At 42.7% G+C, this 115343-nt stretch carries 106 protein-coding genes, 3 tRNA genes and 3 pseudogenes (2 of these 112 only partly in view); 49 read left to right on the forward strand and 63 right to left on the reverse strand.

Translation table 11 applies throughout. The features are described from left to right. Both WDV74_RS14605 and WDV74_RS14610 read left to right on the forward strand, forming a co-directional pair. A protein-coding gene (locus WDV74_RS14605) for a type I restriction endonuclease subunit R (RefSeq protein WP_338883534.1) crosses the window boundary here: on the forward strand, positions 1 to 1024 show its end. 2246 nt of this gene lie to the left of the window's left edge; only the last 1024 of its 3270 coding nucleotides appear in the window; its start codon lies off the left edge, out of view; it ends in the stop codon at positions 1022 to 1024. Positions 1025 to 1202: 178 nt separating this feature from the next. Then, the gene (locus WDV74_RS14610; RefSeq protein WP_338883535.1) at positions 1203 to 2288 is read left to right on the forward strand and encodes a Shedu anti-phage system protein SduA domain-containing protein; all 1086 of its coding nucleotides are present in this window, start codon (positions 1203 to 1205) and stop codon (positions 2286 to 2288) included. Positions 2289 to 2720: 432 nt separating this feature from the next. Here WDV74_RS14610 and WDV74_RS14615 read toward each other — a convergent pair whose 3' ends face one another. The 9 genes from WDV74_RS14615 to WDV74_RS14655 form a co-directional block, all read right to left on the reverse strand. After that, the gene (locus WDV74_RS14615) at positions 2721 to 3248 is read right to left on the reverse strand and encodes a GTPase (RefSeq protein ID WP_338883538.1); all 528 of its coding nucleotides are present in this window, start codon (positions 3246 to 3248) and stop codon (positions 2721 to 2723) included. Positions 3249 to 3717: 469 nt separating this feature from the next. After that, positions 3718 to 3987 (reverse strand): helix-turn-helix transcriptional regulator, encoded by a 270-nt coding sequence (locus WDV74_RS14620; RefSeq protein WP_038215449.1) that lies wholly within the window; start codon positions 3985 to 3987, stop codon positions 3718 to 3720. A gap of 1266 nt (positions 3988 to 5253) precedes the next feature. Beyond that, positions 5254 to 5973, reverse strand: coding sequence for a hypothetical protein (locus tag WDV74_RS14625; RefSeq protein ID WP_338883541.1), 720 nt, complete (start codon positions 5971 to 5973; stop codon positions 5254 to 5256). 281 nt (positions 5974 to 6254) lie between these two features. Next, complete coding sequence (locus WDV74_RS14630) at positions 6255 to 6941, reverse strand: hypothetical protein (RefSeq protein WP_038215454.1); 687 nt, start codon at positions 6939 to 6941, stop codon at positions 6255 to 6257. After that, on the reverse strand, positions 6913 to 8031 hold the full coding sequence (locus tag WDV74_RS14635) for a hypothetical protein (RefSeq protein ID WP_338883543.1): 1119 nt from the start codon (positions 8029 to 8031) through the stop codon (positions 6913 to 6915). The genes WDV74_RS14630 and WDV74_RS14635 overlap by 29 nt, the downstream gene beginning before the upstream one ends. After that, complete coding sequence (locus tag WDV74_RS14640) at positions 8031 to 9035, reverse strand: hypothetical protein (RefSeq protein WP_338883544.1); 1005 nt, start codon at positions 9033 to 9035, stop codon at positions 8031 to 8033. The genes WDV74_RS14635 and WDV74_RS14640 overlap by 1 nt, the downstream gene beginning before the upstream one ends. Before the next feature lie 875 nt (positions 9036 to 9910). Further along, entirely contained in the window at positions 9911 to 12352 is a 2442-nt protein-coding gene (locus WDV74_RS14645) for a toprim domain-containing protein (protein WP_338883545.1), read from the reverse strand. A gap of 136 nt (positions 12353 to 12488) precedes the next feature. Continuing rightward, positions 12489 to 13763, reverse strand: a complete 1275-nt coding sequence (locus WDV74_RS14650; protein ID WP_228859824.1) for an integrase arm-type DNA-binding domain-containing protein — start codon at positions 13761 to 13763, stop codon at positions 12489 to 12491. A 164-nt stretch (positions 13764 to 13927) separates the two neighbouring features. Then, positions 13928 to 14012, reverse strand: a tRNA-Leu gene (locus tag WDV74_RS14655). A gap of 396 nt (positions 14013 to 14408) precedes the next feature. Between WDV74_RS14655 and ampH the strand changes: the two genes are divergently transcribed. Beyond that, complete coding sequence (gene ampH / locus WDV74_RS14660) at positions 14409 to 15626, forward strand: D-alanyl-D-alanine-carboxypeptidase/endopeptidase AmpH (RefSeq protein WP_338883548.1); 1218 nt, start codon at positions 14409 to 14411, stop codon at positions 15624 to 15626. A 68-nt stretch (positions 15627 to 15694) separates the two neighbouring features. Here the strand turns inward: ampH and lptG are convergent, their stop codons facing one another. Together lptG and lptF are read right to left on the reverse strand one after the other, a co-directional pair. Then, entirely contained in the window at positions 15695 to 16771 is a 1077-nt protein-coding gene (gene lptG / locus WDV74_RS14665; RefSeq protein ID WP_338883549.1) for an LPS export ABC transporter permease LptG, read from the reverse strand. Beyond that, positions 16771 to 17868, reverse strand: coding sequence for an LPS export ABC transporter permease LptF (gene lptF, locus WDV74_RS14670; protein WP_338883551.1), 1098 nt, complete (start codon positions 17866 to 17868; stop codon positions 16771 to 16773). The genes lptG and lptF overlap by 1 nt, the downstream gene beginning before the upstream one ends. 279 nt (positions 17869 to 18147) lie before the next feature. On the opposite strand from lptF, the gene pepA reads away from it, so the two are divergent. From pepA to WDV74_RS14685, 3 genes are all read left to right on the forward strand, one after another. Beyond that, the gene (pepA, locus tag WDV74_RS14675) at positions 18148 to 19656 is read left to right on the forward strand and encodes a leucyl aminopeptidase (protein ID WP_273570991.1); all 1509 of its coding nucleotides are present in this window, start codon (positions 18148 to 18150) and stop codon (positions 19654 to 19656) included. 81 nt (positions 19657 to 19737) lie between these two features. Beyond that, positions 19738 to 20214, forward strand: coding sequence for a DNA polymerase III subunit chi (locus WDV74_RS14680; protein ID WP_338883553.1), 477 nt, complete (start codon positions 19738 to 19740; stop codon positions 20212 to 20214). Between the two features lie 13 nt (positions 20215 to 20227). Continuing rightward, positions 20228 to 23125 (forward strand): valine--tRNA ligase, encoded by a 2898-nt coding sequence (locus tag WDV74_RS14685; RefSeq protein ID WP_338883554.1) that lies wholly within the window; start codon positions 20228 to 20230, stop codon positions 23123 to 23125. Between the two features lie 79 nt (positions 23126 to 23204). Here the strand turns inward: WDV74_RS14685 and WDV74_RS14690 are convergent, their stop codons facing one another. Together WDV74_RS14690 and WDV74_RS14695 are read right to left on the reverse strand one after the other, a co-directional pair. Continuing rightward, complete coding sequence (locus tag WDV74_RS14690) at positions 23205 to 23537, reverse strand: AzlD domain-containing protein (protein ID WP_338883555.1); 333 nt, start codon at positions 23535 to 23537, stop codon at positions 23205 to 23207. Continuing rightward, positions 23534 to 24214 carry an AzlC family ABC transporter permease gene (locus WDV74_RS14695; RefSeq protein ID WP_338883556.1) on the reverse strand — a complete coding sequence of 227 codons (681 nt, stop codon included), beginning with the start codon at positions 24212 to 24214 and terminating at the stop codon, positions 23534 to 23536. Before WDV74_RS14695 ends, WDV74_RS14690 begins: the two co-directional genes overlap by 4 nt. Positions 24215 to 24453: 239 nt before the next feature. On the opposite strand from WDV74_RS14695, the gene WDV74_RS14700 reads away from it, so the two are divergent. The 5 genes from WDV74_RS14700 (at position 24454) to WDV74_RS14720 (ending at position 29069) form a co-directional block, all read left to right on the forward strand. Next, entirely contained in the window at positions 24454 to 25221 is a 768-nt protein-coding gene (locus tag WDV74_RS14700) for an amino acid ABC transporter substrate-binding protein (protein WP_338883557.1), read from the forward strand. A gap of 163 nt (positions 25222 to 25384) precedes the next feature. Then, positions 25385 to 26092, forward strand: coding sequence for an amino acid ABC transporter permease (locus WDV74_RS14705; protein ID WP_189761170.1), 708 nt, complete (start codon positions 25385 to 25387; stop codon positions 26090 to 26092). Continuing rightward, a complete protein-coding gene (locus WDV74_RS14710) occupies positions 26070 to 26834 on the forward strand; it encodes an amino acid ABC transporter ATP-binding protein (RefSeq protein WP_338883558.1) in 765 nt (254 codons plus the stop codon). Before WDV74_RS14705 ends, WDV74_RS14710 begins: the two co-directional genes overlap by 23 nt. 37 nt (positions 26835 to 26871) lie before the next feature. Continuing rightward, positions 26872 to 27645: an amino acid ABC transporter substrate-binding protein gene (locus WDV74_RS14715; RefSeq protein ID WP_338883559.1), complete on the forward strand. Its 774-nt coding sequence runs from the start codon at positions 26872 to 26874 to the stop codon at positions 27643 to 27645. Between the two features lie 539 nt (positions 27646 to 28184). Further along, a complete protein-coding gene (locus WDV74_RS14720; protein ID WP_338883561.1) occupies positions 28185 to 29069 on the forward strand; it encodes an IS982 family transposase in 885 nt (294 codons plus the stop codon). A 117-nt stretch (positions 29070 to 29186) separates the two neighbouring features. Here WDV74_RS14720 and WDV74_RS14725 read toward each other — a convergent pair whose 3' ends face one another. Beyond that, on the reverse strand, positions 29187 to 29774 hold the full coding sequence (locus tag WDV74_RS14725; RefSeq protein ID WP_338883562.1) for a TetR family transcriptional regulator: 588 nt from the start codon (positions 29772 to 29774) through the stop codon (positions 29187 to 29189). Positions 29775 to 29858: 84 nt separating this feature from the next. Here WDV74_RS14725 and WDV74_RS14730 point away from each other — a divergent pair, with 84 nt between their 5' ends. Next, a complete protein-coding gene (locus tag WDV74_RS14730; protein WP_338883563.1) occupies positions 29859 to 30038 on the forward strand; it encodes a hypothetical protein in 180 nt (59 codons plus the stop codon). 94 nt (positions 30039 to 30132) lie between these two features. Here WDV74_RS14730 and WDV74_RS14735 read toward each other — a convergent pair whose 3' ends face one another. Continuing rightward, on the reverse strand, positions 30133 to 31308 hold the full coding sequence (locus WDV74_RS14735) for a PrpF domain-containing protein (RefSeq protein WP_338883564.1): 1176 nt from the start codon (positions 31306 to 31308) through the stop codon (positions 30133 to 30135). A gap of 465 nt (positions 31309 to 31773) precedes the next feature. On the opposite strand from WDV74_RS14735, the gene WDV74_RS14740 reads away from it, so the two are divergent. From WDV74_RS14740 to WDV74_RS14750, 3 genes are all read left to right on the forward strand, one after another. Beyond that, positions 31774 to 32748 carry an Rpn family recombination-promoting nuclease/putative transposase gene (locus tag WDV74_RS14740; protein ID WP_338883565.1) on the forward strand — a complete coding sequence of 325 codons (975 nt, stop codon included), beginning with the start codon at positions 31774 to 31776 and terminating at the stop codon, positions 32746 to 32748. A gap of 137 nt (positions 32749 to 32885) precedes the next feature. Then, entirely contained in the window at positions 32886 to 33104 is a 219-nt protein-coding gene (locus tag WDV74_RS14745) for a hypothetical protein (RefSeq protein ID WP_338883566.1), read from the forward strand. Between the two features lie 81 nt (positions 33105 to 33185). Further along, on the forward strand, positions 33186 to 33689 hold the full coding sequence (locus tag WDV74_RS14750; RefSeq protein ID WP_338883568.1) for a GNAT family N-acetyltransferase: 504 nt from the start codon (positions 33186 to 33188) through the stop codon (positions 33687 to 33689). Between the two features lie 82 nt (positions 33690 to 33771). On the opposite strand, the gene rraB is transcribed toward WDV74_RS14750, so the two are convergent. Further along, complete coding sequence (rraB, locus tag WDV74_RS14755) at positions 33772 to 34194, reverse strand: ribonuclease E inhibitor RraB (RefSeq protein WP_338883570.1); 423 nt, start codon at positions 34192 to 34194, stop codon at positions 33772 to 33774. A 232-nt stretch (positions 34195 to 34426) separates the two neighbouring features. Between rraB and argF the strand changes: the two genes are divergently transcribed. The 4 genes from argF (at position 34427) to WDV74_RS14775 (ending at position 39434) form a co-directional block, all read left to right on the forward strand. Next, entirely contained in the window at positions 34427 to 35440 is a 1014-nt protein-coding gene (gene argF / locus WDV74_RS14760) for an ornithine carbamoyltransferase (RefSeq protein WP_338885625.1), read from the forward strand. A gap of 365 nt (positions 35441 to 35805) precedes the next feature. Beyond that, the gene (locus tag WDV74_RS14765) at positions 35806 to 36951 is read left to right on the forward strand and encodes an aminotransferase class V-fold PLP-dependent enzyme (protein WP_338883572.1); all 1146 of its coding nucleotides are present in this window, start codon (positions 35806 to 35808) and stop codon (positions 36949 to 36951) included. Positions 36952 to 36997: 46 nt separating this feature from the next. Beyond that, positions 36998 to 38422, forward strand: coding sequence for a Na+/H+ antiporter NhaC family protein (locus tag WDV74_RS14770; RefSeq protein ID WP_338883574.1), 1425 nt, complete (start codon positions 36998 to 37000; stop codon positions 38420 to 38422). A 22-nt stretch (positions 38423 to 38444) separates the two neighbouring features. Then, on the forward strand, positions 38445 to 39434 hold the full coding sequence (locus WDV74_RS14775; protein WP_338883576.1) for a D-cysteine desulfhydrase: 990 nt from the start codon (positions 38445 to 38447) through the stop codon (positions 39432 to 39434). 76 nt (positions 39435 to 39510) lie between these two features. Here WDV74_RS14775 and WDV74_RS14780 read toward each other — a convergent pair whose 3' ends face one another. Beyond that, complete coding sequence (locus tag WDV74_RS14780) at positions 39511 to 40134, reverse strand: LysE family translocator (protein WP_338883578.1); 624 nt, start codon at positions 40132 to 40134, stop codon at positions 39511 to 39513. A 46-nt stretch (positions 40135 to 40180) separates the two neighbouring features. Continuing rightward, positions 40181 to 40303: pseudogene (locus WDV74_RS14785) on the reverse strand (RNA--NAD 2'-phosphotransferase); the annotation flags it as partial. Positions 40304 to 40604: 301 nt separating this feature from the next. Here WDV74_RS14785 and WDV74_RS14790 point away from each other — a divergent pair. The 4 genes and pseudogenes from WDV74_RS14790 to pyrB all read left to right on the forward strand — a co-directional run. Next, a pseudogene (locus WDV74_RS14790) lies at positions 40605 to 40775 on the forward strand (ribonuclease Z); the annotation flags it as partial. 384 nt (positions 40776 to 41159) lie between these two features. Continuing rightward, complete coding sequence (locus tag WDV74_RS14795; RefSeq protein WP_338883580.1) at positions 41160 to 41588, forward strand: carboxymuconolactone decarboxylase family protein; 429 nt, start codon at positions 41160 to 41162, stop codon at positions 41586 to 41588. A gap of 82 nt (positions 41589 to 41670) precedes the next feature. Further along, positions 41671 to 41829, forward strand: coding sequence for a hypothetical protein (locus WDV74_RS14800; protein WP_338885633.1), 159 nt, complete (start codon positions 41671 to 41673; stop codon positions 41827 to 41829). A 58-nt stretch (positions 41830 to 41887) separates the two neighbouring features. Continuing rightward, on the forward strand, positions 41888 to 42832 hold the full coding sequence (gene pyrB / locus WDV74_RS14805; protein WP_338883582.1) for an aspartate carbamoyltransferase: 945 nt from the start codon (positions 41888 to 41890) through the stop codon (positions 42830 to 42832). A gap of 233 nt (positions 42833 to 43065) precedes the next feature. Here the strand turns inward: pyrB and WDV74_RS14810 are convergent, their stop codons facing one another. After that, positions 43066 to 45384 (reverse strand): FdhF/YdeP family oxidoreductase, encoded by a 2319-nt coding sequence (locus WDV74_RS14810; RefSeq protein ID WP_338883584.1) that lies wholly within the window; start codon positions 45382 to 45384, stop codon positions 43066 to 43068. 736 nt (positions 45385 to 46120) lie between these two features. Between WDV74_RS14810 and WDV74_RS14815 the strand changes: the two genes are divergently transcribed. From WDV74_RS14815 to WDV74_RS14830, 4 genes are all read left to right on the forward strand, one after another. Then, positions 46121 to 46774, forward strand: a complete 654-nt coding sequence (locus WDV74_RS14815) for a helix-turn-helix transcriptional regulator (protein ID WP_338883585.1) — start codon at positions 46121 to 46123, stop codon at positions 46772 to 46774. Between the two features lie 10 nt (positions 46775 to 46784). Then, positions 46785 to 47267 carry a hypothetical protein gene (locus WDV74_RS14820; protein WP_338883586.1) on the forward strand — a complete coding sequence of 161 codons (483 nt, stop codon included), beginning with the start codon at positions 46785 to 46787 and terminating at the stop codon, positions 47265 to 47267. Positions 47268 to 47335: 68 nt separating this feature from the next. Further along, on the forward strand, positions 47336 to 47962 hold the full coding sequence (locus WDV74_RS14825; RefSeq protein ID WP_228005950.1) for a VUT family protein: 627 nt from the start codon (positions 47336 to 47338) through the stop codon (positions 47960 to 47962). Then, entirely contained in the window at positions 47959 to 48702 is a 744-nt protein-coding gene (locus WDV74_RS14830) for a metallophosphoesterase (protein WP_338883587.1), read from the forward strand. Before WDV74_RS14825 ends, WDV74_RS14830 begins: the two co-directional genes overlap by 4 nt. 282 nt (positions 48703 to 48984) lie before the next feature. Here WDV74_RS14830 and WDV74_RS14835 read toward each other — a convergent pair whose 3' ends face one another. Together WDV74_RS14835 and WDV74_RS14840 are read right to left on the reverse strand one after the other, a co-directional pair. After that, positions 48985 to 50202, reverse strand: coding sequence for a DUF819 family protein (locus WDV74_RS14835; protein WP_338883588.1), 1218 nt, complete (start codon positions 50200 to 50202; stop codon positions 48985 to 48987). A gap of 59 nt (positions 50203 to 50261) precedes the next feature. Then, entirely contained in the window at positions 50262 to 51017 is a 756-nt protein-coding gene (locus WDV74_RS14840; protein ID WP_338883589.1) for a M15 family metallopeptidase, read from the reverse strand. Between the two features lie 278 nt (positions 51018 to 51295). On the opposite strand from WDV74_RS14840, the gene pyrI reads away from it, so the two are divergent. The 4 genes from pyrI to nrdG all read left to right on the forward strand — a co-directional run bounded on the left by pyrI (position 51296) and on the right by nrdG (position 54912). Beyond that, the gene (gene pyrI / locus WDV74_RS14845; protein WP_338803934.1) at positions 51296 to 51760 is read left to right on the forward strand and encodes an aspartate carbamoyltransferase regulatory subunit; all 465 of its coding nucleotides are present in this window, start codon (positions 51296 to 51298) and stop codon (positions 51758 to 51760) included. Between the two features lie 127 nt (positions 51761 to 51887). After that, entirely contained in the window at positions 51888 to 52274 is a 387-nt protein-coding gene (ridA, locus tag WDV74_RS14850; RefSeq protein ID WP_189760521.1) for a 2-iminobutanoate/2-iminopropanoate deaminase, read from the forward strand. Between the two features lie 273 nt (positions 52275 to 52547). Further along, positions 52548 to 54446 carry an anaerobic ribonucleoside-triphosphate reductase gene (gene nrdD / locus WDV74_RS14855; RefSeq protein WP_338885626.1) on the forward strand — a complete coding sequence of 633 codons (1899 nt, stop codon included), beginning with the start codon at positions 52548 to 52550 and terminating at the stop codon, positions 54444 to 54446. A 4-nt stretch (positions 54447 to 54450) separates the two neighbouring features. Further along, a complete protein-coding gene (gene nrdG / locus WDV74_RS14860; protein ID WP_338883590.1) occupies positions 54451 to 54912 on the forward strand; it encodes an anaerobic ribonucleoside-triphosphate reductase-activating protein in 462 nt (153 codons plus the stop codon). Here nrdG and WDV74_RS14865 read toward each other — a convergent pair. After that, positions 54909 to 55340, reverse strand: a complete 432-nt coding sequence (locus WDV74_RS14865; RefSeq protein WP_338883591.1) for a YhbP family protein — start codon at positions 55338 to 55340, stop codon at positions 54909 to 54911. The two genes, nrdG and WDV74_RS14865, sit on opposite strands and share 4 nt — an antisense overlap. A gap of 117 nt (positions 55341 to 55457) precedes the next feature. Continuing rightward, on the reverse strand, positions 55458 to 55709 hold the full coding sequence (locus WDV74_RS14870; RefSeq protein ID WP_338883592.1) for a YdgH/BhsA/McbA-like domain containing protein: 252 nt from the start codon (positions 55707 to 55709) through the stop codon (positions 55458 to 55460). A gap of 288 nt (positions 55710 to 55997) precedes the next feature. Here WDV74_RS14870 and WDV74_RS14875 point away from each other — a divergent pair, with 288 nt between their 5' ends. Then, on the forward strand, positions 55998 to 56330 hold the full coding sequence (locus WDV74_RS14875; protein ID WP_338885627.1) for a GIY-YIG nuclease family protein: 333 nt from the start codon (positions 55998 to 56000) through the stop codon (positions 56328 to 56330). Here the strand turns inward: WDV74_RS14875 and WDV74_RS14880 are convergent. The 4 genes from WDV74_RS14880 to WDV74_RS14895 form a co-directional block, all read right to left on the reverse strand. Then, entirely contained in the window at positions 56311 to 56820 is a 510-nt protein-coding gene (locus tag WDV74_RS14880; protein ID WP_338883593.1) for an N-acetyltransferase, read from the reverse strand. The two genes, WDV74_RS14875 and WDV74_RS14880, sit on opposite strands and share 20 nt — an antisense overlap. 355 nt (positions 56821 to 57175) lie before the next feature. After that, complete coding sequence (locus WDV74_RS14885) at positions 57176 to 58348, reverse strand: ABC transporter permease (RefSeq protein ID WP_338883594.1); 1173 nt, start codon at positions 58346 to 58348, stop codon at positions 57176 to 57178. Beyond that, positions 58338 to 59492 carry an ABC transporter permease gene (locus WDV74_RS14890; protein ID WP_338883595.1) on the reverse strand — a complete coding sequence of 385 codons (1155 nt, stop codon included), beginning with the start codon at positions 59490 to 59492 and terminating at the stop codon, positions 58338 to 58340. Before WDV74_RS14890 ends, WDV74_RS14885 begins: the two co-directional genes overlap by 11 nt. 123 nt (positions 59493 to 59615) lie before the next feature. Continuing rightward, positions 59616 to 60587, reverse strand: coding sequence for an efflux RND transporter periplasmic adaptor subunit (locus WDV74_RS14895; protein WP_338883596.1), 972 nt, complete (start codon positions 60585 to 60587; stop codon positions 59616 to 59618). Between the two features lie 1149 nt (positions 60588 to 61736). Here WDV74_RS14895 and WDV74_RS14900 point away from each other — a divergent pair. Further along, positions 61737 to 64820 (forward strand): inverse autotransporter beta domain-containing protein, encoded by a 3084-nt coding sequence (locus WDV74_RS14900; protein ID WP_338883597.1) that lies wholly within the window; start codon positions 61737 to 61739, stop codon positions 64818 to 64820. Between the two features lie 450 nt (positions 64821 to 65270). Then, complete coding sequence (locus WDV74_RS14905) at positions 65271 to 65663, forward strand: hypothetical protein (protein ID WP_338883598.1); 393 nt, start codon at positions 65271 to 65273, stop codon at positions 65661 to 65663. 129 nt (positions 65664 to 65792) lie between these two features. Here the strand turns inward: WDV74_RS14905 and WDV74_RS14910 are convergent, their stop codons facing one another. The 16 genes from WDV74_RS14910 to rlmE all read right to left on the reverse strand — a co-directional run bounded on the left by WDV74_RS14910 (position 65793) and on the right by rlmE (position 84025). After that, complete coding sequence (locus WDV74_RS14910; protein ID WP_338883599.1) at positions 65793 to 67685, reverse strand: DEAD/DEAH family ATP-dependent RNA helicase; 1893 nt, start codon at positions 67683 to 67685, stop codon at positions 65793 to 65795. Between the two features lie 170 nt (positions 67686 to 67855). Continuing rightward, positions 67856 to 68740 carry a lipoprotein NlpI gene (gene nlpI, locus WDV74_RS14915; RefSeq protein ID WP_338883600.1) on the reverse strand — a complete coding sequence of 295 codons (885 nt, stop codon included), beginning with the start codon at positions 68738 to 68740 and terminating at the stop codon, positions 67856 to 67858. Positions 68741 to 68926: 186 nt separating this feature from the next. After that, the gene (gene pnp / locus WDV74_RS14920; RefSeq protein ID WP_338883601.1) at positions 68927 to 71065 is read right to left on the reverse strand and encodes a polyribonucleotide nucleotidyltransferase; all 2139 of its coding nucleotides are present in this window, start codon (positions 71063 to 71065) and stop codon (positions 68927 to 68929) included. A gap of 257 nt (positions 71066 to 71322) precedes the next feature. Continuing rightward, positions 71323 to 71592, reverse strand: a complete 270-nt coding sequence (gene rpsO / locus WDV74_RS14925; RefSeq protein ID WP_189758682.1) for a 30S ribosomal protein S15 — start codon at positions 71590 to 71592, stop codon at positions 71323 to 71325. 174 nt (positions 71593 to 71766) lie between these two features. Then, complete coding sequence (gene truB, locus WDV74_RS14930; RefSeq protein ID WP_189758692.1) at positions 71767 to 72708, reverse strand: tRNA pseudouridine(55) synthase TruB; 942 nt, start codon at positions 72706 to 72708, stop codon at positions 71767 to 71769. Continuing rightward, on the reverse strand, positions 72708 to 73118 hold the full coding sequence (gene rbfA / locus WDV74_RS14935) for a 30S ribosome-binding factor RbfA (protein ID WP_338883602.1): 411 nt from the start codon (positions 73116 to 73118) through the stop codon (positions 72708 to 72710). The genes truB and rbfA overlap by 1 nt, the downstream gene beginning before the upstream one ends. 74 nt (positions 73119 to 73192) lie before the next feature. Then, positions 73193 to 75961, reverse strand: coding sequence for a translation initiation factor IF-2 (gene infB, locus WDV74_RS14940; RefSeq protein ID WP_273559211.1), 2769 nt, complete (start codon positions 75959 to 75961; stop codon positions 73193 to 73195). A 25-nt stretch (positions 75962 to 75986) separates the two neighbouring features. After that, positions 75987 to 77495 (reverse strand): transcription termination factor NusA, encoded by a 1509-nt coding sequence (nusA, locus tag WDV74_RS14945; RefSeq protein WP_338883603.1) that lies wholly within the window; start codon positions 77493 to 77495, stop codon positions 75987 to 75989. Between the two features lie 21 nt (positions 77496 to 77516). Continuing rightward, complete coding sequence (gene rimP, locus WDV74_RS14950) at positions 77517 to 77969, reverse strand: ribosome maturation factor RimP (protein WP_189758678.1); 453 nt, start codon at positions 77967 to 77969, stop codon at positions 77517 to 77519. Between the two features lie 226 nt (positions 77970 to 78195). Then, positions 78196 to 78272, reverse strand: a tRNA-Met gene (locus tag WDV74_RS14955). Positions 78273 to 78330: 58 nt separating this feature from the next. Next, positions 78331 to 78420 (reverse strand) — tRNA-Leu (locus tag WDV74_RS14960). Positions 78421 to 78505: 85 nt separating this feature from the next. After that, positions 78506 to 78844 (reverse strand): preprotein translocase subunit SecG, encoded by a 339-nt coding sequence (gene secG, locus WDV74_RS14965; protein WP_273559214.1) that lies wholly within the window; start codon positions 78842 to 78844, stop codon positions 78506 to 78508. A gap of 179 nt (positions 78845 to 79023) precedes the next feature. Next, complete coding sequence (glmM, locus tag WDV74_RS14970; protein WP_338883604.1) at positions 79024 to 80361, reverse strand: phosphoglucosamine mutase; 1338 nt, start codon at positions 80359 to 80361, stop codon at positions 79024 to 79026. A 148-nt stretch (positions 80362 to 80509) separates the two neighbouring features. Further along, on the reverse strand, positions 80510 to 81364 hold the full coding sequence (gene folP / locus WDV74_RS14975; RefSeq protein WP_338883605.1) for a dihydropteroate synthase: 855 nt from the start codon (positions 81362 to 81364) through the stop codon (positions 80510 to 80512). A 66-nt stretch (positions 81365 to 81430) separates the two neighbouring features. Beyond that, a complete protein-coding gene (ftsH, locus tag WDV74_RS14980) occupies positions 81431 to 83347 on the reverse strand; it encodes an ATP-dependent zinc metalloprotease FtsH (protein ID WP_338883606.1) in 1917 nt (638 codons plus the stop codon). A gap of 48 nt (positions 83348 to 83395) precedes the next feature. Beyond that, on the reverse strand, positions 83396 to 84025 hold the full coding sequence (gene rlmE, locus WDV74_RS14985; protein ID WP_074019936.1) for a 23S rRNA (uridine(2552)-2'-O)-methyltransferase RlmE: 630 nt from the start codon (positions 84023 to 84025) through the stop codon (positions 83396 to 83398). A 133-nt stretch (positions 84026 to 84158) separates the two neighbouring features. Between rlmE and yhbY the strand changes: the two genes are divergently transcribed. Next, complete coding sequence (gene yhbY, locus WDV74_RS14990; protein ID WP_047766250.1) at positions 84159 to 84452, forward strand: ribosome assembly RNA-binding protein YhbY; 294 nt, start codon at positions 84159 to 84161, stop codon at positions 84450 to 84452. Positions 84453 to 84646: 194 nt separating this feature from the next. Here the strand turns inward: yhbY and greA are convergent, their stop codons facing one another. Next, positions 84647 to 85123 (reverse strand): transcription elongation factor GreA, encoded by a 477-nt coding sequence (greA, locus tag WDV74_RS14995; protein WP_338883607.1) that lies wholly within the window; start codon positions 85121 to 85123, stop codon positions 84647 to 84649. Positions 85124 to 85417: 294 nt separating this feature from the next. Between greA and dacB the strand changes: the two genes are divergently transcribed. Beyond that, the gene (gene dacB / locus WDV74_RS15000) at positions 85418 to 86878 is read left to right on the forward strand and encodes a serine-type D-Ala-D-Ala carboxypeptidase (protein WP_338883608.1); all 1461 of its coding nucleotides are present in this window, start codon (positions 85418 to 85420) and stop codon (positions 86876 to 86878) included. A gap of 88 nt (positions 86879 to 86966) precedes the next feature. Here dacB and cgtA read toward each other — a convergent pair whose 3' ends face one another. The 3 genes from cgtA to rplU form a co-directional block, all read right to left on the reverse strand. Further along, a complete protein-coding gene (gene cgtA, locus WDV74_RS15005; protein WP_189758670.1) occupies positions 86967 to 88136 on the reverse strand; it encodes an Obg family GTPase CgtA in 1170 nt (389 codons plus the stop codon). A 131-nt stretch (positions 88137 to 88267) separates the two neighbouring features. Continuing rightward, positions 88268 to 88525, reverse strand: coding sequence for a 50S ribosomal protein L27 (rpmA, locus tag WDV74_RS15010; protein WP_038237679.1), 258 nt, complete (start codon positions 88523 to 88525; stop codon positions 88268 to 88270). A 20-nt stretch (positions 88526 to 88545) separates the two neighbouring features. Beyond that, positions 88546 to 88854 (reverse strand): 50S ribosomal protein L21, encoded by a 309-nt coding sequence (gene rplU / locus WDV74_RS15015; RefSeq protein ID WP_045968299.1) that lies wholly within the window; start codon positions 88852 to 88854, stop codon positions 88546 to 88548. Between the two features lie 251 nt (positions 88855 to 89105). Between rplU and ispB the strand changes: the two genes are divergently transcribed. Next, a complete protein-coding gene (gene ispB / locus WDV74_RS15020; protein WP_338883609.1) occupies positions 89106 to 90077 on the forward strand; it encodes an octaprenyl diphosphate synthase in 972 nt (323 codons plus the stop codon). A 24-nt stretch (positions 90078 to 90101) separates the two neighbouring features. On the opposite strand, the gene WDV74_RS15025 is transcribed toward ispB, so the two are convergent. Together WDV74_RS15025 and WDV74_RS15030 are read right to left on the reverse strand one after the other, a co-directional pair. Further along, positions 90102 to 90482: a DNA-binding protein gene (locus WDV74_RS15025; protein ID WP_338883610.1), complete on the reverse strand. Its 381-nt coding sequence runs from the start codon at positions 90480 to 90482 to the stop codon at positions 90102 to 90104. Between the two features lie 63 nt (positions 90483 to 90545). Then, positions 90546 to 90905: a DNA-binding protein gene (locus WDV74_RS15030; protein ID WP_338883611.1), complete on the reverse strand. Its 360-nt coding sequence runs from the start codon at positions 90903 to 90905 to the stop codon at positions 90546 to 90548. A 187-nt stretch (positions 90906 to 91092) separates the two neighbouring features. Here WDV74_RS15030 and WDV74_RS15035 point away from each other — a divergent pair, with 187 nt between their 5' ends. Beyond that, entirely contained in the window at positions 91093 to 91359 is a 267-nt protein-coding gene (locus tag WDV74_RS15035) for a helix-turn-helix transcriptional regulator (protein WP_099132640.1), read from the forward strand. Positions 91360 to 91469: 110 nt separating this feature from the next. Here the strand turns inward: WDV74_RS15035 and mdh are convergent, their stop codons facing one another. Then, entirely contained in the window at positions 91470 to 92408 is a 939-nt protein-coding gene (gene mdh, locus WDV74_RS15040) for a malate dehydrogenase (RefSeq protein ID WP_338883612.1), read from the reverse strand. 406 nt (positions 92409 to 92814) lie between these two features. On the opposite strand from mdh, the gene argR reads away from it, so the two are divergent. The 3 genes from argR (at position 92815) to WDV74_RS15055 (ending at position 94244) form a co-directional block, all read left to right on the forward strand. Further along, on the forward strand, positions 92815 to 93285 hold the full coding sequence (argR, locus tag WDV74_RS15045; protein ID WP_338883613.1) for a transcriptional regulator ArgR: 471 nt from the start codon (positions 92815 to 92817) through the stop codon (positions 93283 to 93285). A 253-nt stretch (positions 93286 to 93538) separates the two neighbouring features. Next, positions 93539 to 93799, forward strand: coding sequence for a type II toxin-antitoxin system RelE/ParE family toxin (locus WDV74_RS15050; protein WP_338883614.1), 261 nt, complete (start codon positions 93539 to 93541; stop codon positions 93797 to 93799). Between the two features lie 70 nt (positions 93800 to 93869). Then, the gene (locus WDV74_RS15055; RefSeq protein ID WP_338803947.1) at positions 93870 to 94244 is read left to right on the forward strand and encodes a helix-turn-helix transcriptional regulator; all 375 of its coding nucleotides are present in this window, start codon (positions 93870 to 93872) and stop codon (positions 94242 to 94244) included. Between the two features lie 39 nt (positions 94245 to 94283). Here WDV74_RS15055 and mpl read toward each other — a convergent pair whose 3' ends face one another. After that, positions 94284 to 95654, reverse strand: a complete 1371-nt coding sequence (gene mpl / locus WDV74_RS15060; protein ID WP_338883616.1) for a UDP-N-acetylmuramate:L-alanyl-gamma-D-glutamyl-meso-diaminopimelate ligase — start codon at positions 95652 to 95654, stop codon at positions 94284 to 94286. Positions 95655 to 95837: 183 nt separating this feature from the next. Here mpl and fbp point away from each other — a divergent pair, with 183 nt between their 5' ends. From fbp to ppa, 3 genes are all read left to right on the forward strand, one after another. Then, on the forward strand, positions 95838 to 96842 hold the full coding sequence (gene fbp, locus WDV74_RS15065) for a class 1 fructose-bisphosphatase (RefSeq protein WP_338883617.1): 1005 nt from the start codon (positions 95838 to 95840) through the stop codon (positions 96840 to 96842). Positions 96843 to 97355: 513 nt separating this feature from the next. Continuing rightward, positions 97356 to 100424: an inverse autotransporter beta domain-containing protein gene (locus WDV74_RS15070; protein WP_338883618.1), complete on the forward strand. Its 3069-nt coding sequence runs from the start codon at positions 97356 to 97358 to the stop codon at positions 100422 to 100424. A gap of 166 nt (positions 100425 to 100590) precedes the next feature. Then, positions 100591 to 101121 carry an inorganic diphosphatase gene (gene ppa, locus WDV74_RS15075; RefSeq protein ID WP_074021048.1) on the forward strand — a complete coding sequence of 177 codons (531 nt, stop codon included), beginning with the start codon at positions 100591 to 100593 and terminating at the stop codon, positions 101119 to 101121. A gap of 90 nt (positions 101122 to 101211) precedes the next feature. Here the strand turns inward: ppa and WDV74_RS15080 are convergent, their stop codons facing one another. From WDV74_RS15080 to WDV74_RS15090, 3 genes are read right to left on the reverse strand one after another with little or no spacing between them, the layout of a single operon-like run. Next, positions 101212 to 101559, reverse strand: a complete 348-nt coding sequence (locus WDV74_RS15080) for a gamma-glutamylcyclotransferase (protein WP_074021050.1) — start codon at positions 101557 to 101559, stop codon at positions 101212 to 101214. 2 nt (positions 101560 to 101561) lie between these two features. Next, positions 101562 to 105347, reverse strand: coding sequence for a translocation/assembly module TamB domain-containing protein (locus WDV74_RS15085; protein WP_338883623.1), 3786 nt, complete (start codon positions 105345 to 105347; stop codon positions 101562 to 101564). After that, a complete protein-coding gene (locus tag WDV74_RS15090; protein ID WP_338883625.1) occupies positions 105344 to 107086 on the reverse strand; it encodes an autotransporter assembly complex family protein in 1743 nt (580 codons plus the stop codon). The genes WDV74_RS15085 and WDV74_RS15090 overlap by 4 nt, the downstream gene beginning before the upstream one ends. A 137-nt stretch (positions 107087 to 107223) precedes the next feature. Here WDV74_RS15090 and msrA point away from each other — a divergent pair, with 137 nt between their 5' ends. The 3 genes from msrA to WDV74_RS15105 all read left to right on the forward strand — a co-directional run bounded on the left by msrA (position 107224) and on the right by WDV74_RS15105 (position 108790). Then, complete coding sequence (msrA, locus tag WDV74_RS15095; protein ID WP_074021055.1) at positions 107224 to 107871, forward strand: peptide-methionine (S)-S-oxide reductase MsrA; 648 nt, start codon at positions 107224 to 107226, stop codon at positions 107869 to 107871. 224 nt (positions 107872 to 108095) lie between these two features. Further along, positions 108096 to 108278, forward strand: a complete 183-nt coding sequence (locus WDV74_RS15100) for a type II toxin-antitoxin system HicA family toxin (RefSeq protein ID WP_273559257.1) — start codon at positions 108096 to 108098, stop codon at positions 108276 to 108278. 71 nt (positions 108279 to 108349) lie between these two features. Continuing rightward, positions 108350 to 108790 carry a type II toxin-antitoxin system HicB family antitoxin gene (locus WDV74_RS15105; protein ID WP_273559258.1) on the forward strand — a complete coding sequence of 147 codons (441 nt, stop codon included), beginning with the start codon at positions 108350 to 108352 and terminating at the stop codon, positions 108788 to 108790. 39 nt (positions 108791 to 108829) lie between these two features. Here WDV74_RS15105 and WDV74_RS15110 read toward each other — a convergent pair whose 3' ends face one another. Continuing rightward, the gene (locus tag WDV74_RS15110) at positions 108830 to 110038 is read right to left on the reverse strand and encodes a transposase (protein WP_338883626.1); all 1209 of its coding nucleotides are present in this window, start codon (positions 110036 to 110038) and stop codon (positions 108830 to 108832) included. A 22-nt stretch (positions 110039 to 110060) separates the two neighbouring features. Between WDV74_RS15110 and tnpA the strand changes: the two are divergent. Further along, a pseudogene (gene tnpA / locus WDV74_RS15115) lies at positions 110061 to 110475 on the forward strand (IS200/IS605 family transposase). 126 nt (positions 110476 to 110601) lie between these two features. On the opposite strand, the gene WDV74_RS15120 reads toward tnpA, so the two are convergent. Next, positions 110602 to 110808, reverse strand: a complete 207-nt coding sequence (locus tag WDV74_RS15120; RefSeq protein ID WP_273559261.1) for a DUF1107 domain-containing protein — start codon at positions 110806 to 110808, stop codon at positions 110602 to 110604. 335 nt (positions 110809 to 111143) lie between these two features. Here WDV74_RS15120 and WDV74_RS15125 point away from each other — a divergent pair, with 335 nt between their 5' ends. Beyond that, positions 111144 to 111716, forward strand: a complete 573-nt coding sequence (locus WDV74_RS15125) for a YtfJ family protein (protein WP_338883628.1) — start codon at positions 111144 to 111146, stop codon at positions 111714 to 111716. Between the two features lie 76 nt (positions 111717 to 111792). On the opposite strand, the gene cysQ is transcribed toward WDV74_RS15125, so the two are convergent. The 7 genes from cysQ to rlmB all read right to left on the reverse strand — a co-directional run. Next, the gene (gene cysQ, locus WDV74_RS15130) at positions 111793 to 112536 is read right to left on the reverse strand and encodes a 3'(2'),5'-bisphosphate nucleotidase CysQ (protein ID WP_189758691.1); all 744 of its coding nucleotides are present in this window, start codon (positions 112534 to 112536) and stop codon (positions 111793 to 111795) included. A gap of 142 nt (positions 112537 to 112678) precedes the next feature. Next, the gene (locus tag WDV74_RS15135) at positions 112679 to 113299 is read right to left on the reverse strand and encodes a peptidylprolyl isomerase (RefSeq protein ID WP_338883629.1); all 621 of its coding nucleotides are present in this window, start codon (positions 113297 to 113299) and stop codon (positions 112679 to 112681) included. Positions 113300 to 113438: 139 nt separating this feature from the next. Then, the gene (gene rplI / locus WDV74_RS15140) at positions 113439 to 113891 is read right to left on the reverse strand and encodes a 50S ribosomal protein L9 (protein WP_189758653.1); all 453 of its coding nucleotides are present in this window, start codon (positions 113889 to 113891) and stop codon (positions 113439 to 113441) included. Positions 113892 to 113929: 38 nt separating this feature from the next. Beyond that, positions 113930 to 114157, reverse strand: coding sequence for a 30S ribosomal protein S18 (gene rpsR / locus WDV74_RS15145; RefSeq protein WP_000135199.1), 228 nt, complete (start codon positions 114155 to 114157; stop codon positions 113930 to 113932). A gap of 4 nt (positions 114158 to 114161) precedes the next feature. Next, positions 114162 to 114479, reverse strand: a complete 318-nt coding sequence (priB, locus tag WDV74_RS15150) for a primosomal replication protein N (RefSeq protein WP_338883630.1) — start codon at positions 114477 to 114479, stop codon at positions 114162 to 114164. 5 nt (positions 114480 to 114484) lie between these two features. Then, positions 114485 to 114883, reverse strand: coding sequence for a 30S ribosomal protein S6 (gene rpsF, locus WDV74_RS15155; protein WP_189758651.1), 399 nt, complete (start codon positions 114881 to 114883; stop codon positions 114485 to 114487). 135 nt (positions 114884 to 115018) lie between these two features. Next, positions 115019 to 115343 carry the end of a 23S rRNA (guanosine(2251)-2'-O)-methyltransferase RlmB gene (gene rlmB, locus WDV74_RS15160; protein ID WP_338883631.1) on the reverse strand. It continues 413 nt past the right edge of the window, so 325 of the gene's 738 nt are visible here — the last part of the coding sequence; the start codon falls outside the window, past its right edge; its stop codon occupies positions 115019 to 115021.

Below are 115343 nucleotides of genomic sequence, written 5' to 3' on the forward strand. Positions count from 1 at the left end.
CTCTGTTAACTTTGAAGATATCTGTCTCTCCATTACCGCAGTGAAAGATCACCTTGATTTACTGGAGAATATTTTCCACCATTTCGATAGCCAAGATTATTTTAGTGGTGAGGCTCTAGCACAACTCGTATGCCTAAACTGTGCCGCTGAGTTTGTACTACAAAACAAAAAGCGGGAGCACCGTTTTATGGCGCTAGTCAAGCGACTAAAAGCAGCTTATGACATCTGCTGTGGTAACGAATTATTAACTCAAGATGAGCGCGATCATATCCACTTTTTCTTAGCTATCCGTTCTATCGTTTTTAAACTCACTAAAGGCGATGCACCGGATGTCACCCAAATGAACGCTAAAGTACGAGAGATGATTGCTGATGCGCTAAAATCTAATGGCGTTGAGGAACTGTATACATTGAGTGAAGGCCAAGCAGAATCTATCGATATTTTTGACGATGACTATATAGCCCGGGTTAACAAGATCAAACTACCCAATACCAAAATCCAGTTACTACAAAAGCTATTGGAAAAAGCCATTAGCGATTTTAAAAAGATCAACCAACTACAAGGCGTCAATTTTTCCCGCCGTTTTCAAGCACTGGTTGAGCGCTATAACGAACGCAGGGAAGATGACATCTTAAGTGGGGAAGAATTTGATATTTTCAGTCAAGAAATGACCAATATCATCTACGATATTAAAACTGAAATGGGCACCTATGCCGAAATGGGGATTGATATTGAAGAAAAGGCTTTCTATGACATTTTGGCTCATATGCGTGAAAAATATCAGTTCACCTATGATGATAGCAAAATGCTCGTTTTGGCTAAAGAAATGAAACTAATTGTTGATAACACCGCACAATATCCAGACTGGAGTAAGCGTGACGACATTAAAGCAAAACTCAAGGTTGATTTGATTTTATTACTGCATAAACATGGTTTCCCTCCCATAGTTAATGATGAAGTATATTACGGCGTTCTGTCACAAGCAGAAAATTTTAAGATGAATAGAATGAATCAGGCTATATAAGTGACTATGGATTTCATCGAACAGGAGTACTACTTTTGCTAAGAGATCTAACTAACCCGATTTCTGTTTAAACCGTCACTGAGAAATCATCTTTCAAGTAGGAAACATTCAGTGACGGGTCCAATCAATGGACAAAACAAGGTAATTTAAACGATATTGTATGAGGCAAGAATGTACTATGAAAGTAAGTGATTTCATTTTCCAATTTCAACCAAACAATTATTCTCATGAAGATGCTCTTTGCAGGGTCCGAGTATTTGTTAATGAGCAAATTCAATTTGCACTACTCACAGATTTAGGTGAAAAAAGTGGGCCTACCAGTGTAACTAACTCCGTTGAATATATTAGACAACAGCTAGTTACCAAAGGCTTTATTTACCACGATACTATTATTATTGAGCATTACGAAGATAAATATTCTGGATATGGTACATTCGATATTGTCACTTTCAGCAATTCCAATGCACCCAGCTGGGAAAAAACAACTCTTGAAAAAACACAGAAAATGCTCAATTGCCCTCATAAAGAATTATTAGATAATTCTTTAAAAAATAAAAGACTTTTCGAGCAAATAGAGAATCTCCATCAATCCCTCTATCCTTTCACTAAGAAAACCTATGTAGAAGAACCGGATGTCATTTCTAAGAGATTAAAAATTAGGAACAGTACTATATCAAAGAGTGAATTAATTTATTTTATTAACAATAATCCTATTGAAAGAGATATTTCTAATTTTTTGAGAAATGATTTATCTTTATTTGCTGATTTATATGCTCATCCTTCTGAGGAATATATAGTTTTACCAGAACTAATGGTTGGCAATGGTTTTGTTGATTTTGTTGTTTTATCAGAACGTTCCCGAATGGATGTAACGTTAATTGAAATAAAAGGAACCAACTTCAATCTAATGAATTCATCTGGGTATAACAATTTTTCTCAAAAAACAAATGAAGCAATACAACAAGTAAGAGAAAGAATAGGTACCATTTATAGAGATTACCCAAGACATCGTGAGTATTTCCACAAGGTAAGAGAGGCAGTTGAGACTGGTTCGAATATTCATAACGCCTTATGTGGACCAAAAGGTAAATTAAGCGTCTCCCCCGATAAAGACATAAATATTAGAACAGTTGTCATCGCTGGCCGTTCTAAAAATGATATTGAAGAAAGTAAACAACGTCACAATGTAGAAATGACATCATCTCCTCCAATAAGATTAGAGAGTTGGGATAGTTTATTAAACAAACTACCTAACAACAGATAAATATTAGGACGTGTAAACAGGTCAAAAACCAACTGAAGGCTTGCCTGCAAAAAGAGCTTCATGGCGTAGAAGTATAAATCAGTGGCTCAACAAGCGTATCGGCACAGTGCATACTTTTCAAGGCAAAGAAGAGAAAAACGTCATTTTTGTTCTTGACCTCTCGGAGGAAACCCAAGGTGCCAAAATAGGCCTCTGAGAAACCGAATCTGCTAAATGTCGCGATTACTCACGTGCAAAACCGAGTCTACATCGTTGGCAATAAAAACATTTGGTCAGGTTGCCAATATCTTGACGTTGCAGATGAAAAGCCGGGAGAAGTTTTGCAAGACTGATTTTAATTTATGATGAGCTTGCTTCAATCTATCCGGCATCATTATGAGCAAGGATGTCCATACCTTGCTGAGTATAATAGAAATGATTTTATATAAGTAGCTATCGAGCCAGTTCCCATTTATCAAATTGATCCTTAATTTCTTTAATAGATGTCAACTTGATCTTAAGTATGGTCAATTGCTCAAACAGCTCTGCATAGCGTTTTCTGCTTTTTGGTGTGACAACAGTGATATGATGGATCATTTTCCATTTGATACTATCTCTATTACCTTCCAGACCACCATAGCGATTGCATTGTAATAGTGTCCTATTTACATAACGTAGCAGGCTTGATGGCGTTGAAACATCTAATAAAATCAATCCAGTTGCCCTGGATAGGCGTTGTGATAGGCATTTTCTATAGTTCCCATCTATAACCCAGCTATCTTCCTTTATTGCCATATCATGCAATGAGATGAATTCATCGACAGGACGCTCCTGCCAGTTTGTGTTTGGTAAATGAAAAAGCTGATCGAGGTGAATTACCTTCAAGTTTCTCTTCCTCGAAATAGCATTAGCAAGTGTAGATTTACCGCTATTTGAAGGTCCCATAATGCAAATTCTATTTCCTAAATCTGAAAGTTTCATTACATCCTCCAGTGGTAATAGTGCCAACTTTTGTTATCGAGATCAGGGAACAAGCTCACTTACATTAATGAAGCTATGGTATGAGTAAACCCATAATGGTATAGATGAGCAGAGTACTGAGAAAAGCTTTGTAATACTGAAATTCAGACGTAAAAAAAGACGCTTCTTTTTATTTAGCGTCTTAATTTATATGGTGCGAAGGCCGGACTCGCAAACAGATATAATTAATTGAAATTAAATAAATTATTAAAAAGACGTTTTCAAAATGCCCCATTTTGTGCCCCATATTTATTTTACTCCTTTTACTTGTCCATGTATTTGATTTTAACATACTTTATGAACTGCTTGATATATTGGTATAAGAGTAAAGTTAAAAAGCCATGAGGTTTAAATTAGTTTGTCATCTCACTCTCAGGGCTTTGTATAAAAATTTATCATTTTCACAAAGTAGATCACAAGTTGAAGCTAGTTATTCCTGTGGTTTGTCTCGAACCTTACGTTCAATCAATCGACCCTGCTTATCAAAATAACGGCTAGGCCAGATTTCTGAGGGGTGAATACCGAGATAGTTAGCAATTATCCACTCACCTTTAGGCCATTGCCTACTGAGTGCGTTTGCTAATGTTGATGAGCTGAGTCCTGCTTCACGAGAAATAGCCGCTAAGGTTGTACCACGTTTACGTAATGCTGCGATGATATCGGCCTGATGCCAGTCATTTTGAACATTGTTGTTATTCATTCCTGCTACCCCTTCCATTAATTAATATTGATGGTGGTGATTCAAGGCAGGGTTAGCAGACTGGGTTCACACCAGCGAGGCCGAAGCCTCCCCTACCTGAATCACCATTGAAAGGGTGAACGCAGGCGCACTGGCAGAAACATCCTACCAGTGTTAGTGAACACAAGGCTGCTAAACCTTGACCATTGGATTGTGCCAATGGCAGGAATACTTTAACTGATTGTATTATTGGACTCAATAACCGAACGAATAAGTTTAACGGCTATAAACATGCTCAACATACCGGACAGCGATCCGAATGCTTAATTCTTCAATCAGCCAGTTCATCAATTTCCGTACTTATACCCAACAACATGCAATCTCTGGCGCGCGACAATTCGGACAGAACAGAAAGTGTCTGCCATGCCCTTGATCGATATCTGTGCGCCAGAGTGAACGCAAGTTGAGGTATTGCGGGGTATCGGTTGAGTACTCAGTACTGCCGCCTGTGTTTGCAGGTCATCCCCACCGGCTAGATGCCAGCCTCGATATCGTCAAATTCTCCTTTTTCAATCTAAAAATGCAGTGTCAGATTCACTGCGTGGTGAAGCAGGCATGAGCCTGTCAGGGTTGAGTGGTTCTTTGGCTACGGCGTCACTTTCAGCGGTAAATCCGCAAAAAGTGACGCCTTGATTCCGTTAACAATGAGCAAAGGTTGTGCAAGCGTTGAAGTGCTATCAGGCACAGCAAAACGCCGTAAGATTAAATGTCAAACGATAGTCATGTTAATGGATTAGCTGTAGAAAAATTATCTGTTGAATAATTCAAACAGGAATAGATAAAAGTATGAACGGATGCGCAAAAGCTATCCTGTTGTTCATTGAAGATAAATAGGATTTATGTTGATTTGAAACGCCAGTGTATGAATCCACATTCAATACACTTCGGTAACAAGAGAAAGATATCCTTTTGGGCTATCTATTAGTTTAAGAGACCTTCATTGCCAGACGAGGGTTTAGGTGTCTTGGCAATATCTGCTTCCAAAGGTGGGCAGATGTACCACAATGTTTGCTCTCCCTTTCAGGCTACGGGAGTTTTGTTTCGCCACCCGAAGGCGATCCTGACAGGCGATAGATCGTTTTGTAGAAAAAGATATTAACGGTTAGGCGGGAAGGAGTCAAATTCGCGACCGTTCCTGCCAGCCTTATTTTTGTCTGAATTCTCATGTATATTCCGCTATTTCCTCCATTTTTCGCCAAAATCAGGCGAAAATTCCATCTTAATTAGTTAATTAACATTAGTAAGCCAATGAGTCGCTTTAACGCTTCCATCAGGTATTCTTATTAAATCCAATGTTGGTAATTTAGTGAGATTAATTTGTCTATTTTTTAGATCGTTAAACGGTATTCCTTTCACATCTTGATATCTTCTTTCTATAAATCTACTTAAATTCGCATGAACAAGCCGAGACCTATTTTCCCAAATTTCTTTTGTTATATGCATGATATTTATATCATATTCTGTATTTATGGTTAAATCTCGCAAATTAGAATCCTGAATACCACTTTCAATAAAATGTTGTGGGTGTCCATCATATTCCATTCCCCAAATTGCAATTATCGCGGAATCATCGTCTATAGGATTAACAATGTGCAACTCAATAGCTAAATCAATATACCAGTAATCTTGCTGTTTTCTATCTTTTTTATTTAAATATAACGGTTTCATTAGTCTATATTGGGGATATATATACACATTTTTCTTATCATCAATATTAGCTAAGAAACATACGCTTTGTGGTTTTTCGGTATAACTACAAATCTCTACACTGCTAAACTCACCTATTATCTTAGATATCATCAACGCCTCTGGATATGAGCATTTCCCGGCGCTTAGTAAACCAACGGCAACACTTTTTTTAACTCCTTTCTTAACTAATCTTTCTACATCTTTTTTCTTGTTTTTTGAAAGCTTAGGATAAAAAAAACGTACAAATTCTTCAGTCATACACATATCTCTTATTTTTGATGAGATTATTCTAACCGTAATTTAGTTATTAACCTAATAATTAGATATGGCGATAAACTCATTACTTTTTATTGTTGGTTTGATATGACTAATGTTGATCTTATTTAAAATAAGAATCATAAATTTATTCTATCAGTGTTGTTCGCAGGAAAGGCAACTACCTGATAAAGGGAAAGTTTACAATATCTAACGACCCTTTTAGGATTATCCCATTAACGGCTACCAATTAAGGTGCCGCTAATGTTGCCTAAAGAAATTATCTATATTTTCACATATGTTTCTAATAATGATCTAAAAAGTAAATCTGTCATATCCTTTTCGTGTTTAGTGTCTATCACTACTAATCCTGTCCGAGATATTTTTACTTTCCCAGGATAATTAGGACTTATCATAAAAAGGTGAACTTTATCTACTCTTGATGTACTTTTGTCTGAAAATGTCTTTTCATAATATGAACGTAAGTCTTTACTGCTTGAGACCTGCATTTTAGCTAATGCGCATTCATTAACCTTTATTTGAGATAATTCGATTTGAGTTAACTCTAAAGGCGTTAACTTTGATATTGATTCAACCCAAACCATAGGTTCAATATTAATCTCATCCAAACTCACTCCTAAACCTAAAATTTTCACTAAATTTAGTGCAAATGGTTTTAAAGTTCTTGGTGGATTAATTATAGCAATCACAGGAAGAGTATTTTCATTAATATAGAATTCTACAATTCTGTATTCAACTCGTTCAAAAGTTGCTACCTCTCCATACAATGATGGAATAACTTCTTCAAATGTTAATTTTTCAACAAATCTACCAACCAATTCATTATGTCGAACCTTATTAAAAATAAAACCTTTTCCTTTTTCATCAGTATAAGAAGATGATTTCAATTTATCAACCATGTCTGTAATTGATAAGGAAACATTAAGCAACATCCACTTTATTTTTTTCATTTTCGCTTCCTCCAGACATAATATTTATTATTGAATTGTATGCTTTTTCAGCAGAATCTTCAATTAATTTTCCAATATTTTTCTTTTCTATTTCATTAACACTTCTGGTTGTTACATTAAATTTACCTTTGTTAAAATTGTTTATACCTTTTATATTATAAGCAAAGTCCATACATGATTCTGAATTTTTAAAAAATGCCTCCAATATAATTTTATCTCCATTACCAGACGAGGGAATGCTAGCCCATGAAACCTTACTTATATAGTAACCTTTGTTGTGAAGATCAGAAAAAATTGAAGATGAGTTAACCGACTCTCCTTTTAAAACAGCTTTTCTAACATATCCTGCATCAATTTTTTCATCATCATCGTCCTCATCATTATTATTAGAAAGTTTATTTATAAATCTATTAACTTCAATATTATTCACATCTTCAACTTCGTAACCTTCAAGCCCATGCATTAAATCATGAAAAAACTGGCTACGTAAGTTAGGACTTGTCACTACTTCTAAACTTATTTCAAATCGAGAAATTTCTACATTCTTAATTCCTGACAGTTGTGTCTCTATTAATTTTACTAATTCTTTTGATTTTGAATTTTGTGGCATTCTTATATCTATTTTTTCTTCACTTATAGAGAAGTCAAGCTTTACACTTTTTTTATCAATTTGTCTGAGTGCTGTACGCGATAAATCGATATCATCATAATGTAATTCAACAGAGAGTCCACCATCTTTCTTTGTAGTTACTTTAAATACTTCTGATTTAGTCTTTGGATAATTATCTTTCATTTTATTTATAGCATCCTTTACTTCCTGCTGGTTCGTTGAGGTGGTAAGAGATACTTTAGTAACGCTTTCTTTAGGATCGTATGTTTGTACTTTCTTTTTTATTTCCTGCAAATCAATAAATCCATGAGGTAATTTACATACTTCTTCAATTAATTCCTCTTTATCAAGATGTTCAGAAACAATAATTCCTTTTCTCAAAAGAATATCTTGTAACATAGCGGTAGTAATGCGTTTATGGTGCAATGCATCATAAATATTTTTTTCAGTAGCAAAGTATAGATTGTTATTACCTTTCATTATCTAATTCCCATTCCAATTTCTTCTAGATTAAAATTAACAATAGTTTTTTCACTAATTTCCATTGTAATTTTATCAAAAAAACGCTTTTGTTCACCAAGCAACCAGCAAGAACTATATTTCTTTTTTGCATTAATAAAATTCTGTGGTGATTCGTAGTGAGGATGCGCATGAATTAATCTTATTTTTATATTTTTATTTTCAGTTAATATCTGGAAGTTGGACAGCATATCAAAGAAATAAACGAACTCATCAACACTGCTACCTTCTTGATTATAATATATAACATACCCCTCATCACGATGCTCATCGCCATAATCAAACTCTTCATGTTTTATAATGAGATATGGCGATGTGAGAGCCTCAATTGTAGCGGGCGTTGATTTGGTTAGTGGATGCTTTAATCGAGTTAACGACATATCAGGATAGTAGAAATAGTATTTATCTGAGTGAGGTAGGTTTCCCTCGCCAGTTAGATATTTAATATCAAACGCAATATTAATTATGTCATATATTTTAAAAGGATCTAGTAAGTATATTTTTTGCCCATTTGGTAACGTTAATTTGGACATATCTATTTGCTTCATTATTGCATTATAAAAATCAGAATCGTAAAGCTGATCATGATTGTAAAGAAAAAGCAATCCTCTTACATCAAAGCCTAATGAATCGTCTTCAAGATATTTTTTACGCCATTCTTCGTTAGAATTAGCACATTCAACAGCTAGTGAGAGAGAGCTTAAAGCTGACTCAACAGTACCTTTTTTGATTGAGTTTTTACCATAACTTTTTAAGTCCGTGTTTAGATATACAACTTCTTCTTCATAGGGATTCGTATAGTAAAATACTACATCGCTTGGATGTGTATCTTTTCCGTGCGCTTCGGTTTCACAAGGCCAATTCATGTCTTCTCGTAGTGCCCTTTTCCATTTGAAGACTGTAAATATTTTTTGTGTTATTAGGTTAGCTACCCGTTGGATTGCTGCTGTCTCACCACCAGCCATAAAATGCTCCTTAATTTGCTCAACCGATTATTATTAAATACAAAAATGTACGATATGCTCATATCGAAAGTAAACTTATACTTACTTTTATGCATATGTCTACTCTTGCATTTTTTTCATAAATTGAATGATATATAAAGCAACTCGGTTCAAGATGCTGCCCTATCCTGATGAGAATTCATAAACATTATGCCCCTAAATGAAAACTCCACCATTTAGCAGACAAACATTCATGATCACGCCTCGCTCAGCGAGAGTTTAAATTGCCTACTTCAGAATATTCCTCTGCTAGTATTAATTTTGTCCAGTTTCAGGAAGAAAATGGTTTATTGCCTAAAATTTTTTTTTGGATGAAACTAATTCAGATTACAACAGGCTGAATAACTGGAATATGCGTATTGTGCATAGTGCCAAACTGATTTCCAACCAGAAAACGTTTTTCACTTGATAATACGATAATTATTTTGAAGTTATGATACTGACGCGCTACGCTTGTCTTCTCTGAGTAACCGGGCTAATAAATTAACCCGGTTACTCAGAGAGCTAAAAGATCACCTGCCAGAGAAAACATTTTTACCTCCCCCCTCCCTATTAAAGAATTATGGATAAAACTGTTCACCCTGTTCACCTTTGAATAATTTTATTTAAATTCATATTGTTAAAGGGTCATGGGTTGAAATTAAACTCTTCACTACTCTTCACCCAACCGTTCACCTCCAACCAGAAAAAAGGTGAACAGTGATGAATAGTTGTGAACAGTTTTAAAATAACTATTCAGCCTATAATACATTGATATATTTGGTTTAAATTATAGAGTGAACAGTGGTGAACACTTTTTTATATTTCTTTGAAAAATGTCTGAAATCAGAAAAAAATTATTCTTCTGGCTGGCTATTCCTTGTCAGTTTCGGCATCCATTCGATAGCAGTATCAAGATGCAGGCTCAGATTGCTACGAATGCCTTGTTTGCTTTTCTTACGCAGGTAATGCTGACCATATTCTGCCAGTGCGCCCGGCATATCCATGCCAAAACGAGTCACGGAAACAGGTTTGTTCAGGTTATTGCCTTTCATATAAGCAAGGTAGGTGTGATAGAGGTACTTACGGGGATTAAACGGCATAATTTCCGCATTGCCGATTAACAGTCCGTTAGCTTCATTGGAAGCAATAAGATAACCACAAAAATCGACCAGTGGATCTGTGCTACGTTTGATATCCAGCGCCTCCGCAGATTTCTGCTGCTCTGCCAGTAAACACCTCGCTGATTGTGGATCAGCAAACCGATGCAACAAATGCCGGATAATTACAGGCAATTCTGCCGCGATTTTATCCTGCAGGAGTGGATCACGTTCGTTTTCTGGCACAACTTCGGAAAAGTTGAAAATCACCCGACGGCGCGATACTCCACCACTGCGATCACTGAAACTCATGGCATTATTGTTCACTGCCAATACCACCGCAGGAATACGAGTTGAATAGGGTTGTTTGTGTTTCGGATCAATGGCAACTTCATCGCCTCCAGTAATCGCCTTGATGCCGGAACCATCACCTACATAGCGAGTTTGGTCTGGCAAGATGATCAGTGAATAGCCGACAATCAACGCCCGTTCCCGTGGGTTTTCCAGTGCGGCCATACTTGCGGAAACGGTATTGCCTTTACCTGCCAGCATGGAACAAATTTCGGCAAATATGCTTTTGCCACTGCCTCCGGCTCCAGTGATTTCCAAAAAAAGTTGCCAGTCATAACGATTCGCCAACACCATAAACAGCGCCGCTAGCACTCTATATGCTTTATTTTCACAGTTGGCTGTTGCCTGATTGAGCCAGCGCCAGAACTGGGGCGCGTGATCTTGCAGGGTTTCCCCGGAAACAGGGGAATTGAATTCAACGACATTGGCAAGCAATAGCCAGTCATTTTTGCGGTGAGGCCGGAACTGACAGGCTTTCAGGTCAAATACGCCATTACTAAACCCGATTAAGTGGTGTTCTGGTGGTTGCATCATGGGAAGCTGTAATTTCAGAGCATCCACAGCCGAACTAATACCATGCGGTGAATACGGTAGTTTCTCTTCCATAAAGGCGGCGACCATTTCCCGCCTTAAATCGCGATCACTGACCGGACGCCAGACAATGCCATCATAGTGATGAACGGTTTCCGAAGCACCATCCAGCGCTAAATCTCCGTTATAACGCGCCAGTAACACTTCCCCGCGTTGACTGGCTCCCATCTGGCATAATGTCAGTTTTGAAGATTCGGTATCATTATTAAGCTGAACAGCTGCTTTTTTCTTGATTGATGTTGGTTGATAAAGCCCCTGAATAAAGGCTTGTCGTGCTATTTCCACTCCGTGTTGCTGGCGATAATCGTCCCAGTCGGTTTTGTACTCAGTTGGTGGTAACGTTACCCATCCATTGATCGCTTTGGCGGCCTTTTCTGCCGCAATTTTGCCAACATTCTTTTTCGGTTTACCGTTCTTATCCAACTCATCGGGAAGATGCCAATCATTATCTGCGGCAATAATGATTTTCGAATCAGGCCAATGTTCTCGGACTGATTGAGCGACAGAGAACAAATTACCTGCATCTATTGCAGCCAGAACGGTGCCTTGATGTAATTGGCTAACGGTCAATGCCGTGGCGTAACCTTCGGTAATGATCACTGTGTCTGGATGTTCTCCCAACTTTGATAATGCAATAAAAGCACTTTTCTTTTGGCTACCAGACAGTAATTTCTTTGTTCCATCCAGTTTGATGATCTGCGCACCTGTAACTTTTTTATCCAGTGTGATCAATGGCAATAATAACGAACCATCTTTCAGTAATCGCTGGTTAGAACAATGCAATCCTTTTGCGGTTAAATAGGGAGATTCTCCGGCGACAGTTAGCGTCATTAGTGCCGCTACTCTTTCGGCAATTGGCTGTGTTGTTTGAATGGTTTCTTTAGCTGGTTTGGGTTCTGGCAAAGGCAACGCCAGCACGTTAGCAATAATTTTTGCAGCTGCAAGAATTGAGATCCCTTTGGTTTTCGCTACTAAATCCAGCCCATCGCCATAGTTTGGGGCGTCACATTGGCGGCAATGCCAGTTGCCGTTATGGTGATCATCAATAAAGTGAAAACGGTCAGTTCCGCCGCAAATAGGACAGGAGCCATGTTTGCCTTTTGCAGGAATATCAACACCACAGGCAGGTAGAAGATTTTCCCAATGATACATAGCAGATTTTTTCACGGATTGGATTAGGTCGAGCGGTTTTTGTCCGCCTGTTTTATCTGAATGTGTAAATTTAGGGTGAGTTTGGGTATGCTGTATGTCAGCCATCATCGTTACCTCGTATAACGGTTATTGGTTAGACGCCTCAGATGTGTATCAGCACACTGGGGCGTTGTTTTTTATGTCATGCTTTTATGCGTTATGTAATTGCTTATCCCGTATGTAAAATTTTTTGTCGGTTGTACTACTGGTTTTTTCTGTCACGAAGCGGTTTGGCAAAATCATAAGGAGTTACAAATTGCTCCTTGTTAGCATCTAGGTAATCCGCCCACCATTGCACCATCAACCGCCGTTCATCCAAATGTTTGGATGTGTGAATATACGCCGCCCGGACATTGTTTCTTTCGATATGGCTTAACTGGCGTTCGATCGCGTCATCACTCCACAGGCCAGATTCGCCCATTGCACCGCGTGCCATTGTGCGGAATCCGTGTCCGCAAACTTCTGTTTTGGTGTCATAGCCCATCGCTCGCAACGCATTATTAACGGTGTTTTCACTCATCACTTTTTTTGGATCGTGATCACCGGGGAACATTACCTCACTCTCTCCGCTCAGGCTGTGTAAGGTTTCGATAAGCGAAATAGCCTGATGGCTCAATGGTACAATGTGCTCGGTTTTCATTTTCATACCACGTTGAGAATGCTTAACGCCATCAATGGGTTTTCGTATCGCCGGTATATGCCAGACAGCCCTTTCAAGATCGATTTCTTCCCAACGGGCGAATCTCATTTCACTGGAACGAACAAACGTTAATAAAGTCAGTTCTACCGCGATTTTAGTAAGCAAGCGCCCACGGTAACAGGAAAGACGAGCCAAAAATTCAGGCAGGCGTTCATGAGGCAATGCAGGGTGATGTTTGGGTTTTACTATGGTGAGAGTACCCGCCATATCATTGGCAGGGCTATATTCAAGGAGATCATTTTGGACAGCATAACGCATGATGGCAGCTACACGCTGTTGTAATCTCTGGGCTATATCATGTTTACCATCAGTATCAACGGCTTGGATCGGTGCTAACAGTTGGCTGGTTCGTAAAGTGCGAATATCAAGAGTACCAATATAAGGGAAAATGTATTGTTCAAAACCTCGCATAATCCGCTCTCGATGGTCTTCGCTCCACCGTTTATTGCTGGCGTGCCATTCACGCGCGATCCGTTCAAAGGTATATGCACCCTTTGATTCGGCTTGTGCGTCTTTTTTCTCTGCTTTGGGATCAATACCTTGAGCAAGTAATTTTTTGGCTTCGTCTCGCTTAACGCGTGCATCGGCTAATGACACAGCAGGGTAAACACCAAAGGCCAGCCGATCTTCTTTTTTATCTGTGGGGCGATGATACTTCATGCGCCAGTATTTAGAACCGCGCGGCGTGATTTCGAGATACAAGCCAGCGCCATCCGCTAATTTATAGGATTTCTCTTTCGGTTTCGCAGTCTCGATTTGTCGGGCGTTTAGTTTCATTTTTGGGGCACATTTACAATCGAAGTGTAGGTGCCCCAAATTATGCCCCTTGGTGCATGTTGATTGCAACAGACCATAGTAGACGGCAAAATAACTAAACATCTTGATTTATTGGAGTTTTTTGGGAGTTTGTAGACTTGGGTAGACGCTAGTAAACTAACGAATGGTGCCGAAGGCCGGACTCGAACCGGCACACCCGAAGGCGGTTGATTTTGAATCAACTGCGTCTACCGATTTCGCCACTTCGGCACTGAAATGGTTCGGAGAACGGGGGTCATTATACCTGTCAGAAGCGCATTCGCAACACTTATCCTTTCGATTTTGTTCAAGTGACGAAAAAAGGATCGATTATTCTATTTTTTCACCAGATTTTACCAGCAACACTTAAAAGCAAACCGAATTTTTCACCACATCCCGCCAATTCCTCCTCACACAATTCCTTCCAGCCAATAGACAACCTCTAAACTCCTTATATAATTCAAAACAATACACTGCTATGAGGTAAATTATCATGACCATTATCAGTTGGATTTTTACAGGTATCCTGTTAGGTATCGTTATTGGTGCCATTATGGCGATATTTAAGAAAAACAAATAATAGCTTTATTCCTTCACTTGAATGCCCTCTGATTGGTTAATCCAAAAATGAAAAAACGGCTATATAAACTGTGTGCAGTTTCCGTCATGACATGGGCGATTTCAGCTTGTGCAGATTCTGGTTATTCACACCAGAAAAAATTTCAGCAATCTAATGCGCAACCGGCAAAATGGGAAGTATTTGAGGGTAATGACAAGCTCAAGAAAATAGCTACTGCATTGGTCGATCAATATTCCCAATCCATCTTTGAAGAAGGCAAGCCTTTGGGAATGGCAATGGTGGTGATCGATAACAATCAGATTATGCATCGCAGTTTTGGGGAAACTTATCCAGGCAGCGGTATTAGGCCACGCCAAGATTCTTTAATTCGTATTGCTTCTATTACTAAATTGATGACCAGCGAGGTCATGGTTAAGTTGGCACAGAAGAAACACCTTAAGATCACCGATCCGTTACAGAAATACACTTATTACGGTGTCCATGTGCCGGATTATGACGTTAACCAACCAATCCGACTGTATCATCTGGCGAGCCATACCAGCGGGTTGCCACGGGAACAGCCTGGTGGAAAATGGGGACGCCCTGTATTTATTTGGCCAACCCAATCAAATCGCTGGGCTTGGCTGAAAACCGCAGGAATAGATGCCGCGCCTGGCACGACAGCTTCGTATTCCAATCTGGCCTATGATTTATTAGCTGATGCCCTTGCTAGAGCAACGGGAAAACCCTATGACCGCCTGCTGCAAGAAGAAATTACTCATCCTTATCGCATGAAAGATACGACGCTAACCCCCACACCATCCCAATGCACCCGTTTGATGGTCGGGGTTAAATCTAGCCCTTGCGTAAACACCATTGCCGCCGCAGGCAGTGGTGGAATTTATTCTACCCCCGCAGATATGCAGCGCTGGATGCAACAGTTTTTATCTTCCCATAATCAGTTAAGGAAGCAGACTGCCAGTCGTGAACAAGGTATCTACTTTAAACGTGCCGATCTGAAATCAATTAAAGGGATGGATGTTGCAGGTCTGGCAGATGGTATTGGACTTGGCTGGGTATATATGGATGCTAAAGGCAATATTCCCGGTATTTACCAGAAAACCGGTGGTGGCGGTGGGTTTAATACCTATATGGCAATGATCCCTGAAAGCAATATTGGCGTATTTGTGGTAATGACCCGCAAAGAGCAAAGCAAATTTAGTCGTGTGACGAGTGGAGTTAATGAATTAGTTGCAGCATTAGCGAGCAATCATAAGCAAATTTAGTTTTACAAGAAATCGCCTCCACTCTTGAAGGTGGAGGCGACGGATAAGTTTGCTGAGATATCAGGTTATTATTTTCTATATAAAAGTAAGTAAACACTCACTATGAAAAATAACAGACTTGGCAGCAATGCCCCTAATATCGGTGGCATACTATAAACTAGACTGAGCGGACCGAATATCTCATTCAAGACATAGAACACAAAGCCCATACTGATACCTACAACAACCCTGAATCCCATCGGTACGCTACGCAGTGGCCCGAAGATAAAGGAAAGTGCCATCAGCATCATTACTGCAACTGACAAAGGTGCGAAGATTTTCTTCCACATATTAAGCTGGTAGCGTCCAGCATCCTGTTGGCCCTGTTGCAGGTAGGTAATATATTGATGCAAGCCGCGTATAGAAAGCGCTTCAGGATCGAGAGAAACGACGCCCAATTTTTCTGGTGTCAGCCGACTTTTCCAATCCGCAGAAATACGTTGTGTCCCAGTGATCCGCCCATCTTGGGTTAAATCGGATTCTTCAACCTGAGATAACTTCCATTGATGGTTATTTTGGTCATACACCGCAGAAGCCGCATACTTTATGGATAACAGCTTTTGGTTGTCATCAACATGATAAATGTTGATGCCGTTCAAGGCATTATCCTTCCCGACACTCTTGATATAGACAAAATCGTAGCCATCTTTCGCCCAAAGCCCTTTAGTGGTAGACATCAGTGAACCACCATACATTTTTTGCGAGCGATAATTACGGGCAAACTGCTCTCCTTGCGGGGCAACCCATTCACCAATCACCATCGTCAGTAAAACCAGCGGGATTGCTGTTTTCATGACTGAGCCAGCCACTTGTAGACGAGTAAAGCCAGAGGCCTGCATAACCACCAGCTCACTACGTGTTGCCAGTGCTCCCAAGCCCAATAACGCACCAAGCAAAGCAGCCATTGGGAAGAAAATCTGAATATCTTTGGGTACACTCAACAAGGTATAAACGCCAGCAGAAAGTGCAGTATATTCCCCCTGCCCAACTTTGCGGAGCTGATCGACAAATTTAATAATGCCGGAAAGCGATACCAGCATAAACAAAGTCATCAGGATGGTTTGTAAGATGGTTCGGCCGATATATCTATCCAATACCCCAAACATTATAACGCTCCTTGAGTCTTAAAGCGTGAACGCAGTTTGCGCATGGGTACGGTATCCCACAGATTAAGCATCATAGCCAACGCAAAATATCCCCCGTTGACCAACCACATCCAAAACAGGGGATCAAGTTTACCTTTACTGCCATTAGAATGCAGGGAACTTTGCAACAGGAAGAAAATCAGGTAGAGCAACATGGATGGCAACATACTGAGTATCCGCCCCTGGCGTGGGTTCACAACACTTAACGGCACCACCATCAACGCCATAATTAGCACCGAAACAATCAACGTCAAACGCCAGTGAAATTCTGCGCGGGAGTCGTTGTCTGTATCATGCCAAAGCTGTTCAATCGATTTTTGTTCAACTTTGTTATCGATATCGGCTTTTTGATGTCCAATCGTCGACTGATAGTTGATGAACTCAGTAATGCGGAAGTCACGCAATAAAGCTGTACCTTCATAGCGCGTTCCTTGATGGAGGACTGCCACCTGATTACCATTCGGACGCTCTTCCATATGCCCACCATCTGCAATGACCACAGAAGGGCGCTGATCATTCGTAGGACGGAGCTGAGCCAAGAAAACATTCTCAAAAGAGTTGCCCTTCACATTACCGATATACAGCACCATGCTGCCATCACGGGAAGACTTAAACCGCCCTTCCATGATAGCCGCAAGACTTGGATTTGCTTTTGCATCTGCTAATACTTGCGCTTTATATTTAGCAGACCACGGTGTGATCCAGATAACGTTGGCTGCCGCCAATGCTGATGTGAATAGCGCCAGAATAAGGGCTGATTTCACCATGACACTTTTGCCCAACCCGCAGGCATGCATGACGGTGATTTCACTTTCGGTATAGAGTTTGCTGAACGTCATTAACACCCCAAGAAATAAACTCAGGGGTAAAATAAGCTGCGCCATCTCCGGCACACCTAAACCTAACAACGATAAAACCAAATTTGCGGGAATATTCCCTTCCATCGCCGCACCCAATACGTCCACTAATTTTTGGCTGAAAAAGATCAGCGATAAGATGAACAGTATTGCGATTTGGCTTTTCAGGGTTTCCCGTACTAGATATCTAATGATGATCACGCTTATTACGCCTGTGAAAACTTGTCTTTTTGCAGGAAAGTCGCTAACTTCGTCGTATATCTACCATTTATATGAATCAGTTTGGCTTCCCCATCGCTAAAATGATACCAAAGCATTCCATATATTGGTTCCCAATTAGAACACAGTTATCGTTATCTAAGTATCAAAAAATAATATGCTTAGTTAACATAACCGTTAATTTTCTTTGGGATGAATGAATGCGGAACGCGGTATTTTAGCGATTGTATCCGTCTTTGTCTTTAAGATTCAGGAGAACTCATGGAGTTTAGTGTAAAGAGCGGTAGCCCGGAGAAACAGCGCAGTGCCTGTATTATTGTCGGTGTGTTTGAACCCCGCCGTCTTTCCCCTATCGCAGAGCAACTTGATAAAATAAGTAATGGCTATATCAGTGCCTTATTGCGCCGTGGTGAACTTGAAGGCAAGGTAGGTCAAACCTTGTTGCTACATCATGTTCCAAATGTACTGTCTGAGCGTATTTTGCTGGTAGGCTGTGGAAAAGAACGTGAACTGGATGAGCGCCAGTATAAGCAAATTATCCAGAAAACGATCAATACCCTCAACGAAACCGGCTCAATGGAAGCAGTTTGTTTCTTGACAGAGCTGCATGTGAAGGCGCGCAATAATTACTGGAAAGTACGTCAGGCGGTCGAAACAGCCAAAGAGTCACTGTATGTTTTTGATCAGCTCAAAAGCAGCAAAAATGAGCTACGTCGCCCGCTGCGTAAAATGGTGTTCAATGTGCCGACCCGCCGCGAATTGACCAGCGGCGAACGCGCTATTCAGCATGGTCTTGCCATTGCATCGGGTATCAAGGCGGCGAAAGATCTCGCCAATATGCCACCCAATATCTGTAATGCTGCGTATTTGGCATCACAGGCGCGCCAGCTGGCTGACAACGTGGCTAACCTGACCACCAAAGTTATTGGTGAAGAGCAGATGAAAGAGCTGGGTATGAATTCTTATCTGGCGGTTGGTCAGGGTTCGCAGAATGAATCTTTGATGGCCATTATGGAATATAAAGGCAGCGCAGACGCCAATGCGAAACCGATCGTATTGGTGGGCAAAGGGCTGACCTTTGATTCTGGCGGCATCTCGATCAAACCGGCTGAAGGCATGGATGAGATGAAATATGATATGTGCGGTGCAGCTTCCGTCTATGGCGCCATGCGCGTTGTTGCCGAACTGCAATTGCCAATCAATGTCATCGGTGTCCTGGCGGGTTGTGAAAATATGCCTGGCGGACGCGCCTATCGTCCTGGAGACATTTTGACTACCATGTCCGGCCAGACCGTTGAAGTGACAAACACCGATGCGGAAGGTCGTCTGGTACTGTGCGATGCGCTGACTTATGTTGAGCGTTTTGAACCGGAATCAGTCATCGATGTCGCCACCTTGACTGGCGCTTGTGTTATCGCACTGGGCGGTCACTATACTGGCCTGATGTCTAACCATAATCCTCTGGCGCATGAACTGCTGAATGCTTCAGAGCAAGCAGGCGATCGTGCATGGCGTCTGCCGTTGGCTGATGAGTATACCGAACAGTTAGAATCCAATTTTGCGGATATGGTAAACTCGTGCGGACGCTCTGGTGGTGCCATTACCGCAGGTGCTTTCCTGTCTCGCTTTGTCAGCAAATACCACTGGGCACATCTGGATATCGCAGGTACAGCATGGCGTTCAGGTAAAGCGAAAGGAGCAACGGGTCGTCCGGTTGCGCTCCTGTCACAATTCCTGTTAAATCGTTCAGGTTTGAATTCTGATGATTAATGCCCCTGCCGCTTAATGGCATTAAGGGTATTGCAACTGCAATACCCTTACTGTTTCCAGTAACCTTGCAACCAAGAAACTATGAAAAACGCCACCTTCTATTTATTAGAAAAGCTGTCACCGGAAAAGCTGTTATCGGAACAATCATCGTCAGATGATCTACAACCACATGAATGGCTGGCATGTCAGCTTGCTGCTGATCAATGGCGTGCAGGGAAACGGGTTCTGATTGCTTGTGAAAGCCAGCAACAAGCCGAAAAATTAGACGAAGCATTATGGCAGAGAGAACCGAGTCAATTTGTACCGCACAATCTTGCCGGCGAAGGCCCTCGATACGGTGCTCCCGTGGAGTTATGCTGGCCACAAAAAAGAGGCAATGTCCCCCGCGATGTGTTAGTGACACTGCTTCCTCATTTTGCAGACTTTGCCACAGCTTTCCATGAAGTGATAGACTTCGTTCCTATTGATGAAAATCTGAAACAGTTAGCGCGCGAACGATATAAATCCTATCGTAGCGTCGGCTTTAATTTGACCATGGCAACCCCGCCAACCTATTAAATATCAAGACACAATGGAAAAGACACCCGCTACTCAAACGCAACCTGAGCCATCTCTCGATAAAACGTACAATCCGGCAGAGATAGAGCAACCCCTTTACAACCACTGGGAACAGAGTGGTTACTTCAAGCCGAATGGCGATACCAGCCGCGAAAGTTTCTGCATCGTCATTCCACCCCCAAACGTCACCGGCAGCCTGCATATGGGACACGCATTCCAGCAGACTATCATGGATACCATGGTGCGTTACCAACGTATGCAGGGTAAAAATACTCTGTGGCAAGCAGGGACTGACCATGCGGGTATCGCAACCCAAATGGTTGTTGAGCGTAAGATCGCGGCAGAAGAAAGCAAAACTCGCCATGATTATGGTCGTGAAGCTTTTATCGACAAAATTTGGCAGTGGAAAGCAGAATCGGGTGGCAATATCTCCAACCAGATGCGCCGTCTGGGTAACTCCGTAGATTGGGAGCGTGAGCGCTTCACTATGGATGAAGGTTTGTCCAAAGCGGTTAAAGAAGCCTTTGTTCGCCTGTATCAGGATGATCTGATTTACCGTGGCAAACGCCTGGTTAACTGGGACCCGAAATTGCGCACGGCGATTTCTGATCTGGAAGTCGAAAACCGTGAAGTAAAAGGTTCCATGTGGCACCTGCGCTATCCGCTGGCTGACGGCGTTAAGACTGCAGAAGGCAAAGACTACCTGATTGTTGCCACAACCCGTCCCGAAACCATGCTGGGGGATACCGGTGTTGCCGTGAACCCGGAAGATCCACGTTATAAGGATCTGATTGGCAAAGAGCTTCTCCTGCCACTGGTGAACCGGCGTATTCCTATCGTTGGCGATGAACATGCTGACATGGAAAAAGGCACTGGCTGCGTGAAAATCACCCCAGCCCACGATTTCAATGACTATGAAGTCGGTAAGCGCCATAGCCTGCCAATGATCAATATCCTGACCTTCGACGGCGATATTCGTGAAGCGGCAGAAGTCTTCGACAGCAACGGCGAAGTTTCCGCTATCTACTCGACGGATATTCCTGCCGAATACCGTGGCATGGAGCGTTTCGCTGCCCGTAAAGCGATTGTGGCGGAATTTGAAAAACAGGGCCTGCTGGTTGAGATCAAACCTCATGACCTGACGGTCCCTTACGGCGACCGTGGTGGCGTGGTTATCGAACCCATGCTAACCGACCAATGGTATGTTCGCACTGCACCACTGGCAAAAGTGGCGCTTGAAGCAGTTGAAAACGGTGATATCCAGTTCGTGCCAAAACAGTACGAAAACATGTACTACTCCTGGATGCGTGATATTCAGGATTGGTGTATTTCCCGTCAATTGTGGTGGGGCCACCGTATTCCGGCGTGGTATGACGCACAAGGCAACGTTTATGTTGGTCGCGATGAAGAAGAAGTTCGCCGCGAGCACAATCTGGGTGCAGATATCACCCTGACTCAAGACGAAGACGTACTGGATACCTGGTTCTCCTCTGGCCTGTGGACATTCTCTACCCTTGGCTGGCCTGAGCAGACTGACGCGTTGAAAACCTTCCATCCAACGGATGTGCTGGTCAGTGGCTTCGACATTATCTTTTTCTGGATTGCCCGCATGATCATGCTGACCATGTACTTCATCAAAGATGAAAACGGCAAACCACAAGTGCCATTCAAAACAGTCTACATGACTGGCCTGATCCGCGATGAAGAAGGCCAAAAAATGTCAAAATCCAAAGGGAACGTCATCGACCCTCTGGATATGATCGATGGTATCTCGCTGGAAGAGCTGCTGGAAAAACGTACCGGCAATATGATGCAGCCACAACTGGCAGAGAAAATCCGCAAGCGTACCGAAAAACAGTTCCCGGAAGGCATTGAAGCCCACGGTACTGACGCCTTGCGTTTCACTCTGGCCGCACTGGCTTCTACCGGTCGTGATATCAACTGGGACATGAAGCGCCTGCAAGGTTATCGCAACTTCTGTAACAAACTGTGGAACGCCAGCCGTTTCGTGCTGATGAACACAGAAGGCCAAGATTGCGGACAGAACGGTGGTGAAATGTCACTGTCACTGGCAGATCGCTGGATCCTGGCAGAGTTCAACCAGACCGTTAAAGCCTATCGTGAAGCGCTGGATACTCACCGTTTCGACATCGCCGCTAACATTCTTTATGAATTCACCTGGAACCAATTCTGTGACTGGTATCTGGAGCTGTCCAAACCGGCAATCAACAAAGGGACAGAAGCCGAAGTCCGTGCGGCTCGCCATACCCTGATTGAAGTTTTGGAAGGTTTGCTGCGTTTGGCACACCCAATCATTCCATTTATCACTGAAACCATCTGGCAGCGTGTGAAAGTGGTCAAAGGTATTGATGCGGATACTATCATGCTGCAACCGTTCCCTGAATTCGATCAGGCGAAAGCAGATGAATTGGCACTGAACGATCTGGAGTGGATCAAGGAAGCGATCATTGCCGTGCGTAACATTCGTGCCGAAATGAACATCGCACCAAGCAAGCCACTGGAAGTTCTGCTACGTGATGCGAATCATGATGCACAACGCCGTGTCGCTGAAAACCTCAATTTCATTCAGGCAATGGGGCGTCTCTCTTCTGTTACTGTGTTGGCAGCAGGAGAAGAAGCACCTGTTTCTGTCACCAAACTGATCGATGGGGCTGAAGTGCTGATCCCAATGGCTGGTTTGATTAATAAAGATGCAGAACTGGCGCGTCTGGATAAAGAAATCGAGAAGCTGGATAAAGAGATCAGCGGTATTGAAGCCAAACTGGCTAACGAAGGTTTTGTCAGCCGTGCACCCGAAGCCGTTGTTGCCAAAGAGCGCGAACGCCTGGCGACCAACAATGCCGCAAAAGAAAAACTACTGACGCAGAAAGAGACTATCGCTGCACTGTAATTTTTCTTAGTTGAAATTTGTTCATATAAGCCACTGTGATTAAGTTTGCAGTGGCTTTTTTGCAATCTAACCAACTTTTTCAATTAAACAACCACTGCATCAACATAAAAAACAGCAGAGAAACCCCCAAACTTTTTAAGATTGAATGCGTATATTTACTGATAAAATAAGCCAATACTACCGTAATCAAGGCAAATAGATATTTAATATTAAATTGTGCAATTAATTCACTTAGAGTCAGATTATTCAATGAAATATTAACGATAATCGTCCCCAGAATAAAACAGATGGCATAATCTAGCGCGGTAATGAGAAAACGCTTTCCCTTTAATAAGTGATTATCATTCATCAAAAAAGGGGCAGCCCTTAATATAAAACTGATTAATCCCATCAATACGATCAACAGCATCATAATCTTCTATCCTGTCTGATTCTCTGTTCAATGAACGCAATCCCTATCCCACATAAAATTGGGACTATCAGATCGATTAATTTCATATCCACTTCATTCAATAACGGTGCACATAACCCACCCATGACCGTTGCCAGAACAGACATATCCTTGCCTGAACGCCTGGCAGTCAAGGAGGAGAAATGGACAGGAACCAACATCACGAGGAACAGCGAAAAGGAATCATAATCCAGATATTCGGCTGAAATATACCCCAACAACGTGGCACAGAAGGTGATCACAAAACAGGGTACAGCAACACCCAAATAAAAATGAAATTGGGATTTCCCATCCGTGATATTTTCCGCAGAGAGATGTGCGTGCGTCACCGTATAAGTGCTGGCACTAAATCCTAACATCGACAGCAAAATATTTCGCTTAGAGATACCACGAAAATATTGCGACATCACCATCGCCATCAAGAAAAAGCGGAAGTTAATCAGAAATGCTAAAACGATAACAGAAAGTATCGCCCCGTCAGCCAGATAACCAACCGCAGCCACTTGTAACGGTGCAGCATATATCAACAATGATCCGACCAACGTTTCCATTAATGGGATACCGTGACTTTGATAAAGCGCACCAATTGAAGTAAAAATAAAGAAAAAAGAGATACAAACAGGTAAAGAATCAACCATGCCTTTCCGAAGGAGTGAATTCAACACTTGGCACCTATATTAGCGTTATATTTAGGGTAACTGAGAAGCTGATATAGCTTATGATAAATATAATTAAACGATAATCAATATGACCCTAATTTATCAGCAGTAACATCAGGATATGATATAACTTTATTTTATATATAAGGCTTATGATATTACCGCTATAGTGAAAATAATTTTAAAAACAATAATTCCCTTTTGGAGAAATAGATAACATGAAAGCCGTACTAAATATATTATTAGCGGGCATTATTCAATTGGGTTTCACCCACTTCTCTTATGCACAATCTACCCTTGATAACATTCATTCCACAGGCATATTCAGGATTGGGACTGAAGGCGCCTATGCCCCATTCAGTTATCATGACACCTCTGGAAAACTGACCGGATTTGATGTGGAAATCGGCCGTGAAATCGCACTTCGCATGAAAGTGCAGCCTGAATTTATTGAAGGTAAATGGGATGGCTTGATTGGTGGGCTTGATGCCGGACGTTTCGATGCGGTGATGAACCAAATCGCTATTACACCGGAACGCGAGAAAAAATACAGTTTTTCCCTGCCTTACGTGATTTCAGAAGCTGTACTGATTACCCGAAAAGATAACAACGATATTAAGACATTTAGCGACTTAAAAGGGAAAAAATCAGCACATACCTTGACCAATAACTTTGCCCAGATCGCCAGACATTATGGCGCCGACATTATCGGCACGAATGGTTTTAATCAGGAAGTCGATTTGGTGAGCACAGGCCGTGCAGATGCAACAATCAACGATAAACTTTCTTACCTCGATTACAAAAAACATCGCCCGGATGCTCCGGTAAAAATTGTTGCCGCAGATACCCAGGCAGCACAATCTGCTGTGTTATTACGTAAAAATGACACTGAATTAAAAACCGCAGTAGATAAAGCGATTGCTGAGATAAAAGCGGATGGGACTTATCAACGTATCTGGGATAAATATTTCGCCGAAAGCGACTAATCAATAATGAAAATAAGAGCCTAATGGAATAGGCTTTTAAAATAAATCTTAGGTTCTAAGCTATAACTTTATTGTATATAGAGTTCACCTTTTCTTGCCATATCATCATTAAAACAACCCTATAAAAAATAAACATATTTTTAATATCTATCAGGAAGGTTCTATGACCCCATCATGGCTCAATTTAGCGCTGGATTCTCTATGGCCGATGATTTACGCCGGCCTGACATTCACTATTCCCCTCACGCTGATTACATTCGCACTTGGGATCTCATTGGGGTTTATCGTTGCTTTAATTAGGCTATATGGCCCTAAACCACTGGTTGCTGTCGTTCGGTTTTACGTCTGGTTGATTCGCGGTACGCCTCTGCTGGTTCAGTTATTCCTGATTTTCTACGCCCTGCCCAGTGCAGGCATTACTTTAGACGCGTTCACCTCCGCCATTATCGGCTTTACCCTAAATGTCGGTGCCTATACCTCAGAAGTGATCCGTGCCGCACTAATTTCGGTTCCCAAAGGGCAATGGGAAGCATCTCACTCTATCGGCATGAGCTGGTGGCAATCACTGCGTCGGATTATTCTGCCACAGGCGGCGCGGGTTTCGATTCCTCCCTTGTCCAATACCTTTATTTCGCTGGTAAAAGACACCTCTCTGGCTTCTGTTATTACCGTGCCAGAAATGTTTCTGGCGGCACAGCGCATCGCTGCAGTCACCTATCAACCGTTAATCCTGTATACCGAGGCCGCCATTCTTTATCTCCTTTTGAGTTCGGTATTATCGGCACTGCAAGTGCGGTTGGAAAAGAAATTCGCTCAGCAAAACAGCAGCAACCATAAGGAAGCCAAAAATGATTCAGCTTACCAACATTGAAAAAAGTTTCGACGGACAGAAGGTGCTGAAAAATATTAACCTGACGATTAAAGAAGGCAGCCTGACAGCACTGATTGGCCCTTCCGGTAGCGGTAAAAGTACCTTGCTGCGTTGCATTAACTTGTTGGAGATCCCACAGGCGGGCAAGCTGGAAATTGGCAAAGAGCAGATCACTTTTACGGGTAAGGAGCGATTGCCGCATCGAGAAATTCAGCGTTTTAGCCTGCAAACCGGCATGGTATTCCAGAACTTTCAGCTTTTCCCGCATCTGACTGTGATTGAAAACATTATGGAAGGGCTGATTTGGGTACAGAAATGGTCCCGCGAACGCGCCAGAGAACGGGCGTTGGCGTTGCTGGAAAAAGTCGGCTTATCCCACAAAGCGGATGTTTGGCCAGCCACACTGTCAGGTGGTCAGCAGCAGCGTGTGGCCATCGCCAGAGCGATGGCACCTTCCCCCAAAGTGCTGCTGTGCGATGAACCGACTTCGGCGCTTGATCCCGAATTATCGAAAGAAGTCGTCTCGGTTTTGAAGCAATTAGCAGGAGAAGGCACGACCATGTTAATGGCAACGCATGATCTGCGCCTGGCTGCTAATCTTGCTCATGATGTCGTATTTCTGGAATCTGGTGAAATTATTGAATCGGGTACGGCAAAAACCCTCTTTACCCGCCCCAGTAAGGTGCGAACTGTCGAGTTTATTTCAACCCTGACAGAAACTTTACCGGATTGGGAAATATAGCGAGCAGTCACGTACATTATTTATTCGGAGAAACACGATGAAAAAAATTTTGAATTTCTTACTGGCGAGTGCGACTGCCCTTGCTATTTCTGCCCCTGGCTATGCCGGCGAAGATTTTGATGCCATCAAAGCCTCTGGCATCTTTAAGATTGGCACGGAAGGCACTTATCCTCCTTTTACTTACCACGATGCTAGCAATAAATTAATCGGCTTTGACGTGGATATCGCACGGGAAATTGCCCAACGTTTGAACGTCAAACCTGAATTTATGGAAGTCAAATGGGATGGCTTGATTGCCGGATTAGATGCTAAACGTTTTGATGCGGTTATCAACCAAGTCGGTGTTACCCCCGAACGGGCAGCGAAATACAGTTTTTCCATTCCTTATACGACTTCTCAGGTTGTGTTGATAACCCGTAACGATAACAGTGATATTAAAGCCTTCGCAGATATTAAAGGTAAACGCTCAGCCCAATCATTGACCAGCAATTACGGGCAACTGGCAACGTCTTATGGCGCAAGTTTGGTCAGTACAGATGGCTTTAACCAGGCCATTGATCTGGTCGCCACCGGACGCGCTGATGCCACACTCAATGATCGTCTGTCATTCCTTGACTTCAAAAAACAGCGCCCTAATGCACCGGTAAAAATTGTCGCCCAACAAACCGATGCAAGTAAATCAGCCGTATTACTGCGTAAAGGGGACGCAGAGTTACTGGAAGCAGTGAATAAAGCATTGCAAGAGATAAAAGATGACGGTACGTATGCCCGTATCTCTGAGAAATATTTTGGCGTAGATATTTCCAAATAAAATTTTCTTTGCTTGAGAATATGGCGGCACTTTTATTATATTAGGCCGCTTTATTTATATTTAAGAACAATACCCCTTCACAAATCACCATCATTAATTAATGTATTTAAACATACTAAACCATTTAATAAAACGTCATAAAAACTTATGATTAAATTTATTTCACTGAAATCCAAATAACCTACAAATGAACATTGATATTTTCAATAATTGCCATAAGGCAATGAATGAACATTCCGTTTTATATATTATCGATATGCTTAAAGATAAAAATGATGCAAAGGCATATTCGTTTAATTTACATATGGATATCTTTTTATCAGTTCAAGAACGGTATCAATCAGAATTTGAATCTATAGAAAAACAGGCTGGATCCTCTATCACAAATACCTATAACCTGAATTTTTCCCTAACGGGAAGAAGCTAATACGTTATTAACCTGAACTTCGCTTAAGAAAGGAAAGGCAAAAGGGAACTAAGTGCCTGAGGCACGATCAAAGTTTTTGCTTAGAAAACAAAATCGTGGGGATCCTCAGGCTATGACTACTTTAGATGAACTTTTCTGTTGCGTCGATGACTTTTGCCAAAAATTTATTCCCCTTTGGGAACAACAGCTCATTGAGAATAATCAGCTCAAGCGTCATCGCGCCACTTCCCTGTCTCTCAGCGAAATAATGACTCTCCTCATTTTATTTCACATGAGCCATTATCGTCATTTTAAAGCGTTTTATACTGAGTATGTACAGCAATACCTCAAAGCAGATTTCCCCAGTCTGGTGAGCTACAATCGAATAATAACATTGAAGAAAAGAGTCCTTATTCCGTTATGCGCTTTCCTTTCTTCACGCCAACAAAAATCACACGGCATTGCCTTTATCGATTCCACTAAAATCGCGGTTTGTCATAACCTACGTATTTCTCGTCATAAAGTTTTTGAGGGTGTCGCGCAGCGAGGAAAAACCAGCACAGGATGGTTCTATGGCTTTAAACTCCATCTGATTATTGATGATTGCGGTGAGATTTTATCCGTTAAATTAACACCGGGAAATGTTGACGATCGTCAGCCGGTAAAGGAATTAGTCAAAGGTTTAACCGGGCATCTCTATGGTGACAAAGGCTATTTATCCCAAGTGTTATGCGATGAACTGAAAGAGGAAGGGCTTACGTTAATCACGAATGTTCGCCGTAATATGAAAGCCCAATTTTTATCGCTTTGGGACAAGGCCATGTTAAGAAAACGGTTTTTGATAGAAACGGTGAATGACCAATTGAAAAATATTTCTCAGATAGAACATTCAAGGCACCGAAGCATAATCGGCTTTTTACTGGAAATCGTATCAGGACTGATTGCTTATACATTCCAGCCGAAAAAGCCGAGCTTAGGTTTACGTGACCATGAAATAGTGATGCTTAAACAAAGTTGAGGTTTATTAAAATAAAGTCTCAATAATCTGAATGTTGGATAAGAAATGGTGTCGCAAAAGGCTAAGGTGACTTTTGCGACAACCTCTGGAGGGTGGGGTTACAACGCACCAGAGAAATTAGGGAGTGGATGCCAAACGCCGAGCAGCCTCGACGACAGAAGCTCGACGCCTGTCGTGTTCTTTCTGGCTTTCGGAACCAGTTAACATACGCGCCACTTGGGGTACAGCCGACCACCACCCAGCCAGTGCCAATACCAGAAACGCCAAATGGTCAGGCTCCAAGGCTTGTGTAAGCATACCTTGCTGCTGCCCATCGGCGACAGCCTGGACCTTGTAGCCATAGTATTCACGTCGCTGCTCTTCATCCGGAACCTCACCATCGAAAATCAGGCCTTCCCAGCGCATAAGGCGGCTCAGTTCCGGGTGTCTGCTATGATAGTCGTAAGCTCGACCCGCATACTCCCCAATATCCTCAACGGCGAAAGACGTAATAGGGACTTCCTGTGCAACCTTGGCTAGTTCGCTGCGTAGTACGGCCGAAAATAGGGCGCGCTTATCGCCAAAATAATTGTAAATGCGCTCTTTATTTACACCAGCCGATTTAGCAATCTTTTCTACCGTAGTGCCATCAGGACCAAAGCGAGCGAATTCTATTACTGCTGCTGTCAAAATCTTGCATTTTGTTCCTTCGATATCCCAAGCCATCGTCTGTATTTTCTCCTCTATCAGTGGTTATCGTTGCTAAAACCATACTATACCAATTCCAACTTTATGGTTGGATATTAAATTGTGAAGCACACTATACTAATTTGTGGTTATAGTCTAGGAATCTCGCGTACTGTTACCCGTCGTTTTGGTAAGGCTGGACATCCTGTTGTTATTATTGCTCGCAACGCACAACATTTGGACTTTGCGGAGAAGCAATGGCGATCGCGGGTATTCAAGCTCGGGCTTTGCCAGCCAACTTAAGTAATATCGAAGAAGTAAAACATATACAACACGTCAAACTCATCCCATCATTTTCGCCTCAACGATACCACTATCGTTGCAGGCAGTGCGTCACTTACACCATCCTTGAAGAAGTGATAGAAACTACTCGCATTATTTCCTCTAACTCATCACTAGGATTATAAATAAAAAATTCACCTTTCATCAGAATTTGGGCATTTCTCTGCGCACTTGCATACTTTATATAGTCACCATCATGCGTAATACTAAACTTGGATATCCCAGACAAATGCTCAATCCGCACAGTAGAGTGACCGTTAACCCTATTAGCATAATAAAGATGACTGGCAACCGTTCCGGGAAAACAGCAAGCAGCAGCTAAGCAGCAACCACCGGATACCGCGACAGATAAATGAACGTTTTTGGGCGTGAGATACCTGATAGTAATATCTCCTTTGGATAAAGGAGGTGCAACAATGGCGACTTTGGGTTGGGTGATAGATTCTGCTAAATCCTTTTCATTCATCACTGTTCCATTTTTCTGACGAATGCCCATCTTAATCCCCATCTCTACCCTGATTTGCATGATTTTTTCTTGTAATACTTGATTATTTTTAATTTCATTGGGATTTTCGTAACCCGAAATTCCCAAACTTTCTGCATTGATAATAATCATAGGTACAGCGACATCAATACACGTGACCGGAATACCATTCACTTTATCAATCAAATTTCCTGTCGGAAAAAGGGCTTTTGTTTTTGAACATGCAGGATCTGCAAATGATACATTAATCTCAGGAAAATCACCCACTACACCAGGTATATGTGCCAGTTGGTATTTAGGTGACACATTCGGCATCGTACACACAATATTTTTATTGGTATTTGTATTATAAATACTTAACTTTCCATCGGGCATTAACAACTTTTCTTCTGGGAGATCTCTTATTACCAAGGGTATTGATGAGGTCATATTTCCACAGTTAACTTCCCACGATACGGTACTACTCTCTTTTTCAAGTTGAGCAAAAGTGCTAATCACCTTTTTAGCTTGATAATCGATATCAATAATAAAAGCTTTATTACTGGTTGTCGTTTCCCTACCCAACCCCTGTAGTTGTTTATTATTTTCATTTTTTCCTTCAAGAGGCACACCCATGATATGTCTAATAATTTCTTCTTTGAGTTCTTTTTTTTCTGGTAGATGTTTTTGTAATAAAACGATACCGGTTGAAGTTCCGCCTCTCACATAATAGAGAGGAATACGAATAGGAAAAGATAATTTTTTCATATTATTACTATGACTAAGTTAGTTTTGCTATTATTTAATAACCTCATGAAACAGAGAAAATATATTTCATTAATGATAAACAAAACAGAAACAAGGATTCTATTTATTAGTAACAGATTGTTGTCACTAATAATGCCAGGGAATTTAATAGCGTGAATGACTCAAGAATCGAGGATGGGACAAAAGAATAAGGATAATAATTTACTCCATAAAGTCATAGTCATAAAAAGCATTCAGGCCATATATCCTGCCCTGATAAAAATAGCATCCACCAGCCCCCCAATTTTTTACGACTATTTTTAATAATACGATTAATGCGTTGATTATTTTGATTGATTTTTTATTAATATCAGGTTAAATGAGGTTTATTTATATAGTGTAAGATATATATAGGGGGCTATTATGTTTTTCATCAAAATAAAGTAGTTATAATCAATAGAACTCAAAAGTTGACGGGTGAATATAATGAATAAAAAGACCACATCCACACCCCATGATGCGGCTTTCAAAGGATTTATGACTCAGATTGAAAACGCTAAAGATTTTTTTGACATCCACCTACCGGAAAAAATCAAGCAATTGTGTGATCTTAGCACATTAACATTAACCAACTCGTCATTCATCGATCAACAGTTACGTTCGAGAATGTCGGATGTCCTCTATTCGGTGCAAACGCAACAGGGGGAGGGTTATATCTATGTCCTGGTTGAACACCAGTCTACCCCAGATAAAATAATGGCATGGCGAATGATGCATTATTCTTTTATGGCGATGAATCAGCATCTGCAACAGGGAAACAAGACACTGCCGCTGGTTGTACCCGTCTTGTTTTACCACGGTGAGCGCAGCCCTTATCCTTTCCAGCAAACCTGGACGCAATGCTTTCCGTTGCCCGAATTGGCGAAAGAGATATACTTTAATCCATTTCCGTTAGTCGATGTCACTGTGATTGATGATAATGAACTGGTGAATCATCGCAAAATCGCCGTGATGGAACTGGCGATGAAGCATAAAAATTTGCGGGAAGGGTTTAAGGCCGTGACCGCGTTATTGGCACAGGCTCTTAAGCACAATTATAATAGTGACAATGATGTGGTCACTATCCTTCATTACCTGTTTAACACGATGGATTCACCACATTTTGAACAGATTATCCAGCAACTGATTGAACAGACAGATAGTCGTCAGGAGGTGATTATGACTATTGCTCAACGATTACACGAAAAAGGCCGGAAAGAAGGCCTTCAACAAGGTCTTCAACGAGGTATGCAACAAGGTATGCAACAAGGTCTTCAACGCGGCGTGCAACAAGGGGAAGAAAAGGGTCAACGTGATGCACGACTCGAAATAGCACGTAACCTGTTGAAAAATGGTGCTAGTATCGAACTAATTATGGAAAGTACCGGCCTGAGCCGTGAAGCACTGCTTTCCCTGCAATAACCTCTCATCTTTATCCTTTTTTCGTGTTTTCTTACCCACGTTTTGGAAGCGGGTAAGAGGATTTAATAGATGCACCGCATTTTGTATAAGTACTCCAGCAGCTGATTAAACAGACAGATAGTCGTCAGGAGGTGATTATGACTATTGCTCAACGATTACACGAAAAAGGCCGGAAAGAAGGCCTTCAACAAGGTATGCAACAAGGTCTTCAACGCGGCGTGCAACAAGGGGAAGAAAAGGGTCAACGTGATGCACGACTCGAAATAGCACGTAACCTGTTGAAAAATGGCGCTAGTATCAAACTGATTATGGAAAGTACTGGCCTGAGCCATGAAGAACTGCTCTCCCTGCAATAATCCCTCATCATTCCCTTTTCGCATTCTCTTACCCGCATTTTTGGCGGGTAGATGAAGTAATAAAAATATAAAGAGAAAATAATGACAACAAAAACAACACACAATTACATTATTCGCCCCATCACTCAACAAGACAATGCAAGCATTGCCGCTGTGATCCGTGAGGTTTCTGCTGAGCATGGCTTAACCGCAGACAAAGGTTTTGCCGTCGCTGATCCAATTCTGGATACCTTGTACGAAGTTTACAACCAGCCACGCAGCGCTTATTGGGTGGTTGAAATGGATGGCGAAGTCGTTGGCGGTGGCGGTATTGCTCCGTTGGCTGGTGGTGATGGTGATACTTGCGAATTACAAAAAATGTACCTTTCATCGGTATTACGCGGAAAAGGTATTGCCAAGCAAATCGTGAAGCAATCTCTCGAATTTGGCACAGAGCAAGGCTTTAAACGCTGCTATCTGGAAACGACAGAGAATCTGAAAGCCGCCATTGCCTTGTATGAAAAGCTGGGCTTCAGCTATCTTGATAAGCCTCTTGGTAATACAGGCCACAGCGACTGTGAAGTCAGGATGCTCAAAGCATTATGATGCTATATAGCTTTCAATTAAAGATAGTCAGCCCCACGGTTTAAGTGGGGCAATTTGTTGGTTTGACGCAATCCTCAAAATCTTAATGGAGTTTGGGTTCATCGTCCTCAGGGGGAAAGAGATCACCGTCATCTTCATCATCAGGCGCATTAGGGTCTTCAAAGTACGTTCCCCAACCGTCGTAATTTACACCTATCTTTCCAGCCAGATCCATGAGCTGCTCAACCTGTGCGTCGATCAATTCAGCTTCCAGACGACTTTCGCTGATCACATCACAACACATCAAAACAACACCGTCTTCTGTTTCCAGCTCTTCTGCATCCGTCACTTCATAGCCTAACCTGAAAGCTTCAAGGGCTGCCTTTTCCAGTTGGTCGAAGTCTTCTGCCGAAAAATGGTGCTCAATAATATAGAGTGCATCCGGATCACTGCCATCTTCCAATAATTCTTCGATGATCAAGCGAGTTTCTTCACACTGTTCTTCTAAAGCATGTGGGTCTGCCATGCCAATCCCCTCTGTCAGTTGGCTGTCTTGTTTTGCATTCTCCCATCTTTTATGTACAAAGGATATATCTATCCAATTTTGTTCAAAAAGAAATACATAACTAAGCGGCTGATCTATAACCTGTCTTGATACATTCACGCCTATAAACTCTGCATACAGGGCTTGTAATTGCATTTTTTTATCGATATATAATGAATATAAATTCAATATTGCCTAATGGAGACAATGCATGATGAACCCATTTTTTAAGCGTTCTTTCCTAAGATTACTTGACATTACTCCCGCAGAAATTGGTATCCTTTTAACTTTTTCTCATGCATTAAAAGCGAATAAAAAATCAGGTTCTGAATCTCTCTTACTCACCGGGAAAAATATTGCCTTGATTTTCGAAAAAGACTCTACTCGTACACGCTGCGCATTTGAAGTCGCAGCCCATGACCAAGGTGCCAACGTTACCTATTTAGGCTCAAGCGGCAGCCAGATCGGGCACAAAGAATCCATCAAAGATACCGCACGGGTACTTGGGCGTTTATATGATGGCATCCAATACCGTGGCTATAACCAGAAAATTGTCGAAACACTTGCGCAATACTCAGGTGTTCCGGTTTGGAATGGCCTGACGGATGAATTCCACCCAACCCAACTATTGGCTGATTTAATGACAATACAGGAACACAGCCAAAAGCCACTCTCTGAGATCAAATTTGCCTATTTGGGTGATGCCCGTAATAACATGGGTAATACTCTGCTGGAAGCGGCTGCATTGACAGGGATAGATCTCCGTTTGGTTGCTCCAAGAACATGTTGGCCGGAAAAAAATTTAGTTGCGGAATGCCAAAAACAGGCAGAGAAAACAGGCGGCCAGATCACCCTGACAGAAGATATTGCGCAAGGAGTAAAAGGGGTCGATTTTCTGTATACCGATGTTTGGGTATCAATGGGAGAACCCAAATCGACCTGGCAAGAACGCATTGCATTACTGAAGCCTTATCAAGTCAATATGGATGTTGTGAAACTCACAGGCAACCCAGAAGTGAAGTTCCTGCATTGTCTGCCAGCTTTCCATGATGAAGAAACAATACTTGGTAAGCAACTGGCAGAGGAATTCAATTTATATGGTGGTCTGGAAGTCACGAATGAAGTATTTGAATCAAAACACAGCATTGTGTTTGATCAGGCTGAAAACCGAATGCATACCATTAAGGCCATAATGGTAGCAACACTAGTAGAAAACCTCGTGTTGTAATCGTTGATTTATATTTCGCGTCCGCGCATATTGGCAAAAATCAAAATGCCAATATACCCAGCTTACTTGGATCTTGTATCTTCAAGTAAGTTGGGTATTCTTCACTCACTTTCAGTTAAAAATCAGAAAATAACTCTATCACTATGTACAAATTTCCAATATATTGATAGTCATCACATTAAACAATATTAATTTAACAATTTGATTTATATTGAAAATTATCAAATTTGGAAAAAAATTTCTCTAAATTAAACAAATTTAGTTACTTTTTGGAAAAATTTTTTTATCCCTCTATGCCATATTCTTTTTCAGTAATGTGATACTCCCCCTAAAAATATTGATAATCAATTTATAGGATTATAAGAATGACAAAAAACATAGCTACAGCATTAATCCATGGTGGAAAACAGCAGGACAAAGAAAACCATGCTATTTTCCCTCCCATTACAACAGCTAGTACGTTTGTACAACAAGATCTCTCTGAACAGGGTGAATATTGTTATTCCCGTTGCAGTAACCCAACACGTTATGCCTATGAAACATTATTAGCCGAAATAGAAAATGGTATTTATGCAACTGCAACCGCCTCTGGTGTAGCTGCCGCGGCTTTAGTCTTAAACTTGTTACCTAAAGAATCCCACATTATTGCGATGAAAGGAGTTTATGGCGGCACGTTTCGTTTATTTGAACGGGTAGCCATTGAAAATAATGGTCACCAATTTGACTATGTCGATTTAAATAATCTCAATGAAGTTGAGGATAAAATAAAAGATAATACTCGATTAATTTGGATAGAAAGCCCAACTAATCCATTATTAGAATTAGTTGATATTAAACGTATTTGTACATTCACAAAAAAATACAATATCTTAACTTGTGTTGATAATACATTTGCAACCGCATGGAATCAAAAACCACTCGAATTGGGGGCAGATCTTGTCATGTTATCCACAAGTAAATATATCGGTGGCCATTCGGATTTGATTGGAGGAGCGGTTATTACAAATCGAAATGATTTAGCCAATAAGCTGGATTTCCTAAAAACAACCACTGGTGCCATTGCATCTCCCTTTGATGCCTATTTAGCATTACGTGGATTAAAGACATTAGCGTTACGAATGTCAGCGCAATGTGCTAATGCACTTGAAATTGCCAATTTTCTGCAATTCCATCCCAAAATTGAACAAGTCTATTATCCCGGTTTACCCACTCACCCGCACTATTCCATTTGCCAGCAGCAAATGCGCGCAGGTGGTGCTGTCGTTACGATCAAATTAAAAGGTGAACTAGAGGATACAAAGAGGTTTGTAAACAAGCTACGCTATTTTGTTTTAGCAGAATCTCTCGGTGGTGTGGAGAGCATGGTTAACCATTCTGCCACTATGTCACATGGCTCAATGACAAAAAAAGAACGTGAGGAAATTGGTATTTATGATACCGTATTACGCTTATCAGTAGGAATCGAAGATATTCGCGATTTATTAGCTGACCTTGAACAAGCATTAGAATAAATTTACTTAATATAAAAAATAACAATAAAATAAGGTGAGTAAAAAAATGAATGATTACGGTATTTGGACCATTATCACCCCTGTTGTCACAATTATTTTAGCTATATTTACCCGCCAGGTTATTTTATCGCTGCTACTCGGTATATTAGTTGGTTTTACTGTCATTAATAACCATAATGTTATTTTAGGTATACAAGGAACTATTGAAGGTATTATTGATACTTTTTCCTCTTCAGGTAATACAAAAACCATCATTTTTATGTTGATGATTGGTGGCATAATGCGGCTTGTGGTTGTTACAGGGGGCGTGCGATCTTTAGTGCGTTTACTCACTAACAAGACACAACTGATTGAAAATAAAAAATCTGTTCAATTTTTGGCAATGATCATTACATCATTAATTTTTATTGAAAGCTCAATTAACCAATTAATTGCTGGAGCATCAACCAAGAAATTAGCCAAAAATTACGCTATTCCACCAGAAAAAATGTCTTACATTATCCAGACGTCCTGTGTTTCTGTTTGTTCTTCTGCCATGATTAATGGTTGGGGTGCTGCAATGATGGGGATCATCGGTGTACAGATTTCCAGGGGATTAATCAACGGTGAGCCATTCGATATCCTGGCTGGATCTATGGTTTATAATATTATGGCTTGGTTATCACTGGCTTCTGTCTTATTTTATATTTTTTCTAATTTTTCTTGGGGGCCAATGAAAGCCGCAGAAACTCGAGCCTTACATGAACATTTGAATAGTGATATTGAAAATAAGCACAGCGAAGATAATGATGATATTATTGAACACCCCAACTGCCATACTTCATTAAACTTTTTTATACCTATTTTATCGACAGTATTAATGCTCCCTCTTGCCCTCTACATTACAGGTGATGGTGACTTGAGTAAGGGAAGCGGTTCAACCTCTATCTATTGGAGTGTTATATTTGGAACCACGATCTCTTTTTTCTGGTTTTTATTACGTCGTGTTTTAACCATGGAAAGTTTTTTTAAAGAGCTTTATATTGGTTATGCCAGCATGATAAAAATAAGCTCTGTCATGGTATTGGCCTTCTTAATGGGTAACGTTTCTGCTGATTTAAATACCGGTGCTTATATTGCACAAATGACTTCTGGTATTATTCCGGCTGGTTTTTCCATCGGTTTTATTTTCCTGATTAGTTCCATCATGTCATTAGCAACAGGTACCTCATGGGGGACATTTGCAATTATGATCCCCATTGGGGTACAGCTAGGTATTTCAGTGGGTATGCCTCCTGAATATATGATCGGTGCCGCAATTGCGGGTTCCATTTTTGGTGATATGACGTCGCCAATTTCCAGCGATGCTATCGTTGCATCAATGGCAACAGATTGTGACCATATTGAACATATTCGGACTCAAATGCCATATGCATTGGTTACTGCAAGTTTCGCTCTCGTTATCTATTTCTATTTAGGCTTTACTTATTAACTGGCAAGCCGCTGAGGATAATATGTCTTTAAAAGAAAATTTAGCAAATTTTACCCGCATTGATTTACTAAAAACTGCAACGATAATGGATAAATTGGAAAATTTATCCCACTATTTAGGGCGCGATATTTATATTAAGAGAGATGATTTAACTCCCCTAGCAATGGGTGGGAATAAATTACGCAAACTGGAATATCTTATTGCCGACGCATTACAAAAAAAGGCTAAAGTTATTGTTACCGCTGGCGCAATTCAATCAAATCATGTACGACAAACAGCCGCTATGGCGGCGAAATATGGACTAAAATGCGTCGCTTTATTAGAAAATCCAATTCAAAGCCAGGACAATAATTTTCTCAATAATGGTAATAAATTACTGACGGAATTATTCAGTACCCAATGCGTCATGTGTGATGAGTTAACCGATCCAAATAAGCAAATGGAAGAATTGGTTGATCAACTCAATCTCGAAGATGCGTATATTGTGCCTGTCGGTGGTTCCAATGCCCTTGGTTCATTGGGTTACGTGCGTTGTGCATTAGAAATAGCTGAGCAGCGTCCAAAAGACGTGGAGTTTGCTGCCGTGATTGTCGCCTCTGGAAGCGCAGGTACACATGCAGGGTTAGCTATCGGGTTACACTCCGTACTACCACAAACACCTGTTATTGGCGTTACCGTCTCACGTGTTACAAGCGAGCAAGCACCGAAAGTCAGTCAATTGCAGCAAGAAATCAGCTCGCTCTTAGGCCAAACAACCTGCCCAGATGTTCTTTTGTGGGATAATTATTTCGCTCCCATGTATGGCATGCCAAATAAGCCAGGATCAGAAGCCATTACGCTATTAGCACAAAAAGAGGGTATTTTATTAGATCCCGTCTATACCGGAAAAGCGATGGCGGGATTAATTGATAACGTACTGAATAACACCATCGAAAGTCAGAAGCCATTGCTTTTTGTTCATACAGGTGGGGCTCCTGCATTGTTTTCTTATTCTTCTATAAACGCAATCTAACTTTACAGAAAAAACAGCTATCTTTTTGGCTGTTTTTTCCAATTTTATGAAGTTTTTTGGCTCACACTTGGCAAAATCATCGCCGACTACTCATTACTAACTTAAACGCAAACAACAAAAATAATCCGCCTGTCGCGCGGTTCATCCACTTGATGACATTTTCACGACGTAATAGATAGGAAAACGGGCGGGTGGCATAAATCAGCGACAATGACCACAAGGTGCCGAGTAATACATGGATCGCCACTAAACTAAATGTCCATAAAGTGGGTGAATGCCCTTGAGGAATAAACTGTGGCAGGAATGAAACATAAAACACACCCATTTTGGGGTTCAGTACATTTCCTAACATTCCTTTGATAAACCAATTCTGCTCCTTAACGGAAGAAGATATCTCCCCTCCAAGATCTGTTTTGGGATGCCAAATCATTTGAACTCCCAACCAGCATAAATACAATGCGCCACACCATTTTAATATGTTGAATGCCAGTTCTGATACAGCAATCAATGTGCCAAGGCCAAATGCCACCATTGCACCCCAAATAAAACATCCCGTATTAATACCAAGAGCGGCCTGAAAAGCTTTTTTACTCCCTTCCACCGTTGCAGTTCGCAGAACTAACGCGGTGTCCAGGCCAGGGGTCAATGTGAGCAAGGTCGCCGCTACTGTAAAGGCGAGCAGAGAGTCCATAACTGTCATATTTATCTCCGAATAAAAAAACAGGGGTAATAATGTTAAATGATACTTATATATATTTAACAGGCACCATTTTTGTCAACCAAACACCATTATCTGCCTGGTAAAATTCAAAGCCTTGTTCATACATCAAATAAACTACAATTTTCAGGATAACCGTCTTACCGTTCTGTGATACAAAATCTCAATTGACGATGGTTACCAGTGATGTTGCTTTTGGGATCAACGGGTACTCAGTTTGTCCACATTCTTACTAGCGTACCTATTCTCTTACGCCAATAAATTGAAACGGTGATTAAAGTCTGCCATGGATCCTGCAACTTATTGGAAGCTATTAGCAAACCATTTGCCGTTTCCCACCAACAGAAAAAACAGTCTAATGATGCCGACAAGTACCTTGCCTGCTTCAGTCTTGATTGGGAAAGTATTCGACTTTAACAGAAAAGCAATAGACAGGAGAACAACAATATAGAACTAAACAAGCCGCAACATTGGCGCGTGATGCTCAGGTCAAACACTTTATCGCTACGCATATTAGCAGACGTTATAGAATTGAGGATTGCCCGCGATTATTGGCGGAATGTCGGGAAATATTTCCAAATACTGATTTGGCCACAGATTTCGCCACATTTATTGTTAAATAAAAATGTTGTAAGGAAAATATGATACCTATACGCATTAAACTTCAAGTTGCAATTTACGACACGGTATGAAGCCTGATTTTTCCCCGCTTCACGGCAGGGCGAGAGCATACTTTGATTAATATTTGCACTTGAAATATCAGCATTGTTCTTTAACTCTTTTGTTAACTATAAAACTGTGATAATCAAATATTGAAAATTATTAATCTTTAAAAAGCAGTAAAAATAGTGTGCTCGCGCCCTGCGCTTCACGGGGAGAAATCACAGGCATCTTGAAGTTAGATTGGTATATATACATCAAAATAAATTCTGGTAGAAAATAGATTTATATTACCTATGTCTGGTTAGTTCCCTTCAATAAAAAAACAAAATATTTGAGAGATAAAAATGAATTACGCAAAAGTCTCACCCAAGATTATTAACCCGTTATATAAAAGCTATGAAGAAATCCATGCCTCTGAACTGGATCAAAAGCTCGTTCTATTGGTAGAAACACGGGTATCTCAAATTAATGGTTGTGCCTATTGTTGCCATCTTCATGCCGAAGCAATCCGCAAAGATCATGGTATAGCACAAGTAAAATTGGATAAGTTACCTGCATGGTTCAATTCCAATATCTACAGCCCAAAAGAAAAACTGGCATTAGAGTGGTGCGAAGCCTTGACGATAAATCCCAGGCAAAGTACGTTGGATAAGATTAAAGAGCGCCTGAATGCTGTTTTTACAGAAAAAGAGATTGTTGACCTGACAGCAGCGATCTCCTTAATAAATGCCCTTAATAGAATGGCGATCAGTTTAGGTGATCGAAACGAATAATTATATCATTATGCAGGCTATTTAGCCTGAGCATGAATTGAAACAAAAATTTCTTCCGGCAATCCTTGCGATGAATGCTATCGTGAGTATAATGCGCGACGATTTGCTGGGAGAAAACATGAAAGATTGCGCTGTCAAAGCTATTACACAATACCATGCTAACGAAACACTGTCTGCTGGCAGCGTAAACGCATTGTTTTTCCCATTGCTTAACCGAACATTTAAAAAGCCCCTCAATTGAGGGGCTTTTTTTTGCCTGACCAGTCCAAGGCTAGAAGTCATAAAAGAGGAACGTAAACATGGCTAATCCGTTATATCGCAAGCATATCATTTCAATTAATGATCTGAGCCGCGCAGATCTGGAACTGGTATTGCAGACGGCCGCTGCATTAAAAGCCAATCCACAGACTGAGTTACTGAAATACAAAGTGATAGCGAGTTGCTTCTTTGAAGCCTCCACACGTACCCGTCTCTCTTTTGAGACCGCCATTCAACGGCTTGGCGCTTCCGTCGTGGGCTTCGCTGACAGTAGTAATACTTCATTGGGTAAAAAGGGAGAAACGCTGGCCGATACCATTTCCATTATCAGCCAATACGCCGATGCAATCGTTATGCGTCACCCACAGGAAGGTGCTGCACGACTGGCTTCTGAGTTTTCCGGCCATATCCCTGTTATCAACGCCGGCGATGGCGCAAACCAGCATCCGACCCAGACGTTACTCGACCTGTTCACCATCCAAGAAACTCAGGGCAGGCTGGAAAACCTGAAAATTGCGATGGTCGGTGATTTGAAATATGGCCGTACTGTTCATTCACTGACACAAGCACTGGCGAAATTTAACGGCAACCATTTCTGTTTTATCGCGCCAGACGCACTTGCAATGCCAAGCTATATTCTGCATATGCTGGAAGAAAAACAGGTAAGTTACAGCCTCCACAATAACTTTGAAGATGTGCTGCCCGAACTGGATATTCTGTATATGACCCGTGTCCAGAAAGAACGTCTTGACCCTTCAGAATATGCCAACATCAAGGCTCAGTTTGTCCTGCGCGCGGCAGATCTGATGAATGTTAAAGAAAACCTGAAAGTACTACACCCGCTGCCACGTATTGATGAAATTACGGTCGATGTCGATAAAACGCCATATGCTTACTACTTCCAACAAGCAGGAAATGGTATTTTTGCCCGTCAGGCATTATTATCGCTGGTATTGAACGAAGAAGTTGTTATAGAAAATAAATAGCCATTAAATTTTTATTTCTACCTCTTCCATACATTTTATCCAGCTCGGTTTTTAATGAAGAATACATTGTTATCTTCAAAAACCGAGCCTAATTCACACACTGCTATATCAATCACCTTTCAAGAGCGTCTTACTCCCCGTTACGCGGAGAGATATAAACAATCACATTGATTTGCAAGCTACAAATTGAATTTGGCTTGGTATAACTATTAAGTCCGAAGAACAATAATACTTTATAAAAGACGTTGAGGCTCAAATCCATTCTGTTCAGTAAGAGATAATGTCACCGGTACAGATTTTGAAGCTGGCGTGCCTGTACCATCACCAATACTTTCCATTGGAACTAATGGGTTAGTTTCAGGGTAGTAAGCAGCAAGGTTCCCGCGCGGAATGTCATAAGGCACTAGCTTAAAGCCGGAAACTTTACGCTCAATACCGTCATTCCATACTGTTTCGATATCGACCAAATCACCAGCCTGATATCCCGATTGTGCAATATCTTCTGGGTTCATAAACAGCACTTCCCGCTGACCATAAACTCCACGGTAACGATCATCCAACCCATAAATCGTAGTGTTATATTGATCGTGTGAACGCAAAGTTTGCAAAGTGAAAGGAACATCAGTGCCTTCAATTTGTGGGAACAGCGTTTTCGGCAGTGGTGCATGACTGAATTCGGCTTTTTTGCTCGGTGTTGCAAAACGTAACTCGGCCGCCGCATTGCCAAGATAGAAACCACCAGTGTGTTCACATTTTTTATTAAAATCATCAAACCCTGGAATGGTCGCTGCAATATGATCGCGGATTTTATTGTAGTCTCCCGCTAATTCCAGCCAGTTAATGGTTTCGGTATTGCCGACTGTCGCATTAGCAATACCGGCAATAATCGCTGTTTCAGAACGCTGACTATCAAATAATGGCTTATTTACACCCTCTGAGGCATGAACCATGCTGAAAGAGTCTTCTACCGTCACAAACTGTGCACCTGTAGCCTGAATATCTCGCTCGGTACGTCCTAATGTCGGCAGAATCAGTGCGCCTTTTTTACCGGTAATAAGATGGCTCCGGTTTAATTTTGTGCTGATGTGTACCGTCAAATCACAATGCCTAAGCGCTTCTTCTGTTCGCAGACTATCTGGAGCCGCTGCCGCAAGGTTCCCACCCAGCGCGATCAAAACCTTGACTTCATCACGCAACATGGCGCTCAACGCTTCCACAACATGGTGACCATGGGCACGAGGTGGCTCGAAACCAAAACGAGCAGCCATGTTATCCAAAAAAAGTTTGGCCGGTTTCTCATTAATTCCCATCGTCCGGTTACCTTGTACATTACTGTGCCCACGTACTGGACAAAGCCCTGCACCCGATTTACCCAATTGACCAAAAAGTAATTGGAGGTTGACGATTTCGCGCACCGTAGCCAAAGAGTGTTTGTGTTGAGTTATCCCCATTGCCCAGGTACAAATAACGCGCTCGGCATTCTGATAAATGGCAGCCGCTTCACGCAATTGTGCTTCGGTCAATCCCGATTGAGCTTCAATCAATGACCATTCGGTTGCCGCAACGTGTTGCAAATAAGCATCCACTCCGCTGGTGTAAGTTGCGATGAATGCCAGATCAAAAATACCTGATTTGCCTTCAGTCAGCAGGGCGTTATGGGTTTCTAACAGTGCTTTGACTATCCCTCGCACGGCAGCCATATCGCCACCCAATTTGGGCTGATAGTAACGGTGGCTAATTTCCCCAGCCAATGGAGTCATCACTTCGAGCGGTTTTTGTGGATCAGCGAAACGTTCCAATCCGCGCTCACGCAAGGTATTAAAAGTGACGATGCGTGCTCCACGCTCAGCAGCATGTCGCAAGCTGTGCAGCATTCGTGGATGATTTGTTCCGGGGTTTTGACCAAATATAAAGATGGCATCGGCATGATCAAAATCTTGCAGCCGGATGGTGCCTTTCCCAACACCTAAGCTCGCCAACATACCGGAACCGCTGGCTTCATGGCACAAATTAGAGCAATCAGGGAAGTTGTTGGTTCCCACTACACGGCCAAACAACTGGTACAACCATGAAGCCTCATTACTGGCTCGCCCCGAAGTGTATAGTTCGAGCTGATTGGGGTGATCCATCGCTTTAATGTGGTTGGCAATCAGGGCAAAAGCATCATCCCAACTGATCGGCTCATAATGATCCGTCTGCGGGTTATAGCTCATCGGTTCAATCACCCTTCCCTGGTATTCAAGAAAATAATCACTTTGTTGATAAAGTTGACTAACACTATGGGTTGCGAAGAATTTTCGATCAACATACCGACGAGTTGCTTCCCAAGTGACTGCTTTGGCACCGTTTTCGCAAAAACTAAACAGGCTTTTGTTGTCATCTCCCCATGCGCATCCGGGGCAATCAAAGCCCTTGGGTTTATTCATGCGCATCAGGTTAACCATATTTTTCAGTGCTTGTTTACTATCAAAGACAAAACGGGTTGTTGCCTCCAGTGAACCCCAACCACCAGCTGCCGCATGGTAAGGTTTTATTTTTGACTTGAATTTCATAAAAATCTCTATTTTTTATGTCGTGACCAACACGATCAGGTCACATATTTACAGGTGAACCAATAACGTCGATTTCATTCATTGGTGGCTTACCACCAATGTGATCATACTCCTATCTGCCCATTGTGATAATTATTTCCGTGGTTATATCACGAAAAAACCGAACTATTATGACAATACGCATCTGTTTACAGATAACTTCACCCGCTAATTCGATAAAACGCTGCGGGTTATTTTTGAAGGCTTCGGCTTAGCGCCTAAACCTAGCAGGATGTCGATTATTGTCTGGCGGGTCAGATGGGTCTGATAAGTTACGACACGGTGACACAGAATCATCGTTATCAGTATATGTGGCAATGGCTTAAATATGTTGGGGTGCTTATGGAATAATTTTAATTATAGTAACAACTAAAAATGAAAACCATGAGTGTATCGCTGTCATGAAAATTTATTTAATATTTATCAATATGTTATTTAATTATCCAGATAAAAATCCTCCCTAAAAAGCGTTTTGGCATAAGCTGCTCGTTATGTCTTACAAAACGACAAACACAACGAGCAGGAACACAAACTTCACGATGCAGATATGGCCCCTTTCTTTTATATCCTTTCCCTGTAACCTACACAGACTATAGAAATTTCCCTGATGCTAGCCCATTGAATTAATAATACTTAATAGATAAAATATTATTATCAATATGAACGTTAGACAATATATTATCAAAGAGATGATATAATGCAAGATTCAAACAAGATAAAAACAACTGAAGCCGATGCCTTGTTATCCAACATCGCACAAAACATTGATTTTTTAATGAAAAAAAACAATGTAGACTCCCAAACCCTAAGCCACTTGACAGGTTTAGGGATTGCGACAGTCAACAGCCTTAGGCGAGGTGTTGGTAACCCAACTATTGCGACTATTTCATCCATTGCGGATGTATTTGGTGTAAACATTGGTGAAATTACAGACAACAAATTATCTGAACCAACAGAAAATGAAGAAATTATTTCATCAATACCCCTGGTTCGTTATGATGAATTAGATGGCTATGTATTGGGTAAAATAGTCAACACAAATTTATATAAATTGAGTATTCAAGATGAGCATAAAGGAACCCTCTTCGCAGTAGAATTTTCAAATAACCTCCTGTCCCCATATTTTGATAGTAAAACTATTGCAATAGTTTCTAAAACTGAAAGCTTTTGTGACAGTGACGTAGTACTCGTAAAAATCCAAGATGCTCCAGTTTGTTTTAGACAAGTTTTTGTCGGTGAAAGCGGTATTTACTTTTCAATATTAGGGATTGAAAATGAACGCAAAACAGTTTTAACTAAGAACTATACAATAATTGGAGTAGTGATTAAATCAATTAAAAAATTAAAATAGGAAATAAATAATGGTGAAAATAATTGATTTTTTCAAAAGAACATTTAAGCCCCGTTATATATACAGCTTGCAGAAATTTGAACCGGTAAAAGAAAATGGATTTTACATATTGAAAGAGTCAGGTACACATACATGTATAAAAGCAACAGCAGAAGATATTTTTGAAAGTGATTTATTATATAATATAAATCCTGCTGATATAATATTTATAACAAAATTTGAAGAGTATGATATGAGAGAAAAACAAAAGTTTGAAGTAGTTGAAGAAAGAAGAGATTTGTCATTCACAATACAAAATGCCTATTCTATTAGAAAAATAAATGGCAAAGAATTGCTTGCAGACCAGAACATTATTGAAAAGTTAGATCCAACAATCCTCGTTAGAATCGCTTATATGTCAGGATTAAAAGATGGAAGAAAAATTTCTGATGAAATATCAAAAACAGAAAAAATAAAGGCCGCCAAGTTCACAAAATTAAAGGTAATAAAGTGACTAACTCTTATCCTACCCACTCAAAATTCAAATATGACTCCCTATTCATTGCCTTATCCGTCACAATAATGGTAACTTGTGATGTACTTGTCTATAAAACTCTGGATTTTAATGGTTTTAAAATAACATTTAGCGGAATATTATTCTCTTTTTATTTTCTGATATCCACCATTCAAACGGAAGTTTATGGATACAGACAAGGGGTAAAAACTGTCTGGATAATCGTCCTATGTCAATCAATCTTTGTAATGATTATCTTTGTCGCATCACATACACAACCACAAAACAATCCAATATCAATGAACTTTCAGTCATTATTTGGAGAGTTTTGGCGTGTTATGATCGGTACATGGATCTCTGTACCCATTTCTTATTTTATAAACGGGTTCGTCATATCTAATTTAAAAAAAGTTTTTCTTGGCCGCTTCTTTTTTATAAGATATATCATTGCTTCAATGGTTACCCAAGCCTCCCTTCTACTATCAGCATATCCTATAAGCCTCTCGTCAAAATATAGTTTCAATGAATTAATCACAATAATTTTGACAACATGGTCTTATAAAGTGATCATGTCTATAATTCTTCTTCCGATAGGAATAATCTTAGCTGATAAAATCAAAAAATTAGAGTCAACTGATATATACGATTGGAACATATCATACAATCCATTTATTTTCAGAGGTAATAAAAAATGAAAGTTATTCACTTAACAGACATACATTTGACCCAAAACAGAGAGCAAAAAATATTTGATGTAGATCCTTATGAAAATTTTGATTTTGTGTGTGAAGAAATATGCAGAATAAAAAACATTACTGAAATAGAGTTAATTGTCATATCCGGTGATATTACACATAATGGTGATGTCGATGCATACCGATATTTTTTGAAAAAGATGGAAGCATTAATGACTCCCTATATAGCTATACTTGGCAATCATGATCTCAAAAGTAACTTTAATATCGCTGTCAAAGAAGAAAAAAACTCATTCATTATCCATTCCCGCGAATATAAAAATAAATCCTGGAATATTATTTCCATCGATACTGTTGTTGAAGGCGAGGTTTTTGGCTTTATATCCAAAGATAATCTGGCAGAATTAGAAAGAAAAATGATTAAAAACAGCGAGTGTAATACTGCCATATTCATGCATCACCATGCTATCCCAGTTGGTACTCCAATTGTAGATAGCTATATATTGAATAATAGCAAAGAATTACTGGATCTTTGCGAAAAATATAAGATTAAATTTATCGGCAGTGGACATGCACATACTCCACGTATTTGGCATTACAATAGAATGACGACATGTGTTGCTCCTGCGGTTGTATCCCAATGGCTACCAGGCATAGATACTGTCAAGATATCAAGGGGCTTTGGTTTCAATATCATTGATTTTTCATCTGATTTATCTATAACTTCATGTATTTATTAATGCCTATTTCCTTTATTTTCCAATATGGCAAAATCAGCCGCCCCTAATGACGCTTTATTCCATGGATGGATAACTTAACTATAAGCACACCGGCCAGCGTCGTCACGATATCGCTGAACGTTTTTGACGTTGACTTGAGTCTCACCCGCTTGGGGACTATCGCTTATGATAGTGATTGGAAAAATATGCATCGCCATTTTTGTCAGTAAAAAACAGCTATAAAACCAAGACAATCGAAGCGTTTAAATCCATACATATCCCAAAGGACAGCATTATTCCATATCACAAATTACCCACCACAAAATAAACAAATGTTCCTATATAATTACCAATGACATAGCCGACAGTACCAATTACCATAATCGGGCCAACCAGATTAATCCAACCACGGCTAATTGCCATTGCGGCTGCGGTAGTGGGTCCGCCGATATTGGCATTACACGCTAAAATATTCTCCTCCAGGCTGAAATTAAATATTTTTCCTACGGCAAAAGTCAGTACCAGGTTGAGCATAGTAATCACCAAGACGAAAGCAAATAGCAGAGGCGCATGGTTAATAATAAATTGGATGGATGCAGGTATGCCAATCACGACAAAAAACATATAAATGGCATAAGTACCTAATTCCTGAGTACCATTCAATTTACTGAATGTTTCTTTGAATATTGTGACGATAATAAAAGTGACAGTAGTCAGAAGCAGGTATTTATCGGAAATTAGGCTGAAAACCAGCTCTTGGTAAACGTTATTTGGCTGACCAAGCAAAGTTTTTAGCCATGATGAAAGCTGAAATGATAGTGCGACAATAAAAACTGACCATGCTAGAGATAAGGCAATATCTTTTAGAGCGATATTTTTTGGTTTCCAATAAGTCGCTGCCAAAGGTTGGGATTTATCTAAATTGGTTGTATTTTCAACCAGGTCGGTATATGGGCTGCCCCAAAATGTTCTCGCCACCGTCCAACCAGATAAGAGCATCAGGATAATAAAATAGGCAGCCATCATAAAATGATCAGCAACGATGGTAGAAGCCACCATGTCTTGGGAAGTTTCCAGCTTGGCAGCCATTGCCGCAAAGTTCACCCCACCTCCCGTATAAGAGGCAGATATCATGCCACTGATTTTATCTAACTCTGGTATGTAATCCCTGAAAAGCCAGAAGGAGACGATTGTACCAACCATGGTAGCAACGGAAGAAATCAGGAAAAGTATCAGTAATCGACCACTTTCTTTAAGGATGCTATGCAGGTTGGTTTTAAATAATAATAAAGGAATTGCCAGTGGCAGGATATATCCCCAAACAGCATCGTAAACGGGTGCTTCGGTAGGAATAATATTTAAATTGGAGGCAGAGACAGCAATAATCAATGCAATGACTGCTCCCGGTATTTTAGATGCCCATTTAAAACGCTGTTCTGCTACTATGGCGGCAGCAACAGTAATCATAATAAAAGCCCATAGCATTAATGAATTGTCAGCTGTAATGAGTGTATTTTTCATTATTTTTTCCGATATTTTTTTAAATAAAAAAGAAGATATTTACACACTGACTTATCAATTTATTTCTTCAAATAATATGAAGTCTCATCTATTGCTCCATAAATAGCTGTCCGATGATTATAAAAGGCCCACATGGAGTTACCGTAATCATAATGCCACCATTCAGTCGGTAAATTGGTGAACCCGACTTGCGTCATAACACGATAGAGTAATCGACGATATAAAGTGGCAGTCATGTTTTTTTCGGGTGCTTTTTCTAACGCGGCGGTGTAGGAAAGCTCATTCACTTCATCAAACTCCGTTCCCAAAAAAAGTGCATGACCAGATTCCATATCAAAGAGTGTGACATCCACTGCCCCCCCTGTCAGATGTGGGCTGATTTGGTTTTTTCCTACGGGTACTGGAGCTACAAATTGCTGCAATAATCTCTGCTGTTCTTCAGCCGATAATTCTGTATATTGCTCTGCGATCTTTGCTTGTGTTATCTCTTGCAAGGCTTGCTGAGTTTTCCGTGAACGCCAGCCATCCAATACCAAAATCCCTAAATGAGCAGGAAGTAATTGTGATGCGATCCTTAATTTTTCGGCCACGCTTTTTCTTACCATACAATATTCAATGGAACCTTGTATTCCCGCCAAATAATAAACAGATTTTTGTTTTAACTTATTTGAGTTGGTGATGATTTCTAACGATTCATGGCACTCATCAATAGGAATTTCATTAATTATTTTCCAATCAAATCCCCTTTCTGCCGAGATTTTTTCCGCAGCATTCTTTCCTAAGTTTATATTTCCAGAAGAAGCAGATAGTAACATATTCGGCCTTATACTGTAGTATTGGTATGGATCGCATTTAAATAACAATATATTTACAGATTAGCAACAGAAGTGCTATCCATCAAACTTTATTTATTTTCTATATGTTGAATTAAATCGTCTTTCATACCTATCCAACTTCAAGTTGTCGCTTGCAAATCAATGTGATTGTTTATATCTCCAAAAGGTAATCAGATGAAATGCCAAATTTTCTATGACAAAATAAGCCGTTCCTAATATCTGGAGGAGGAATACCGAAACGGTATTCATGACACAACATGACCCAAGACCATCAACTGCAAGTAGAAGCCATTAAATGTGGCACGGTTATCGATCATATCCCCGCCCATATCGGCTTTAAGTTATTGTCATTGTTCAAACTCACCGAAACAGATCAGCGCATTACCATTGGCTTGAATCTGCCTTCCAACCATTTAGGTAAAAAGGATCTGATCAAGATTGAAAACACCTTTCTGACAGCGCAACAGGCAAACCAGCTCGCCATGTACGCCCCCAATGCCACAATCAATAATATTGAAAATTACGTTGTGGTCAAAAAGATGCAAATCAACTTGCCAGACCGAATCGACAGTATCCTTGTCTGCCCAAACAGCAATTGCATCAGCCATAATGAACCAGTTAACAGCAGCTTCTATGTGATGTCAGAAAAAGACGATGTGGTGTTACGCTGTAAGTACTGTGAGAAAGAGTTTGATCGCCAGGCTGTTATCAATAACGATTAACCGCCGAACCCGCTAGCAGTTCAAGCAATCTGTAAGAATGTCCTGTATCAATTGATGTGGGACAGAGGATCACTATAATGGCGATCCAGAAAATTTTTCCATCTTAGACATCAAACAGGAGTTTCTAATGTCACGTTCTATCCATACCGAAAATGCTCCAGCAGCCATCGGCCCTTATGTTCAGGGCGTTGATCTGGGCAGCATGGTTATCACTTCCGGCCAGATCCCTGTTGATCCAAAAACCGGTGCTATCCCTGAAGAAGTCACTGCTCAAGCCCGCCAATCTTTGGAAAACGTTAAAGCGATTATTGAACAATCTGGCTTAAAAGTGGCTGATATCGTAAAAACCACGGTGTTTGTTAAAGATCTGAATGACTTTGCTGCCGTGAACGCAACTTACGAAGCGTTCTTCGCTGAACACAATGCGCCATTCCCTGCCCGTTCATGTGTTGAAGTTGCCCGTCTGCCAAAAGACGTGAAAATCGAAATCGAAGCTATCGCTGTTCGTCGCTAATTTGCCGTTTTTCCAGCCCTGATCACTTCGGTATCAGGGTTGATATTCACATCTGGTTTTCCTCTTTTTCTTTGTCTTAGATCAACTTCTTTAGTTGTATATTGACGCATAAAATCTACATATTGTGCTTTAATATAATAAACACACTATATATAGTATTTATACACAAAATTATCCACATAAAAACAGAAAGCGAGACGTCCTCTCATTTTTGCTGTGGATAACATATTGAGGTGCCATATTGTGAAAATGGTTGTGACGCAACAGGGTGACATGAGTAAGGGCAATGCCTGTGAACAGGCATCCCATACATGGCATGATCGGTTAGATCAAGAAATTCGGGGCCTGATCGAGCAAAGCAATTTCTCTCTTCTCAATGAAAATGCCAATAAAGATAGTAAGGTCATTCCAACCCAGCGTGACTTATTGGCAGGAATTGTCGCCCGACAATATGCGAAGCAGCATATGCTGCCACATGATGTGGTGCAAGCACATGATAGAGGAGAAATTCACTATCATGATCTGGATTACGCCCCATTTTTTCCTATGTTCAACTGTATGCTGATCGATTTACAGGGCATGTTGACTAACGGTTTTAAAATGGGCAATGCGGAAATTGAACCACCCAAATCCATTTCTACCGCCACTGCGGTCACTGCCCAAATTATCGCGCAAGTTGCCAGCCACATTTATGGCGGTACAACCATTAATCGCATTGATGAAATCCTCGCTCCTTTTGTGAAAGCCAGTTATGACAAGCATCTGGCGATTGCCAAAGAGTGGAATATTGCCGATCAAGTTGCCTATGCAGAAGCACGCACAGAAAAAGAATGTTATGACGCTTTCCAGTCCCTGGAATATGAAGTCAATACACTGCATACCGCCAATGGACAAACGCCGTTTGTTACTTTCGGCTTCGGCTTGGGAACAACCAAAGAAGCCCGTTTGATCCAAATCTCAATTTTGCGCAACCGCATTGCAGGTTTGGGAAAAAACCGCAAGACCGCCGTTTTCCCCAAACTGGTTTTTGCCATTCGTGATGGGTTGAATCATCGGTTTGGTGATCCCCACTATGACATTAAATTGCTAGCCCTGGAATGTGCCAGTAAACGCATGTATCCCGATATTCTCAATTATGATCAAGTGATTAAGGTAACGGGATCATTTAAAACCCCAATGGGTTGCCGCAGTTTTCTCAGCGTTTATGAGGAAAACGGTCAGCAACTTCATGAAGGGCGTAATAATTTGGGCGTCATCAGCCTGAATCTTCCTCGCATTGCGCTCGAAGCCAAGGGTAATGAAGCTGATTTTTGGCAAATTTTAGATCAACGCTTGTTACTCGCGAAAAAAGCACTGATGACCCGAATTGCTCGCCTCGAAAAAACCAAGGCTCGCGTTGCCCCGATCCTCTATATGGAAGGGGCTTGTGGTGTACGTCTGAAAGCGGATGACAATATTGCCGATATTTTCAAGCAAGGTCGTGCTTCTATCTCGTTGGGCTATATCGGTATTCATGAAACGATAAATGCGTTATATGGCAATCACATTCATCTGTTTGATGATGAACAGCGCCAGCAGAAAGCCATTGCGATTGTTAAACACTTACGTAAGGCCGTCGATCTATGGAAGCAGCAGACGGGTTATGGGTTTAGTTTGTACAGTACACCCAGCGAGAATTTATGTGACCGCTTTTGCCGTTTGGATACCGCTGAGTTTGGCGTAATCCAAGGTGTCACCGATAAGGGCTATTACACCAACAGCTTCCATCTGGATGTAGAAAAGAAGGTTAATCCCTACGATAAACTGGACTTTGAAGCACCCTATCCGCCATTGGCAAACGGTGGTTTTATTTGCTATGGCGAGTATCCCAACCTGCAACATAATTTGAAAGCATTAGAAGATGTCTGGGATTACAGTTATTCACGTGTGCCTTACTATGGCACCAATACACCCATTGATGAATGTTACCAATGCGGCTTTACCGGAGAATTTTCCTGTACCAGTAAAGGATTCACCTGCCCCCAATGTGGAAACCATGATCCAGCCCAGGTTTCAGTTATTCGCCGTGTTTGTGGTTACCTTGGCAGCCCGGATGCTCGCCCATTCAATGCAGGTAAACAGGAAGAAGTGAAACGCCGTGTGAAACATTTCACCAATGGACAGATAGGTTAATAGCATGAATTATCATCAATATTATCCAGTTGATGTGGTGAATGGTCCTGGAACCCGCTGTACGCTGTTCGTGTCAGGTTGTTTGCATCAATGCCGTGGCTGCTACAATCAAAGTACATGGCGAGTCGATTCAGGTCAGCCTTTTACGCAAGCAACCGAAGATCAGATCATCGCCGACCTAAAAGATCACCGGATTAAACGACAAGGCCTGTCACTATCTGGCGGTGATCCGCTGCATCCTCACCATGTTCGCCGCATACTGCAACTGGTTAAACGTGTACGGGAAGAATGCCCAGATAAGGATATCTGGCTATGGACAGGTTATGTCCTCAATGAATTAAGCGAAATTCAGCAAGACGTGATCAGTTACGTTCATGCGGTTGTGGATGGGAAGTTTGAACAAGCGCTGTATGATCCTACATTAATTTGGCGAGGCAGCCATAATCAGGTCATCCACTATTTTTAACGCTGCCAATGCAATTTTTTGCCAAACCCGAGGGTGTTATTCACCATTTTGATTTCATTGATATTGAGCTGCCAGATTGGGGATTTGGCCGTCAACGCGATAGGAAAACGGCGGCAATAACGCGCTCTGGCGATGGTTTCTGCTTCACCAGCCAATGAAATCACTTCACCCCGAAATTGAACACCTTTGATTTGGGCGATATTGCGGGTTTGGCCGGCAACAGTGCCTGCAACGATAGGATTATTTTGCATCATCTGACCGTGGCGAGTATCGGATCCCGTCATAAACCAAAATGCCATGCTAGCAGCATCAAAGACATAAAAGCAGCTTGCACACCATAAATCCTGAGCTGAAGAAGTGCAAAGAGTGAATACATGTTGTCTGGCAAGATACTGACTAATTATTAAATTTTCTTTATTTAAATCCATATATTTTCATACCATTATTTTATTCAAGCCATAACAGAACACGACAGGCGCCTTATCCAGTTACGTGTTCTGAATTTGACTTAATAAACCCTAAGACTTATATAAGATCACGATAAATTATTTATAAATTTCGGCAACTCCGGTCAGTTGATTCTGACCATTTGCAGACACAACACGGAAATAACTTGCACCAGCTTCATCAGCTTTTTTGGATAACTCTTCAGTCAAACTATCTAGTGTCGCTGCACCACTCACTGAAACAACCCCAATTTTTTCACCTTTAGCAACTTGAACTTCAGTGGCAGCAAAAGAACCGAAAGAAACCGCACTTAATGCAAAAATAGCGACAATATTTTTTACATTTTTCATGTTTTGTTCCTCTACTCATTTTTAACGTAAGGATTAGTTCCTTGTAAATGTGAGCATGTTATACGCTTGTTCAAAATATTATAATTAGCAATTGTTGCTATATTTTTTCAATTTTTTTGAACAAAAAATACTAACATTGGTTAACAAATAGAATATATTTTAATAAATTCATTTGGTTATATTTAGAAATCATCAAAAATCTGGCTTATAATTACACTTATCACTGAAATGTGAATTAATTCCACACATAAATTAACTTATTAAAATAATTAAAAATAAATAATGAATATTAACGTATCTAATTGGTCTATCTATCTGATCAGAACACGGGATGGCAGTCTGTATACCGGAATAACGACCAATATATCTCGTCGATTTAGGCAACATGCAGCCGGAAAAGGTGCAAAGTACCTAAGAGGGCGGGATCCCTTAATGTTGGTCTATCAAAGTCAGATAGGGGATAAAGGGGTGGCATTGAAAGTGGAATATCACGTGAAAAAACTGAGTAAGCAGCAAAAAGAAAGGCTAGTTATTGACCAGCCTATCTGCATAATAACTTATTTAACCAAAATCGGTTTATCTGAGAAATTTTTCACTCAGGTTATGCCCACAGATGATTAAAATGGGCAGGGTAAGTAACCAGACCGTGACAGTCTTCCTGAACAATATCAGCCAGGGGATAGATCAAAAAGTAACTCTCGCAATCAGGCCATTGGCAATGAACTTGATATTGATGGGCAAGTTTAAATCCAAAACGAGAGTAGTACTCAGGCTCCCCCAGCACAACAACCGCTCCATAGCCAAACTCGTTCAGACTATCCAGTCCCTCATAAACCAATTGTTCACCAAGCCCATGACTACGATATTGTTCCGCCACCGCCAATGGTGCCAAACCTACCCATTGATGATCTTCACCATTGATATCAACAGGCGCGAAACCGGCATAACCAATCACATGGCCTTCATCGTCGGTCGCAACAATACCTAATGTCAATAAACCATCTTCTCTTAGTTGATGAATTAACTCAGCTTCTGCCGATGTTTCAAAAGATTGACGCAGCAAACGATCAATCCCCACAGCATCGACAGGAATTTCGACCCTGATTAACATGACGATAACACGCGATCGTTCTGATCAGCGCCCTCTTTCTGTCCCGCTTTGATCAATCCAGCCAAACGCAATAGACCAAAGCGAAGGATGGATGGCATAGATCCCGCTCTCATGGAATCCATCTGATTTTTCACATGTAGTCCCAATTTGGTATTCCCTTCAACCCACAAACGATGCAGAAAAACAATGTATCAGGAGATTAAAGAGAAAAAGCGTTGCTTACAATGGGAAATTCGATGATAAATTCCTTATTAAAAAACGTCTACAGAACGGATCGCAACAGCCCTGCCAACATGTAATATTTGAATGATCAAATATCCCTGTTTGCTTCTTTATGGCTGTGATTTTATGAGTATTATGATGAAAAAAATTGCTTAATGCGCTGGATGATACAGCTAAATTCTTTATTACGCAGCATACCAACTAAAATACCCAACACCATGTACATCACGCCAAGCAACAGCATCATACCGATATCTTTGTACACATTGTGCAATGGTAATTCCATCTGGTTAACCCCTGCTATCGCTTTTGTTGCCCATGTCGATGGCAGAGCCGATGAAATGACTCTGACCCAATCAGGCATCGCCTGAAGCGGCCAAATTGTGCCTGAAATATAGAAGATTGGCGTGGTAATAAAAGCCAACGTTAAATAAATCATTTCCACGCTACGCAAGCATTCTGTCACCAATTTTCCCAATCCCAATACCGCCAACAGGAACGGGAATGTCAGTAAAAGTACGAGGTAAATCGGTGCATCTTGCCGATATCCCAATATCCACGGCCACAGAATAAAAAAGATCACCGACAGAAATAGCCAGATAGGGATCAAAGCGGACAATGTTCCTAAATAGACGGGCAGCGGTGGATTACCTTTAGGGGTTTCCCGTAGGGTAATACTGACGCGAACACAAGCAACTAACAAGGAGTGTTGCAACAGCATGACCAATAAACCAGGAAATATGATTGCAGCATAGCTGACTCCGGGATTAAATAACCCAATAGTTTCACTCCGAATCGGTTGTAGCAAGGTTTTCACCTGCTCAATGCTGAAACCCGATTGTAAAAGTAATTTACCATTGTATTCTGCCAAAAGTTGTTGATAAGCCAACGCTAAATCGTGTTGAATCTGCCCATTGGCAAGACGATTTGTCGCATCACCATAAACCGGCACAGTAACATTCTGTCCACTCAGTAAACGTTTTTCAAAGTCCACCGGCACAATGATAATGGCAAAGATGGTTCGCTGTAACATGTCACGACGGGCATTATCAAGATTATTGTAGATTTGGGGAGCCACTTTTGCCATGGAGTCAATATGACGGATCAGTGTGCGGCTCGCATAGCTGTGATCATTATCGATCACTGCGATTGGTAAGTCCCACACAGAAGGACGAATGTAAACCAGGCTCATGACACATAATGAAACCATCAATAGCAACCACATGGGTTTTTCCAGCATCCCCAAAAATACATCGCGCAGTGTTTGCCAATACAACGTCCAATTTGTTTGCCCATTATTTGCCATTAACGGTTTCCTCTGATTGATTAAGTCGCTTCCACAAGCGATTGCGAATCAAAAGGCCACAAACCACAGGATAGATCATCAATATCAGGCAAACAGACACAATAACTTGTAGTGATACTTCCCGCAGGAAGATGTCAAACATAGCCTGCAAAGCATAGGTTAATGGCTCAAGAGCAGAGATAACTCTTGCGGGCCATACCATAGAAAGTACGGGGACGAGCATACCAGAAAATGTCATCGCAATACTGACCAACATCCCAATCAAGGTGTAGGCCGTTATGACACTGTTGGTGAAGGAAAACAGCAATAGGCCAATGCTTTGCGCGGCAATCACATAAAAAAATCCTACGATAGGCATGTACACTGGATTACCCGCGACTTTTGCTCCCGAAGAAATAACCAGTATTGTAATTTCTACCATCAATAGCAGTGTAAACATCAAGGTATAAGGCGCCAGTTTTCCCAACAATGCCCCGACGAAATCTTTGGCTTCCAAGAGCTGGCTTCCCCTGGCCATGATGTAAATGGTGCATGTGACGACAAAAAGTTGTAATAAATGAATGGTTGCCGCAAATTGCTGGTAATAAATATAACTGCCGCTGGCGTTAAACAAGCTGTCATAGGACATGGTTGCTTTCGCTAATGGCGGTAACTGCCGGCCGATTTCGGAGGCAATAATTGCGCGATATTTTGCATTCGTTTCTGCTACCAATCCGCTGAAATCCTGAGTCGAGTAGCGACCTGCACCATAAAACAAAGCATTGTAATACATACTCACCATCGGCCGTTTTCCACTTAACGCATCTTTTTCAAAATCTTCTGGAATATAAAGTAGGGAGTAATCCTGCGCTCTGCGCAAACGTTCTATAGATTCTGGCAAGCTATTGTCATAAGACTTGATATTTGCATGAGGGGCGGCATTCAGGTTACGGATAAAGGTGCGTGACAGCACACTGTGGTCATTATCCACGACCGAAACAGGCAGATTAAACAGTGTTCCTTCTGAAAAATTAGCACTAATTAAGATAAACAGTAGCAAAGGGAACAACCATCCTAACCAGTGAAAAACCGGGCTGTGTAACGCAATACTAAATTCTCGCGTAAATTCCTGTTCAAAACTGCTCCACGCAGCTTTTCTCTTCATCTGGCGCCCTTATTTATACGCATTAAACTTCAAGTTGCAATTTACAACAGGATATGAAACCTGATTTCTCCCCGCGAAGCGGGAAGAAATCACACGCATATTGAAGTTAGATTGGTATATACCTTACTTATTCCAAAGCCATAAGGCACTCATACCCGGACGTAAGCCATCAACGGGTTGCAATGGATATAGCCGAACCTCAAACGTTCTCAGGTCAAAATCTCCCGTCGCTCGAGTTGCACGTTTCGTCGCATAATCCCCCATCGGGGCGATATAACGAATTTCAGCTTCTATCTCTTTATTACCCAGTGCAGGTACACGTAATTTAATTTTGTCTCCCTTGCGAACGTGCGCCAAAATATCTTCACGCAGGTTATAGACAAAATAAGCCTGTGAAATACGTACCAATGTCGCCAACGGGCTATTAGCATTAAAAAGTTGCCCAACTTCTGCTGGCAATGGCCCAATTTCACCCTCAACAGGCGCTTTGACTTGCAGATCATCACGCTGTATTTTCAGTTCACGCAGTTTTTCTTCCGCTTCATCCAATGCTGCCTGGAACTGCTGTCTCAACTCTATGCGGTCACCATTTTTTCCTGCATCCAGATCAGCTTTAGCACCCAGCATTTTTTGATAGGCAATATCCCGTGCGTTGCGCGCATTATCTAGATCACTGGCAGATATATAGCCGTTGGTTGACATATTTTTGAGACGATTAAATTCACGCTGTGCATTGATGTATCCTGATTGAGCCTGGGCAAGAATAGCTTCTAAATTTCGAATGTTCTCCTCACGAGTCCCATGCAGGGATAATTCAAGTTTTGCTTTAGCTTGATCACGTACAGCTTGCGCTGCGGCAACTTTAGCCGCCAGTTCAGGGCTATCAAGACTCACCATCAGTTGCCCGACTTTGACACTTTCTCCTCGTTCAACATGAACTTTAATGACTCGCCCCATGGCTTTGGACGCAATAATCACTTCCGGCGCATCAACCTCTCCTTGCAACAAGAGTTCCTGGCTGTGGGAACGGAAAAGCACTGCCATTGCGATTAGAAAAATAATCAGTAAGATTGTGAAAAGTGTTCTTTTCTTCATTATGTTCTGCAAGCCCTAAGCGTACTGTCAGGTCAAATTCTTAATACCATCAAGATCCTAATTCAATACCAGTTACCGTATCAGTAAAAGTTGAGTAGAGGTTTTAATCCAGCCTAAACACTCTCCACTGCCTAAATCTTAGCATCTCTGGGAAAAATGCCCTTGTCAGTTATAAATCTTTCCATAAGCCAATTAATTTCAATAAAAAAAGGTCATATCGCTATAAACCCTTATAATAATAGTATGATATTTTTTAACAAACACAAAACATTTAGCACATATACGCATTAAACTTCAAGTTGCAGTTTACAACACGATATGAAACCTGATTTCTCCCCGCAAAGCGGGAAGAAATCACACGCATCTTAAAGTTAGATTGGTATCATCATATAAAACTGAATAGTAATCATAAAAATAATTAGTTAAATAAATTTAATATTAATTAATTTGATAACCAGAATGAATCAGTCTCTATAATCCTTTTTCATCCAGGATAACTATTGATAATAAAAAAATGGAATAAAAGAACTGTGAAAAATAGGAATTAATTATGCAATAAAATTGCATATTATAATTACTGCTATAAATTCTCATATATTAATAAAGTAAAAAATAACTGTTATTTTGCCGTTTCAAACACTCTCAAAAAAGATTCATTTTAATAATGAACTATTAAGTTGATCCTATGAAAAAATAAATAGCGATCCATCATGTTCCCTTATGCTTAATTCTTCCTTTATTCTAAATCTGAAAAAGCATCAATATAATGCAAAACAAAATGATAACTATTTATTTTTACTTAATTATTTAAATAAAACAGAGTTTTAATATCAACCTAATTCAGAATGTATCGATAACGAAAGTTATATTGATCAAAAAATGATTTTATGCTGGAATAAAAAACCACACAAAAACAAAATAGCAGATCAATAATCTGATTGTTAACCAATAAGTAAAATTTTTTAACTATTTTGTAATATCCAAAATCAGGTAATGCCTTGTTGTCATCCCTTTATTGTGCACTGATATGGCATTTTTATCCTGATTAAACGATTTATGGCAGGCAGTAAACAGAAAATAATATCCTGAAATGGATAGGTTTACTGTTGGCTATCGCATGGTATTTTTTATTGTTACAGGTCTATAGATATGAACAAAAAATCTGATCAGCCGCAGTTGTTACATAAACAGCAAAGTGTGGTGCAACGTGTAGCATGGGTGAACATTATGGCTCAACTCGCGTTCCCAATTGCTGGCGCATTCACCCCCGTGATCGTTGCGGCCAAAACACCCTCAACTTTTCAAAATGAAAAATGGGTTTTACCAACAGAGAGTTATGTCCTGAAATCAGGGGAAACAGTCAAGAGCATCGCCAAACGTTATGGTTTAACTGTCTCCGATTTAAAAAAAATCAATCAATTGCGTACCTTTGAGAAGCCTTTTACCACACTCGGAGTGGGTAGTGAGATTGATGTTCCAAAACCTCGTAACAATAAATTTCTGCCTTTTAATTATTCCTCATTAAAAATATCTTCATCAAAACAGCCTTTATTAAAACAATCTTCATTAAAGCCCTCTTCATTAGACAAAACCGCTACAGAAGATAAGACGTCTATTACAGACAACACAGCCAAAGATTCTAACCACCTGGCTGAGATTTCCTCTCGCATTGGCCAGTTGCTGGCCAGTGGTGACATTAAAAATAATGCCGCAAGTCAATTAAGCAGTCTGGCAGTGGGAGAAGCCAATCAGAAAATTCAAAATTGGCTGGGGCGCTACGGCACAACGCGTGTACAACTCAATATGGATAATCATGGCCATTTGAGTGACAGCCAATTTGATATGTTATTGCCGTTGTATGATACCTATCGTCAGATGTTTTTTACCCAGTTCGGCCTACGTCATATTGATAAACGCAATACCGCCAATATTGGCTTTGGACAACGCCATTTTTTCGATGACTGGATGCTGGGCTACAATGCTTTCTTTGACCACGATATCACCGGCGATAATAGCCGACTCGGCCTTGGCGCAGAATACGCCCGCAATTACCTGAAATTGGCGGCTAACGGCTATATTCGCTTAAGTAATTGGAAAGAATCCCGCCTTTTAACTGATTATGATGAACGCCCTGCCAATGGCTTCGACCTGAGAGTGCAAGGTTATTTGCCTTCGTTACCACAATTCGGTGGCAAGTTGATGTATGAGCAATACTTCGGGGATGAGGTCGGTCTTATCAGTAAAGATCACCGTAAGAAAGATCCTGCTGCCTTCACTTTCGGGGTTAATTATACACCTATCCCATTGTTGACTTTCGGTATTGACCGCAAACAAGATATGTCTGGTGATGGGGAAACCCAGTTCAATATCGAACTGAATTATGAAATTGGTACACCGTGGGTCAAACAGATTGATCCAGATGCCGTAATGTTTAGGCGTTCTCTGCAAGGTAGCCGCTATGATTTAGTCGACCGCAACAACCAGATCGTTTTGGAATACCGCAAACGAGAAGTGATTTCTCTGGCAATAGATAACCTGATTATAGGCTATGCAAGAGATACCAAACCTCTCCATATCAGTGTCAACAGCAAATATGGGTTTAAAGATATTGAGTGGGATGCAGCAGACTTTTTTGCCAATGGCGGTAAGATCCAACATCAAGGTGGAACCCACTATCTGTTGACCTTGCCAAAATATCAAACCCAGGACAACAATACCTACGCGGTGGGAGCCATTGCTTACGATGAGCACGGTAATGCCTCCAAACGAGCCGAAATGAAAGTGCAAGTGCTTCCTGCGGCAATTAATGCGAATAAATCCACCTTCTCAGCAAAAGACAAAGAGCTGTTGGCTGATGATCATTCCACCACCCTTCTGACATTAACCCTGAAAGATAAGGATGACAAACCTATCGTTGGCGTTGCCTCAGACATCAAATTGGTTTCAACTGGGTTAAGTGGAAGTGGCAGCGATCCGAAGATCGATCACATGAAAGAAGTCCAGCCGGGTGTCTATGAATCCCAGCTCACCGCTGGCAAAAAGATTGGGGTATTGAAAATCACCCCGGAAGTGGAGGGTATTACCATCAAGCCTGTCGAAATCACGTTCGTACATCCTGATGCCCCCATCGTCAAAAACTTAACCATCGTTGGCAAGTTAGAAATGGGCCAGAAATTAAGGGCAACCTATACCTTTAATCCTAATCACGGTGATCTAACGGATAAATCGATCTATGTATGGGGCAATAAGGGCGATATTGACCTGACTAAAGGCCATACAGTAACAGAATCGGGCAAAATCCCTGACTATACATTAACACTGTCAGATGCCGGTAAGGTGAAAGAGATTGCCGTCCAGGCAAAAAATGCGATGAATCTGATCGGTAATACACAGCGGGTTGATACCAGCATGAGTGCCGATCAAGGGAACCACACTCATGATGGCGGAAAAGGCGGCACTGTCAGAGGGCTAGCCGATGACATGGTGATCACGGTCAGTGCTGATAAGGTTAAAAAACAAGAACCGATCATACTGACAATCAAAACGCTAAATCACGAACAGCCAGCCAGAAATGTAGCCGTCAGAGTTAACGCCATTAAAGCACTGAATCGCCAGAATACCAGTCAGAAAATCACAGCTTTACTGAGCGGTAAATCAGGTGTATACCAGGGGTTCACAGATTCTCAAGGTGTCTTGTCTATTGCCGTCGCCGATCCGAACGGATCTGGCGTGAAGACGACGTTGTCTATCTCGGCAGACGGTACTGCTGCCCCACAAACTAAAGATGTTATTTTCACGGTAGTGACTAGCCCAGACGTTCCCGTAGCTAATTTTTGGGGGCATATGCCTGATACCGTAGTGGCTGAAAATGGCGTTGTTTTTAAGCGCCCTCGGTTGCAAGCAGAGCTAACGGCTAATCATTTATATGCAAATAACACTTATTCCGAAAGTAATGAAACATGGCCGCGACGTCGCGAAGGAGGAGCCACATGGTATTGTGAGAAAACGCATAGCAAGTTACCAACAAAAGATGATTTGATGGCTCTGTACCGTGCCCATCCAAACAATGAAATGCACGATCTACTGGGTTGGCCCGAACATCGATCCTACCGTTCTGCCACAGTAGGAAAAGACGAAAAAGGAAGAAATGAACATTACGCCGTGAATATAGACGAAGGATTTGAACATGTTATCAATGATAAAATCTATGATTACGTCATCTGTGAAGAATAATGTTACTTGTCAGTTAGTTGCATTGCTTGGTTAAAGCATCCGCCCCAAAGGGGCGGATAATTCTTTCCCATTCCTATCAATACATTACCCTGTTAACGCCTCTTTACGGTGTTAAATTCCACCTTTGATAATAACGTCTTAAATTCTTATCGTTTATTAATCACAAAATGCAAAGATAATTAGGAGACGGAATTGCCAATCTGCTCTCTGCCCAAAAAAGTGGGTTGCCCCTGCGGACACTAGAAACCCACACTTCACCAGCATGACTCAATTATGGGAAAGTATTTTTGGCCAAAATAGGTATTCATAATAGTCAGTTAGAAATAATGAGTGTATCCAGTGAATCGCCGCTATTTGAAATCGCTTAAAGAAGAATTGGGGTTAAATTGCTCACCGCTTAAGGCATAATAATTTCTTAACCCTACAAAAAATAAACATAAGGAAATGCGCTTGGCAGATTTTTATCTCAAAATTAAAACCAACCGAATGATCCTGAAGAACCTCAAAAATCAGCTAGAACTGGAGATTGTGGGACATTTCAGTACCCCACGTTTGCTGATCGGTGACTTTTATAACGCGATGTTTCAATTAAATACTCTGCTCAATCAACATGGCTTCCTGCAAGGAATTAAGCAGCTTTTTGAGTGTAAACACCGCGTACTGATTCATCCACTAGATCAAAGTGAAGGAGGATTGTGTCCTGTGGAAGAGCGAATTTTGCAGGAAGTGGCACACGTTGGTTTCAAAGGTAAGTTAAGAAAAAGCGTTATTCATCAAGGTGAGCGCTTACTTTCAGATGCAGAGGCTAACGCTGAATTAAGCAAACGTATTGCCAAGAAATAATATTTAATAAAATCAAAAAAATAAATAGAAAAAGCCCTTTCTCTGTTAAGAGAAAGGGCTTTATTTAATTGACCATTGCGATATTTTTAGCGCAACGATGAATCAAGCCATTCAATGAATGATTAGTGCTTATACATTACCACTGCTTTGACGGCGACGTGGTGCTTCATCGTTGCCGCGACCGCGGAAAGAACCACGCTCACCACCACCACGACGTTCGTTGTTAAAACGACGACCACCGTTATTACCGAAACCATCACGGTCACGACGTGGACCATTGCCACCATTACCGCCATTACCATTGCGGCCACCGCGACGCTCACGGCGCTCAAAGGGTTGCGCGTCTCCCATCAACTGCATATTCATTGGCTTGTTCAGAATACGAGTACGGGTGAAGTGAGACAGCAACTCCCCTGGCATACCTTTTGGCAACTCAATCGTAGAGTGGGTAGCAAACAGTTTGATATTACCGATATAACGGCTGCTGATATCACCTTCATTTGCAATTGCGCCCACAATATGGCGAACTTCAACACCATCATCACGGCCAACTTCAATGCGATACAGTTCCATATCACCCACGTCACGACGCTCACGACGAGGACGATCACCTCTGTCACGCTCACCAAAGCCATTGCTATTGCCATTGCGACGACGATCATCACGCTCGTTGAATTCACGGCGAGGACGACGCACTGGATCAGGTGGCAGAATAAGTGGGCGCTCACCTTGTGCCATTTTCAGCAGGGCTGCTGCCAATGTTTCCATATCCAGCTCATCGCCAGTACCCAGCTTAGACAGCAAGGCGCGGTATTGATCCAGATCGCTGCTTTCCAGTTGATTCTGAACATTAGCCGCAAATTTCTCCAGACGACGCTGGCTCAGAAGCTCTGCGTTTGGCAGTTCAACCTCTGGGATGGTCAGTTTCATGGTACGTTCAACGTTACGCAGCAAACGACGTTCGCGGTTTTCAACAAACAACAGCGCACGACCCGCACGACCCGCACGACCAGTACGACCGATACGGTGTACATAAGATTCAGCATCCATTGGAATGTCGTAGTTAACCACCAGGCTAATACGATCAACATCCAAACCACGAGCAGCAACATCAGTCGCAATCAGAATGTCCAAACGGCCATCTTTCAGGCGCTCAAGTGTCTGTTCACGCAGAGCCTGGTTCATGTCACCATTCAGTGCCGCGGAGTTGTAGCCGTTACGCTCCAGCGTTTCTGCAACTTCCAACGTTGCATTCTTGGTACGCACGAAAATAATCGCAGCATCAAAATCTTCTGCTTCCAGGAAACGCACCAACGCTTCATTTTTGCGCATTCCGTAAACAGACCAGTAGCTCTGGCTAATGTCAGGACGGTTTGTCACACTGCTCTGAATGCGAACTTCCTGTGGATCATTCATGAAACGACGGGTGATACGACGGATCGCTTCTGGCATTGTCGCAGAGAACAGCGCGGTTTGATGTTCAGCAGGGATCTGGCTCATGATGTTTTCAACATCTTCGATAAAGCCCATACGCAACATTTCGTCAGCTTCATCTAATACCAAACCTTTCAGGTTGGACAGATCCAATGTGCCACGCTTCAGATGGTCAAGCAAACGTCCTGGTGTACCCACCACAACTTGTGGCCCCTGACGCAAAGCACGTAACTGAACGTCATAACGCTGTCCACCGTAAAGTGCAACAACATTCACATTGCGCATATGTTTGGAAAAATCTGAACACGCTTCAGCAACCTGCACCGCCAGTTCACGGGTTGGCGCTAACACAAGAATTTGTGGCGCTTTAAGTTCAGCGTCAATGTTATTCAATAAAGGCAAGCTGAAAGCAGCTGTCTTACCACTGCCCGTCTGTGCCATACCCAGCACATCACGGCCACTCAGCAGGTGAGGAATACATTGTTGTTGAATAGGAGAAGGCTTCTCATAGCCCAAGTCTCCCAACGCAGAAAGGATAGGTGCCGATAAACCTAAATCAGCAAAAGAGATTTCAGTCTCAGTGGTCATGTAATGGTGCCTCATTGATCATGGCGGCCAGTCTACATAACACAGTGAAAAGAATTTCTGTCATTTTCATTTAAAATGTGAACTGGCTCAAATTATGTTATTAAACGAACAAACAAGCCCTCATCTCCAGAGATGTGGACTTTAAAATCTGTCGTGAAAATGTTCGTCAGCTATTGTTGGTTCGATTCCGATAAGTCATCTTGTTTTTGGCCCAATAATGCCAATTCCAACAATGCATAGCGGTGCTCAACAAAGTTATGCACATTGTTAGCCACCGTCAGCTTGAATAACGCAGTAGCGCTATCCTCATCCCCCAGACTTAGGTAATGTTTACCTAAATAGAAGTCAGTTTCACTGAGATGCTCAGCGAGCGAAGTGTTATCTGTTGAACCCTGCTTTAAGCGTTCCATCAATGTCTTTTCACTGATTTTGCCTAAATAGAATTCAACAATATTCCAGCCCCATCTCCCTCGATTCGCTTTGTCAAAATGGTGCGACAAATTAGTCATTGCAGCCTTAGGATCAAGTTTGTCTTCCACAAGGTACAACCACAACGAACGGAAGGGATCATTTGGATCGTCTTGATAAAACGCCTGCAGATCATCCTGCGCCAATCGATAGCGGCCACCGTAATACAGTGATATGCCGCGATTCATTCGCGCGTAGTTGTAAGTTGGATCAAGCTCTAAAACAGAATCAAACGCTTCATAGGCAGAATCAAAATTGCCTGCCTGCGTAAAATAAATTCCTAAATAATTAAAAATTTCAGGAATATCAGGGCGGATAGACAAAGCCACTGAAAAATCATTCTGTGCCAATGCCCTCAGCCCGAGGCTATCATACAGCACACCTCGTTCATATAAAAGCTGTGCATATTCATCTTCCGTCAGTGACCGACTCGCAAGTATTTGCTCCATACGAGCCAGAATAACCTCTTGTTGCAATGTCGGTTGTAATGGAATAGCAATAACTTCATTTTTACGCCACCCAGTGCCGCTACATCCCACAAGGAGAAAAATAGCCGCAACATAACACCAGCGCAGAAAAGAATTCATTTCCCACTCCCGAAGCCAGACATCAATCAAAATGCCCTATTACTCCACCCACATTGTATATTTCAGGCTTCCTACCCAAAATTAACTCCCTCTCATCTTTCGAACTATTATTACTAAGAACAATAATTCAAAATTTACTGAGATAAACGGCGCCCTTTTTACAGGACGCCGCTCTTTACGTCAAATTTATTCTACTGATGATTCCGGTGATTGCAGTTCCACATCAGTGGTAATCACAGCTTCTTTCATGCTCAGGCGGATACGTCCCTGACGGTCAATTTCCAGCACTTTCACCGGAACTTCTTGCCCAATTTGCAGATAATCAGTGACTTTCTCGACACGTTTTTCAGCGATCTGAGAAATGTGTACCAGCCCTTCTTTACCACCACCGATAGCAACAAATGCACCAAAATCAACAATGCGAGTTACTTTACCAGCATAAATACGACCCACTTCAACTTCCGCAGTGATTTCTTCGATACGTCTGATAGCATGACGTGCTTTGTCACCGTCAGTCGCTGCAATCTTCACTGTGCCATCGTCTTCAATTTCAATGGTTGTCCCGGTTTCTTCCGTCAATGCGCGGATCACAGAACCGCCTTTACCAATCACATCTTTGATCTTGTCTGGATTGATCTTGATAGTGTGGATACGTGGTGCAAATTCAGAAATATCATTGCGTGGGCTATGAATTGCCTGCTCCATCACACTCAGAATATGCAAGCGAGCACCTTTAGCCTGATTCAGCGCAATTTGCATGATTTCACGGGTGATACCCTCGATTTTGATGTCCATTTGCAATGCGCTGATACCATCACGGCTACCCGCAACTTTAAAGTCCATGTCACCCAGGTGATCTTCGTCACCCAAAATGTCAGACAGAACAACAAAGTTTTCGCCTTCTTTCACCAGCCCCATCGCGATACCCGCAACGGCTGCCTTAATCGGTACACCGGCATCCATCAACGCCAGTGATGCACCACAGACAGAAGCCATAGAGGAAGAACCGTTGGATTCAGTAATTTCAGATACCACACGAACAGTATATGGGAATTCGTTGATGCCTGGCATCACAGCCAATACACCACGTTTCGCCAGACGACCGTGACCAATTTCACGACGTTTTGGTGAACCGACCATACCCGTTTCACCAACAGAGTACGGAGGGAAGTTATAGTGGAACAGGAAGCGATCGGTACGCTCACCCATCAGCTCATCGATAACTTGAGCATCACGCTCTGTGCCTAATGTTGCTGTTACCAGTGCCTGAGTTTCACCACGGGTAAACAGGGATGAACCATGAGTACGTGGCAGTACACCTGTGCGAACGTCAAGAGCACGAACCATGTCTTTTTCACGGCCATCAATACGCGGTTCACCACGCAGAACACGGCTACGAACAACATTTTTCTCCAGAGTAGCGAGAACTTCAAGCACCTCAGTTTCTTCCAGTTCAACGCCTTTTTCTGCAAATTCTGCCAGGATAACCGCAGTGACTTCTTCTTTGATATTATCAACCTGAGCGTAACGTTCCTGCTTCTCAGTAATGCGATAAGCATCACCCAGACGACTTTCAGCCAATTCTGCAATACGATCGTGCAGAGGTTGATTAACAGGCTCTGGCGCCCAGTCCCATTTCTCTTTACCTGCTTCAGCAGCCAGTGCATTGATGTTATCAATCACAATCTGTTGCTGCTCGTGACCAAACACAACCGCACCCAACATTTGCTCTTCAGTCAGCAGTTCCGCTTCGGACTCAACCATCAGCACCGCGTTGTTTGTACCTGCAACAACCAGATCCAAACGGCTGTGTTTCAGTTCATCACTGGTTGGGTTCAGTACGTACTGATCGTTAATGTAACCCACGCGTGCAGCACCAATTGGGCCATTGAATGGGATACCAGATAATGCCAGCGCAGCAGAAGAGCCGATCATGGCAACGATATCAGGGTTGACTTGTGGGTTAACAGAAACGACGGTCGCGATGATTTGAACTTCATTCAGGAAACCTTCTGGAAACAGAGGGCGTAGAGGGCGGTCGATAAGACGGGCAACTAATGTTTCACCTTCCCCCGGACGGCCTTCGCGACGGAAAAAACTTCCCGGAATACGGCCAGCAGCGTAAGTACGCTCCTGATAGTTAACGGTCAGAGGGAAGAAATCCTGACCTGCTTTGACTTTCTTTTGACCGACAACGGTGACAAATACCGCTGTGTCATCCATATTTACCATAACAGCGGCTGTCGCCTGACGAGCCATCATGCCAGTTTCGATGGTCACAGTGTGCTGACCATACTGGAATTTACGAACAATCGGATTAAGCAAAATAATTTTCCTTTGTTAGTGTTGCCAATTTAAGAAACTGGCAACAATGGATTTTCTCTTCTTGCTACACCCTCACGACTAATGACAGTGCTCACTGTTTTGAGGACTCTCATTAGCCGCGCGAGTCACTGTAGCGGAAGAGGTTCAAATTTTAGAAACGGTGCAAAAACAGTGGATTAAATTTTCTGTTACCTATCAATTCCGTTTCCTAGAAGAAAAGGGGCCCGATTAGGCCCCTTTCCACTGAAACTCATCAATTAGCGACGCAGTCCCAGACGCTCAATCAGAGCAGTATAGCGTGCAACATCTTTACGCTTCAGGTAGTCCAGCTGCTTACGACGCTGTGCAACCTTTCTCAGCAGACCACGACGGCTGTGGTGATCTTTTTTGTGCTCTGCAAAGTGGCCTTGCAGGTGGTTGATGTCAGCAGTCAGCAATGCGATCTGAACTTCGCTGGAACCACTGTCGTTAGCGCCACGGCCAAATTCAGCAATAATTTGCGCTTTTGCAGCAGTACTTAGAGACATAGTATAACTCCAAATAAGTAATTTAAAATGACGAGTGCCGATCTCTAATTCAGCCACTCATGTACAGACGCGGTATTCTACGCTGCAAATAGATGAAGCGCAAGACAGCACAATCACCGTCATTCTGCGCCCCAATTCAATTTACCTGCTGTAATTCCTTGTCTATTGCTATCATTATTCCGTTTCAACAACCAGACGGCGTGGAGCCACGAGTCCATCATCATCGATCATGGCAATGCCGATGAATTTATTTTCATCTCCTTCGGTCACCCTCACCCATTCATCTGAAGCCAAATTATGTTTGCTGCGAACTGGCTGGCCTTGTTTGAAATACGACGCAACGACAGATGTTAAGTGAATGACAGGAAAATGAACCACGGCGGTATCCATAGGTAACAATAATGGATCAAGCAATTCCCACGCCTCAATTTCTTGATCTTCAGCCTGTTGTTTTAACTCATATAACTGTTCCAACGTTACCATTCTTTGATTGGGATAGTTGGCAACCTGCAAGCGACGCAGATAAATGACATGCGCGCCACAGCCCAAAAGCTCCCCTAAATCATCAATGATGGTACGAATGTAAGTTCCCTTGGAACAGTGTATTTCCAATTCCAATTCATTCCCTTCCCAGCGAATGAATTGCAATTCATAAACAGTGATAGGACGCGCTTCCCGCTCCACTTCAATTCCCTGACGGGCATATTCGTATAGCGGTTTTCCTTGATGTTTCAATGCAGAGTACATGGAAGGAACCTGCATGGTATCACCACGGAATTGCTCCAATGCAGCATTAAGCTGAGATTCGGTGATTTTTACGTCACGCTCACTGATGATTGTTCCATGTGAATCCGACGTATCCGTGCGCTGCCCTAAACGGGCAATCACACGATAGCGTTTGTCAGAATCCAGCAAGAATTGGGAAAACTTAGTCGCTTCCCCCAGACAAATCGGCAACATGCCTGTCGCTAATGGATCCAACGCACCAGTATGGCCCGCCTTACTGGCATTGAAAATACGTCTGACTTTCTGTAACGCATCATTGGAGGAAATATCCTGCGGCTTATCCAGCAACAGTACACCGTGTATAGCACGGCCTCTACGACGGCGCCCCATCATTTTTCCTCATTGTGATCCGCAAATGCGCGACGCTTCTCATCGTTTTTAACGACGTTACTAACCAAATTCGACATCCGCATCCCTTCCACCAAAGAACTGTCATAAGAGAATGTCAGTTCAGGAATGATACGCAGGCGCATCGCTTTACCCAGCAGGGAACGAATAAAACCAGAGGCTTCGTTCAATGCCTTGATACCCTCTTTAACCATCTCTGAATCATGCCCATCCACCAGCACATTCAGAAAGGTAACAAATACTTTGGCATAAGCCAGATCGCGAGAAACCTCAACACCAGAGACTGTCGCCATTCCAATACGGGGATCTTTGATTTCACGCTGTAAAATGATGGCAATTTCTTTTTGCATTTCCTGTGCAACGCGCTGAGTACGACTAAATTCTCTTGCCATTGTTATATCTCCTGACATTTTGGGGGGCATGAAGCCCCCCAAGAATGGAATGAATCTATTGATAAATAACGGTATTAATCGATGGAGCGTTTAACTTCAATCACTTCAAAGACTTCAATCATGTCACCAACGCGAACATCATTGTAGTTCTTCACACCGATACCACATTCCATACCATTACGGACTTCGTTAACGTCATCCTTAAAGCGACGCAAGGATTCCAACTCACCTTCGTAAATAACAACGTTATCACGCAGTACGCGGATCGGATTATTACGCTTGATGGAACCTTCTGTCACCATACAACCCGCAATCGCACCAAATTTCGGTGACTTAAATACATCACGAACTTCGGCAAGACCCATGATCTGCTGTTTGTATTCTGGTGCCAGCATACCGCTCATCGCCTGTTTGATCTCATCAATCAGGTTATAGATAACGGAATAGTAACGTAGATCCAGGTTTTCGTTTTCAATGATACGGCGTGCAGAAGCATCAGCACGAACGTTAAAGCCCAGAATAATTGCTTCAGATGCCGCTGCCAGTGTCGCATCAGTTTCAGTGATACCACCCACACCAGAACCGATGATTTTCACTTTAACTTCATCAGTAGACAATTTCAGCAGTGAATCACTGATTGCTTCACATGTACCTTGAACATCCGTTTTCAGAACAATGTTCAGTTCAGATACCTTGCCTTCTTCTAAGTTAGCGAAGATATTTTCCAACTTAGCTTTATGCTGACGAGCCAATTTCACTTCGCGGAATTTACCCTGACGATACAAGGCCACTTCACGCGCTTTTTTCTCATCACGAACAACAGTTGCTTCATCACCCGCAGATGGCACATTGGACAGCCCCAAAATTTCCACTGGGATAGATGGGCCAGCCGAGGTCACTTCACGGCCAAGTTCGTTACGCATCGCACGGATACGGCCATATTCGAAGCCACACAGAACGATATCGCCTTTGTTCAGCGTACCGGATTGAACCAGAATGGTTGCAACTGGGCCGCGGCCTTTATCCAGGAAGGATTCAATGACCACACCATTCGCCATACCAGTGCGTACCGCTTTCAGTTCAAGCACTTCAGATTGAAGCAAAATGGCTTCCAACAACTCATCGATACCAATACCAGCTTTAGCAGATACATTGATGAACTGGTTTTCACCGCCCCACTCTTCTGAAATGATGCCGTATTGCGACAATTCATTCTTCACGCGATCCGGATCAGCTTCTGGTTTATCGATCTTGTTCACAGCAACAACAACAGGTACGTTGGCCGCTTTAGCATGCTGGATAGCTTCTACGGTCTGTGGCATCACACCATCATCCGCTGCGACAACCAGAACAACGATATCTGTTGCTTTTGCACCACGTGCACGCATGGAGGTAAACGCAGCATGGCCTGGGGTATCCAGGAAAGTGATCATGCCTTTTTCAGTTTTCACATGATACGCACCAATGTGCTGGGTAATACCACCCGCCTCGCCAGACGCCACTTTAGTGGAACGGATATAGTCCAGCAGAGAAGTTTTACCGTGGTCAACGTGCCCCATGATGGTCACAACTGGCGCACGAGGTTCCGCCTGTGTTTCACCCGTATCACGATCGCTCATCAGCGCTTCTTCCAGTTCGTTTTCACGACGCAGGATAACTTTGTGCCCCATTTCTTCGGCAACCAGTTGCGCGGTTTCTTGGTCGATCACTTGGTTGATGGTGACCATTGCGCCCATGTTCATCATGGTCTTAATGACCTGAGCACCTTTAACGGCCATTTTGTTAGCCAGTTCGGCAACAGTAATTGTCTCACCAATCACAACGTCGCGGTTAACCGCAGCAACAGGTTTCGTGAAGCTCTGTTGTAAAGCACTAGGCTTACGTTGCTTACCTTTGGTACGACCCACAGCACGAGCTTCTTCGCGATCAGCTTTCGATTCAGAATGTTTATTATTCTTCTTCTGGCGGGATTTACCGCCGCGGGAGCGGGAACGACGATCGCCTTCTACTTTGGCGTCATTTTCATCTTCCGCATCACGGGCATAGCGGGAAGTGGTTATGTGGTAGTCACTATTGTCACTGTTATCAGAGTCATAAGACCATTTGTCTTGGTTCTCCTCTGCCATTCGACGCGCTTCTTCTGCAACACGTTTCGCTTCCTCTTCCACCTTACGGCGCATTTCTTCTTCAGCTTTACGTTTTAAAGTTGCAGCTTCAGCCTCACGACGCGCTTTTTCATTTAGCGCGGCAGAATGATTCTGAACTGATTTTTGATTGTTTTCGGTATGTTGCTTAGTCACTTTTTCTTTTTCCGCCGCCTCACGCTGAGACAGTTTAGCCTCTTCACGTTTGGCTTTTTCTTCTGCTTCACGTCGAGCGCTCTCTTCCGCTTCACGTTTTGCCTTTTCTTCAGCTTCACGTTTAGCTTGCTCTTCCGCGAGTTTTTTCGCTTCAGCTTCAAGCCGCGCCTTCTCTTCTGCCTCGCGCCGAGCCTGCTCTTCCGCCTCACGCTTTGCCTGCTCTTCCGCTTTAGCCTGTTCAATGGCATCGCGGTTTACATATGTGCGTTTTTTGCGGACTTCAATCGCTACCGATTTACTTTTGCCACCGGTGCCAGGAACGTTCAGTGTACTGCGCGTTTTACGCTGTAGTGTCAATTTACCTGGCTGACCGCCAGAACCGCCTTGTTCGCGGTTCAGGTGGGCCAGCAAAGCTTCTTTTTCTTTCTGGGAAACAGAGTCAGTTGCGGTTTTCTGAATGCCAGCATCAGCAAATTGCTGGATTAGACGTTCCACCGATGTCTGGATCTCTTCTGCCAGTATTTTTACGGTTACCTCTGTCATTCTGTTCCTTCCTGCTACAGTTTATTTATGCATCATCGCCAAACCAACAGATATTTCGGGCCGCCATAATGAGTTCTCCTGCTTTCTCATCATTCAGTCCTTCGATATCAGATAAGTCGTCGATACCCTGCTCGGCAAGATCTTCCAGAGTACAGATGCCACGGGCAGCCAGGTTAAACGCCAAAGTACGCTCCATGCCAGGCAGATTCAATAAATCTTCGGCAGGTTGCTGATCACCAAGACTCTCTTTCTGAGCCAGTTCCAGCGTCGTCAAGGCCGCTTTAGCACGTTCACGAAGAACTTCAACGGTTTCTTCATCAAGGCCCTCTACTGCCAGAAGTTCATTGATTGGCACATAAACCAGTTCTTCTAGTGTAGAGAAACCTTCCTCGACTAATACAGTGGCGAAATCTTCATCAATGTCGAGATGCTTAGTAAATGTATCAATAGAAGCATGTGCTTCTGCCTGATGTTTTGCTTGTAGCTCTTCCGCAGTCATGACATTGAGTTCCCATTTGTCATCACCACGATGTTTTTTCAACAGTTGCGCCGCCAGACGAACGTTCTGACCATTACGTCCAATCGCCTGAGCAAGATTACTGTTTTCTACGGCAACATCCATAGTACAGCTGTCTTCGTCAACCACAATAGATGCAACATCTGCCGGAGCCATTGCATTAATGACAAACTGCGCAGGGTTATCGTCCCACAACACAATGTCAATTCTTTCACCGCCCAGTTCACTGGAAACGGCTTGTACCCTCGCACCACGCATACCAACACAGGCGCCAACAGGATCAATACGCTTGTCGTTGGTTTTCACTGCGATCTTTGCACGGGAACCCGGATCACGAGCAGCCGCTTTGATCTCAATGATCTCTTCACCGATCTCAGGCACTTCGATGCGGAACAACTCAACCAACATCTCAGGACGAGAACGAGTAATGAAAAGCTGTGCCCCACGCGCTTCAGGACGAACATCATACAGAACACCACGCACGCGGTCACCTGGGCGGAAGTTTTCCCGTGGCAACATATCTTCACGTAAAATGACCGCTTCAGCATTATTACCTAAATCCAAGGTAATATTTTCGCGGTTCACTTTTTTGACCTGACCGGTCACGATTTCACCTTGCTGCTCACGGAATTGATCAACAACCATCGCACGCTCAGCTTCACGTACTTTCTGTACGATAACCTGTTTTGCCGTTTGAGTCGTAATGCGGTCAAAGGTCACTGATTCAATTTGATCTTCAATATAACCACCCAGTTCAATCTCTGGGTTGTCAAATTTTGCCGCTTCCAGCGTAATTTCGCGCGTTGGCTGAGTCACTTCGTCAACAACTAACCAGCGACGGAAGGTATCAAAATCACCTGATTTACGATCGATACAAACGCGGACGTCGATTTCCTGCTCATACTTTTTCTTGGTGGCTGTCGCCAGTGCAATCTCTAATGCTTCGAAGATTTTTTCGCGAGGGAGTGATTTTTCATTAGAAACCGCTTCCACAACAGCCAGAATTTCTTTATTCATCCTAGTTGCCTCATCCGAACTTTAAAAGTGGGGTACCAGGTTCGCTTTCTGGATGTTGCTCAGTGCGAACACTTCGTCTTTTCCATCCACCGTAACCGTAATCATTTCACCATCAACTGACTTGATGATACCTTGCCATTTGCGACGGTTCTGCATTGCCATGCGTAAAACCAAACTGACATCTTCACCAATAAAGCGCTGGTAATGTTCAGCCTTAAACAGTGGACGTTCAAGCCCTGGTGAAGATATTTCCAGGTTATAAAGCCCTGGAATCGGATCTTCAACATCAAGCACTGCACTGACCTGGTGGCTAACATCAGCACAATTATCAACAGTGATACCCTCCTCACTATCGATATAGACCCGCAGCGTTGATACACGAGCGCGAATAAACTCCAGGCCAACTAATTCAAAACCCAAAGCTTCAACTGGTGCTGAAATTATCTCTGTTAATTTTTGCTCTAATGTGGACAAGCCCACCCCCAAGACATAAAAAAAGGGCTATATTAGCCCAGTAATTCTGCTGTCAAATAACAAAAAACCCCGACACCCGGGGCTTTATGCAACTGGACCCTATTTACTGCCAGCGGTCTCAACCTACTTCTTTTCTATACCTTCCAAAGCAACCTGTCAAATCAGGGATCGATATTTCAATGGCTGCTGAATTATTTCTGTTGAAAAGATACAGGTTGTTAAGAAGTGGTTGCGGGAGCCGGATTTGAACCGACGACCTTCGGGTTATGAGCCCGACGAGCTACCATGCTGCTCCATCCCGCGTTCGAAAACGTGGCAAATCTTACGCTGATAATACTAAAAACGCAAGTTTCTAGATTAATGGTGCCGAGGACGGGACTTGAACCCGTACGCCCGTTGTTTAGGCACTACCACCTCAAGGTAGCGTGTATACCAATTTCACCACCTCGGCACTGATTTTATAGGTTTGTTATTTTAATGGTTATCTAAACACATCGTTAAAACCAACAACCCTATTTCAATTCTGTTACTGAATGTTACTGTGGGATATCACTATTTGGTTTTGCTGGCGTTACCGGAACTTCTGCCTGTTTTTCAACTTTCACAGGATCGGCAAGGTTATCCCATTTGCTGCCAGAACCCGTTTTGTTACTGGTCATGTTACCGAGAATCAGGCTGATAACAATGAACAACGTAGCAAAAACTGCCGTCATGCGGGTCATAAAATTACCGGAACCCGATGAACCAAATAGCGTGTTAGATGCACCCGCGCCGAAAGAAGCACCCATATCAGCACCTTTACCCTGCTGTAGCAGAACCAGAGCGATTAGCCCGATACCAACCAGCAAGAATATACCTAAAAGAGCTTCATACATATGTTGTACCCGTTTCCTCGTGGTGTTTACCACAATTTCATAGCGACCTTATGTTGCATCACCCGCTCACAAAATTAGAAAAATTAACTTATTGAGCGGGTGTGAATACTAACCAAAGCGTATCAGACACGCAAGATTAATTTTAAATCCTGGCGCTGTTCGAGTAAAAAATCAACAAATCAACCGATTTTTTTCACAGCATCAGCAATACGATGCGCCAATGCCGTGACTTGCTCTTCATCTTCACCTTCCACCATGACACGAATCAATGGTTCTGTACCTGATTTACGCAGCAGAACACGACCACGGCCATTTAATTCAGTCTCAACTGATTTTACGGTTTCAAGCACTGATTCTGATTGCAGAGGATCGGCATTACCTGCAAAGCGAACGTTAACCAAAATTTGTGGCAGAAGTTTCATGCCACTGCACAGATCATGCAGGCTCATATTATTGCGTACCATTGCACTCAAGACTTGCAACCCAGCCACAATGCCATCTCCTGTTGTGGTTTTGTCTAGCAAAATCACATGGCCTGAATTTTCTGCACCCAGACGCCAGCCTTTTTCCTGCAATTTCTCCAGCACATAGCGGTCGCCAACTTTCGCACGTTCAAATGGAATACCAAGCTGTTTCAATGCCAACTCTAGCCCCATATTGCTCATCAACGTACCCACTGCACCACCACGTAGCTGACCTTGTCTCAAAGCTTCACGTGCAATGATATAAAGGATCTGATCGCCATCAACTTTTTGCCCCAGATGATCAACCATGATGATACGGTCACCATCGCCATCAAATGCCAGCCCAACGTGCGCCTGTTCTTCCAATACGCGCTGTTGCAATAAACGAACATCTGTTGCACCACATTCTTCATTGATGTTGATGCCATTAGGTTCACAACCAATGGTAATCACCTCCGCTCCCAGCTCTCTGAGCACATTCGGGGCAATATGGTAGGTCGCACCATTGGCGCAATCCAAAACAACTTTCAACCCACTTAAACTTTGTTCACTGGGGAATGTCCCTTTACAAAACTCAATGTAACGACCCGCAGCATCAACGATCCGACTCGCTCGCCCTAACTCAGCAGATTCCACACAAGTTAGAGGTTTTTCCATTTCTGCTTCAATCGCTTCTTCAACATCATCCGGTAATTTAGTCCCGTCAATGGAGAAAAATTTAATGCCGTTATCATAGTAAGGGTTGTGGGAAGCAGAAATAACAATGCCAGCTTCTGCACGAAAAGTACGTGTCAGATATGCCACCGCAGGAGTGGGCATTGGACCGGTAAAAGATGCCGATAATCCCGCAGCCGCCAATCCAGCTTCGAGGGCAGATTCCAGCATATAACCTGAGATTCGGGTATCTTTACCAATGATGATTTTTCGAGAACCATGACGCGCCAGCACTTTTCCCGCGGCCCAACCAAGTTTTAATACAAAATCAGGAGTAATTGGAGTATTTCCCACTCTGCCACGGATACCGTCAGTACCAAAATATTTACGGTTACTCATAAATTTCTTTTTCCTTTGCTGAACGAATCTTTTGCTCTCAGCGTTTTTTGCTGACACCATGTTCTTTACAAACTCTGTATTCTACAAACTCTGTATTCTACAAACTCTGTATTCTACAAACTCTGTATTCTATGAACATGAATTCTTTTCAGATACCGTATGTCGTACAGGTATTATTGGCAGACAGTGTTGCGTGAACGACTTGCATTGCCTGAACGGTTTCTTTTACATCGTGCACACGGATAATCTGGGCACCTTTCATCGCTGCAATCACAGCACAGGCAACACTTCCTGTCACACGCTCCTGTGGTGGTACATCAAGTAGTTGGCCAATCATGGATTTACGTGACATCCCTGCCAGAATAGGTAATCCCAAATGATGGAATTCTTGCAAGTGAGCCAATAACTGGTAATTATGCGATAAGTTCTTACCGAAACCGAAGCCAGGATCAAGGATCAGGTTGTTTTTTGCGATACCCGCCGCAGCACAGCGTTCAATTTGTTGTATCAGGAAGGTTTTTACTTCCGAAATAACATCTTCATAGTGAGGTTCTGTTTGCATTGTGCGAGGTTGCCCCTGCATATGCATCAGACAAATCGGCAAGCCACTTTGGGCTGCCGCATCAAGTGCTCCAGGTTCTTGCAATGCACGGACGTCATTGATAATATGCGCTCCCGCCTTGGCTGATTCTCGCATAACAACAGCTTTTGAAGTGTCAACAGAAATCCAGGTATCAAATCGTTGTACCAGCGTCTCAATCACTGGAATAACACGATCCAATTCTTCCTGCTCACTTACCTCATTTGCTCCGGGACGAGTCGATTCTCCTCCCACATCAATAATAGTTGCCCCTTCTTTGATCATCCTGGCGGCATGCTCTAATGCTGCATTAAAAGTATTATGGGTTCCACCGTCAGAGAAGGAATCAGGGGTAACGTTTAAAATTCCCATCACTTGTGGGCAGGAAAGATCGAGGACGCTGCCTCTGGCTGTGAGTTTCATCGCTAAGTGCCTTAATGTCAAAACCCCAGGACAAGCCTGGGGTTTAATACAAGATTGTTAGCCACGTTATGCGGTTGGATTACCATCCGCAGGCTTTGAAGTTTGCTGCGGAGATGGCGTGTTATGACGATTGCTATTACCGCCATTTTTATCACCTTCCCAGCCTGCTGGTGGACGTACTGTTGTACGATTCATCAGATCATCAATCTGTGGAGCATCAATAGTTTCATACTTCATCAGTGCATCTTTCATTGAATGAAGAATGTCCAGATTATCCGTCAGAATCTGACGAGCACGTAAATAGTTACGATCGATGATAGCCTTCACTTCCTGATCGATTAAACGTGCGGTATCTTCAGACATATGTTTTGCCTTAGCAACCGATCGGCCGAGGAAAACTTCACCCTCTTCTTCCGCATACAGCAATGGCCCCAGTTTTTCTGAAAAGCCCCACTGTGTCACCATGTTACGCGCAATAGAGGTCGCCACTTTAATATCGTTGGACGCACCAGTAGAAACATTATCTACACCATAGATAATTTCTTCCGCTAATCGGCCACCGTATAGGGTTGAAATTTGGCTTTCCAACTTCTGGCGGCTTGCACTGATTTGATCGCCTTCAGGTAAGAAGAACGTCACACCCAACGCACGGCCACGCGGAATAATCGTCACTTTATGCACAGGATCGTGTTCTGGAACTAAGCGACCAATAATAGCATGCCCTGCTTCATGGTATGCCGTGGCTTCTTTCTGTTCCTCCGTCATAACCATTGAACGACGCTCTGCACCCATCATGATCTTATCTTTGGCTTTTTCGAACTCAACCATAGAAACAACACGCTTGTTACCACGAGCGGCAAACAAGGCAGCTTCATTCACAAGGTTTGCCAAATCTGCGCCAGAGAAACCGGGTGTACCCCGCGCAATGACTGATGCATCAATATCAGTATCCAGCGGAATGCGGCGCATATGAACTTTCAGGATTTGCTCACGGCCACGAACATCCGGCAGACCAACAACGACTTGACGGTCAAAACGGCCAGGACGTAACAAAGCTGGATCGAGAACATCAGGACGGTTAGTCGCTGCGATAACAATAATGCCTTCGTTACCTTCAAAACCATCCATCTCAACCAACATTTGGTTCAGTGTCTGTTCACGTTCATCATGTCCACCACCCAGACCAGCACCACGCTGACGACCTACTGCATCGATTTCGTCAATAAAGATAATACATGGCGCAGCTTTTTTCGCCTGTTCAAACATATCACGAACACGGGAAGCACCAACACCAACGAACATTTCAACAAAATCAGAACCAGAGATAGTGAAGAAAGGGACTTTCGCTTCTCCAGCAATAGCTTTCGCTAACAATGTCTTACCCGTACCTGGAGGACCAACCATCAGGATGCCTTTCGGGATCTTACCACCCAGTTTTTGGAAACGGCCTGGTTCACGCAGGTATTCAACCAATTCGCCTACTTCTTCTTTTGCTTCATCACAACCCGCAACGTCGGCAAACGTGGTTTTGATCTGATCTTCCGTCAACATCCGAGCTTTGCTTTTACCAAAAGACATCGCTCCTTTACCGCCACCGCCTTGCATTTGGCGCATAAAGAAGATCCAGACGCCAATGAGCAGTAACATTGGGAACCATGAAATAAAGAGGGTCGCCAACAGGCCTTGCTGTTCTGGTGGTTCACCAACAACTTTTACCTGCTTATTGAGTAGGGTATCCAGCAACTTTTCATCCTGAATTGGCATATAAGTGCTGTATTTTCCACTGTTGTCTTTCTTAGTGAAATCAATGTCACGACCCGAAATACGTACTTCGCTTACTTGATTCTGCGATATCTCATTGATGAAATTAGAGTAATCAACCCTACGACCACTGGAATCGCCGGGACCAAAACTCTGGAACAATAACATCAAGACAACTGCGATGACTAACCAGAGAATCAGGTTTTTCGCCATGTCACTCAAGGGATTAACCTCATATTACAACTGTGTTAACAAATAGTAGTCAGGGTACTACACTTTCCGCCCTGTCGCTACAATGTATACTTCACGTGATCGTGCCCGCGAAGATTCTGGTTTACGAACTTTTACCTTCGCAAAAAGGGAGCGTATTTCCCTCAGGTATTCATCAAAGCCCTCTCCCTGAAATACTTTGACAATAAAACTACCCCCAGGGGCCAGCACATCACGACACATATCCAACGCTAACTCAACCAGATACATGGATCGGGGAATATCGACCGCGGGGGTTCCACTCATATTAGGAGCCATATCCGACATGACGACCTGGACTTTATTATCACCAACTCTCTCAAGTAATGTTTTCAATACAAGTTCATCACGAAAATCTCCTTGCAGGAAATCGACTCCAACTATCGGATCCATCGGCAAAAGATCGCAAGCAATGACTCGCCCACTATTACCAATTTGACTCACTACGTACTGAGACCAACCACCTGGAGCAGCGCCTAAATCAACAACGGTCATGCCCGGTTTAAAGATTTTGTCGCTTTGCTGTATCTCATCAAGTTTAAACCAAGCGCGAGAGCGAAGCCCCTTTTTCTGTGCCTGGAGAACATATTTATCACTAAAATGTTCCTGTAACCAGCGACTTGAGCTTGCTGAGCGTTTTTTATTGGCCATTGTTTTTTCCAACTCTACTAATAGGCGCCTTATTTTTTGCGCTCTCTTATCAAACCACACCATACTTTTATGGTGATAGATATGAGATGGCGGTAGAATATATCGTTTTCAATCCCAACTAAGCAAAAAAACGATGACTCTTAACAAGAAACAAATCCAATACCTGAAAAGTCTCGCTCATTCATTAAAGCCTGTCGTTATGATCGGCAACAATGGGCTGACCGAAGGCGTATTGGCTGAAATTGAACAAACTCTTTCGCATCACGAGCTTATCAAAGTCAAAGTCGCAGGCGAAGACCGCGAAATAAAAACTTTGATCGCTGAAGCGATTGTTCGTGAAACTGGTGCACATAACGTGCAGATCATTGGCAAAATGTTAGTTCTCTACCGTCCATCAGAAGAACGCAAGATTAGTCTACCTAAATAATCACGGCATATTTATACAAAAGTGCCATATTAATTTATACCCAATGAATTTCAAGTTGCGGCTTGCAAATCAATGTAATTGTTTATATCTCCTCGCGTAGCGGGGAGATATAAAATGCATCTTGAAAGACGATGGGTATATTTACCTTGATAAAAAAGGCCAAAATCTGGCCTTTTTTATTTGCTCATGGTGTATTAGATATAATCTACGTTCAAAACTTCGAATTCCACTTGGCCGCCAGGAGTAGAAATTACAGCAACATCATCCACTTCTTTACCAATCAAACCACGGGCAATCGGCGAATTCACTGAAAGAAGATTTTCTTTAATATTGGCTTCATCATCACCGACGATACGGTAGGTCTGCTCTTCATCGGAATCCAAGTTCAATACCGTTACCGTTGCTCCAAAAATCACTCGGCCATTGTTAGTCATCTTTCTAACATCAATCACCTGTGCATTGGAAAGTTTAGCCTCAATTTCCTGAATACGGCCTTCACAGAAACCTTGCTGCTCACGAGCAGCATGATATTCCGCATTTTCTTTCAAATCACCGTGCTCACGAGCCTCAGCAATTGCGGCAATAATTTGAGGCCGACGTACATTTTTCAAATGTTCTAATTCTTCGCGCAATTTATCCGCGCCACGTACCGTCATCGGAATTTGTTTCATTTATTCAACCTCTAAATTAATCCTAAGCCCAAACAACATCTTCCTGATTTTTTGTAATAACAGCGCATTTTTTAATAACAGCACAATGAGCACACCTTATCAGGCAGGCTTATAGATACTTAAAAAAAGAAGTGTAATTCAGCACAATCTGAAGTCCACAGGCATACTTACCTGTCGATCTATCATTCTAACGTAGAGTTGATGATGGATCATCGTTTACTTTTCCTTTCAATTGTACCTTAGTATGATTAATACAAATATTTCTGGAATACATCACCTTCATATGCGGGATCTATGGCTCTTTTAAAAATGACCAGCAGAATAGCTTGTATGCTCAGTTTGAGCCTAAGCATTTTCAGCGCAAACGCCTCTTCTGATATCTCTCCTATTGAGAAAAGCGCCCAATATTTGCCTACAGGGACTAATTTTTCATTTATTGCCCAAACCGTTGGCGCAAAAAATCCCTTAATTGATTATCACGGGCAACAAATGGCTTTACCTGCCAGTACACAAAAAATTGTGACAGCATTGGCAGCATTACTACAGCTTGGTAAGGATTACCGTTTTATCACAACACTGGAAAGTGATGCTAATGTTTCAGATGGCGTATTAGAAGGTAATCTAACGGCTCGCTTTGTTGGTGATCCCATGCTAACACGTTCACAACTGCGCAACATGGTGGAGTCCTTAAAACAATCTGGCATAAAACAGATTGATGGAGACCTCGTTATAGATATTTCGATTTTCTCCAGCCATGATAAAGCCCCAGGCTGGATATGGAACGATATGACCCAATGTTTCAGCGCCCCTCCATCAGCAGCCATCGTGGATAAAAACTGCTTTTCTGTTTCACTCTACAGCTCAGAACAACCTGGCGAACTGGCATCTGTCCGTGTCCCCTCTTTTTATCCCGTTAATGTACTGAGTGAAGTCAAAACTTTGGCTAAGGGTTCTCCAGAAGCGAAGTATTGTGAATTTGATGTTACATCGGGTGATTTGAATCGATATACCCTTACAGGTTGCCTGACACAACGTGACGAACCATTGCCATTGGCATTTGCTATCCAGAATGGGTCCAGCTATGCCGGTAAGATACTCAAGAATGAACTGAAAATTGCCGGTATTGAGTTAAAAGGCCATATCCGGCTCCAGTCAACGCCTAAGCAACCAGAAAAGATCCTCGCTGTAAATCAATCTGCACCACTACATAAGATGCTCGAAATCATGTTGAAAAAATCAGATAACATGATTGCGGATACCCTCTTTCGTACCCTCGGCCACCGCTATTTCAACATTCCAGGGACATGGCGAGCAGGTTCCGACGCAGTCCGCCAGATCCTGAAACAGAAAGCGGGTATTGACTTAGGCAATACTATCATGGTGGATGGTTCTGGCCTTTCACGCCACAATTTAATCGCTGCCACAACCATGATGGAAATATTGCAATTTATTGCTCAACACAATGATGAATTGGACTTCATCTCCATGTTGCCCAAAGCGGGATATGATGGCACGTTGGCCTACCGTCCTGGCCTGCATGAATCAGGGCTTGATGGTAAAGTCTTTGCCAAAACGGGATCATTACAAGGAGTTTATAATCTTGCAGGGTTTATGACTGCCGCCAGTGGACAACAAATTGCTTTTGTCCAGTTTGTCTCTGCATACTCTGTTCCTCCAGAAGATCAACGAACCCGCCGTGTTCCATTATCGCGTTTTGAACACAATTTATATAAATCGTTATATCAAAGTCACTGAGTTGGCTCAGTTTTGGTAAGAAGAACTTGATCAAAAAAAGGGCGCTGTATTTGGCGCCCTTTTTTTATATTCAAATGGTTACGGAAGATTAGCGTTTATAAATAAACTCAACGCCTTCGTCATCTTCTTCGTCCCAGTCATCATCCCAATCTTCGTCGTCAGATGCTTGCTGTAACTGCTCTTTATGGTAGTCATCCCACATAAATTCAACTTTTTCAGGTTGGGACTCTTCCGACGCTTCCATACTGCGAGGCTGCGCCTTCATGAACTCCATAATGTCCCAGCAAAGCTCTTTCACTCCCTGACGATTCACGGCTGAAATCATGTAATAATCGCCTTCCCAACCCAGCTCATCAGCGATAGCTTTTGCCCGCTGCTTGGCTTCTTCTGGATCAGCAAGATCGACTTTGTTAAAAACCAACCAGCGTGGTTTTCCTGCCAGTTTTTCACTGTAATTATGCAGCTCTTTGATGATGATACGGGCGTTTTCAACCGGATCGGATTCATCGATCGGGAAGAGATCAATCAAATGTAGCAATACGCGGCAACGTTCCAAATGCTTCAAGAAACGAATACCCAATCCAGCGCCTTCTGATGCACCTTCAATCAGCCCAGGGATATCGGCGACGACAAAACTTTGCTCGTTATCCATACGCACAACGCCAAGGCTTGGCACCAAGGTTGTAAATGGATAATCAGCGACTTTCGGTTTTGCGGCCGATACAGCACGAATAAAGGTAGATTTGCCTGCATTTGGCATCCCCAGCATTCCCACATCAGCCAACAGCATCAGTTCCAACATCAGCTCACGACTTTCTCCGGGCGTTCCCATCGTTCTTTGACGTGGGGCACGATTTACCGAAGATTTAAAACGGGTATTGCCAAGGCCGTGGAAACCCCCTTTGGCTACCATAAAACGCTGTTCATGGCGCAGCATATCCCCAAGCACTTCGCCCGTAGCAACATCACGTACACGAGTGCCGACCGGAACCTTAATCGTAATGTCCTGACCACGTTTACCCGTACAATCGCGGCTTTGTCCATTCTGGCCACGTTCAGCGCGGAAGGATTTTTCAAAACGGTAATCAATCAGCGTATTAAGGTTTTCGTCTGCCAGCAGGTAGACATCACCGCCATCACCACCGTCGCCGCCGTCCGGTCCACCTTTTGGAATATATTTCTCACGACGGAAGCTGACGCAACCATTGCCACCATCTCCCGCTACAACCAGAATCCTGGCTTCATCTACAAATTTCATCATTTTTCTCCGTAGGATAGCCACTGTAAAGCTGGATGGCAGCTAGTACCCAGAGATGGCGTAATCCAAAATAATAAAAAGCCCCGCAACACACATTGCAGGGCTTCTGATTCGATCAAGATGCAAAAAACTTATTCAGCTTCGATGCTGATAAATTTACGGTTTTTTGAACCTTTAACTTCGAACTTAACTTTCCCGTCAGCTAATGCGAACAGGGTGTGGTCACGGCCACAACCTACGTTGTTGCCTGCGTGGAATTTAGTACCACGTTGACGAACGATGATGCTACCTGCCAAAACAGACTCACCACCAAAGCGTTTTACACCCAGACGTTTACTTTCAGAATCGCGACCGTTACGAGTCGAGCCGCCAGCCTTTTTGTGTGCCATTAATCTGCTCTCCTAAAATCTTAAGCGATGCCAGTGATTTTAACATCGGTGAACCACTGACGGTGGCCCTGCTGCTTACGGCTGTGTTTACGACGACGAAACTTAACAATTTTAACTTTCTCGCCACGACCGTGAGCTACAACTTCAGCTTTAACTTTAACGCCTTCAACTACTGGAGCGCCGATTTTGATGTCTTCGCCGTTAGCGACCATCAGCACCTGGTCAAACTCAACAGTTTCACCTGTTGCGATGTCCAGCTTTTCCAAGCGAATTGTTTGGCCTTCGCTTACTCGGTGTTGTTTACCACCACTTTGGAAAACTGCGTACATATAAACTCCGCTTTCCGCGCACCCCCTAAAAATGCTTTCCAGAGCGCGCTATAAAATATTCACAATAGGGCGCGAATTCTACGCAAAAACCACTTGGAAGACAAGTGCAGAATTAGAACAGATGAGAAAAAAACAGAGTTTTTCAATTGTCATTTATTTGAACGGTTTTTCAAGTACAATCAATATATCTTGATATCTATTGATATGCTAATTAATGAGCACAGCTCTGAATCAGAGTCCAAAGCCAAAACATGAATTTAGAATCGATAATTAAACTCACCGCTGATGATATGGCAGCGGTTAATGAAACCATTCTTAACCAATTAAATTCTGATGTTGCGCTGATCAACCAACTTGGATATTACATCATCAGCGGCGGTGGCAAACGCATTCGGCCAATGATTGCCGTACTGGCAGGTAAGGCCCTTCATTGCCAAGACGAAAAATACATCAAAGTTGCTGCTTTGATTGAATTCATCCACACGGCAACACTACTACATGATGATGTCGTTGATGAATCTGACATGCGCCGTGGTAAGGCAACAGCCAATTCCATTTATGGCAATGCAGCCAGTGTCTTGGTGGGCGATTTTATCTATACGCGTTCATTTCAAATGATGACCGATCTCGACTCCATGCGCGTATTAAAATTGATGTCTGATGCTACCAATGTCATCGCTGAAGGCGAAGTCATGCAGTTGATGAACTGCAATGATCCTAATATTTCAGAAGATGACTATATGAGGGTCATTTACAGTAAAACCGCCCGCCTGTTTGAAGTCGCTGCGCATTCAGCCGCCATTCTCGCCAATGCCACTCCTGAACAAGAAATAGCACTACGTGATTATGGCCGTTATCTTGGCACCGCATTTCAATTAATTGATGATCTGCTGGATTATGATTCAGATAACAGTACGCTTGGTAAGAATACCGGAGATGACTTAAACGAAGGCAAACCCACATTGCCTCTTTTGCACGCCATGAATCACGGAACACCGGAACAATCCGCGTTGATCCGAAGTGCTATTGAACAAGGTAATGGCCGCCATTTGCTGGATACTGTTCTGGCAACGATGAAACAGTGTGGTTCACTTAAATACACCCGCCAGAGGGCAGAAGAAGAAGCTGATAAGGCCATTTCAGCATTGCAGTCACTGGAAGATTCTCCATACAAGGCGGCTCTTGAGGGATTGGCTCATGTCGCTGTACAGCGACTTTCCTAAAACTGAATCAGTGCCCCAGATCATTCAATCTAGGGCGCTGTCTTTATTATCAAAATCATGAATGCCGACATATTGGACAAGGCTGGCTAGCCCTTTTCTCAAAATAAATTTAACCATTCGTTCTCTTTCGGATTTACTCAACTGGTAATAAGCCTCTACCCAGATCATAAATGGGTCTTGTCGCTTATTGCGGTAATATTCGACCGAACTTTCACTGACTGTCAGTACATTCACGACTTCTTCGGGCAAGCTGTTGACATTATATTCAAGCGCTTTACCTTGTACGCCACGCTTACGGCGTTGTTCCCAGCCCTCGCGTCTTGCCATCAGATTGACTCCTTGGGGAGATGATGGCAGCCCTGCGAGGCCGATGAGTTCTTTTGCAGAATACCACTCTTTTTTCATCTCTTTCTCCTCGCTTGATACTGGAGCAGTGACGATAAAACCAAATTTTAAGCACTTGGCCTTTCAAAAGCTGTCTCGAGTAGCTATGATTTTTTCCAAAAAGCTTCTTATGCCGTCTCGTAATATCACTTCGGTAATGGCCTCCTTCTCTTCCTCGGTGAGTAAATTAAATGCACTTACCCAAATGGATAAAGGATCTTGTTTCTGAACCTGATATTCCGCTGGTGTTTCATGAAGCTCTAAAGCTTCTAACGTTGATTTAGGAAAACAAGAGTAATGGTATTCAATCGCTCTTCCCTGGATACCTGGCCGCTTTTGCCTTAACCACTCTTCACGTTTTGCCCTGGCATTAACTCCTTGTGGTGATCTAGGTAACTCACCTACACCGGTCAGCTCCATTGCCGTATACCACTCTTTTTTCATAATGTTTCTCTATTTTTGTAACCAAGTTCAAAAAAGAAGTTATTAAGAAAAAATTAGAAACATTTTTAGAAAAAATAATGTTATTTTACTTTCTTAATAACAGGTTCATGTTCGTTATTAATTTCACATTAACGCTTTAGTTATACCACTAATGTGGCTTCAAATTTAATAGAAAAGGATTAAAAAAATGATTTCTATGAAATCGGATTGGCATCCTGCTGATATTATTGCCGCTTTACGTAAACGAGGAACGACATTAGCTGCCGTTTCTCGTGCGGCAGGACTGAGTTCATCAACTTTGGCGAATACACTTTCTCGCCCGTGGCCCAAGGGAGAATGGATAATAGCGAATTACTTAGAACTACATCCGTCTGAAATATGGCCAAGCCGCTATTTCGATCCCCATACAGGAGAACTATTGGAAAGAAAAGTTAGAGAGAAAAAGAATAATTAACTATCAATATAACTATTGAAAGAAAAACCGCTAGTTATTTCTAACTAGCGGTTTTAGTTATCTAATATATTTAACTTAATTCGTATATTAATAAATCATTAATAAATGAATTAGCCATTAATAAACTTTTCGCCTAATTCGATATCTTTCTTCAAAACATCCAGCATGTTATCCAATGCTTTCTGTTCGAAGTCACTCAACTTGCCAATATCTAAACGTTCTTCGATACCATTTTTACCTAAGCGAACAGGCTGTGCGAAGAAACGGGCATATTTGCCATCACCTTCAACATAGCTGCACTCAACAACATGGCTTTCACCTTGCAAGCCACGGATCAGTGACAGTCCCAAACGAGCCGCTGCTTGTCCCATAGAGAGTGTTGCAGAACCGCCACCCGCTTTCGCTTCAACAACCTCAGTACCCGCATTCTGGATACGCTTGGTCAATGCTTCAACTTCTTCATCAGTGAAGCTAACACCTGGGATTTGCGACAACAGAGGCAGAATAGTCACACCAGAGTGCCCACCAATAACAGGAACTTCTATTTCTTCTACTTTCTTGCCCTTGAGTTCAGCCACAAAGGTGTTGGAGCGAATGATATCCAGGGTTGTGACACCAAACAGGCGGTTCTTATCGTACACCCCTTCTTTTTTCAGTACCTCAGCGGCGATTGCTACCGTGGTATTAACTGGGTTGGTAATAATTCCAATTAATGCTTTTGGACAAGTTTTAGCAACCTGCTGAACCAGATTACGAATGATACCCGCATTGATATTGAATAAATCGGAACGATCCATACCAGGTTTACGCGCCACACCTGCAGAAATTAATACGACATCTGCACCTACCAGTGCAGGAGTTGCATCTTCACCAGCAAAACCAGCGACTTTGACTTCCGTTGGGATATGGCTCAGATCGGTTGCCACGCCTGGAGTCACCGGAGCAATGTCATACAAGGAAAGTTCTGAACCTGAAGGAAGCTGGGTCTTGAGTAGAAGGGCAAGTGCCTGACCAATACCACCGGCTGCACCGAGAACTGCAACTTTCATCCTGATACTCCTTAAATTAAGTACTGTAAATACGATCTATTTATATACACTATGTATTAAAAACACCATGCATTAAAAACAATCTGTTAACAGTCAGATTATCCACTTAATAGCCTGACGATGGAACACCAAAGTCGTTTTATTCTAAACAAAATGCTTATCTGTTAATGAGATAATGGACACTTTTTCAAGAATTATTTCAGCTGTATTCCTCATCAATTAACGGATTACCTTACTCTTCCCTTTCAGACCAAACAATCCCCAAATACCACCATTTAATTAACAATACATTTACTCTGTTTAATTCCCTATGCTCTGTATGTTGGTTTCTTCTTCCTCTTTCTTGAATAAAAATGCACTCTTTCGCATAATATCCTCCTGATAACGGATTCAACGATGGTGAAATATGCGTATTCCTTCGAAACATGAAGATTTGGTAAAAGCTTTCAAGGCATTATTGAAAGAAGAAAAATTCAGCTCTCAAGGCGAAATTGTTTCGGCACTTCAAGAGCAGGGGTTTGAAAATATCAACCAATCTAAAGTTTCCAGAATGCTGACGAAATTTGGTGCTGTCCGAACCCGTAATGCAAAAATGGAAATGGTTTACTGCTTACCCGCAGAATTGGGTGTTCCTACTGCCACCAGCCCATTAAAAAATCTGGTATTAGATGTCGATTATAATCACAGCATTGTCGTCATACGAACCAGCCCTGGCGCAGCACAACTCATTGCCCGACTATTAGATTCATTGGGAAAAGCAGAAGGGATACTTGGCAGCATTGCAGGGGATGACACTATTTTTTCCACCCCAGCGCAAGACTTTACGACAAAACAACTTTACGAAGCCATTCTCAACCTGTTTGAACAGGAACTTTAATCTTGTGGGTCGGTCTGCCATGCCAATTAAGATATACAATTAGCAGACCGAATCTTAACACCTTTCCTCGCCTTAAAGGGCAAATACGACATGCCCCACCGCTAAAATGTTACGGTAAGAATGACATTTTAAGATTAGCCACAAAAATCTTATATCAAGACTTATATTCATAGTAACACATTGACAATATAAGCCTTAACTCTTATATTTTAAATATCCTGAAAATGGCGATGTGCTTTAAATAGGGGAAATAATGGTCAAAGTGATTTGGTCTAAAGCAGCAACCAAGCAGCTAATCAGGATCGACACGAAATACCAGAAGGTGATAAAAAACAAAATTAGTTTACTTACTGGTTACCCATTCGTCGATTTGGATATTAAAAAATTAACGGGAACAGAAGCTAAATACAGATTAAGAGTAGGTGACTACCGAATTTTGTTTGAGCTTTCTGACCAAGAACCGAAGATTTTAGAAGTGCAGGAAATTAAGCGAAGACAAACAAATACATATTGACCAGCATAGCGGGTATACCACCAGCTTTTTCCACTATTCACGTAAGGGTCAATACAATATCGGAGATAATATGGCTGGTATTCAGTTTATTACAGATGAGAACGGCAACAAGCAGGCTGTAGTGCTTCCTATTGAAGAATATGAACGTTTACTTGCAGCGGTGGATCGTGATGAAGATTATGTCAGCATCCCTTACACCAAAGACGTTAATGACGATGAAACCATTCCACATGAAATCATTAGCATCATGGTTGATGAAGAAATCACACTTCATGCAGCATGGCGTATATATCGAGGTTTATCACAGACAGACGTGGCTGAAAAGCTGGGAATAAAGCAAGCGGCAGTCTCTCAATTTGAAAAATCAGAACGACCACGCCAGGCAACGTTGGAAAAATTGGCGACGCTCTATGAATGTAGACCTACACAATTAACTTTAGATTAAAATCAACGGGCCGCTTAATGCGGCCTTTTCATATGGATGCTACGCTACACTTACTTTTTGCGCTAATGCAGCCAGTAGTTTTTCGTGAATACCACCAAATCCACCATTACTCATCAGCAGAATATGGTCACCGGACTGTGCCGTTTCTACTATCATCCTAACTAAAGTATCAATATCCGCACTCCAACGGGCAGGCTGGACGCACTGTTCAGCAATTTCAACAACCTGCCACGGAATATTGGTGGGTTGATAGAGGAAAACTTCATCGGCGCGTCCCAAAGAAGGAGCAATGTCATTTTTGCTCATGCCCATTTTCATGGTATTCGAACGCGGTTCCAGCACGGCAAGAATGCGAGCCACGCCACCCACTTTACTTCTCAATGCTTCCAGTGTGGCTAAGATAGCCGTTGGATGATGGGCAAAATCATCATACACTGAGATACCATTAACTTCGCCGCGCAATTCAAGGCGACGACGGGCATTAATAAATTTGCCAAGTGCCTGACAGGCATCCGCAGGTTGAACGCCTACATGATGGGCTGCCGCAATTGCGATCAAACCATTATGCATATTGTGTTCACCGACTAATGACCACTTCACCTCCCCAACCTGCTCACCCTGACGGAATACCTGATAGTGGCTGCTATCCTGGCTGGCTTTTTTCGCTTGCCAGTGACCACTTTCTCCGATCTGTTCCAATTCACTCCAACATCCCATTGAGAGCACTTGCTTCAAATTAATATCATTATCAGGAACAATGATCTTACCGGTACTCGGCACAACCCTGACGAGATGGTGGAACTGTTTTTGAATCGCGCCCAAATTTTCGAAAATGTCGGCATGATCAAACTCAAGATTGTTCATGACCAATGTACGGGGGCTGTAATGGACAAATTTCGAACGCTTATCAAAGAAAGCACTGTCGTATTCATCCGCTTCAATCACAAAAAATGGGCTTTCACCAATGTGTGCTGAAACGTCAAAATTCCCTGGCACGCCACCGATCAGAAACCCGGGTTTATAGCCACACTCTTCCAATATCCAGGCTACCATACCTGCTGTCGTTGTTTTGCCGTGGGTTCCCGCGACTGCCAATACCCAACGCTCCGGCAATATATGATCATGCAGCCATTGCGGGCCAGAAGTATAAGGAATGCCACGATCTAGCACGGCTTCTACGCAGGGATTGCCACGTGTCATGGCATTACCAATGATCACCCTATCTGGAGCAGGATCAAGCTGTGCCGGATCGTACCCCTGGATCAGCCCAATGCCCTGTTTTTCCAGCAAAGTGCTCATTGGGGGATAGACATTGGCATCAGAGCCAGTCACTTCATGCCCCTGTGCACGAGCGAGGATCGCTAGCCCACCCATGAAAGTACCGCAAATGCCAAGAATATGAATACGCATTTATTTCTACCTGATTCATGAACTGTTTCACTATTCTACCCCTCAAATCAAAGATTAAAAACGCAATAGCCTATGAATCATCGGATTCTTTAGCTAAACTGCCCGCGCCTAAGTGCGGCACATAAGTGCGACACATCAGTGAAGCACATTTCCTAAAACCATAACCAATTCAAGGCTTTTGTCATGAAAACATTGGGCGAATTCATCGTCGAAAAGCAGCAAGATTTTCCGCATGCTACAGGTGAACTGACTGCACTACTGTCTGCCATCAAGTTGGGTGCCAAAATTATCCATAGGGATATCAATAAAGCTGGTCTGGTGGATATTTTAGGCACAAGTGGCGTATCTAATGTTCAGGGTGAAGTCCAGATGAAACTGGATTTATATGCCAATGAAAAACTCAAGGCAGCACTGAAAGCACGCGGCGAAGTTGCAGGCATTGCTTCCGAAGAAGAAGACGACATCGTTATTTTTGATGGCGACCGAGCAGAAAATGCGAAGTATGTTGTTTTGATGGATCCTCTGGATGGTTCTTCGAATATTGATGTAAACGTTTCCGTCGGAACTATTTTCTCAATTTACCATCGAATTACCCCGGTAGGCCAGCCTGTCACCGAAGAGGATTTCTTACAACCCGGCAATCGTCAGGTTGCAGCGGGTTATGTGGTTTATGGTTCATCTACAATGCTGGTTTATACAACAGGCTGTGGTGTCCATACTTTTACTTATGATCCTTCCCTTGGTGTATTCTGTCTGACTCATGAGAAAGTCCAATTCCCAGAAAAGGGCAATATGTACTCTATCAATGAAGGGAACTACATCAAGTTCCCAATGGGCGTGAAAAAATACATCAAATATTGTCAGGAACAAGACGAAGCAACCCAGCGCCCTTACACAACCCGTTATATTGGTTCCCTGGTTGCAGATTTTCACCGCAATCTATTAAAAGGTGGGATCTATATCTACCCAAGTACGGCAAGCCATCCAACGGGCAAACTCCGCTTACTTTATGAGTGCAACCCAATTGCACTCCTGGCTGAACAAGCCGGTGGTAAAGCCAGCGATGGTGCAAACCGTATTCTGGATATCGTGCCAAATAAGCTGCACCAACGAGTACCTTTTTTTGTCGGCACCAAATCTATGGTAGAAAAAGCCGAAAGTTTTATGGCGGAGTTTCCTGAGCAATAAGCAGCATTATTAATGCTCTAATTTAAAGAGGTGGGTTTCCACCTCTTATTCCATTTATTTTTCAAACCACAGGCTTATTAAGCCTGCAACCATTTAATTATATATTCCCACTGATACACCATAGTCATTCCTGAAAAAACACCTCTCTTGCATAAAAAACTTTTAAAAAATGAAATCTAATTTCAGCGGAAATAAACTGATAACTTTTTGCTATCAATCGATAATCATTTTTCATTACGCATAACAATAAAAGTTTTCCTAATGTATGTAGGTATGGGAAATATTATCTTTTTTATATTAATGAGATAGCTATACCCAATAAAACTGAAATTTGGAACATCAAAGATGTAACGCTAAAGCGCTGGCGACAGCCCATATTTTATGAGGAATTCATATATGGACTCGTATATAAATCATAAAGTTTTTCGGCTTTCTATTCTCATGTATTCGCTTTTTTTACCCTTTACTCCTACGAGTGCGCTTTCAGCGGGTGAAAAGATTCAAGAGAATAGAATGTCCTTACAGGGATCAGAAAATGAAAAGAACACCAATCAGGCGCAAGATAAGCAAGCTGCTCTCGATAAAGAAGCAGGAGTCATCGCACAAAATATCCATAGGGTGAGTAATATCTTATCCTCTTCCCCATCCCAATTAACCGAACAGGCAAAATCCTATGCTTTGGGGAAAATCAATGGTGCGATATCCACGGAAACGCAAAAATGGTTATCCAGATTTGGTACAGCCAATATCAATCTTTCCGTCGATAAAAAAGGAAAACTGGATAGCAGCTCCCTGGATCTACTGTTACCCCTCTATGACAATAAAGCGGATTGGCTATTTTTCTCTCAGTTAGGTTATCGCAGACACGATAGCCGCAATACCCTAAACCTCGGTCTTGGTGGACGTTATTTCACACCCGATTGGATGTATGGTTTAAATACCTTCCTTGACAATGATTTCACAGGACAACATCAACGGTTGGGTGTTGGCGGAGAAATCTGGACTGATTATATTAAATTGTCTGCCAACACATACTGGCGCTTGAGCAAATGGCGCCAATCCCCCAAAGAACTGGAATATGAAGAACGGCCAGCCAACGGCTACGATATCAATGGTGAATTTTTCTTACCAGCTTATCCAAACATTGGGGGTAAGTTGAGTTATGAACAGTACTTCGGCGATAACGTTGCCCTGTTCAATCGGAAAACCAAGCAAAAAAACCCTAACCTTGCCCGACTTGGCCTAAATTATACCCCGATTCCACTGATGACAATGGGTGTGGATTATAAACTCGGAAGCAGTGGACACAGTGAGGCTCTCTTCCAGGCCAATCTGAATTATCGTTTTGGTATACCTTTTGCGGATCAAATTTCACCGAATAGCGTTGCTGCTATGCGCACACTGATGGGAAGCCGTTATGATATCGTGCAAAGAAACAACCATATCGTGCTGGACTACAAGAAAAAACCCGTGTTCAACCTCGCTTTGCCAAATACATTAAGCGGATATAGTGCCCAACATGTTCAAATCACCCCTAATATTACCGCTGAGCACAAACTGAAGAAGCTATCATGGCAGGCTAATGAAGAGTTCCGTAAAAACGGGGGAGCTATCACACCTCATGGCAGATCTGTTGAACTGGACTTGCCGAAATATTCTGCCAAGGGGATAAACAGCTATACCCTGTCTGCTATTTCTGAAGTCACGGGCAACAATAAGCCCATGACATCTTACATGAATGTGGTTGTTGAACCTTTTGCCATTAAAGACCAAAGCATCAAGCCAAATGGCACAGGCCCTATAATTTCCAATGGCAAACCGGCTTATGACCTGGCAGCCACAATCACCTATGGCAATAAAAACAACCCGCCAATTAAAAACAAGGCAATATCGAACGTAAAATGGAGCATCGATCCACCAGATAAACATGCAACATTAACCTGGGACTCAGCAGGCATGACTAATGATGCAGGCCAGTTAACTGCCATGTTGAGCAGTACTCAACCGATTGATCCGAAAACAAAGATTTATCTGTCAATGGATGAGCAACCTAAATTGGAGATAAAAGGTGATAAGCCATTTTATTTCACTAATCTTAGTGATGCTATTCAGGCCAAAGATTTTGTATTCGACCAAAAAGGGCCTTATGAGGCAACAGAACGCAAACCAATCATTGTGACTGCGACTGTATTCGATCTCAATGGTTATCCTATCAATAAAAAAATGGATATGAACTTACAATGGAGCATCGAACCCGCTGATCTACCGGGATTATCGGTTAAGCCCGCGCCTGGCTATGAGAACTCCTCTGATCAGGAGGGTAAAATCAAGGCGATTGTAACCAGTACCCAGGTAGTGAAAGGTGCTAAAGTTGAGGTATTGATTAATGACAAACATCAAAGCTTCTCTGAGCCACTCGATTTTGTCACACCAGAAAGCCTGAAGTTTGCATTCGGTGCAATATCGCAATCACCTGTGGGACCAATAACCGCTGGCGGAAAAGAACGCTATACCTATAAGGTGCCAGTCATCGACGCAGAAAGCAGACTCCCTCTTAAAAATCAGTCTCTTGTTAAACTTAAAGCGGAAATAATGAATGCTGCTTCTAATGTCATTCCACCTGTAGAAGAAATTAAACTTGAGATTCCTACAAATCCAACCACCGATAACGAGGGTTATGTGACTCTCTCTATGTCAAGTCTTGTCGGTATGGATGGACTTTATTTCAAACTAATGCCAGATGCAGCCAGTGAAAATGATGCAAATAGCATACAATCTGTACCGGTAAGCTTCGATCCTATCCCAATACCAGTGGGAATTCTGATGGGTGCGAAAGGTTCAAATGTTACGAAATATATTGCTGAGCAGGGAAGACCCTATAACGTACATGGAGATCTGGTTATTCAACTGGCGCAGGATGGAACACAGTTGTATGATGACACGGCAACTAACCGCTCAGATGGTACGCAGACTTCGAACAGCCCATCAAGTATCAAATCTTCCAACCCTAACTTAGTGAAAGTAGATACACTAAACGGGGAAATAACATTCCCCATAAATAGTTTCTCCATTGAGCAATGGCCGGTAACAGTGACACTCACCAAAACATTTATGGATACGGGAGTAAAATCTAGTTATTACTATACCTTCAACCCACGGAGATACCTACTTATCCCTGAATATCCTGATATGAATGGTTCGAATTCGAAAACTGTTCCCTTGAATGGCTCTCCAGACTGTCAAGATTTGGATTGGACTGGCAAAGATAATATCAATCTCTATGGCCAGAACGCTGTCACACCGAACCTGACTGATATAGGCGCAACTCCGCAAACGACGACTCTAACTTCAATTAGTTATGAATATGACAAAGCGCAGTTCCCTTACTTTGGATTGGAATATCTGCGGAATCACACGGCGGGGACTAATATATTGAAAATATATACTCCATCAGAGGGAGGACTTTATTATGGATATAACTACGATACAAGGGAAGCTAAAAAGACAAGTCAATCTGCTTCTTCGTCAATGCTCCTTTGTGTAATACGCGTTGATGGTTATGGACAAGTTTCACCATATTAAACTACGTTTAATATAAATCAGCACAGACTCAATTAAACTTGAGTCTGTGCTTTTTTATTATTCTTTTAAGCCACCGCCAACCACCGAAAAATCCGAGGAATTTTGGCCTGTTTTGGCTATAATACCCCGCACTCCATTTTGGTTTAACATTGAAGGAAACCGTTTTATGAGCCTGAATAATGTACCGGCTGGCAAAGAGCTGCCTGAAGATATTTATGTCATCATTGAGATCCCAGCAAATGCCGATCCCATCAAATATGAAGTAGACAAAGAGTCTGGTGCCCTGTTTGTAGACCGTTTCATGTCAACCGCGATGTTCTACCCATGTAACTACGGCTACATCAACAATACCCTGTCTCTCGATGGTGACCCAGTTGACGTATTGGTGCCAACACCCTACCCATTGCAGCCAGGTTCTGTGATCCGCTGCCGTCCAGTTGGTGTCCTGAAAATGACTGACGAATCCGGTGAAGATGCAAAACTGGTCGCCGTTCCTCATACTAAACTGAGCAAAGAATACGATCACATCAAAGATGTGAACGATCTGCCAGAACTGCTGCGTGCCCAAATCACTCACTTCTTCGAGCACTACAAAGATCTGGAAAAAGGCAAGTGGGTTAAAGTTGAAGGCTGGGATAATGCTGAAGCCGCTAAAGCTGAGATCCTGTCTTCTTTCGAACGCGCTGCTAAAAAGTAATCCTGACAAGTAATTGCGGATTTTAATCCCAAAAAACCTCTGCCCCGACCAGGGACAGAGGTCTTTGCTTGTCTTCCGGCTATCTAATTTTTACTCTTCTTCATGGCGTTTCAGCCAGTCACCACAGGTTATCCGGTGCAACCCCTCAACAGGTAATTTGTAGAGGTAGATCCAGGCTTTGCCATACGGTGTTTCAATCAGTTCCCTTTCGTACTCCTGAGCATTTTTTTTCAACTCATCCAATTCTGTCAGGATGGATGGCGTAATACGATAAACTTCACATTCAATGGTTCCTTCGCCACGGACAACCGCCGGATAGTGCCCCAGATCATAAATTTCATAACCTGCTAATCTGTGCTCTCCCAACAATTGAGCATCCGTCATCCAGTGATGATTGCCTTGTTTTCGCCTCAGGCTGCCATAAACAATAACTCGCATCTTTAAAACTCAAACTCATAGAGCAGATCTAAAGCCTGATCAATACCAGATACCGCCTCCAGATACAATCTTGGCATCACACGATAACGTAACGTCAACGTCGCCAGAGAGTCAAAAATACCCACACCATACTTCACTTGTAAGTTGTTGGTAATTCTGCCACTGACAACTACCTGAGATTTATCACCCACACCCTGAGTATCTAAAGCCAAATCAGAGACGCCAAAAGTTTCCCCAATCTTACCGACTAATTGGCCACTCTGGGCAATCCCCAACCCAATCAGCATAGCCGCCATTTGCGAGTTGTCAGAATCCCCTTTTTCCAATCCTTCACCACGTAACAAGTAAGACAAAGCTTCCTGTTGTGATTTTACCGGATCAGAAAAAACTTCTACTTTCGGTTTATCTGCCAATCCGGTGACACGCACTCCTGCGATGACCTTGTCCGCTGTCGATTCTGGATTACGGATAGCTTCAATGTTCAACAATGGCTGATCTGGCGGGCCAGAGAACATAATGGTTCCCTTACGCACTTGCAAATCTTGCCCATAAGCATGGAAATTCCCTTCCGGGATATCAATCTGGCCATTCAGCCCCAATCCCTGCTTATCCTGAAGGACTTTCAAATTTCCTTTAAGCTGTGCCTTCAAACCGAATGCACTCAGATGCACGTCATTACCAATATGAACATTTAAGTTGCTTTGAATCAAAATAGGTGATTTTTTCTTCTCTATAGGCTGGAGATTGTTATTTAGCATCACTTCATCAGCAGAAACACCTACCGCTGATTCCGGTAACTCCTGAACCGTAATACGTGCCCACGGGATATCCACATTACCGTCGAGTTTCAACAGGTTTGGTTTTGCTTCCAGCACCAAATTTGGGCTGACATCCACCTTTACCATCGGCGGAACAGTGACACGTAACTTATCACCATCGGCTGTCACTCTGGCGTACCATGCATCTAAGTTGCGCCAGTTAGCATAACCATTCAGGTTGAGTTGCCCCTTAGGGGTTCTAACCATGCCATGCAAATTAGAACTAGTACCGGCAAAATGCACGGCTAACTGACCTTGGGTAATATCGAACGGAAGCCAATGGCTACTCATTTGCAGGGCATCAACGTTAAGTTGACCAAATAGCAGTGGATCTTTGGCATTGCCACCAATACGTAAGTTCGCATTTACTCCTCCCTCTGCTTTTTCGCCTTTATCCAAAATGGGTTTAACCAACCCTAAGGAAAGTGCTTGAATATCGACATTACCCGCTAATTTTCGGCTACCTTCTAAATCAGCGACCTGCACATCGCCTTTTAACTGCCCATTACCAGCCAATTTAAATAGCCATGCCAAATTAGCCTTCCCATCTGCCAGTCCTGCATGCAAGGTCAGCGTTTCAAAATTAATCGGTAATGTATTACCCTCCACAACCTGACGAACTTGTACCCCATCCCCTTGAAGGGCCACTTTTGCCTGAGGCAACCCCTGCCCTGCTGTCCATCTTATCTCCGCATTACCATTGAATAGACCCTTAAGTTGGGTACTTTTATCAAGGAATGGCTGGATCATAGCCAGATCAAAGCGTTCAAGTGCCACTTGTGCATGACCGCTGGTTCCTGCCTCAATAGGTTTTGAGATACAAAGATGAGCATTGGGATTAAGCCAGCAATGGGTTCCCACTATGGCCTTTTGCTGCAAATTGAAATAATCAATGGCTATCGCCTTGCTTAAACGCCACTCACCGACAGGCGTATTAAAATCAGTATCGTTGATACTGCCTTGCCAGTGCTCCTTTTGACGATCAAAGCTGCCCTTAAGTGCCAAGTGGCCTGATACCGGTGTTCCTTCTATTTTCAGTTGTAAATCATGCTTCCTTTCTGTGCCTTTTGCGTTGAGCGTCAGGTTCCTGATGGTTAAATCCGCCTGCTGCAATTGCCGCACAACAACCGATAACTGGCCCTGGATCTGCTCAGCCGAACGTACATCACCTTTGATCGCGGCGCTATCCACTCTTAGCACATCCTGCCAACGTAACCCACGTGCATTCAAATCTGCCACGATTTGCGGGGCTTGCATATTGCCTCGCAATTTGACTTCACCCGTAATAAAGCCAGCCAAACCCGGCAGTAAGCCAGTTAATTGCGGTGCATTAATTTCACCATCAAGTTTCCACGCCTGATCCGTAAGCCGTCCTTGTACATTCAACGTATTATGCCCAACGGTAAGATCGAGTTGAGGAATATCCCACTGTCCCGCGGCGTTACCCGATGCTTTGCCACGCGCTTTGATAACATTCTGCTTCACATGACCATCAAGGGTAATTTCAGGTATCTGAAGCTGCCAGCTTCCTCCATACAGGCTGCCACGTACGGCTATTTGACCATCTACCCTGGCAGGCCATTCCGGCCACTGTTTGGCCGTATTGATGCCATCCAAAATGAGTCTGGCATTCCAACTAATGGCTTTGCTCCAATCAACCACGCCGGCAATATCAGCTTTCCCCTGCAAGGCCACCAAACGCAGGCGCGTTAACCTCAGCAATTCTTCATTACCTTTTGCATCCAGCATCAACGATGCTGGCGGAAGATCATTGCCCTTAATATCTGAGCGGAGGGAAAGAGCGTAGTGACTGGCTTGACCATTTAAGCGCAACTTGACGCCATCAAGCTGATATTCTGGTTTGCCTTTAAGTGGCCATTGCAGTTGATGGCTTTTCAATGTCAGACGAACAGGTAAGCCTGCTTTTGCCAATTCAGTCTGAGCATCCAAACTGGCAGCGACAGGGCCAGCAAGCTCCAATGAGAGATTAAGCTGCTGTAACAACGCACCTTTTAACGTTAAATCAATCTGTTGCCCTTTTAAGTCATCCAGATTGATATGATTTAAGTCATTGACCTTACCCTTAACCACCAGGTTAACTGGCCATTTTTCAGCTAGCTTTGCTGTCCCCCGTATCGCCAGTGAACCTTCCGGTGCCTGTACGCTTAACGTTTTTATTTCGACTGCCTGCCCATGATTGCTGGCCTGTAGCTGCAAATCGTTAATCTTGATATCGGTATCACCCGTCAAATGAAGCTGGCTGCCGTGGATACCCTCCAGCGTGATATCAAGAGGAATAGGAACAGCAGGTAACTCCGCTAACAGAGGTTGGGCAAATAACGCCTTCAACGTTTCACCCAGAGGTTTTTCCACTTCGGCCTGCTGCTCAATTTTTTGCGCTGTACCGGTTTTTTCAGATGTGCTTTTTGGCAATGCCACCAGCAATCTATTAATTTCCGTAGGTTTTAATATCAGTCGTTTTTCCTGCCACTGGGCAGCCGTTTTAAACTCATCCAATGCAATAGCGATACCATCTACCTGCACATGAATATTTTTCAAAGAAAGCAAGTCTAATGAGATAGGATACGGTGTTTGCAATTCAGTCAATGGTTCTGAGTCAGTAACAGGAGCCGATGGCGGAAGTTCAGCGGTATTCACCGCAACAGTGACCCCTTCAGTTGTCAATGCATTAACGCACACCTGACTGTGTTTCAGACAGGAGAGCCGGATAGAGAGATGCAAATTATCTGCATTAACGTTAACGCCTGGCATCTGATATTTCACGCCTTTTAACGTTAAATCGCGCCAACCTCCGCTGACACTCGCAATATCCAATCCAGGAACCCAACGTGCCGCACTGTTGATCACCAAATGCAAACCAGTTTGAGTGCCAACCAGTCCGATAACTGCCACTAATAACAAGCCAACAATCAGCAGGAAAGCAATACTAACCCTTTTTGCCCACTTCATAGTTCGGCTCCTAAACCAATATAAAATTCAACATTATGACTATCTGGATCTCCAATTGGCGTTGCCAAATCAAATTTTATCGGCCCAACCGGTGACGCCCAGCGCACGCCAATTCCTGCGCCAGTTTTAAAATTACTCTTTCTAATGTCATCCACCGCTTCACCGGAATCGACAAACAACGCACTCCACCAATTGCCATAAATATTGTATTGATATTCTAACGAACCAACCGCCAGCTTTGATGCCCCAACTAATTTTCCCGCACTATCTTTCGGTGAGATTTTTTGGTACTTATAGCCACGAATACTGCGATCCCCCCCTGCAAAGAAGCGGAGATCCGGTGGCACCTTGTCAAATTCGCTAGTCTCTATCCAACCCAAATCTGCCCGTACCACAAAACGGTGATTCTCCCGATACGTTCTTATCCAAACATGATGAGCCTGTAATACGAGAAAATCGACATTGGACTGCCAGGTTGTATCAGAAATATCAAGCGAGTAACGCTGGCTATCTCCCCAATAAGGCATTGTGCCGCCATGCTGGCGAATACGGCTTAGACTAAATCCCGGATAAAGCAGCATGGTGGTATTTGTTACGTTAGCCTGAGTAAAGTGGCTAAGACTCCAACGCAGATTCACACTGTACTGCCAACCCGTAAAACGATCCCAATTACGGGAAAGGTTCAAGGTTGCCGTATCTGAAATGGTATCGTTAATATCTTTACGTCTATAACCCGTTTGTAGCTGATAATATTCTTCCAGTGGGTTAACTTTAAGCGGCATTTTGTAGGATGCGTCAATGATTTGATCGCGTCTAGAAAGGTTAAGGCTGGTACTCAAACTGTGTCCACGGGAATTAAGCCACGGTTTTTTCCATTTTGTCTGAACACGAGGCCCTACATCCGTTCCATAACCTCCCCCCAATTCAACATAGTTGGCAGAACGAGGCACTAAGGATGCATTTAATGGTAATAATTTATCCTTACTCTCACGCCCTATTTTAAAATCGGGTACAACAACCGCAGAATTGAACCATCCGGTATCCACCAAACGACGGTTAAATTCGGCTAATTGTTCAGAGGAATAGTATTCGCCTGGTTTAAAAGGAATAAGGTTATTCAGGTAAGTTTCACGAATTTGAGATCCGTAGAATGTCACAGGGCCAAAACGATAGCGTTGCCCGCTATCGAAATCAAAATCCCAAATAGATTCGTGCAGATCTTTTGCTACCCCCAACTCACTTTTTTTCATTACGGCATCAAAATAGCCTTTCTTAACCGCCAGATTCGTCAATGAATTTTTAAAATCTTCATATTCGCCGTGGTTGAGTATGGTCCCATCTTTTGGCCTATTTTTTTTAATCAGGATGGCATAGTCTTTATCTGTTTTAGCGCCACCTTCCAAATCAATATTCATTTTAGCCACTCGCACAGGTTCACCAAGCGTTACCTTTGCAGTTAAAACAGGACGGGCAGGAGGTGTGTTCTCTTGATAGGTAAATTCAACAGTGGGATCATAATATCCTAATGGACGAAGCCCTTGTCGTATCGCTTTCTCCACACGAGAACGAAAACGGCCATCAGGAGAAACTTCATCGGTACTGATATTGGAAAGTTGCACTCTGGCATTTTTTTCTAATTCTCCAGAAAGACCTTCTAGTTTCAATCGTAAATTTGCACTATAAGCTGATGGAGTGACGATAAAGACAAAAAGCGCACCTATGAGGGAATATCGTGACACTCGAACTCCTAATATTTATCTCTCGGTTGAATAAAATTCAACAATATAAAAATGCCGTAATGAATTAATTCTGGTAAAGTTTTAACAATATACAAGCAACATATAATCATAAGACTTTGAATATACAGGAGGGAATCTTGCCAAATTCAGCCAATGAAAAACAACCTGTTTCTGCACCAGATGCTATACCGGGTAGAGCCACTCCATTAACCGTATCACCCTACCATGTCATCACACAGCATGCGATAGAGAACATTCCTGAAAATATGGAAATTGCCTATGTAGGAATGGGATGTTTCTGGGGCGTGGAGCGCCTTTTCTGGCAACAGGAAGGCATTTACACTACCTCCGTGGGTTACAGCGGCGGCACTACGCCAAACCCAACTTATGAAGAAGTGTGTACTGGATTAACGGGTCATGCAGAAGTGGTCAAGATCGTATTTGATCCAACCAAAATTACCTATTCGCAAATACTTACCCTGTTCTGGGAAAATCACGATCCCGCCCAAGGTATGCGTCAACATGGTGATATTGGTACTCAATATCGTTCCGCTCTGTACACGATTTCACCACAACAATATAAACAGGCAATTGCCAGCCGAGACCAATATCAGCAAGCGCTGGCACAAAATAACGACCAACGCACTATCACGACGGAAATTCGCGAAGCGGGACCATTCTATTTTGCCGAGGATTATCACCAGCAATATCTCCACAAAAACCCTGAAGGGTATTGTGGCTTAGGTGGTACTGGGATCTGTTTCCCACCGACACTTAGAAAATAGCTGATTGAGTTAGCCCAATGGTATGACTATTGGGTTAACTGCCAAAGAACCCGTCGTAGATTCGAATTTACTACTCAGCCAAATTAGTTTTTATGACACTGACCGTAATTCTGGAAAAATCGGCATCCCATCCTTAAAATAAACATTTTTGTTTTTCTTTTTCACTTTATTGTTAATTTATTTAACGTATACGTTATAATTATAACGTTGGTTCAGGAGAACAAATGAAGTACAGTGAGTTTAAGCGATGGTTACTACAACAGGGAGCTGCATTCAAAAAAGCGTCTGGCGGTGGCAGTCACCAAAAAGTTAGTTTGAATGGCCGGCGTTCAGTTTTTCCTGATCACGGTTCCAAAGAAATGCCAGAGCCGCTCCGCAAGAAGATATTAAAGGATCTGGGACTATGAGCTTCAAAATAAAAAATTAATATCAATATATTTTGGTAATTTTAGCCGAAAAATCAAACAAAGGTAGTCAAATGTCCATATTCCATTACCCAGTTAAATTAGAGCATGATAAATCGACAGGAGCTTACGTCGTATCATGCCGTGACTTACCCCTGATGAACTCAGTGGGTGACTCTATTGATGAGGCTCTTTTGGAGGCTGTTGAAGGTGTGGTAACAGCTATAGCAATAGAAATTGAGGAACGCCGCCCTATTCCTCTGGGTAGTGCTCCACTTGATGGTGAATACGTTGTTAATGTACCTGTGCTGGTAGCAATGAAAGCCGCTTTGCATAATGCCATGATAGAAACTGGCACACGCAAAGCTGAATTAGCCAGAAAAATGGGACAAAAACCCGCACAAATCGATCGATTACTTGATGTTGAGCATTCATCAAAAATTGAAACCGTCGAATTGGCATTACACCAACTAAACCGCAATGTGGGAATTTCTGTAATGACCGCAACAGTTTGACATCCTCCCCGCCCTAAAGGACGGGGATTCCTACAGCGTTCAGACCGAAGCCTGACTCACCTCGGTGGGTTCCTGCTTCAACGGGCGGTCTGGCTGCACCATCCCTCCACAGGCAAGCACGGCATGTCCTGCCGCTAAAATATTACGTGCGGCGTTTACATCCGCGTTCGCGGTGTAGCCGCATACCTGACACACGAATTGACTTTGCGTCTGACGGTTTTCTTTCGCCGTATGACCACAGCAGGCACACCGCTGGCTGGTGTATGCCGGAGGTATCGCCAGTACCTGACCACCGCGCCAGAGCTGCTTGTACTCAAGCTGACGGCGCATTTCATGCCAGCCTTGATCCCGTATCGAGCGGTTCAAGCCTGATTTGCCTCTGACGTTTCTTCCGTGCTTCTCTGCCGTGCCTTTTGCCGATTTCGACATGTTACTGACCTTCAAGTCTTCAATGACGATCATCGCGTGGTTTTTGCTGATTTCACTGGTGACTTTGTGAAGGTAGTCGCGCCGGATATTGGCAATGTGCGAGTGCAAGCACTGGATTTTCCGTTTTTGTTTCTGCCAGTTTGCGCTGAATTTTACTTTGCGACTCAACTGCCGCTGGAGTGTTGCCAGCTTACGTTGGTTTGCTTTGAAGCTGCTTACTGGCTGATATACCGTGCCATCTGAAAGCGTGGCAAGTTTTGTTACTCCGGCATCCAGTCCGACCATTGATTCTGCATTGTGAGCAGGGTCAGTCACTTCGTATTCAGTCTGGATACTGACGTACCATTTGCCGCATGACTGGCTGACCGTGACGTTTTTCACTTCGCCAATGACTTCACGGCTGTTGCGATAGCGTATCCACCCTAACTTTGGCAACGAGATTCGACTGTTGGGCTGATCGAGCTTCACGCCCTGCGGGTAGCGGAATGAGTCATGTTGACCACGTTTTTTGAAGCGGGGGAATGCAGCCCGCTTCTGGAAGAAATTTTTGTAGCCGCGCTCCAGATCTTTCAGTGACTGCTGCAACGGTTGCGAGGGAGATTCTTTCAGCCATTGTGTTTCAGGTACGGATTTCCACTCAATCAGCCATGAAGCCATTTTGGTGTAGGGGAGATATTTATTCCCTGCTGCATGGTTCTCATTCTGGAGTGCCAGTGCACGGTTAAAAACGAAGCGACAAGCCCCTGCGAAGCGTCGCATATCGCGCTCCTGCTGACCATTTGGTCTTAACTGGAATTTGAAGGCTTGAAGTCGTTTCATGACTATCATTATACTTTGGTCTATGACAAAAGAAACTGATAGTCGACGCGGAAGACACGGTGTTTTCCTGATGCACGTCCACTTGGTATTCGTCGCCAAGTATCGACGAAAGATATTCGATCTTGATGCCATCGAAAAGCTACGCAGCTACTTTAGCAGCGTATGTGCTGATTTTGGTGTTGAACTGGTTGAAATGGACGGCGAATACGACCACGTGCATTTGCTGATCAACTACCCGCCAAAGCTCGCAGTATCGAATCTGGTCAACAGTCTTAAAGGCGTTTCCAGCAGGCTGCTTCGGCGTGACCGCCCAGATATTGCTCTACGCTATTACTACAAAGGCGTTCTGTGGACACCGAGCTATTTTGCAAGTAGTTGCGGAGGTGCGCCGAGCGATCATCCGGCAATACATCGAGCAGCAGAAAACACCAGGTTAGTCGGAAAACCGCGCCTGATAAATAACTCACGATCAAAAAACGGCCACAAGGCCGTTGATTATACTAATGCTATGTATCATATTGATCTTATTACATTGTCATTAGTCGATGAGCAGTTACAAACAATCACCCTATTTCGGTCTGTAAGCGCAATACTTGCTGATTAACTTCACTCATTACATGGAAATGGCGTTTATCTTTGATTTTCGGGGGTAAAATCTTTCCATAATTAAATTCAAAAGCGCCCATGTCCTTAATATATAACCGCCCACGGAATAGGGTTTTCACGTAGAGAGCAATTTTCAGTGGGTTATAATGGCGAAAGATTTTCATCTCTGTTTTTTCCTCCCATGCTTCTTACGATATGATTTTATGACTACTGCATAACATTTATTCATTACATAACGAGTCAATGCGTCACTGTTATGCCAACTGTATAGACTACGTATATGGAAATTTGTTCCCCCAATATTCAGATTCAATCACTATTTTGATATAACATAATGATATTAATGAGCATTATATTACATCATCCTCTTGTTTACTTATACATCACTCTAAATGTTATCAAATTGTTTATTTTATTGAGGACAGACCAGTTAACAAGCGCTATGCTGAATATGTCATTCCCTGATAACATGCCACACCATGACAAATAAGGAATAAACATGTTAAAAAACAATATTTTAATTAAAATCGTGTTATCTGCAATATTGAGTATCACGTCAATATTTGCGTTCGCCCATAACATCACCTTAGAACAACCTGTTCCCGCTGTCAGTGTGACAGATAAAGGTGAGCTGTTGCTAAACGATGGTAAGTTCAACTACCAAAATTGGAGCAGTACTGAACTTACGGGAAAAGTCAGAACGATCCAGCATATTGCCGGTCGTAGTTCCGCAAAAGAGATGAATGATCCCTTGATTCAGGCATTGAAGGATGCGGATTTACCCAAGGATAAATACCAAACCACCAGCATCGTGAATACCGATGAGGCTATTTTTGGCACTGGTGTTTTTGTTCGCAATAGTATCGAAGACAGTAAAAAACAGTTCCCGTGGTCACAATTTATTGTCGATAGTCACGGGCTGGTTAAAAAGGCTTGGGGACTGGAACCCAAAAGTTCGGCAATCATTGTACTGGATAAAAATGGTAAGGTGAAATTCGTCAAAGATGGCAAATTAAGTCACGAAGACATTACACACGTTATCAGCCTAATTAAAGAAGAATTGCAAAAATAGCCGATTCAATACCGTACAGTGATAATGGTTCTCCCATATTGTGAGCCATTATCACCTTCACATTATCGCTTTCGTATTAAAAAACTCTGACCCTGAATCCTGGATTAAGAAAAGATTCACGCGGCGTGTAATCGAGTGTTTTCCCTTCCCAATCCGTCACATATGCCCCCGCAGCAATAGCAATGGCATGGCCAGCTCCCGTATCCCAGATGTTGGTTGGCCCAAAGCGTGGGTAAAGTTGAGCTTTTCCCTCTGCAACCATACAGAACTTAAGTGAAGAACCTACTTCAAGTGTATCGTGCACCCCTAGCTGGGAAAGATAGTCTTGCAACTCCTCATCGTCCTTGTGAGAACGGCTGACTACCACCACTGGCGGCTTTGCCGGCATAACTTTAATGGGAAGCGTCTGACCATTGGTTTCTTTCCATGCCTGCCGCCCTTGCCCTGAATATAAGACATTCTGTACCGGGACATAGACAACTCCCATCACAGGCACACCATTTTCTACCAATGCGATATTAACGGTAAATTCCCCATTACGGCGAATAAACTCTTTCGTACCATCCAATGGATCAACCAGCCAATAACGCTGCCAATTTTTCCGCTCTTCCCATGCTGGTGGATCTTCTTCTGATAACAACGGAATATCAGGTGCAATGCGTAACAATCCCGCTTTAATGATCTGATGAGCTGCAATATCCGCAGCAGTAACAGGTGAATCATCCATTTTATGCTTAACTTGCAGCGGCTGTTCAGCCTGATAGACCTCCATGATCGCCGCGCCTGCTTCCCGTGCCAATTGGCAGATCTGTTGTAGCATCATACACCTCTGCGTTTGTTGTTTGGCTATACCACTTGAAGTACCATTTTTAACGCATTTTTTACCGGAATGGCGAATATTTTATTCATCCACCATTCCAAATTCAGCTAAAAAATAGCCGGTTAACCGGCTATTCAATAAGTTACAGAATTTCCAATAATTCCACTTCAAAGATCAACGTGCTATAAGGCGGGATGGATGCTCCAGCGCCACGCTCACCATAAGCCAGATTATGCGGAATATAGAGTTCCCATTTGGAACCAACTGGCATCAAGGTCAACGCCTCAATCCAACCCGGGATCACGCCGCTAACAGGGAATTCTGCTGGCGTACCGCGCTGCACTGAACTATCAAATACCGTGCCATCGATCAGGCGGCCTGTATAGTGGACACGAACACGGTCAGTACGGGCAGGGATAGCGCCATTACCTTGTGTCAGGACAGAAAATTGCAGACCAGACTCTGTGCTACTGACACCTTCACGCTGAATATTTTCTGCCAGGAATTTTTTGCCTTCTTCTGCCATCGCCTGCTGACGTTCACGGCGAACGCTATCAGCACGTTCATGTATCTCACGTAGCGCACGATGTAGTTCTTCTACCGGAATAGCAGGAGAGCGGCTTTCCAACGCATCACACAACCCTGCCAACAGGGCTTCTGGTTCCAACCCTTGTAAACCGGATTCCTGTAATTGTTGTCCAACCTGCAAACCAATACCGTAACTTGCGCGCGCTTCAATAGACTCAAAAGAAGGTTTTGTCATGAAAGTACCTGTTATTAAATGAGTGAAAGCTCAAGCATAACAGCACTATATGGATGGGTAAACGCGGGAAAGTGGGTAAAAACAAAAAACGCCGGCAATGCCAGCGTTTTTTGTCACATGTTCTTCAGCTAATCAACGATTAAGCTTCTGGAACGATGTTAACGTTCAACTGTGCAAATACATCGCTGTGTACCTGGAAGTGAACTTCGTGTTCACCAACAGTACGCAGAACGCCGTTAGACAGGCGAACTTCGCTCTTAGATACTTCAACGCCAGCTGCAGTCACTGCATCAGCGATATCACGAGTACCGATAGAACCGAACAGTTTACCTTCGTCACCCGCTTTAGAAGCGATAGTGACAGAACCCAGCGCACTGATTTTCTCTGCACGAGCTTGTGCTGCTGCCAGAACGTCAGCCAGTTTAGCTTCCAGTTCAGCACGACGAGCTTCGAAGAATTCGATGTTTTTCTTAGTTGCAGGAACAGCTTTGCCCTGTGGTACTAAGAAGTTACGGGCATAACCCGCTTTAACGTTAACTTGGTCACCCAGGCTACCCAGGTTCGCTACTTTATCAAGCAGAATAATTTGCATTACCTTATCCTCTCAAAGTCGTTAATGGACTGAGCCTATTACTGATGACGATCAGTGTAAGGCAACAGAGACAGGTAGCGCGCACGCTTGATAGCACGAGCGAGCTGGCGCTGGTATTTTGCACGAGTGCCGGTAATACGGCTTGGTACAATTTTACCGCTTTCGGTAATGTAGTTTTTCAGCGTAGCAATATCTTTATAATCGATCTCTTGTACGCCTTCCGCGGTGAAGCGGCAGAACTTGCGACGACGGAAATAACGTGCCATTTGGCTAGTCTCCAGAATCTATCAATTCAATCTGCTCGGCATGTAGAACCAGTTTGCTAAGACCATTGCACCCATAATGGGAATTAATGAATCCTGAAACCATTATTCGACTGCCGACCGTTATACTGTGAGTATATTCCTGTAACAACTGTCCGCTGGCAATAACGGGCATTCTGCACCATGATTGCCTGCTGAATCCGGCTTCCTGCTGCTGTGAACGATGTTCAAGCACAAACTGACAATGTGGAATACCAGATGGACTGACTCTTCGTATCGGTGCCTTGCACACTGTGCCTGAGAGCACCAAACGATTAGTTGTCACGGTAATTACTCTTCAGAATCCCCAGCTTCATCAGCATCATCAACCAAGTCTTCTTCTAAGACCAGATCACGGCTGCGACGTTCGTCTTTAGCCTTAACCATTGGTGATGCTTCAGTTATTGCGTGCTTAACGCGCATAACCATGCTGCGGATAACGGCGTCGTTGAAGCGGAAGTTAGTTTCCAGTTCATCAATCGCTTCTTGTGGCGCTTCAACGTTCATCAGAACGTAGTGAGCCTTGTGCAGTTTGTTGATTGGGTAAGCCAGTTGACGACGACCCCAGTCTTCCAGACGGTGAATCTGACCTTGCGCGTTAGTGATAGTCGCACTGTAACGCTCGATCATGCCCGGAACCTGTTCGCTTTGGTCAGGATGGACCATAAAAACGATTTCGTAATGACGCATTAGCATTGCTCCTTACGGATTATTCAGCCTCCTGTCAGGGTCAGCCGTGGCCCATGGAGGCAAGGAACGTGTTTAGTACGGCTGAAAAATCGACGCGTCACTATACCCGTACAATACAAAAAACTCAATAAAGAATTATCGGGCACTTCTCTGGCGCACGATTTCAAACAAGCATACCCCTGTCGCAACCGATACGTTTAAAGAAGAGACGGAACCCGCCATGGGAATACTGATTAATTCATCACAATGTTCGCGAGTCAATCGACGCATACCTTCACCTTCCGCGCCCATCACCAGCGCCATCGATCCCGTCAACTTGCTTGCGTATAAATCATGCGTGGCTTCACCGGCAGTGCCGACAATCCAGATATTGTGTTCTTGCAGTAAGCGCAATGTCCGCGCAAGGTTAGTCACTCGGATCAGCGGTACACTTTCTGCCGCACCACAGGCCACTTTTTTG

This window comes from Xenorhabdus sp. TH1 (assembly GCF_037260955.1).
GTDB lineage: Bacteria > Pseudomonadota > Gammaproteobacteria > Enterobacterales > Enterobacteriaceae > Xenorhabdus > Xenorhabdus griffiniae.

Coding starts and splice junctions, on each gene's coding strand:
- folP (WP_338883605.1), bottom strand. CDS start 81,364: ATGAAACTCACAGCCAGAGGCAGCGTCCTCGATCTTTCCTGCCCACAA.
- infB (WP_273559211.1), bottom strand. CDS start 75,961: ATGACAGAGGTAACCGTAAAAATACTGGCAGAAGAGATCCAGACATCG.
- WDV74_RS14700 (WP_338883557.1), top strand. CDS start 24,454: ATGAAAGCCGTACTAAATATATTATTAGCGGGCATTATTCAATTGGGT.
- WDV74_RS14715 (WP_338883559.1), top strand. CDS start 26,872: ATGAAAAAAATTTTGAATTTCTTACTGGCGAGTGCGACTGCCCTTGCT.
- WDV74_RS14615 (WP_338883538.1), bottom strand. CDS start 3,248: ATGAAACTTTCAGATTTAGGAAATAGAATTTGCATTATGGGACCTTCA.
- nrdG (WP_338883590.1), top strand. CDS start 54,451: ATGAATTATCATCAATATTATCCAGTTGATGTGGTGAATGGTCCTGGA.
- WDV74_RS14775 (WP_338883576.1), top strand. CDS start 38,445: ATGTCTTTAAAAGAAAATTTAGCAAATTTTACCCGCATTGATTTACTA.
- WDV74_RS15035 (WP_099132640.1), top strand. CDS start 91,093: ATGATTTCTATGAAATCGGATTGGCATCCTGCTGATATTATTGCCGCT.
- cgtA (WP_189758670.1), bottom strand. CDS start 88,136: ATGAAATTTGTAGATGAAGCCAGGATTCTGGTTGTAGCGGGAGATGGT.
- rpmA (WP_038237679.1), bottom strand. CDS start 88,525: ATGGCACACAAAAAGGCTGGCGGCTCGACTCGTAACGGTCGCGATTCT.
- WDV74_RS14695 (WP_338883556.1), bottom strand. CDS start 24,214: ATGGTTGATTCTTTACCTGTTTGTATCTCTTTTTTCTTTATTTTTACT.
- WDV74_RS15080 (WP_074021050.1), bottom strand. CDS start 101,559: ATGCGAGTTATTGTTTATGGCAGCCTGAGGCGAAAACAAGGCAATCAT.
- WDV74_RS14890 (WP_338883595.1), bottom strand. CDS start 59,492: ATGAAGAGAAAAGCTGCGTGGAGCAGTTTTGAACAGGAATTTACGCGA.
- WDV74_RS14835 (WP_338883588.1), bottom strand. CDS start 50,202: ATGAAAAATACACTCATTACAGCTGACAATTCATTAATGCTATGGGCT.
- ampH (WP_338883548.1), top strand. CDS start 14,409: ATGAAAAAACGGCTATATAAACTGTGTGCAGTTTCCGTCATGACATGG.
- WDV74_RS14690 (WP_338883555.1), bottom strand. CDS start 23,537: ATGATGCTGTTGATCGTATTGATGGGATTAATCAGTTTTATATTAAGG.
- WDV74_RS14750 (WP_338883568.1), top strand. CDS start 33,186: ATGACAACAAAAACAACACACAATTACATTATTCGCCCCATCACTCAA.
- WDV74_RS14880 (WP_338883593.1), bottom strand. CDS start 56,820: ATGTTAATCAGGGTCGAAATTCCTGTCGATGCTGTGGGGATTGATCGT.
- rplI (WP_189758653.1), bottom strand. CDS start 113,891: ATGCAAATTATTCTGCTTGATAAAGTAGCGAACCTGGGTAGCCTGGGT.
- WDV74_RS15070 (WP_338883618.1), top strand. CDS start 97,356: ATGTCCTTACAGGGATCAGAAAATGAAAAGAACACCAATCAGGCGCAA.
- WDV74_RS14840 (WP_338883589.1), bottom strand. CDS start 51,017: ATGTTACTATCTGCTTCTTCTGGAAATATAAACTTAGGAAAGAATGCT.
- WDV74_RS15050 (WP_338883614.1), top strand. CDS start 93,539: ATGGTCAAAGTGATTTGGTCTAAAGCAGCAACCAAGCAGCTAATCAGG.
- WDV74_RS14610 (WP_338883535.1), top strand. CDS start 1,203: ATGAAAGTAAGTGATTTCATTTTCCAATTTCAACCAAACAATTATTCT.
- WDV74_RS14815 (WP_338883585.1), top strand. CDS start 46,121: ATGCAAGATTCAAACAAGATAAAAACAACTGAAGCCGATGCCTTGTTA.
- fbp (WP_338883617.1), top strand. CDS start 95,838: ATGAAAACATTGGGCGAATTCATCGTCGAAAAGCAGCAAGATTTTCCG.
- WDV74_RS15110 (WP_338883626.1), bottom strand. CDS start 110,038: ATGAAACGACTTCAAGCCTTCAAATTCCAGTTAAGACCAAATGGTCAG.
- dacB (WP_338883608.1), top strand. CDS start 85,418: ATGGCTCTTTTAAAAATGACCAGCAGAATAGCTTGTATGCTCAGTTTG.
- WDV74_RS14685 (WP_338883554.1), top strand. CDS start 20,228: ATGGAAAAGACACCCGCTACTCAAACGCAACCTGAGCCATCTCTCGAT.
- WDV74_RS14885 (WP_338883594.1), bottom strand. CDS start 58,348: ATGGCAAATAATGGGCAAACAAATTGGACGTTGTATTGGCAAACACTG.
- WDV74_RS14870 (WP_338883592.1), bottom strand. CDS start 55,709: ATGAAAAATGTAAAAAATATTGTCGCTATTTTTGCATTAAGTGCGGTT.
- WDV74_RS14680 (WP_338883553.1), top strand. CDS start 19,738: ATGAAAAACGCCACCTTCTATTTATTAGAAAAGCTGTCACCGGAAAAG.
- WDV74_RS14900 (WP_338883597.1), top strand. CDS start 61,737: ATGAACAAAAAATCTGATCAGCCGCAGTTGTTACATAAACAGCAAAGT.
- rlmE (WP_074019936.1), bottom strand. CDS start 84,025: ATGGCCAATAAAAAACGCTCAGCAAGCTCAAGTCGCTGGTTACAGGAA.
- WDV74_RS14620 (WP_038215449.1), bottom strand. CDS start 3,987: ATGAATAACAACAATGTTCAAAATGACTGGCATCAGGCCGATATCATC.
- WDV74_RS14735 (WP_338883564.1), bottom strand. CDS start 31,308: ATGAAAAAATTATCTTTTCCTATTCGTATTCCTCTCTATTATGTGAGA.
- WDV74_RS14740 (WP_338883565.1), top strand. CDS start 31,774: ATGAATAAAAAGACCACATCCACACCCCATGATGCGGCTTTCAAAGGA.
- secG (WP_273559214.1), bottom strand. CDS start 78,844: ATGTATGAAGCTCTTTTAGGTATATTCTTGCTGGTTGGTATCGGGCTA.
- WDV74_RS14865 (WP_338883591.1), bottom strand. CDS start 55,340: ATGGATTTAAATAAAGAAAATTTAATAATTAGTCAGTATCTTGCCAGA.
- nusA (WP_338883603.1), bottom strand. CDS start 77,495: ATGAATAAAGAAATTCTGGCTGTTGTGGAAGCGGTTTCTAATGAAAAA.
- WDV74_RS14625 (WP_338883541.1), bottom strand. CDS start 5,973: ATGACTGAAGAATTTGTACGTTTTTTTTATCCTAAGCTTTCAAAAAAC.
- glmM (WP_338883604.1), bottom strand. CDS start 80,361: ATGAGTAACCGTAAATATTTTGGTACTGACGGTATCCGTGGCAGAGTG.
- WDV74_RS14650 (WP_228859824.1), bottom strand. CDS start 13,763: ATGAAACTAAACGCCCGACAAATCGAGACTGCGAAACCGAAAGAGAAA.
- rplU (WP_045968299.1), bottom strand. CDS start 88,854: ATGTACGCAGTTTTCCAAAGTGGTGGTAAACAACACCGAGTAAGCGAA.
- WDV74_RS15085 (WP_338883623.1), bottom strand. CDS start 105,347: ATGAAGTGGGCAAAAAGGGTTAGTATTGCTTTCCTGCTGATTGTTGGC.
- rraB (WP_338883570.1), bottom strand. CDS start 34,194: ATGGCAGACCCACATGCTTTAGAAGAACAGTGTGAAGAAACTCGCTTG.
- WDV74_RS14630 (WP_038215454.1), bottom strand. CDS start 6,941: ATGAAAAAAATAAAGTGGATGTTGCTTAATGTTTCCTTATCAATTACA.
- mdh (WP_338883612.1), bottom strand. CDS start 92,408: ATGAAAGTTGCAGTTCTCGGTGCAGCCGGTGGTATTGGTCAGGCACTT.
- argF (WP_338885625.1), top strand. CDS start 34,427: ATGAACCCATTTTTTAAGCGTTCTTTCCTAAGATTACTTGACATTACT.
- WDV74_RS14770 (WP_338883574.1), top strand. CDS start 36,998: ATGAATGATTACGGTATTTGGACCATTATCACCCCTGTTGTCACAATT.
- WDV74_RS15100 (WP_273559257.1), top strand. CDS start 108,096: ATGAAGTACAGTGAGTTTAAGCGATGGTTACTACAACAGGGAGCTGCA.
- WDV74_RS14705 (WP_189761170.1), top strand. CDS start 25,385: ATGACCCCATCATGGCTCAATTTAGCGCTGGATTCTCTATGGCCGATG.
- WDV74_RS14710 (WP_338883558.1), top strand. CDS start 26,070: ATGATTCAGCTTACCAACATTGAAAAAAGTTTCGACGGACAGAAGGTG.
- greA (WP_338883607.1), bottom strand. CDS start 85,123: ATGAAACAAATTCCGATGACGGTACGTGGCGCGGATAAATTGCGCGAA.
- WDV74_RS14640 (WP_338883544.1), bottom strand. CDS start 9,035: ATGGCTGGTGGTGAGACAGCAGCAATCCAACGGGTAGCTAACCTAATA.
- cysQ (WP_189758691.1), bottom strand. CDS start 112,536: ATGCTACAACAGATCTGCCAATTGGCACGGGAAGCAGGCGCGGCGATC.
- WDV74_RS14635 (WP_338883543.1), bottom strand. CDS start 8,031: ATGAAAGGTAATAACAATCTATACTTTGCTACTGAAAAAAATATTTAT.
- WDV74_RS14825 (WP_228005950.1), top strand. CDS start 47,336: ATGGTAACTTGTGATGTACTTGTCTATAAAACTCTGGATTTTAATGGT.
- WDV74_RS15030 (WP_338883611.1), bottom strand. CDS start 90,905: ATGAAAAAAGAGTGGTATACGGCAATGGAGCTGACCGGTGTAGGTGAG.
- ppa (WP_074021048.1), top strand. CDS start 100,591: ATGAGCCTGAATAATGTACCGGCTGGCAAAGAGCTGCCTGAAGATATT.
- WDV74_RS15105 (WP_273559258.1), top strand. CDS start 108,350: ATGTCCATATTCCATTACCCAGTTAAATTAGAGCATGATAAATCGACA.
- WDV74_RS14810 (WP_338883584.1), bottom strand. CDS start 45,384: ATGAAATTCAAGTCAAAAATAAAACCTTACCATGCGGCAGCTGGTGGT.
- WDV74_RS14745 (WP_338883566.1), top strand. CDS start 32,886: ATGACTATTGCTCAACGATTACACGAAAAAGGCCGGAAAGAAGGCCTT.
- WDV74_RS14795 (WP_338883580.1), top strand. CDS start 41,160: ATGAATTACGCAAAAGTCTCACCCAAGATTATTAACCCGTTATATAAA.
- WDV74_RS15125 (WP_338883628.1), top strand. CDS start 111,144: ATGTTAAAAAACAATATTTTAATTAAAATCGTGTTATCTGCAATATTG.
- WDV74_RS15025 (WP_338883610.1), bottom strand. CDS start 90,482: ATGAAAAAAGAGTGGTATTCTGCAAAAGAACTCATCGGCCTCGCAGGG.
- WDV74_RS14720 (WP_338883561.1), top strand. CDS start 28,185: ATGACTACTTTAGATGAACTTTTCTGTTGCGTCGATGACTTTTGCCAA.
- WDV74_RS15120 (WP_273559261.1), bottom strand. CDS start 110,808: ATGAAAATCTTTCGCCATTATAACCCACTGAAAATTGCTCTCTACGTG.
- ispB (WP_338883609.1), top strand. CDS start 89,106: ATGAATTTAGAATCGATAATTAAACTCACCGCTGATGATATGGCAGCG.
- rbfA (WP_338883602.1), bottom strand. CDS start 73,118: ATGGCAAGAGAATTTAGTCGTACTCAGCGCGTTGCACAGGAAATGCAA.
- truB (WP_189758692.1), bottom strand. CDS start 72,708: ATGGGGCGCCGTCGTAGAGGCCGTGCTATACACGGTGTACTGTTGCTG.
- mpl (WP_338883616.1), bottom strand. CDS start 95,654: ATGCGTATTCATATTCTTGGCATTTGCGGTACTTTCATGGGTGGGCTA.
- nlpI (WP_338883600.1), bottom strand. CDS start 68,740: ATGAATTCTTTTCTGCGCTGGTGTTATGTTGCGGCTATTTTTCTCCTT.
- ridA (WP_189760521.1), top strand. CDS start 51,888: ATGTCACGTTCTATCCATACCGAAAATGCTCCAGCAGCCATCGGCCCT.
- argR (WP_338883613.1), top strand. CDS start 92,815: ATGCGTATTCCTTCGAAACATGAAGATTTGGTAAAAGCTTTCAAGGCA.
- nrdD (WP_338885626.1), top strand. CDS start 52,548: ATGAGTAAGGGCAATGCCTGTGAACAGGCATCCCATACATGGCATGAT.
- rpsR (WP_000135199.1), bottom strand. CDS start 114,157: ATGGCACGTTATTTCCGTCGTCGCAAGTTCTGCCGCTTCACCGCGGAA.
- pepA (WP_273570991.1), top strand. CDS start 18,148: ATGGAGTTTAGTGTAAAGAGCGGTAGCCCGGAGAAACAGCGCAGTGCC.
- pyrI (WP_338803934.1), top strand. CDS start 51,296: ATGACCCAAGACCATCAACTGCAAGTAGAAGCCATTAAATGTGGCACG.
- rpsF (WP_189758651.1), bottom strand. CDS start 114,883: ATGCGTCATTACGAAATCGTTTTTATGGTCCATCCTGACCAAAGCGAA.
- WDV74_RS14780 (WP_338883578.1), bottom strand. CDS start 40,134: ATGACAGTTATGGACTCTCTGCTCGCCTTTACAGTAGCGGCGACCTTG.
- WDV74_RS15055 (WP_338803947.1), top strand. CDS start 93,870: ATGGCTGGTATTCAGTTTATTACAGATGAGAACGGCAACAAGCAGGCT.
- yhbY (WP_047766250.1), top strand. CDS start 84,159: ATGACTCTTAACAAGAAACAAATCCAATACCTGAAAAGTCTCGCTCAT.
- WDV74_RS14830 (WP_338883587.1), top strand. CDS start 47,959: ATGAAAGTTATTCACTTAACAGACATACATTTGACCCAAAACAGAGAG.
- rpsO (WP_189758682.1), bottom strand. CDS start 71,592: ATGTCTCTAAGTACTGCTGCAAAAGCGCAAATTATTGCTGAATTTGGC.
- lptG (WP_338883549.1), bottom strand. CDS start 16,771: ATGTTTGGGGTATTGGATAGATATATCGGCCGAACCATCTTACAAACC.
- WDV74_RS14910 (WP_338883599.1), bottom strand. CDS start 67,685: ATGACCACTGAGACTGAAATCTCTTTTGCTGATTTAGGTTTATCGGCA.
- WDV74_RS14895 (WP_338883596.1), bottom strand. CDS start 60,587: ATGAAGAAAAGAACACTTTTCACAATCTTACTGATTATTTTTCTAATC.
- WDV74_RS14820 (WP_338883586.1), top strand. CDS start 46,785: ATGGTGAAAATAATTGATTTTTTCAAAAGAACATTTAAGCCCCGTTAT.
- WDV74_RS15135 (WP_338883629.1), bottom strand. CDS start 113,299: ATGACAAAACCTTCTTTTGAGTCTATTGAAGCGCGCGCAAGTTACGGT.
- pyrB (WP_338883582.1), top strand. CDS start 41,888: ATGGCTAATCCGTTATATCGCAAGCATATCATTTCAATTAATGATCTG.
- WDV74_RS14725 (WP_338883562.1), bottom strand. CDS start 29,774: ATGGCTTGGGATATCGAAGGAACAAAATGCAAGATTTTGACAGCAGCA.
- WDV74_RS14765 (WP_338883572.1), top strand. CDS start 35,806: ATGACAAAAAACATAGCTACAGCATTAATCCATGGTGGAAAACAGCAG.
- WDV74_RS14645 (WP_338883545.1), bottom strand. CDS start 12,352: ATGGCTGACATACAGCATACCCAAACTCACCCTAAATTTACACATTCA.